Annotated in this window: 78 protein-coding genes and 3 tRNA genes; 52 read left to right on the top strand and 29 right to left on the bottom strand. The window is 65.3% G+C overall.

From position 1 onward, the window contains the following. Positions 1–196 precede the first annotated feature (196 nt). The 3 genes from NLR35_RS06415 to NLR35_RS06425 all read right to left on the bottom strand — a co-directional run bounded on the left by NLR35_RS06415 (position 197) and on the right by NLR35_RS06425 (position 3,242). Positions 197–1,480 (bottom strand): O-acetylhomoserine aminocarboxypropyltransferase, encoded by a 1,284-nt coding sequence (locus tag NLR35_RS06415; RefSeq protein WP_257165699.1) that lies wholly within the window; start codon positions 1,478–1,480, stop codon positions 197–199. A 227-nt stretch (positions 1,481–1,707) separates the two neighbouring features. Then, positions 1,708–2,292: a CoA-binding protein gene (locus NLR35_RS06420; RefSeq protein ID WP_257165700.1), complete on the bottom strand. Its 585-nt coding sequence runs from the start codon at positions 2,290–2,292 to the stop codon at positions 1,708–1,710. 128 nt (positions 2,293–2,420) lie between these two features. After that, entirely contained in the window at positions 2,421–3,242 is an 822-nt protein-coding gene (locus tag NLR35_RS06425) for an enoyl-CoA hydratase (protein WP_257165701.1), read from the bottom strand. A 70-nt stretch (positions 3,243–3,312) separates the two neighbouring features. On the opposite strand from NLR35_RS06425, the gene NLR35_RS06430 reads away from it, so the two are divergent. The 3 genes from NLR35_RS06430 to rpsI all read left to right on the top strand — a co-directional run bounded on the left by NLR35_RS06430 (position 3,313) and on the right by rpsI (position 4,847). Continuing rightward, a complete protein-coding gene (locus tag NLR35_RS06430) occupies positions 3,313–3,741 on the top strand; it encodes a PaaI family thioesterase (RefSeq protein ID WP_257165702.1) in 429 nt (142 codons plus the stop codon). Positions 3,742–3,898: 157 nt separating this feature from the next. Then, a complete protein-coding gene (gene rplM, locus NLR35_RS06435; RefSeq protein WP_257165703.1) occupies positions 3,899–4,363 on the top strand; it encodes a 50S ribosomal protein L13 in 465 nt (154 codons plus the stop codon). A gap of 1 nt (position 4,364) precedes the next feature. Beyond that, the gene (gene rpsI / locus NLR35_RS06440) at positions 4,365–4,847 is read left to right on the top strand and encodes a 30S ribosomal protein S9 (RefSeq protein WP_006611043.1); all 483 of its coding nucleotides are present in this window, start codon (positions 4,365–4,367) and stop codon (positions 4,845–4,847) included. A gap of 67 nt (positions 4,848–4,914) precedes the next feature. Here rpsI and NLR35_RS06445 read toward each other — a convergent pair whose 3' ends face one another. Beyond that, a complete protein-coding gene (locus NLR35_RS06445) occupies positions 4,915–6,993 on the bottom strand; it encodes a LamG-like jellyroll fold domain-containing protein (RefSeq protein WP_257165704.1) in 2,079 nt (692 codons plus the stop codon). A 391-nt stretch (positions 6,994–7,384) separates the two neighbouring features. Here NLR35_RS06445 and NLR35_RS06450 point away from each other — a divergent pair, with 391 nt between their 5' ends. From NLR35_RS06450 to NLR35_RS06465, 4 genes are all read left to right on the top strand, one after another. Next, entirely contained in the window at positions 7,385–8,614 is a 1,230-nt protein-coding gene (locus tag NLR35_RS06450; protein ID WP_257165705.1) for a diguanylate cyclase, read from the top strand. A gap of 70 nt (positions 8,615–8,684) precedes the next feature. Then, positions 8,685–8,987, top strand: a complete 303-nt coding sequence (locus tag NLR35_RS06455; RefSeq protein WP_006611040.1) for an antibiotic biosynthesis monooxygenase — start codon at positions 8,685–8,687, stop codon at positions 8,985–8,987. 17 nt (positions 8,988–9,004) lie between these two features. Further along, positions 9,005–9,553: a phosphohydrolase gene (locus NLR35_RS06460; protein ID WP_257165706.1), complete on the top strand. Its 549-nt coding sequence runs from the start codon at positions 9,005–9,007 to the stop codon at positions 9,551–9,553. A 121-nt stretch (positions 9,554–9,674) separates the two neighbouring features. Further along, on the top strand, positions 9,675–10,844 hold the full coding sequence (locus tag NLR35_RS06465) for a M20 aminoacylase family protein (protein WP_257165707.1): 1,170 nt from the start codon (positions 9,675–9,677) through the stop codon (positions 10,842–10,844). Between the two features lie 12 nt (positions 10,845–10,856). Here NLR35_RS06465 and NLR35_RS06470 read toward each other — a convergent pair whose 3' ends face one another. After that, positions 10,857–12,017 carry an AI-2E family transporter gene (locus NLR35_RS06470; protein WP_257165708.1) on the bottom strand — a complete coding sequence of 387 codons (1,161 nt, stop codon included), beginning with the start codon at positions 12,015–12,017 and terminating at the stop codon, positions 10,857–10,859. 258 nt (positions 12,018–12,275) lie between these two features. Here NLR35_RS06470 and NLR35_RS06475 point away from each other — a divergent pair, with 258 nt between their 5' ends. Beyond that, entirely contained in the window at positions 12,276–13,046 is a 771-nt protein-coding gene (locus NLR35_RS06475) for a gamma-glutamyl-gamma-aminobutyrate hydrolase family protein (RefSeq protein ID WP_257165709.1), read from the top strand. A 72-nt stretch (positions 13,047–13,118) separates the two neighbouring features. Further along, entirely contained in the window at positions 13,119–13,730 is a 612-nt protein-coding gene (locus NLR35_RS06480) for a hypothetical protein (protein WP_257165710.1), read from the top strand. A 341-nt stretch (positions 13,731–14,071) separates the two neighbouring features. Here the strand turns inward: NLR35_RS06480 and NLR35_RS06485 are convergent, their stop codons facing one another. From NLR35_RS06485 to NLR35_RS06510, 6 genes are all read right to left on the bottom strand, one after another. Further along, positions 14,072–14,968, bottom strand: coding sequence for an amidohydrolase (locus NLR35_RS06485; protein ID WP_257165711.1), 897 nt, complete (start codon positions 14,966–14,968; stop codon positions 14,072–14,074). Next, positions 14,961–16,250 (bottom strand): MFS transporter, encoded by a 1,290-nt coding sequence (locus tag NLR35_RS06490; RefSeq protein ID WP_257165712.1) that lies wholly within the window; start codon positions 16,248–16,250, stop codon positions 14,961–14,963. The genes NLR35_RS06485 and NLR35_RS06490 overlap by 8 nt, the downstream gene beginning before the upstream one ends. A 124-nt stretch (positions 16,251–16,374) precedes the next feature. After that, the gene (locus NLR35_RS06495) at positions 16,375–17,277 is read right to left on the bottom strand and encodes a helix-turn-helix domain-containing protein (RefSeq protein ID WP_257165713.1); all 903 of its coding nucleotides are present in this window, start codon (positions 17,275–17,277) and stop codon (positions 16,375–16,377) included. Between the two features lie 111 nt (positions 17,278–17,388). Further along, on the bottom strand, positions 17,389–17,706 hold the full coding sequence (locus NLR35_RS06500) for a GIY-YIG nuclease family protein (RefSeq protein WP_257165714.1): 318 nt from the start codon (positions 17,704–17,706) through the stop codon (positions 17,389–17,391). Between the two features lie 601 nt (positions 17,707–18,307). After that, a complete protein-coding gene (gene glnA, locus NLR35_RS06505) occupies positions 18,308–19,717 on the bottom strand; it encodes a type I glutamate--ammonia ligase (RefSeq protein WP_006611030.1) in 1,410 nt (469 codons plus the stop codon). 254 nt (positions 19,718–19,971) lie between these two features. Next, positions 19,972–20,310 (bottom strand): P-II family nitrogen regulator, encoded by a 339-nt coding sequence (locus tag NLR35_RS06510; protein WP_006611029.1) that lies wholly within the window; start codon positions 20,308–20,310, stop codon positions 19,972–19,974. Between the two features lie 543 nt (positions 20,311–20,853). Between NLR35_RS06510 and NLR35_RS06515 the strand changes: the two genes are divergently transcribed. Beyond that, the gene (locus NLR35_RS06515) at positions 20,854–22,353 is read left to right on the top strand and encodes an NAD(P)H-hydrate dehydratase (protein WP_257165715.1); all 1,500 of its coding nucleotides are present in this window, start codon (positions 20,854–20,856) and stop codon (positions 22,351–22,353) included. Between the two features lie 38 nt (positions 22,354–22,391). Beyond that, complete coding sequence (locus NLR35_RS06520) at positions 22,392–22,802, top strand: GNAT family N-acetyltransferase (RefSeq protein ID WP_257165716.1); 411 nt, start codon at positions 22,392–22,394, stop codon at positions 22,800–22,802. A 4-nt stretch (positions 22,803–22,806) separates the two neighbouring features. On the opposite strand, the gene NLR35_RS06525 is transcribed toward NLR35_RS06520, so the two are convergent. Next, positions 22,807–23,889: an enolase C-terminal domain-like protein gene (locus NLR35_RS06525; RefSeq protein ID WP_257165717.1), complete on the bottom strand. Its 1,083-nt coding sequence runs from the start codon at positions 23,887–23,889 to the stop codon at positions 22,807–22,809. A gap of 25 nt (positions 23,890–23,914) precedes the next feature. After that, positions 23,915–25,225, bottom strand: coding sequence for a multicopper oxidase domain-containing protein (locus tag NLR35_RS06530; RefSeq protein ID WP_257165718.1), 1,311 nt, complete (start codon positions 25,223–25,225; stop codon positions 23,915–23,917). A gap of 174 nt (positions 25,226–25,399) precedes the next feature. Between NLR35_RS06530 and NLR35_RS06535 the strand changes: the two genes are divergently transcribed. Then, a tRNA-Leu gene (locus NLR35_RS06535) sits at positions 25,400–25,484 on the top strand. A 174-nt stretch (positions 25,485–25,658) separates the two neighbouring features. Further along, positions 25,659–27,017, top strand: a complete 1,359-nt coding sequence (gene tig / locus NLR35_RS06540; RefSeq protein ID WP_257165719.1) for a trigger factor — start codon at positions 25,659–25,661, stop codon at positions 27,015–27,017. A 40-nt stretch (positions 27,018–27,057) separates the two neighbouring features. Here tig and NLR35_RS06545 read toward each other — a convergent pair whose 3' ends face one another. Further along, complete coding sequence (locus NLR35_RS06545; RefSeq protein ID WP_257165720.1) at positions 27,058–27,222, bottom strand: hypothetical protein; 165 nt, start codon at positions 27,220–27,222, stop codon at positions 27,058–27,060. Between the two features lie 91 nt (positions 27,223–27,313). Between NLR35_RS06545 and NLR35_RS06550 the strand changes: the two genes are divergently transcribed. From NLR35_RS06550 to NLR35_RS06565, 4 genes are all read left to right on the top strand, one after another. Continuing rightward, a complete protein-coding gene (locus NLR35_RS06550) occupies positions 27,314–27,946 on the top strand; it encodes an ATP-dependent Clp protease proteolytic subunit (protein WP_006611023.1) in 633 nt (210 codons plus the stop codon). Positions 27,947–28,389: 443 nt separating this feature from the next. Continuing rightward, positions 28,390–29,664, top strand: coding sequence for an ATP-dependent Clp protease ATP-binding subunit ClpX (gene clpX / locus NLR35_RS06555; RefSeq protein WP_006611022.1), 1,275 nt, complete (start codon positions 28,390–28,392; stop codon positions 29,662–29,664). A gap of 327 nt (positions 29,665–29,991) precedes the next feature. Then, positions 29,992–32,415 carry an endopeptidase La gene (gene lon, locus NLR35_RS06560; protein WP_006611021.1) on the top strand — a complete coding sequence of 808 codons (2,424 nt, stop codon included), beginning with the start codon at positions 29,992–29,994 and terminating at the stop codon, positions 32,413–32,415. Between the two features lie 184 nt (positions 32,416–32,599). After that, positions 32,600–32,676: transfer RNA gene (locus NLR35_RS06565), tRNA-Val, on the top strand. Between the two features lie 37 nt (positions 32,677–32,713). Here NLR35_RS06565 and NLR35_RS06570 read toward each other — a convergent pair. Next, on the bottom strand, positions 32,714–32,923 hold the full coding sequence (locus tag NLR35_RS06570; protein WP_257165721.1) for a hypothetical protein: 210 nt from the start codon (positions 32,921–32,923) through the stop codon (positions 32,714–32,716). A 143-nt stretch (positions 32,924–33,066) separates the two neighbouring features. On the opposite strand from NLR35_RS06570, the gene NLR35_RS06575 reads away from it, so the two are divergent. After that, on the top strand, positions 33,067–33,552 hold the full coding sequence (locus NLR35_RS06575) for a Crp/Fnr family transcriptional regulator (protein ID WP_257165722.1): 486 nt from the start codon (positions 33,067–33,069) through the stop codon (positions 33,550–33,552). Here NLR35_RS06575 and NLR35_RS06580 read toward each other — a convergent pair. Next, positions 33,491–34,318, bottom strand: a complete 828-nt coding sequence (locus NLR35_RS06580; RefSeq protein WP_257165723.1) for a metallophosphoesterase — start codon at positions 34,316–34,318, stop codon at positions 33,491–33,493. The two genes, NLR35_RS06575 and NLR35_RS06580, sit on opposite strands and share 62 nt — an antisense overlap. Positions 34,319–34,547: 229 nt before the next feature. On the opposite strand from NLR35_RS06580, the gene NLR35_RS06585 reads away from it, so the two are divergent. Continuing rightward, entirely contained in the window at positions 34,548–35,405 is an 858-nt protein-coding gene (locus tag NLR35_RS06585; protein WP_257165787.1) for a class I SAM-dependent methyltransferase, read from the top strand. An 18-nt stretch (positions 35,406–35,423) separates the two neighbouring features. On the opposite strand, the gene pepT is transcribed toward NLR35_RS06585, so the two are convergent. Beyond that, the gene (gene pepT, locus NLR35_RS06590; protein WP_257165724.1) at positions 35,424–36,680 is read right to left on the bottom strand and encodes a peptidase T; all 1,257 of its coding nucleotides are present in this window, start codon (positions 36,678–36,680) and stop codon (positions 35,424–35,426) included. A gap of 579 nt (positions 36,681–37,259) precedes the next feature. Here pepT and NLR35_RS06595 point away from each other — a divergent pair. After that, positions 37,260–37,336 (top strand) — tRNA-Asp (locus NLR35_RS06595). A 197-nt stretch (positions 37,337–37,533) separates the two neighbouring features. On the opposite strand, the gene NLR35_RS06600 is transcribed toward NLR35_RS06595, so the two are convergent. Then, complete coding sequence (locus NLR35_RS06600) at positions 37,534–37,734, bottom strand: hypothetical protein (RefSeq protein WP_257165725.1); 201 nt, start codon at positions 37,732–37,734, stop codon at positions 37,534–37,536. 611 nt (positions 37,735–38,345) lie between these two features. On the opposite strand from NLR35_RS06600, the gene NLR35_RS06605 reads away from it, so the two are divergent. From NLR35_RS06605 to NLR35_RS06715, 23 genes are all read left to right on the top strand, one after another. Then, complete coding sequence (locus tag NLR35_RS06605) at positions 38,346–38,711, top strand: NADH-quinone oxidoreductase subunit A (RefSeq protein WP_006611013.1); 366 nt, start codon at positions 38,346–38,348, stop codon at positions 38,709–38,711. Beyond that, positions 38,708–39,289: an NADH-quinone oxidoreductase subunit B family protein gene (locus NLR35_RS06610; RefSeq protein ID WP_006611012.1), complete on the top strand. Its 582-nt coding sequence runs from the start codon at positions 38,708–38,710 to the stop codon at positions 39,287–39,289. The genes NLR35_RS06605 and NLR35_RS06610 overlap by 4 nt, the downstream gene beginning before the upstream one ends. A gap of 11 nt (positions 39,290–39,300) precedes the next feature. After that, entirely contained in the window at positions 39,301–39,906 is a 606-nt protein-coding gene (locus NLR35_RS06615) for an NADH-quinone oxidoreductase subunit C (RefSeq protein WP_257165726.1), read from the top strand. 14 nt (positions 39,907–39,920) lie between these two features. Next, on the top strand, positions 39,921–41,117 hold the full coding sequence (locus NLR35_RS06620) for an NADH-quinone oxidoreductase subunit D (RefSeq protein ID WP_257165727.1): 1,197 nt from the start codon (positions 39,921–39,923) through the stop codon (positions 41,115–41,117). Next, positions 41,117–42,076: an FkbM family methyltransferase gene (locus NLR35_RS06625; RefSeq protein WP_257165728.1), complete on the top strand. Its 960-nt coding sequence runs from the start codon at positions 41,117–41,119 to the stop codon at positions 42,074–42,076. The genes NLR35_RS06620 and NLR35_RS06625 overlap by 1 nt, the downstream gene beginning before the upstream one ends. Before the next feature lie 14 nt (positions 42,077–42,090). Beyond that, positions 42,091–42,702, top strand: a complete 612-nt coding sequence (gene nuoE / locus NLR35_RS06630) for an NADH-quinone oxidoreductase subunit NuoE (RefSeq protein WP_257165729.1) — start codon at positions 42,091–42,093, stop codon at positions 42,700–42,702. Next, complete coding sequence (locus NLR35_RS06635; protein WP_257165730.1) at positions 42,699–42,914, top strand: hypothetical protein; 216 nt, start codon at positions 42,699–42,701, stop codon at positions 42,912–42,914. Before nuoE ends, NLR35_RS06635 begins: the two co-directional genes overlap by 4 nt. A gap of 19 nt (positions 42,915–42,933) precedes the next feature. Beyond that, positions 42,934–44,259, top strand: coding sequence for an NADH-quinone oxidoreductase subunit NuoF (nuoF, locus tag NLR35_RS06640; RefSeq protein ID WP_257165731.1), 1,326 nt, complete (start codon positions 42,934–42,936; stop codon positions 44,257–44,259). A 97-nt stretch (positions 44,260–44,356) separates the two neighbouring features. Continuing rightward, the gene (gene nuoG / locus NLR35_RS06645) at positions 44,357–46,426 is read left to right on the top strand and encodes an NADH-quinone oxidoreductase subunit NuoG (RefSeq protein ID WP_257165732.1); all 2,070 of its coding nucleotides are present in this window, start codon (positions 44,357–44,359) and stop codon (positions 46,424–46,426) included. 10 nt (positions 46,427–46,436) lie between these two features. Further along, positions 46,437–47,507, top strand: a complete 1,071-nt coding sequence (gene nuoH / locus NLR35_RS06650) for an NADH-quinone oxidoreductase subunit NuoH (RefSeq protein WP_006611004.1) — start codon at positions 46,437–46,439, stop codon at positions 47,505–47,507. Between the two features lie 7 nt (positions 47,508–47,514). Continuing rightward, positions 47,515–48,003 (top strand): NADH-quinone oxidoreductase subunit NuoI, encoded by a 489-nt coding sequence (nuoI, locus tag NLR35_RS06655; RefSeq protein ID WP_006611003.1) that lies wholly within the window; start codon positions 47,515–47,517, stop codon positions 48,001–48,003. A gap of 9 nt (positions 48,004–48,012) precedes the next feature. Then, a complete protein-coding gene (locus tag NLR35_RS06660; RefSeq protein WP_257165733.1) occupies positions 48,013–48,651 on the top strand; it encodes an NADH-quinone oxidoreductase subunit J in 639 nt (212 codons plus the stop codon). Next, positions 48,648–48,956, top strand: a complete 309-nt coding sequence (gene nuoK / locus NLR35_RS06665; RefSeq protein ID WP_006611001.1) for an NADH-quinone oxidoreductase subunit NuoK — start codon at positions 48,648–48,650, stop codon at positions 48,954–48,956. Before NLR35_RS06660 ends, nuoK begins: the two co-directional genes overlap by 4 nt. 64 nt (positions 48,957–49,020) lie before the next feature. After that, the gene (gene nuoL / locus NLR35_RS06670) at positions 49,021–51,114 is read left to right on the top strand and encodes an NADH-quinone oxidoreductase subunit L (RefSeq protein WP_257165734.1); all 2,094 of its coding nucleotides are present in this window, start codon (positions 49,021–49,023) and stop codon (positions 51,112–51,114) included. Beyond that, positions 51,111–52,619: an NADH-quinone oxidoreductase subunit M gene (locus NLR35_RS06675; protein WP_257165735.1), complete on the top strand. Its 1,509-nt coding sequence runs from the start codon at positions 51,111–51,113 to the stop codon at positions 52,617–52,619. Before nuoL ends, NLR35_RS06675 begins: the two co-directional genes overlap by 4 nt. Positions 52,620–52,647: 28 nt before the next feature. Continuing rightward, positions 52,648–54,075, top strand: a complete 1,428-nt coding sequence (gene nuoN / locus NLR35_RS06680) for an NADH-quinone oxidoreductase subunit NuoN (RefSeq protein ID WP_257165736.1) — start codon at positions 52,648–52,650, stop codon at positions 54,073–54,075. Further along, on the top strand, positions 54,076–54,882 hold the full coding sequence (locus NLR35_RS06685; protein WP_257165737.1) for a biotin--[acetyl-CoA-carboxylase] ligase: 807 nt from the start codon (positions 54,076–54,078) through the stop codon (positions 54,880–54,882). Continuing rightward, a complete protein-coding gene (locus tag NLR35_RS06690; protein ID WP_257165738.1) occupies positions 54,883–56,553 on the top strand; it encodes a ribonuclease J in 1,671 nt (556 codons plus the stop codon). It abuts the gene before it with no gap. 63 nt (positions 56,554–56,616) lie between these two features. Beyond that, entirely contained in the window at positions 56,617–57,021 is a 405-nt protein-coding gene (mce, locus tag NLR35_RS06695) for a methylmalonyl-CoA epimerase (RefSeq protein WP_257165739.1), read from the top strand. 15 nt (positions 57,022–57,036) lie between these two features. Beyond that, on the top strand, positions 57,037–57,312 hold the full coding sequence (locus NLR35_RS06700) for a DUF1467 family protein (RefSeq protein ID WP_257165740.1): 276 nt from the start codon (positions 57,037–57,039) through the stop codon (positions 57,310–57,312). Between the two features lie 99 nt (positions 57,313–57,411). Then, positions 57,412–58,713: an S-methyl-5-thioribose kinase gene (gene mtnK / locus NLR35_RS06705; RefSeq protein ID WP_257165741.1), complete on the top strand. Its 1,302-nt coding sequence runs from the start codon at positions 57,412–57,414 to the stop codon at positions 58,711–58,713. A gap of 181 nt (positions 58,714–58,894) precedes the next feature. Continuing rightward, positions 58,895–60,739 carry a tetratricopeptide repeat-containing glycosyltransferase family protein gene (locus NLR35_RS06710; RefSeq protein ID WP_257165742.1) on the top strand — a complete coding sequence of 615 codons (1,845 nt, stop codon included), beginning with the start codon at positions 58,895–58,897 and terminating at the stop codon, positions 60,737–60,739. Between the two features lie 108 nt (positions 60,740–60,847). Next, on the top strand, positions 60,848–62,116 hold the full coding sequence (locus tag NLR35_RS06715) for a TCR/Tet family MFS transporter (RefSeq protein WP_257165743.1): 1,269 nt from the start codon (positions 60,848–60,850) through the stop codon (positions 62,114–62,116). Between the two features lie 65 nt (positions 62,117–62,181). Here NLR35_RS06715 and NLR35_RS06720 read toward each other — a convergent pair whose 3' ends face one another. The 3 genes from NLR35_RS06720 to NLR35_RS06730 form a co-directional block, all read right to left on the bottom strand. After that, entirely contained in the window at positions 62,182–63,408 is a 1,227-nt protein-coding gene (locus tag NLR35_RS06720) for an ABC transporter substrate-binding protein (RefSeq protein WP_257165744.1), read from the bottom strand. Positions 63,409–63,552: 144 nt separating this feature from the next. Then, the gene (locus NLR35_RS06725; RefSeq protein WP_257165745.1) at positions 63,553–64,689 is read right to left on the bottom strand and encodes a hypothetical protein; all 1,137 of its coding nucleotides are present in this window, start codon (positions 64,687–64,689) and stop codon (positions 63,553–63,555) included. 98 nt (positions 64,690–64,787) lie between these two features. Next, positions 64,788–65,420 (bottom strand): TetR/AcrR family transcriptional regulator, encoded by a 633-nt coding sequence (locus NLR35_RS06730; RefSeq protein WP_257165746.1) that lies wholly within the window; start codon positions 65,418–65,420, stop codon positions 64,788–64,790. 180 nt (positions 65,421–65,600) lie between these two features. Between NLR35_RS06730 and NLR35_RS06735 the strand changes: the two genes are divergently transcribed. The 4 genes from NLR35_RS06735 (at position 65,601) to NLR35_RS06750 (ending at position 68,795) form a co-directional block, all read left to right on the top strand. Further along, complete coding sequence (locus tag NLR35_RS06735) at positions 65,601–66,506, top strand: DUF3313 domain-containing protein (RefSeq protein WP_257165747.1); 906 nt, start codon at positions 65,601–65,603, stop codon at positions 66,504–66,506. Next, entirely contained in the window at positions 66,503–67,744 is a 1,242-nt protein-coding gene (locus NLR35_RS06740; RefSeq protein WP_257165748.1) for a patatin-like phospholipase family protein, read from the top strand. Before NLR35_RS06735 ends, NLR35_RS06740 begins: the two co-directional genes overlap by 4 nt. A gap of 35 nt (positions 67,745–67,779) precedes the next feature. Next, positions 67,780–68,061 carry a hypothetical protein gene (locus NLR35_RS06745; RefSeq protein WP_257165749.1) on the top strand — a complete coding sequence of 94 codons (282 nt, stop codon included), beginning with the start codon at positions 67,780–67,782 and terminating at the stop codon, positions 68,059–68,061. Between the two features lie 347 nt (positions 68,062–68,408). Beyond that, positions 68,409–68,795, top strand: a complete 387-nt coding sequence (locus tag NLR35_RS06750) for a 4Fe-4S binding protein (protein WP_257165750.1) — start codon at positions 68,409–68,411, stop codon at positions 68,793–68,795. 10 nt (positions 68,796–68,805) lie between these two features. Here NLR35_RS06750 and NLR35_RS06755 read toward each other — a convergent pair whose 3' ends face one another. The 5 genes from NLR35_RS06755 to NLR35_RS06775 form a co-directional block, all read right to left on the bottom strand. Beyond that, entirely contained in the window at positions 68,806–69,549 is a 744-nt protein-coding gene (locus NLR35_RS06755) for an SDR family NAD(P)-dependent oxidoreductase (protein WP_257165751.1), read from the bottom strand. 361 nt (positions 69,550–69,910) lie between these two features. Further along, the gene (gene purF, locus NLR35_RS06760) at positions 69,911–71,458 is read right to left on the bottom strand and encodes an amidophosphoribosyltransferase (protein WP_257165752.1); all 1,548 of its coding nucleotides are present in this window, start codon (positions 71,456–71,458) and stop codon (positions 69,911–69,913) included. 23 nt (positions 71,459–71,481) lie between these two features. Continuing rightward, entirely contained in the window at positions 71,482–72,108 is a 627-nt protein-coding gene (locus NLR35_RS06765; RefSeq protein ID WP_006610981.1) for a CvpA family protein, read from the bottom strand. Positions 72,109–72,278: 170 nt separating this feature from the next. Further along, positions 72,279–73,778, bottom strand: coding sequence for a DNA repair protein RadA (gene radA / locus NLR35_RS06770; protein ID WP_257165753.1), 1,500 nt, complete (start codon positions 73,776–73,778; stop codon positions 72,279–72,281). 19 nt (positions 73,779–73,797) lie between these two features. Next, the gene (locus tag NLR35_RS06775) at positions 73,798–74,523 is read right to left on the bottom strand and encodes a sulfite exporter TauE/SafE family protein (protein WP_257165754.1); all 726 of its coding nucleotides are present in this window, start codon (positions 74,521–74,523) and stop codon (positions 73,798–73,800) included. Positions 74,524–74,767: 244 nt separating this feature from the next. On the opposite strand from NLR35_RS06775, the gene NLR35_RS06780 reads away from it, so the two are divergent. Continuing rightward, positions 74,768–75,055: a hypothetical protein gene (locus NLR35_RS06780; protein ID WP_257165755.1), complete on the top strand. Its 288-nt coding sequence runs from the start codon at positions 74,768–74,770 to the stop codon at positions 75,053–75,055. Here NLR35_RS06780 and NLR35_RS06785 read toward each other — a convergent pair. Then, positions 75,047–76,030: a helix-turn-helix domain-containing protein gene (locus tag NLR35_RS06785; RefSeq protein ID WP_257165756.1), complete on the bottom strand. Its 984-nt coding sequence runs from the start codon at positions 76,028–76,030 to the stop codon at positions 75,047–75,049. The genes NLR35_RS06780 and NLR35_RS06785 overlap by 9 nt on opposite strands. Before the next feature lie 102 nt (positions 76,031–76,132). On the opposite strand from NLR35_RS06785, the gene NLR35_RS06790 reads away from it, so the two are divergent. Next, positions 76,133–76,858: an alpha/beta hydrolase gene (locus NLR35_RS06790; protein WP_257165757.1), complete on the top strand. Its 726-nt coding sequence runs from the start codon at positions 76,133–76,135 to the stop codon at positions 76,856–76,858. 162 nt (positions 76,859–77,020) lie between these two features. Continuing rightward, entirely contained in the window at positions 77,021–77,512 is a 492-nt protein-coding gene (locus NLR35_RS06795; RefSeq protein WP_257165758.1) for a hypothetical protein, read from the top strand. A gap of 7 nt (positions 77,513–77,519) precedes the next feature. Here the strand turns inward: NLR35_RS06795 and xth are convergent, their stop codons facing one another. After that, complete coding sequence (xth, locus tag NLR35_RS06800) at positions 77,520–78,341, bottom strand: exodeoxyribonuclease III (RefSeq protein ID WP_257165759.1); 822 nt, start codon at positions 78,339–78,341, stop codon at positions 77,520–77,522. Between the two features lie 28 nt (positions 78,342–78,369). Between xth and NLR35_RS06805 the strand changes: the two genes are divergently transcribed. Next, on the top strand, positions 78,370–78,612 hold the full coding sequence (locus tag NLR35_RS06805; RefSeq protein WP_257165760.1) for a cysteine rich repeat-containing protein: 243 nt from the start codon (positions 78,370–78,372) through the stop codon (positions 78,610–78,612). A gap of 42 nt (positions 78,613–78,654) precedes the next feature. Here the strand turns inward: NLR35_RS06805 and NLR35_RS06810 are convergent, their stop codons facing one another. Further along, positions 78,655–79,983: an aminotransferase class V-fold PLP-dependent enzyme gene (locus NLR35_RS06810; protein WP_257165761.1), complete on the bottom strand. Its 1,329-nt coding sequence runs from the start codon at positions 79,981–79,983 to the stop codon at positions 78,655–78,657. Positions 79,984–80,232: 249 nt separating this feature from the next. Here NLR35_RS06810 and NLR35_RS06815 point away from each other — a divergent pair, with 249 nt between their 5' ends. Beyond that, positions 80,233–82,029 (top strand): lysophospholipase, encoded by a 1,797-nt coding sequence (locus tag NLR35_RS06815; RefSeq protein WP_257165762.1) that lies wholly within the window; start codon positions 80,233–80,235, stop codon positions 82,027–82,029. Positions 82,030–82,535 lie beyond the last annotated feature (506 nt).

Raw genomic sequence — 82,535 nt, forward strand, 5'->3', positions numbered from 1 at the left:
TCTCTTTGTTTGTGGTGGGGGCGTGGTCTGGGCATTATGTTAGTTGCTCGTCATGCCCGGGCTTGATCCGGGCATCCACGCCTTTCCGACCGCTGAGAAAACGTGGATGGCCGGGTCAAGCCCGGCCATGACGTGGAGAGAGACTCGCCTCATGACCCGCCAGACGCGTGGCCTGACTGGCGGGACGATCTCGCGGTTACGCGCTCAGCGCCTGCTCGAGGTCGGCGATCAGGTCTTCCTTGTCCTCGATGCCGACGGAGATGCGGACGATGTCCGGGCCGGCGCCGGCCTTGATCTTGGCGGCGTCGTCGAGCTGGCTGTGGGTGGTCGAGGCCGGATGGATGACCAGCGAGCGAGTGTCGCCGACATTGGCCAGATGCGAGAACAGCTTCAAGTTCGACACCAGCTTGACGCCGGCGTCATAGCCGCCCTTCAGCGAGAAAGTGAACACCGCACCAGCGCCCTTCGGGCAGTATTTGCGGGCGAGCGCGTGATACTTGTCCTCGGGCAGGCCGGCGTAGTTCACGGCGGCGACTGCCGGATGCTTGCTGAGAAATTCCGCGACGGCCTTGGCGTTGTCGCTGTGCTTCTGCACGCGCAGCGGCAGGGTCTCGATGCCCGTGAGGATCATGAAGGCGTTGAACGGCGACAGCGCAGGTCCGAGGTCGCGCAGGCCGAGCACGCGGCAGGCGATCGCGAAGGCGAAATTGCCGAACGTCTCGTGGATGCGGATGCCGTGATATTCGGGACGCGGCTGCGTCAGCATCGGATATTTGTCGCCGCTGCCTGCCCAGTCGAAGGTGCCGGCATCGACGATGATGCCGCCGATCGAGTTGCCGTGGCCGCCCAGGAACTTGGTCAGCGAGTGCAGCACGATGTCGGCGCCGTGATCGATCGGGCGGATCAGGTAGGGCGAAGCGAGCGTGTTGTCGACGATCAGCGGCACGCCGGCCTTGCGCGCGACCTGCGCGATCGCCTCGATGTCGGTGATGGTGCCGCCGGGATTGGCGATGGACTCGATGAAGATCGCCTTGGTGCGCGGGCTCACCGCGGCCTCGAAGCTCGCGACGTCATCGGTGTCCGCCCACACCACGTTCCAGCCGAAGCTCTTGAACGAATGGGTGAACTGGTTGATCGAGCCGCCATACAGTTTTCGCGCGGCGATGAATTCGTCGCCGGGGGACAGCAGCTGCTGCAGGGCCACGACCTGCGCGGCATGGCCCGAGGCGACGGCGAGCGCGGCGGTGCCGCCCTCGAGCGCGGCGACGCGCTCCTCCAGCACCGCGTTGGTCGGGTTGCCGATACGGGTGTAGATGTTGCCGAACGCCTGCAGGCCGAACAGCGAGGCGGCGTGGTCGGCGTCGTTGAAGACGAAGGACGTGGTCTGGTAGATCGGCGTCGCCCGCGCGCCGGTGGTCGGATCGGGCTGGGCGCCGGCGTGAATGGCGAGGGTGGCAAATCCGGGGGCACGTTCGGTCATGGTGTTTCCTCGTGGGCTTGATCCTTCGCGCGGCGGCACCGGCCGGCACGGGGATCGATGATGGGAGACGGTGTCGATAGCGCGTCGTTGTGCGCCTCCGCGTCATCCCGGCGGAGGACATTTGCCAGCGGCCATGATGCCGTCAAGGTGGGCTGCGACGTCAGGCCAGATTTGAAATGCGTTGCTGTGTCGCGCCATGGTCGCGACACGTTCCTTTCGCAGATGCGTCAGGTCGGATCGCTTCTGTCCTTCGCGGCGCGGTCGGCCGCGGCAGTCGTGCCGCCGCCGACGCTGGTGCGATTCAGCGACAGACGCATGCCTTGCGTGGGGATCGGCGCGCGCTTGGCGCTGATGGTGCGGGAGTTGACGCCCATCCAGGAGATCTCCGAGGACAGCCGGCCGTATTCGATCTTGGGGCAGCGGTTCATGACCACCTTCATGCCGGCGGCCTCGGCCTTTGCCGCCGCGGCGTCATCGCGCGCGCCGAGCTGCATCCAGATCACCTTCGGCAAGGGGGACAGCTTCAGCGCCTCGTCGACCACGGGCATGATGTGCTGCGAGCTTCGGAAGATGTCGACCATGTCCAGCGGACGGCCGATATCGGCCAGCGAGGCCACGAAGGGCCGGCCCATCAGGCTCTTGCCGACATGGCCGGGGTTCACCGGGATCATGTCGTAGCCGCGCTGCACCAGATATTTGAAGGCGAAGAAGCTCGGCCGGATCTCGGACGGCGAGGCGCCGACCATCGCGATCACCTTCACGCCGTTGAGAATGCCGCGGATGTAGTCGTCGGGATAGGTGTCGTGATTCATGCTTGATGTCCTTGGTCCCTCATGGTGAGGAGCGAAGCGTCTCGAACCATGAGGCCTCGATCGGGCCTCATCCTTCGAGACGCCGCTCCGCGGCTCCTCAGGATGAGGAATGGGCAGCAGCTTCGTAGCTACTCATCCCGCCACGTGGGTGTCCGCTTCTCGATGAAGGCGCCGATGCCTTCCTCTGCGTCGCGGGCGAGCATGTTTTCGGTCATCACCTCTGCCGCATAACGATAGGCGTCGGCAAGGCTCATCTCGGCCTGGCGGTAGAAGGCCTCCTTGCCGAGCTTGATCGTATGCGCGGATTTTCGCGCGACTTGTTGTGCCAGCGCAATCGCCGCGTCGCGTTCGGTGCCCGGCGCGACCACGCGATTGACGAGGCCGATCTCGCGGGCGCGCAGCGCTGGAACCGGCTCGCCGGTCAGCAGCATCTCCATCGCCTGCTTAGCGCTGACATTGCGCGACAGCGCCACCATCGGCGTCGAGCAGAACAGGCCGATGTCGACGCCGGGCGTGGCGAACGCGGCGCGCTCTGACGCTATGGCGAGATCGCAGCTTGCGACCAGCTGGCAGCCGGCTGCGGTGGCGATGCCCTGCACGGAGGCGACGACGGGTTTCGGCAGATGCACGATCGCCTGCATCATCGCGCTGCAGGCATTCATCAGCCTGGCGAAGAAGGCGCGGCCGCGATCGGCGTCGGCCCGGCGCGCCGTGAGCTCTTTCAGATCATGGCCGGCGCAGAAGGCCGGACCATTGGCGGCGATCACGACGGCGCGCACGGCCTTGTCGGCGCCGATCTCGGCGAGCGCCTGATGCAATTCGGCGATCAGCGCCTCCGACAGGCTGTTGCGCTGCGCCGGCCGGTTCAGCGTCAGCACAGCAACGGGGCCCGCCATCTCGTGCAACAGGATCGGCGCGGCAGCGGCATCGGCGAGGGCAGGGGCGGACATTCCGATTTCCATATGGGCGTGTCGTTTCCGCTAATGTAACAGATTGCCAACAACCAGAGCAGGGGGAGACATGTCGGCGAAGATGACGATCGCGGAACTCGAAGCGTTCCTGCACGCGGAATTTCCCCAGGCCTTTCGCACCGGCGGCGACATCGCGATCGAGAGCGCGGATGGCAAGGGCTGCGTGCTGCGGCAGCGATTCAACGAGCGCATGCTGCGGCCGGGCGGAACGGTGTCCGGGCCGACCCTGATGGCGCTGGCGGATTTCGCGATGTACGTGGTGCTGCTGTCGGCGATCGGCCCGGTCGGGCTCGCGGTCACGACGAATCTCAACATCAATTTCCTGCGCAAGGGCGCGGCCGGCGCCGACGTGCTGGCCGAGGCGCGGCTGCTGAAGCTCGGCAAGCGCCTCGCGGTCGGCGAAGTCACTCTGCTGTCAGGGGAATCGCCCGATCCGATCGCCCATGTCACCGCCACCTATTCCATTCCGAATGCGTGAGCTTTTCGAGGGTATTATTGCACCATATTTGCAAGTTGCTGTTTTCCTTGCATGAATTTTGCTCCAGTGGCGTTGACGAATGCAGGGCGCTTCTCTAGAAGCAGCCCCAGTTCGGCGCGTCACCCGCGCCGCATTCTCCCTGTCACGGATATCTCTCATGAAAACCTTTTCGGCAAAGCCGGCCGAGGTCCAGAAGAAGTGGGTCGTGATCGACGCCAAGGGTCTGGTCGTCGGTCGTCTCGCCACGCTGGTCGCCATGCGGCTGCGCGGCAAGCACCTCCCGATCTACACGCCGCACGTCGACTGCGGCGACAACGTTATCATCGTCAATGCCGCGCACGCCGTTCTGACCGGCCGCAAGCGCGAGCAGAAGGTGTACTACAAGCACACCGGCTACGTCGGCCACGTCAAGGAGCGCACCGCGCGCCAGATCCTCGAGGGCCGCTTCCCGGAGCGTGTGATCGAGAAGGCCGTCGAGCGCATGATCCCGCGCGGGCCGCTCGGCCGCGTGCAGATGGGCAACCTGCGTGTCTATGGCGGACCCGATCATCCGCACGAGGCGCAGAACCCCGAGAAGGTCGACATCGCCAAGATGAACCGCAAGAACACGAGGGCCGCATAAGATGGCCGAAAGCATCCAGTCTCTCGATCAGCTGTCGCAGCTCAAGGGCGCGGTCACCGCTCCGGACGCTCCGAAGTATGAGAAGAAGGTCGACAAGTTCGGCCGCGCCTATGCCACCGGCAAGCGCAAGGACGCGGTCGCCCGCGTCTGGATCAAGCCTGGCTCCGGCAAGGTCACCGTGAACACCCGCGACATCGAAGTGTACTTCGCCCGTCCGGTGCTGCGCATGATGATCGAGCAGCCGATGGTCGTCGCCGCCCGCAAGGGCCAGTACGACGTGATCTGCACGGTCGCCGGCGGCGGTCTGTCCGGCCAGGCCGGCGCGGTCCGTCACGGCCTGTCCAAGGCGCTGACCAACTTCGAGCCGGAGCTGCGCAGCGTCCTCAAGAAGGGCGGCTTCCTGACCCGCGACTCGCGCGTCGTCGAGCGTAAGAAGTACGGCAAGGCCAAGGCCCGCCGCTCCTTCCAGTTCTCGAAGCGCTGATTTCTCTCAGCCTCCAATACGAACGGGCGCCCTCGCGGGCGCCTGTTTTGTTTTGAGCGTGAGTGGATCAGGCGCTGGCGCGGCGCGCCGTCAACCACTGGTTCGGCGCCAGCGGCTTTGAAACGACACGCACCTCGCCGATGCTGCCGATGAAGCCGTCGGACGGCGCGCGATCCCACCAGCCGCAGCCGAGTGCCCAGGGCTGGGAGGCCGCGACGCTGGCGAGGCCGTTGCCGCCGATCACGCTGCGCACCACCGGCGCGCCCTCGATGTAGAGCACCGTTGAATTGTCTTTGGGGTCGTTGACGATCGCGAGGTGATACCAGGTGTTGAGCATGATCTCGCCGGACCAGTCGGTCTGCGGCTGGCTGGTCGCGCTCGACGGCACGATCTCCCACTGCACCTCGCGCAGGTTCGAGATCGCGAACAGGATCGGCGGCGATTCCGGATCACCGCCGGCATAGCCCGGCAGCCAGCCGCGGTTGCCGAAGCGGGTGAGGATGTTGCACCAGGCGTGATCGGCCGCTTTCCAGTTCGGATCGATCTTGATGAAGGCCTCGACCGTGTAGCCCTGGGCGAAGGTGGCCGCGTTGATCGGCGCGGTGGCCGCGGTCGTGAACCAGCTGAAGCGGCCGGCGCCGGCGTGCGTGGTGTTGAGGAACTGCACGCTGCCCGGCGCCGACGACAGCCGATGCTTGTCCGCGGTGAAGACGACGTCGGCCACTTGAGCAGCACCGGCGAGCGAGGCGCGCTGCATCGGATTGCCTGAGGTCAGGTCCGGCAGCGCGGTGCCGGTGGCGACGGCCTTGCCGATCGCCGAAGAGGCGATGCGCCAATGCGCGACCGTCTCGGCAATCAGAGGATAATCCTGCTCGTTGGCCGGCGGCACGACCACGGGCTCGGGCTGTTCGGTGTAGTTGGCATAGAGGTCCTGCTTCACCCGCGGCAGGATCGGCGTGCCGGCGAAGGCCGGCAGGTGGCAGAAATGGGTGAAGCGCGAGAACCGGCGCTGGAAGTCGATGTCGATGGTGAATTCGTGGTTGTCCTCGGTCAGCCAGGCGCGGTCGAACTGCTTGAGGCTGTCCTTCGGCTTCTCGACCACCCAGGGCGAGAACGAGGCGACGTCGATCTTGTTCTTCGTGAAGTCGAACTCGTAGAGCCGCATCAGGCCGTTGCCGCCCTGATAGGCCATCTGATAGTCGACGACCATCTCGTGCACGGGATTGTGGAAGTCGTTGAACTTCACGAGGTGCGCGCCGCCGTGATAGTGGCCGTTGAGCGTCATGAAGATCTGGTCGTTGCTGCGGATGAGCTTGTCCCAGAGATACTGGCCATAGGCGACCTCGAGCGGACTCACGCCGTCATTGGCGATGTTGAGCAATTGGTGATTGGCGAGGATCACCGGCAGCATCGGATGGCGCGCGATCATGCTGCGCGCCCAGGCGATGGCGTCGTCGGACGCGCGCCAGGACAGCGACAGCACCATGAAGCTGACGCCGCAGGCGTGGAACACATGCGCCTCGTGCCAGCCGCTTGGATGGCGCTCCAGGAAGGTCTGCTGCTTGGCGGCGCGGCTGGTCGGGAACCAGGACAAATACGGCTCGGAGGCAGCGCGCTGCGCGTCGGTGCCTGAGCCCTGGCTTGCCGCATTCTCGAACTCCAGCGCCGACAGCACGTCGTGATTGCCGGCGAGCACGGAATAAGGCCGGCCGGCGTTCTCCAGCAGCTTCATCGCGGCGTCGGCGACCGCCCATTGCTGCGGATGCTTGGACTGATCGACGACGTCGCCGAGATGGATCGTGAACGGGATGTGATATTTTGCGGCATTGTCGACGATGAACTGCGTCTGCGCCGGGTAGGGCGTGCTGCCATATTGGCGCTGATAGGCCTGGCCTTCCTCCGAGGTCGCGTAGCGCGAGTAGAACTGCGTGTCCGGCAGCACTGCGAGCGCGAAGCTCGTCGTGACATGATGATGGTGAGGGTGCATGCGCCAATGCCAGTGCGCCTGCGCCTGGCCCGGCAGCATGCCGGCGCCGAGGCCGAGCGCCGAGGCGCCCATGGCGTTGCGCAGCAGCGTGCGGCGATCGACGCCGCCGGCCGGGTGATCTGCCGCAATTTTCTTGTCGTTTGAATCGTCGAAAGACATTCTCGTTCCCACCTCATGCGGCGCATCGCGCCCCCGTCGGAACGTGTTAGGAAGAGATGATCTCAAATTTGAGAAGGTTTCTTATCGTTTCGATGAGTGTCCGCAATCGGATGTGAACTGGTTCATATGTCTCGCCTTCGTCCTCAACTATCAATGAACGTCGGCTGTCGGTGTGCAATCCAAGCGGGCATCGGCTCCCGCGCCCGCAATCGGTTTTGAATCCTTTTTGCTGCATTTTTATGTAGCAATTTACGGGCGAGTTGTGCCGAGCTTTTCGAGAAAACTTGGTATCCCAGGCAAACGTCTTTCGAACAGACCGCCGGTTAGGTTGCTTGCGATAAGGCCGCGCTAACCCTGAGCTCCCGCGCCGCCGCAGCAACCGAGGTGACGCATGGCACTCGACAGCATGACGCTCGACATCGTAGCGACAATGGTCGCGGCGCTGCTTGGCGCCATGTTGCTGTATTTCGGGCGGCAGGAGAACACGCCGGCGCTGCGCTGGTGGGGGGCGGCCTACATCCTCGGCGCGGTCGCGATCGCGCTGTGGACATTGGTCGCCGACAGCTATGGCGAGGTGGTGTCGCTGTTCCTGAGCTCGATCGGGCTGATCGCCACCGCCATGGTCTGGAACGCGGCGCGTGTCTTTCACGGCAAATCCCCGAGCGTCGCGGGTCTTGCGCTCGGCGCGATCGCATGGATCGCGAGCGGCATGCTGCTCGATCCCACGGCGCAGGCGCTGCGGCTGACGATCGGCGCGGCCATCGTCGTGATCTACGCGACGCTCACGGCGGCCGAACTCTGGCAGGAACGGCGGCGGACCCTGCACAAGCGCTGGCCGGCCGTGATCGTGCCGGCGATGCACGGCTTTGTCCTGATGCTGCCGATCCTGCTCGGCAACATGCTGCGCGACGCCAACGGCGCCTTCGCCGCCGCCTGGGTGACGATCTTCTCGATCGAGCTCGTGCTCTACGCGGTCGGCACCGTGTTCGTGATCTTCATGCTGGTGTCCGAGCGCATCGTCTCTGCCCACAAGCGTGCGGCGACCACGGACCCGCTGACCGGGCTGCTCAACCGCCGCGGCTTCGCCGATGCCAGCGCCCAGCTGATCGAGCGCGAGGCGCGCGCCGAGCGGCCGGTCAGCGTGCTGATCTTCGACATCGATCATTTCAAGTCGATCAACGACCGCTTCGGTCATGCCGAGGGCGACGAGGTGCTCAAGCTGTTTGCCAATGTCGTCGTCGACAAGCTGCGGCTCACGGACCTCTCGGGACGCATCGGCGGTGAGGAGTTTGCGGCGCTGCTGCCGTGCTCGATCGAGGAGGCGATGGTCGCGGCCGAGCGCGTGCGCCAGGCCTTCGCTGCGTCCGGCGTCGTGTGCGAGGACAAGACCGTCGACACCACGGTCAGCATCGGCGTCGCCGGCGGGCCGGCGGGCACCGATCTCGACGTGCTGCTCGCCGCGGCCGATACGGCGCTCTACAAGGCCAAGCGCTCGGGCCGCAATCGCGTCGAAGCCTCGGCCGAACTGCCGCTGTCGCTGGAGCGCTACCGCCGCCAGCGCGCGGCCGCGGCGTCGGCTGCTCCCGCGCCGCAGTCCGGGCACGCGGCGCTCTCCAGCTGACGCGCGGCTTTCTCTCTCCCCTGGTCTGGGCTAGACAAACGGTCCAACAACCAGGGGAGGCCGACCGCCCATGATCACCGAAATCGCCCAGATCGACGTCAAGCCCGGCACCGAGAAGGATTTCGAGGCGGCCGTTGCCAAGGCCCGCGCCGCCTTCGGCCGCTCCAAGGGCTTTCACGGCTTCGAGCTGCACAAGTCGATCGAGAAGCCACAGCGCTACCGGCTGATGGTGAAGTGGGAGACGCTCGAGAACCACACCGTGGACTTTCGCGGCTCGGAGAACTTCACGGAGTGGCGTGGTCTCGTCGGCCAGTATTTCGCCAGCCCTCCGGATGTCGAGCACACCGAGACGGTGCTGACCTCGGCCGGCTGAGCGCGCGAGCCGCAATCATGACCCATGAGGAGCTGGTTGCGGCCTATGCCGCGCCGGGGCGGCACTACCACGATCTCAGCCATATCGAGGATTGCCTGGCGCGGCTCGGTCGCGTCGCTGATCTCGGTGTCGGCGATCGCGAGATCCTGACCCAGGCGATCTGGTGGCATGACGTCGTCTACGATCCCAGGCGGTCCGACAATGAGGAGCAGAGCGCCGTGCTCGCCGAGCAGCACGTCGCGCCGGAGCTGCGCGACGAGGTCGCCCGGCTGATCCGCCTGACGCAGACGCACGATGTTGCGCCGGGTGATCGCCGCGGCGCGCTGCTGATCTCGATCGACCTTGCGGTGCTTGGCGCCGACGACGCGACCTACGATGCGTATGCGCAGGCGATCCGGCGCGAATATGCCCATGTGCCGGATGACGCCTATCGCGCCGGGCGCGCCGCCGTGCTGGAACGGTTTGCAAGCCGGCCGGTGATCTACCCCGATCCGGCTTTCGCCGCCGCGCTCGACGCGAAGGCACGGGCGAATCTCGCCCGCGAGCTGAAGCAGCTCCGGTCCTAGCCGAACGCCGTCCGCGCAGCATGTATGTGCTGATAGCGCTTGTGTTTTGCCGTGGCGCGGCATGCAATGAGGCGGCATGCGCGCCGTCCTGGCGCGCTCCTCATTTTTCGGAACTCCATTCATGCCGATCATCAACCGCGCCGCCGAGCTGGCGGAGGACGCCACGGTCTGGCGCCGCGATTTCCACGAACATCCGGAGTTGCAGTACGAGGTGCACCGGACGGCCGCGCGCGTCGCCGAGCTGTTGACCTCGTTCGGCGTCGACGAGGTCGTCACCGGCATCGGCCGCACCGGCGTCGTCGGCGTCATCCGCGGCCGCCAGCCGTCGGAGCGCGTCATCGGCCTGCGCGCCGACATGGATGCGCTGCCGCTGCAGGAGACCAGAGATATCCCGCACAAATCCAAGATCCCGGGCCGGATGCATGCTTGCGGCCATGACGGCCACACGGCGATGCTGCTCGGCGCCGCGCGCTATCTGGCTGAGACCCGCAACTTCGCCGGCACGGCGGTCGTGATCTTCCAGCCGGCCGAGGAGGGCGGCGCCGGGGGCCGCGCGATGGTCGAGGACGGCCTGATGGAGCGCTTCGGCATCGAGGAGGTCTACGGCTTGCACAACGCGCCGGGCCTGCCGCTGGGACACGTCTCGACGCGCCCCGGTGCGGTGATGGCCGCGGCCGACACCTTCGAGGTGCGCCTCAAGGGCCTTGGCGGGCACGCCGCGCGGCCGAACAAATGCGTCGATCCGATCATCGCCGGCGCGCAGATCGTCACGGCCTTGCAGTCGATCGTCGCCCGCAATGTCGATCCGGTCGAGAGCGCGGTGCTGTCGATCACGCGCTTCCATGCCGGCACCTCGGCCGACAACATCATTCCGCAGACGGCGGTCATCGGCGGCACCGTGCGCACGCTCGACGAGGAGGTCCGCCGCCTGATGGACGAGCGCTTCAAGAGCGTCGTGACGGGGCTCGCGAACGGCATGGGCGTCGAGGTCGAGATCGACTACGACTGGGGCTATCCGGTCGTGGTCAACCACACGGAGCAGACGGCGTTTGCCGCCGACGTCGCACGCAGCGTCGTCGGGCCGGACCAGGTGAAAACCGACATGCCGCCCCGGCTGGGCGGCGAGGATTTCGCATACATGCTGCAGGCGCGCCCCGGCGCCTTCGTGTTCATGGGCATCGGCGACGGGGCCGGCGTGCACCACCCGGAATACGACTTTAACGACGAGGTGATTCCGCACGGCATCAGCTATTGGGCGAAGCTCGTCGAAACGGCGATGCCGGCCGGCTGAGCCAAAGACCGGTCAGATCGCGGCCGCGGCATCCTCGGTGCGGCGGTCGCTCTTGAAATAGTCGATCATGACCTTGGCGATCGCCATCAGCGGCAGCGCCAGGGTCAGGCCCCAGACGCCGAACACGATGCCGAGCAGGATCTGGAAGGCGAACAGCGTGGCCGGCGGTATGTCGAGCGCCTGGCGCTGGATCAGCGGCGTCAGCACATAGCTCTCCATCGCGTGCACGCCGAGGAACAGCACGAAGGCGGAGACGGCCGCGACCCAGCCGGAAGCGAGGCTCGCCAGCACCACGATCACGCCGGCGATGATCGCGCCGACGGTCGGGATGAACGCCAGCAGGCCGGCCTGGATGCCGAGAATGAACGAGCTCTGCACGCCGATGATCGCGAGCCCGATCCAGGTGACGAGGAACACGGCGAACATCGTGGTGATCTGCGCGATCAGCCAGCGTTCCAGCGTATAGCTGATGCGGTCGATGATCACGGTGGCCTCGTCACGATACTTCGCCGGTGCCAGGAACAGCAGCCCGCTGCGATAGACCGCCGGCTGCGCCGCGAACGCCAAGCCAAGGAACAGCACGATGAAGAAGTTGCCGACGGCGCTCACGGTGCCCAGCAGCAGCTTGAAGGTCTGGCTGACGATGGCGCCACCGGACGAGGCGAGCGCGCTCGGCGAGGGCAGGCCGCCCGGCAGGCCGTGCGACGACGATTGCGTCGGGGTCGTCGTCCCGCCATCGGGCGCCGCCGTGGCCGTGGTGGCGCTGTTGAAGTCGAAGAAGCTGGTGTCGATGCCGTTGCGGTCGAGGAAGCCCTTGATGTTGCCGAGTTGCGACTTGATCGTGTCGCTCAGCACCTTGGCCTGGTCGGCGATGGTGGTGCCGCCCAGGAAGACGATGCCGACCAGCAGGGCCGCGAGCGTCAGGCAGACGATGGCGAGCCGCAGCGGGTGCGGCCAGGGCAGAACCCGGCCGAGCAGATTGGTCATCGCGTTGAGCGCGACGCCGAGCAGCATGCCCGAGAACAGCAGGAACAGAGCCGCAGCGTAATACCAGCTGAAGGCGAGCGCAGCCACGAACAGGATCACGCCGATGCCGCCCACCGTAATGGCCCAGGCCAGGTCGCTGCGGTGCTCGCTGCGGGCCTGGAGGCGGGGGTCGGCGGGGGCGGTCATGCGTCGTCCTCTGTGCTGATCGGCCCCCACACATTGGCGAAAATGGCTGGCGGATCAAGCAAAGGCTTGCGGGACCGTTGAGCCGCTGGAAGCCATGCGGGGTTGTCCGGAATTGGCATTGGGGACCCGCGCGGTCATATGTTGATCCGGCTTTGCGACACGGGCATGATTTGAGCACGCATGATTTGTGCCTCCAGCCCAGACCAGGATCGGGCCGGCACAGGATTGCCTGGTCGCACAGGGAGAGAAACGAGGGCAATGAAACGTCCCGTCGTCGGCGTGATCGGCAACAGTCATCGCGTCGAGAACAGGTTCACCGTCCAGATGGTGGGCGAGCGCAATCTGAGCGCCGTGGCCGAGGTTGCGGGCGCGCTGCCGCTGATGTTTGCCGGCGTGCCTGAGATCACCGACATCGGCGCACTGCTCGACGTCGTCGATGGCGTCGTGCTGACCGGCGCCCGGGCCAACGTGCATCCGACGCGCTTCAACACCGAGCCCAGCCTCAAGCACGAGCCCTACGACGTCCATCGCGACGAGGTCGCGCTGCAGCTCACGGAGGCCTGCGTCGCCAGGGGCATCCCGCTGTTCGGCATCTGCCGCGGCCTGCAGGAAATGAACGTCGCCTTCGGCGGCTCGCTGCATCCGGAGATCCGCGAGATTCCCGGCCGCATGAACCACCGCATGCCCCGGCTCGAGAATGGCGAGATTCATCCGGATCCCACCGTCATCTTCGCCGACCGCCATGAGGTGCGGCTGACGCCGGGCGGGGCCTTCGCCTCGATCCTCGGCTGCGACGCGATCAAGGTGAACTCGCTGCACGGCCAGGGCATCCTCGAGCCGGGCGACCGCGTCGTTATCGAGGGCATCGCCGAGGACGGCACCATCGAGGCCATCCGCATCGCCGACGCGCCGAGCTTTGCCTTGGGCGTGCAATGGCACGCCGAATACGACCCGCAGAAGAACCCGATCAACCGCAAGCTGTTCGAGGCGTTCGGGGAGGCGGTGAGAACGCGGCGGCTGTCGTCGTGACGTCGGGCTGAACCCGAGCTGCGACGAAACAGACCTAATGCTGTCCGCCGCGTTGTTCACAAGGGTTCCCTGATGCGCCATGTCCTGATCGCTGTCCTTGCGCTGGCTGTTGCCGGGCCAGTCCTTGCTCAGACCGCGCCGCCGACGGAAGGCCCGATCTCGTGCACGCTGCCGGTGGCCGCGACCGACACGGCGAAGAGCCTGAAGCAACGCTATGGCAGCGAAGCCGTCATCGAGGATCTCCCCGGAGCGGAGGGGGAGACCTACAAGGGCCTCGTGCTGTTTCCGCGCGCAATGGACCGGCGCATCGAAGTCGCCTTCATCGAAGACAAGGCCGCGACGGTGTCGGGGCTCACGTTACGCGACACGGCCAAGACCAGCCGCTGGAGCGTCGCCGGCATCACGATCGGCGCGAGCCTCGCGGCGGTGCAGAAGGCCAACGGCAAGCCGTTCGCCGTCGCCGGCTTCGGCTGGGACTATGGCGGCTACGTCACCGACTTCAAGAACGGCGCGCTGGGGCGGACACTCCCGGGCGGCTGCTCGATCACGCTGCGCTTCGGCACTGAGAAGGATACGCCGCGGGCGCTCTCGGGCGATGGCGTGAAGGTGTCGTCCGACAATCCGGCGCTGCTGAAGCTCGCGCCTGTGGTGACGGAGATCGGCGTGAATTTCGCGGCGAAGTGATCGCCTGAGGCTGGCCTGCGGGCCTCATGGTTCGAGACGCGCCGCGTACAACGGTCTCCCTTTGTATCGGCCCAGATCGGCGCGTCGCTCCTCACCATGAGGATCAGCTCCGACACCGGAGCAGTACATGGATCATGAGCAGCGTGCTCGGGAGGGGAGAAGAAGCAACTCCGGAGCATGCTCAAGCTCCTCATCCTGAGGAGCTTGGCGCAGCCAAGCGTCTCGAAGGACGAGGCCCGTGCGGGCATGGATGCCTCGAACGATGACAGACTGTCGTTGTTGATCGCGGCTCGAACCTCGGGATTGTCAGCTCGATCTGACTGTCACAATGACTTATCACTTCAGTTCGGTGAAAAGCCGTAGAGGCGGTGCGCGTTGTCGGCGAGCACGCGGTTGCGCGCGGCGGCGTCGGGCACCCAGTCGGCCAGTAAATCGAGCAGGTCGCCGACGTTCATCATGTGGCCGCGGTGTGCGACGTGCGGCCAGTCGGAGCCCCAGACGCAGCGGTCGGGCGCGGCCTCGTGGAGGCGGCGGACGAAGGGCACGGTGTCGGCATAAGGCGGGCCTGCGACCGTGTTGCGGTAGGCGCCGGACAGCTTGACCCAGGCGCCGTCGCGCACCAGCGAGACCAGTGTCTGGAAGCCGGGATCGGCGAGGCCCCGCGACACCGGGAAGTGGCCCCAATGATCGATCACGATGGGGACCGCGAGCCCCTCCAGCCGCGGCGCCAGCGCCGGCAGGTCGGCGGCGTCGATCAGGAATTGCAAGTGCCAGCCGAGCTCGCGGGCGAGCGCCGCATAGTCCTGCAACTGACCGAACCCGATGCCGCCGCCGTAGAGGACGTTGAGGCGCAGGCCGACGATTCCGGCCTGCTGCAGCGCTGCCAACTCCCGGTCCGGCAGGCCGAGCGGGATCACTGCAATGCCGCGCAGCCGCTCGCGGTTGGCGCGCAGCGTCTCGACCATCAGGCTGTTGTCGGTGCCGTGGACGCTGACCTGGACCAGCACGCCATAGGTCATGCCTGTCGCATCGAGCATCGCCAGGTAGGATGCCGCAGTGGCCTCCGGCGGCGTATAGCTGCGCGTGGCCACGAAGGGATGGCGCGGCGGCAGCCCGATGACATGGGCGTGGGCGTCGACCGCGCCTGATGGCACGACGAAGCGGGAGGCCTTGCGCGGATGCGGATCGGGCCCCGCGCAGGCGGGAGCCCGTTCCGTTGAGGACGCGATCTCACGCATCGGCTTGCAGCACCTTGCCGCGCGTCTCCGGCAGCGCATAGGCGGCGACGAAGAACAGCGCATAGGCGAACAGAGCGAACAGGCAGATCGCGGTGGCGAGCGAGGTCATCTGCGAGAGATAGCCGACCAGGAACGGAAACAGCGCGCCGATGCCGCGGCCGAAATTGTAGCAGAAGCCCTGGCCGGAGCCGCGCAGGCGCGTGGGATAGAGCTCGGTCAGGAACGCGCCCATGCCGGAGAAATAGCCCGAGGCGAAGAAGCCGAGCGGAAAGCCGAGCAGCCACAGCACTTCGTTCGACAGCGGCAACTGGGTGTAGGCGGCGACGACGATCATGGCGCCGAGCGAGAACACCAGGAACAGATTGCGCCGGCCGAAACGGTCCGCATACCAGGCGCCGACGAGGTAGCCGATGAAGGAGCCGATGATGAGGGCCGCGAGATAGCCGGTCGAGCTCACGATCGAGAGCTTGCGCTCGGTGGTGAGGAAGCGCGGCACCCAGAAGGTGATCGCGTAGTAACCACCCTGGCAGCCGGTGGCGACCAGCGAGGCGAGAATGGTGGTCTTCAGGATCGGGCCCTGGAAGATCTCCAGGATCGACGGGCTTTCGCCCGCGGCGGCGACCTTGGCGCGCGCGGCAGCCGCGACCTCGGGCTCCTTCACATAGGCGCGCAGATACAGCACCAGCAGCGCCGGCAACGCGCCGATCGCGAACATCCAGCGCCAGGCCTGATCGGCCGGCAGCAGCGAGAACAGAGCGGCTTGCGCCAGCACGGCCATGCCCCAGCCGACGGCCCAGCCGGACTGCACGCTGCCGACCGCGCGGCCGCGATACTCGGCGCGAATGGTCTCGCCCATCAGCACCGCGCCGGCCGCCCATTCACCGCCGAAGCCGAGGCCGAGCAGGGCGCGCAGCACCAGCAACTGCTCGAAGTTCTGCGCGAATGCGCACAGCAGCGAGAACAGCGAGAACCAGATGATGGTGAACTGCAAGGTGCGAACGCGGCCGATGCGGTCGGCGAGATAGCCCGCCGCCCAGCCGCCGAAGGCCGAGGCGAGCAGCGTCACCGTTCCGGCGAGGCCCGCGGTGCCGGCGTCGACCTTCCACAGCGCGATGATCGTGCCGATCACCAGCGGGTAGATCATGAAGTCCATGCCGTCGAGCGCCCAGCCGGTGGCGCAGGCCCAGAAGGTGCGCCGTTCGGCCGTGGTCATGCCATTGTAGAAGCCGGTGAGGCTCGTATCCTCGATCGGCACCACCGTCGTCTCTGCAGCTGTCGACATGCTTCCCTCCCATGCGCCGCCCTTGTTGAACGGTCGACCCGCAGCAGAGTTCGCTGAAAGATCCGGCGACGTCTGTCAGAAAATCGCCGGGATGAGTGCCGCCGCACCCGGCTTTGTCAGGAAATCACCGGCCGCCGCGCTGCAGGCGGCGATAGCGTGCGGGGCTTTCGCCCGTCACCGCCCGGAAGGCGGCGCCGAAATGCGATTGCGAGGAGAAGCCGAGCGACAAGGCAATCTCCACGATCGGCAGGTTGGAGGTCGCGAGCAGCCGGCGCGCGGCCGTTACGCGTTGCTCGACGACGAACCGATGCGGTGTCGTTCCCGTCGCCTGCTTGAAACTGCGGAGGAAGGAGGAGGGGCTCATGCCCGCCACCTCTGCCATTGCGGCCAGCGTGACCGGCGCACCGGGATCGGCGCGCACGAACTCCGTGACGCGCGCCTGCATCCGGTCGTCCAGCGGCGGCACCTGCTCCGATCCGGGCGGGCGCTGCGCCGCGTAGCGGTCCGAGACGTGCAGAGCGAGCGTGTAGGCGAACTGCTCGGCGAGCAGCCGGCTCGGCCTGCCGCCATCGCCGCAACTCTCGACCAGCCGCTTCGCCGCGGCTTCCAGCATCGGATCCTCGGTGTCCCAGGCTTGGTGCGTCAGCGTGACCGGCGCTGCGGAGCCGCGGGAGGCCGCGACCTCCTTCAGCAGGGCATCGCCGAGATACAGAATGAGTAGCGGACCTGAGCGGACCTCCGGCACGGCATCGACCACCACACTGCAGCCGGGCTGGCCGATCCGGAAACGCCCCGCGCTGACAGGCGCATCGCGCCGGACCGTGCCATTCTCGATCAGGACGTGACGGCGGACGTCGTACAACGTGATCGCCACCGTCGGGACCGGCAGCTCGCCATACTCGTAAAGATGCGGCCCGGTGACCTCGCTGATCGCCGCGGCAAACCCGGCCGTCGACCACAGGTCGATCAGCGCCGATTGGCGTCGTCCCGTGACGCGCTCGGCATGGCGAAGGGGGTGGAGCTGCATGGGGCGGGGTGCGTCTGGCTGAATGGATGAACGTAGATTTAGCATTTTCTTGGCGGTCTGGCGACCGCAGGGTAGGTACGGCGCGGCGTTCTCCAGGGCATTCGGCTTTTTCTACTCACGCGAAGCCGGCTTTTCGAATGCCGTTCTACGTGCGGAGAGAGCCTGCAAAGCGCCGAAATCACCGCGGATCAGCGCTTCCTTTTTTGCGCGGCTCCACTTCTTCAGTCTGCGTTCGTTCTCGATCGCGTTCGTGATCCGCTCGAACCATTCAGAGTAGACCAACTTCACTGGGCGCCGTGCCAGCGTGTAGCCGCCAAACGTCCCGTCATTGTGTTGGGCCAGCCGCATCTCCAGCGACGTCCTGGTCCTGCCGATATAGAGACGGCCGTCGGCGCAAAGCAGGATGTAGAGATAGGCGCCTTCGGTCACGGCTGTCCTCCTCAGCTTCTCCTCACCCTGAGGAGCCCGCCCAAAGGCGGGCGTCTCGAAGGGCGAGGCCATGGTCCGGGCCTCATGGTTCGAGACGCGCCGCGTGCGACAGCCTCGCCTTCTATCGGCCCGATCGGCGCGGCGCTCCTCACCACGAGGGTCCAGCTCCGAAACCTGAGCGGCAAATGGACTACGAGCAGCGTGCTCGTGGAGAGGACAAAAAGCAACTCCGGAGCATGCTCAAGCTCCTCATCCTGAGGAGCTTGGCGAAGCCAAGCGTCTCGAAGGACGAGGCCACGGTCCGGGCCTCATGGTTCGAGACGCGCCGCGTGCGAGGGCTTCGCCTTGTATCGGCCCGATCGGCGCGGCGCTCCTCACCATGAGGGTCGAGCGCCGAAACCGGAGCCGCACATGGATCATGAGCAGCGTGCTCGTGGAGAGGAGAAAAAGCAACTCCGGGGCATGCTCATGCTCCTCATCCTGACGAGCTTGGCGAAGCCAAGCGTCTCGAAGGACGAGGCCCGTGACTTCGCTCGCCGAAACAAAAAGGGCGCCCCGCGAGGGGCGCCCTGGTGTCGTTTCCGCCGATCGGTCGGGCTTGTCAGCCCGAGTAGTACATGTCGAACTCGACCGGGTGCGGGGTCATTTCGAAGCGCTCGACCTCGGTCATCTTCAGCGCGATGTAGCTGTCGATGAAGTCGTCGTCGAACACGCCGCCGGCCTTCAGGAAGGCGCGGTCCTTGTCGAGGTTCTCGAGCGCCTCGCGGAGCGAACCGCAGACGGTCGGGATCTGCTTCAGCTCTTCCTTCGGCAGGTCGTAGAGGTCCTTGTCCATCGCCGGGCCCGGATCGAGCTTGTTCTTTACGCCGTCGAGGCCGGCCATCAGCATCGCGGCGAAGCCGAGATAGGGGTTGGCGAGCGGATCGGGGAAGCGGACCTCGACGCGCTTGGCCTTCGGCGAGGAGGTGTAGGGGATGCGGCACGAGGCCGAGCGGTTGCGCGCGGAGTAGGCGAGCAGCACCGGCGCCTCATAGCCCGGGACCAGACGCTTGTAGGAGTTGGTCGACGGGTTGGTGAAGGCGTTGATGGCCTTGGCGTGCTTGATGATGCCGGCGATGTAGGACAGGCAGGTCTCCGACAGGTCGGAATACTTGTTGCCCGCGAACACCGGCTTGCCGTCCTTCCAGATCGACTGGTGAACGTGCATGCCCGAGCCGTTGTCGCCGTAGACCGGCTTCGGCATGAAGGTGGCGGTCTTGCCGTAGATGTGCGCGACCTGGTGGATGCAGTATTTGTAGATCTGCATCTGGTCGGCCATCAGCGTCAGCGTGTCGAACTTCATGCCGAGCTCGTGCTGGGCAGAGGCGACCTCGTGATGGTGCTTCTCGACCTTGACGCCCATGCGGGCCATCGCGCCCAGCATCTCCGAGCGCATGTCCTGCACGGAGTCCTGCGGCGGCACCGGGAAGTAGCCGGCCTTGGTGCGGATGCGGTGGCCGAGATTGCCGCCCTCATACTCGGTGTCCGAGTTGGTCGGCAGCTCCGAGGAGTCGAGGCGGAAGCCGGTGTTGTAGGGCGAGGAGCTGTAGCGGACGTCGTCGAACACGAAGAACTCGGCTTCGGGGCCGACGAACACCGTGTCGCCCACGCCCATCGACTTCACCATGGCCTCGGCCTTCTTGGCGATGCCGCGGGGGTCACGGTTGTACGGCTCGCCGGTGGTCGGCTCGAGCACGTCGCAGGTAATGATCATGGTGGTTTCGGCGAAGAACGGATCGATCGTCGCGGTCACCGGGTCGGGCATCAGGCACATGTCGGATTCGTTGATCGCCTTCCAGCCGGCGATCGAGGAGCCGTCGAACATGGTGCCTTCGGCGAAAATGTCTTCGTCGATCATGCTGACGTCGAAGGTGACGTGCTGCCACTTGCCCCGCGGATCGGTGAAGCGGAGGTCGACGTATTTGACGTCGTTGTCTTTGATTGCCTTCAAGACGTCCTTGGCGGTCTTCATGAATACCCCTCTTGGCTGAAACGTCACGGCCCGGCGCGGGACGGCGTCCGCGGGTCATGCTCCATTAGCCTCGCCGGGGGACCAAGACAATATCGGAAAACGCCAAAAAGGCCGCATGCAGATGCCTCCTAGAGGACATCTCAGCTGCCTGAACGCTGCTTGTGCAGCGGATCTTCTCGGCGGAGGGCCTGGAGCGACATCGCCGTTCCAGGCCGCCCGCTTGGGGCTCCAGCCCTTGAGGCGTCAGCCCCGGGTTAGATCGCGTCCAGTCCCGATTCGCCCGTCCTAATGCGGATGGCTTCCTCGATGTTGGACACGAAAATCTTGCCGTCGCCGATGCGGCCGGTCTGGGCGGCGCGGCGGATCGCCTCGATCGCGCGCTCGACCAGTTCGTCGCCGATCACGATCTCGATCTTCACCTTCGGCAGGAAGTCGACGATGTATTCAGCGCCCCGGTAGAGCTCGGCATGGCCTTTCTGCCGGCCGAAGCCCTTGGCCTCGGTGACGGTGATGCCCTGAAGTCCCACCTCCTGAAGCGCCTCCTTCACCTCGTCGAGCTTGAACGGCTTGATGATGGCTTCGATCTTCTTCACTGAGCGCCTCCCGGGCATTCCGCATTAAGAAACAGTTGGGTCATCGTCAGGCTGCGCCAACGCGCAGGTCGTTCGATCACTTCGTTACCGGGCCTGACACTCTCCGGCGGAGGCCCGGTGATTGACAGCCCGTCTTGCCCCGTGCCGAAGTGGCTCCACAAAAGCAGGGTCTATGCCAAGTCGTTAATGAGGCCAAATCGAGCGGATATCCCGGTCTTTCGCATTGGGCCGACGATTCCCCATGGGAGTGCCCAGAATACCGAAGCTCGCGAATTAGGCAAACAGGCCAGAAGTTGTGCAGACGGCGGTGCGGCGTTCGCACGCCGGCGAAAATGCCCAGGGAAAAGGCGGGAGGATCGCTTGAGAGCCCGCTTAGCGGGGAGGCACCAAGCCTCGGCTCTTGTCTCGGCTCTTGGAACTTGCTGCTGGGCACGGCAATAGGGATGCAGGATTCGGTGGGGGTGTCCGGCTTGGGGAAGCCGGTGCACCGCGATTGACGTCGAGCAGCCGCAGAGGACGGCTGCAGGGGATATAAGAGCTGCAATGGAAGTCTTGACCACGAGCGAAATGGAGCGCGCCGACCGGCTGACGATCGCGGCCGGTACGCCCGGATTCTCGCTGATGCTGAGCGCCGGCCAGGCGGTCGCCGCCGCCGCCATGGACCTCGTCGAGGAGGGGCCGATCCTGGTCGTGTGCGGCCCCGGCAACAATGGCGGCGACGGCTTCGTCGCGGCCGCCGAGCTCGCAGCCCAAGGCCGCGACGTCTCGGTCATCCTGATGTGCGAGCGCGATGCGCTGCAGGGCGATGCGGCCTCCGCCGCCAAGGGCTGGAAGTTTCCGGTGCTGCCGTTCACGCCGCAGGCGATCGGCAAGCCCGCGCTGATCATCGATGCGCTGTTCGGCGCCGGTCTCAGCCGTGCGGTCACCGGCGAGCCGCATGACGTCATCGCGGCGATCAATGCCAATGGCGCGCCGGTGCTCGCGGTCGATCTGCCGAGCGGCATCAACGGCACCACCGGGACAGTCATGGGCATCGCCGTCAGGGCGACGGAGACCGTGACCTTCTTCCGCAAGAAGCCGGCGCATCTGTTGCTGCCCGGACGCCAGCATTGCGGCCGCGTCCGGCTCGCCGACATCGGCATCGATCCGCAGGTGCTCGACGAGATCAAGCCGCAGGCGTTCCAGAACGAGCCGGAGCTCTGGCACGGCCGCTTTCCCGTGCCGCGCATTGACGGTCACAAATATGCGCGCGGGCATGTGCTCGCGGTGTCCGGCGATGTCACGGCCACGGGCGCGTCGCGCATGGCCGCGCGGGCTGCCTTGCGGGCCGGCGCCGGCCTCGTCACGCTGGCCTCGCCGCTGTCAGCGCTGACGGTCAACGCGTCGGCGCTGACGGCGGTGATGGTCCGCGCTGCCGACACCGCGATCGAGTTCGGCGAGCTGGTCGGCGACAAGCGCTACAACACCTGCATCATCGGCCCGGGCACGGGTGTCAGCGAGCGCACGCGCGATCTCGTCTTCACCGCGCTCTCGGCTCAGCGTCATCTGGTGCTGGACGCGGATGCGCTGACGAGCTTCGCCGATGCGCCGGAGCGGCTGTTCGAGCCGATCCGGGCGATGGCGGACGCGCAGATCGTGCTGACCCCGCATGAGGGCGAATTCCCGCGGCTGTTCTCGGATCTCAGCAACAAGAATCCCGGCCGCTCCAAGCTCGAGCGGGTCCGCGCCGCCGCCGCACGCTGTGGCGCCGTCGTGCTGCTGAAGGGCGCCGACACCACAGTCGCAGCTCCCGACGGCCGCGCCGCCATCGCCGCCAACGGGCCGCCCTGGCTCGCCACTGCCGGCGCCGGCGACGTGCTCGCCGGCATCATCGCAGGGCTCCTGGCGCAGGGCGTCCCGGCGTTCGAGGCCGCCTGCATCGGCGTCTGGATGCATGGCGAGGCGGGCTCGGAGGCGGGGCCTGGGCTGATCGCGGAGGATCTGACGGAGACGCTGCCGGCGGTGTTCCGGCGGCTGTATGATCGGTTGGGGATCGAGTATTGACGTTGCCGGTCGCCATGCGGCGTCTCGAACTGTCCGACATGGACGCCTCCGCGCGCCTGCACCGCGCGGCCTTCGATGCCGCTCTGCCATGGCTTGCCGGTCTGCATACGCCGGACGAGGATCGCTGGTTTTATCGCGAGCGCGTGTTTCGCGACTGCGAGCTGTGGGGAGCTTTCTCCGGCGACGACCTGGCGGGCCTCATTGCTCTCCGTGCGGGATGGATCGATCAGCTCTACGTCGGACCCGGAGCGCAGGGGCGAGGCGTTGGCAGTGCGCTGCTCGACGTCGCCAAGCTAGGCTCGGACCGTCTGCAGCTCTGGACGTTCCAGCGCAACATCGCTGCGCGCCGCTTCTATGAGCGGCGCGGTTTCCTGCTCGTCGAGGAAACGGACGGGGCCCACAACGAAGAGCGCGAGCCCGACGCGCTCTATTGCTGGGCGCGCCTCTGATGATTCACGTCACCTGATACTTCGCCACCGCGCTCTCGTTCCATGCGAGGCCGAGGCCCGGGCCTTTCGCCGTGACCTTGCCGTCGATCACCTGCAGCGGCTCGGCGAGGATGGCGCCGGCGAAGTCGAGCACCTCGAGGAAGTGCGCGGTCGGCGTCACCGCCAGCACATGGGCGCTGGCCTCTGGCAGGATGTGGCTCGACATCGGGATCGACGCGGCGTCGGCTTGGCCTGCGACATTGAGCCAGCCGGTGATGCCGCCGACCTTCATCAGGTCGGGCATGATGAAGTCGGACGCGCCGGTCGCGATCGCTTCGGCAAAGCCGCGCGGAAACCACCAGTTCTCGCCGGCCTGGATCGGAATCTCCGAGCGCTCGCGCACCCGGGCATGGCCGGAGAGGTTTTCCTGCGGCACCGGCTCCTCGATCCAGGTCAGGTCGTAAATGGCAAGGCGGCTGATTCTGCGCGTGGCCTCCGTGGGATCGAGCGATTGGTTGAAGTCGAGCATCAGCGCCATGTCCGGGCCGAGCAGGGCGCGCAGGCCCTCGATCATCGCTTCGTCGGTCGCGAGGTCGCCATGGCCGCCCTTGGTCTTGATGGCGCGGAAGCCGTGCTCGTTGCGCGCGGTGCGCAAGGTCCGCTCGTCCGCCTTGGCATCGAGCACGCCATAGCTGTCATAGGCAGGGATCGGGCGGGCGCTGCCTCCGAGGAGCTCGACGACGGGCTTGTTCGCGAGCCTGCCCAGCGCATCCCAGAACGCCATGTCGAGGCCCGACACGGCCATGCCCACCAGGCCCTGCCAGCCGAGCAGGCGAAACTTGGCGTCCATCGCCTTCATCAGATCGAACGGGACCAAGGCCTTGCCTTGGAGTTCGCGCCCGATGTCCTCGACCAGATGCACGAGCGGCTTCAAGGCCAGCTTGGTGTAAGCGAAGAGATAGGAATGGCCGGTAACCCCCTGATCGGTCGTGACGTCGATCAGCACCAACGGTCCGGAGTCGATGACGCCGAAGGCGTTGCGCAGGGGACGTTTCATCGGGGTGACGACGGCGCGCGCGGTGACGCCGGTGATGGCAGCTGTTGTCATGGGGAGTTCTCCCTGGTTCGTTTCCTCAACCGATCTCATACCACCTGATAAGCCGCGGCGCCGCCCAGTCCGTGGCCATGCGCTCGACCAGAAACCGCCCGGCGGTTTCAGCCAGGAAGGCGATACGCTGGGTCTGGCCTGCCTCGACTGCGAGCGTGTCGAGCCAATATGGCTTCCAGCCATCGTCCAATCGGTCGAGCAGACGGAACGGCTGGCCCTGCAGATGGACGACCATCGTGCCCGCCGCCTTGTTGGCCAGCGCCAGCACGGCGACGCGGCCGGGCTTGATCCGGAAGGCGGGGGCACTGCCGGGATTGAACTGGGTGGGGGGACTCCAGTCGGCGCCGTCGAGCGCGAGCTCGGCGCGGATGGCGCTGCGCAGGTCGAGCTTGTCCGGCAAGCCATTCGCGGGCAGGGGCGATGGAGGCGGGAGGGGCGCGGCGCGTTGCGCCGGCTCACTCGACAGCGCGAGGCGGGCGAGGGGGCGTGCCGCCGTACCGTCGTGCAGCAGCACCGGCAGCGCGGCCTTGGCGGCGGGCATGTCGATGACCACGTCGGTGCGGCCGCCCGGCGGCAGCACCACGGCGCCGTTGCGGGCCAGGAACGGCTCCGCCGGCTGGCCATCGATCGCCATCACCCGGACGGTGTCGATGTCGGCGATTTTGATCGCGATGACAGCGCGCTGGCAGCCATTGATGAACCGCAGCCTGACCCGCGCCTGGGCGCGCAGCGCGATCTCCGGCTGGACCTGGCCGTTCACGGTATAGAGCAGTTCGGCGTCCTTCGGGTCTGTGCCCGGCGCGATCGCCGTGCCGTCCGGCTTCAGCCTGAAGTCCTCGACCAGGAAAACCTCGTCGCGGTCAAAGGTTACCGTCGAGACTTCATCGACGATCACAGGCAGCGGGCGCAGCGGGGCGGCAGCGCCGTCGGCGAGCAGCCGCAGGTCGAGCAGTCCGGTTCCGGTCCGTGAGGCCATCGCAGCGACCGTGGCCCGGCCGCCTGCTGCGGTCGGCTGTTGGACGAGCAGCGGCGCCGGCAAAGCGAGACCGCGGCCGGAAAGCGTGGCCGGTATCGAGAGACCGTTGACGAGGGAGAGATCCAGCGCGGCGCCGCGGGCCAGCCGGAGCACCGGTGAGCCCCCGGCGAGCTGCCATACCCGCGCCGGCGAGCGCCCCTGCGACAGGGCCAGAGATTCGGTCCGCGCCTCCAACGCGACGGACGTGCGTTCGGCGGCGATGGCGAAACGCGGAATCGCGGTCGCGCAGGCTGCGGCAAGGCCGCCGAGCACGGCGCGGCGGCTGACCCCGTCCACAGGCTGCGTCATGCGACAAAACATTGTGCGTTGAGGGGGATGCGGATCATCTCATTTTCCCTTATCTGTGCCGCGAGCCTGGCCGATCGGCCGGTCGCGGGCGCTCTTTGGGGCCCATTTTTTTGCTGCGGACGGTTTCACGCGTGGTATAAGCCGCGCCGCCCGCGGCATCGCGGCCGGGCTATCGATGCAGTTCACGCGGGCGTGGCGGAACTGGTAGACGCGCTGGATTTAGGTTCCAGTGACGAAAGTTGTGGGGGTTCGAGTCCCTCCGCCCGCACCAAGCGCTTCCTCAGCGTTTGCCGAAAGTTTCACGGCGCAGCCGCGCTCCTGATCTCGGGAGAACGGCGGCACCGATCCCACCGGCGCAAGGCTCGTTGGCCGCGCGTCGTCCACAATTGAATCAGGTGTGTCCGGATCGCAAGGGTCCGGACCGTAGCGGAAGAAGATTGACGCCATGCAGGTCACAGAAACCTTGTCAGAAGGCTTGAAGCACGAGTTCCAGATCAGCGTTCCCGCGGCCGATCTCGACGCCAAGGCGGATGCGAAGCTGGTCGATCTCAAGGACAAGGTCCGCATCAACGGCTTCCGTCCGGGCAAGGTGCCTGTGGCGCATCTGAAGAAGATCTACGGCAAGTCGGTGATGGCCGAGACCATCGACCAGACCATCCGCGACACCAACACGCAGATCTTCACCGAGCGCGGCTTCCGTCTCGCCACCGAGCCGAAGGTGACGATGCCGACCGAGGAAGCCGAGGTGGAGAAGATCCTCGCCGGCCAGACCGACCTGACCTACACCGTGGCGATCGAGGTCGTGCCCGCGATCGCGCTCGCCGACTTCAAGACCTTCTCGGTCGAGAAGCCCGTCGCCGACATCACCGATGCCGACGTCGACGAGGCGATCAAGCGCCTGGCCGATGCCAACCGCGGCTATGCGGCCAAGGCTGATGGCGCCAAGGCCGAGAGCGGAGATCGCGTGAAGATCAACTTCAAGGGCACGATCGACGGCGTCGCGTTCGACGGCGGCACGGGCGAGGGCATCGATGTCGTGATCGGCTCGAACACCTTCATCCCCGGCTTCGAGGACCAGCTCGTCGGCATCGGCGTCGGCGAGACCCGCACCTTGAAGGTCTCGTTCCCGACCAACTATCTGAACAACGAGCTCGCGGGGAAGGCCGCGGAGTTCGAGACCACGGCGACCGCGATCGAGGCGCCGGAGGACAAGGTCGTGGACGACGAGTTCGCCAAGACGCTCGGCCTCGAATCGCTCGACAAGCTGAAGGAGCTGATGCGCGACCGTCTCGCCGGCGAGTTCGGCCAGGCGACCCGTCAGCGCGTGAAGCGCGCGCTGCTCGACCGCCTCGACGAGACCCACAAGTTCGATGCTCCGCCGTCGCTGATCGACGAGGAGTTCAACCTGATGTGGAACTCGGTCCAGGCCGAGATGAAGTCGAGCGGCAAGACCTTCGCCGACGAGAACACCACCGAGGACAAGGCGAAGGAAGAGTACCGCACCATCGCCGACCGCCGCGTCCGGCTCGGCCTCGTGCTGTCGGAGATCGGCGAGAAGAACAAGATCACCGTGACCGACGACGAGGTCAGCCGCGCCGTGATCGAGCGCGCGCGCTCGATGCCGGGCCGCGAGAAGGAGGTCTGGGACTTCTATCGCAGCAACCCGCAGGCGCTCGCGCAGCTGCGCGCGCCGATCTACGAGGACAAGGTCGTCGACTTCATCCTCGAGCTCGCCAACGTCACCGAGAAGAAGGTCTCCAAGGACGAGCTGTTCAAGGACGACGAGAACGACAAGGCGGCCTGATCAGGCCACCTCTGGTCGGGTTTGCGACATCAGCGCATGATTAAGGTTGACCGGCGAAAGCGCCGGTCGGCCCGGTTCCGGCGCTGGCCGCCGCCGCGGGAATCAGCTTGAACAAGGCAACGACCTCGCTTGCGGTTGGCCGGTTACCGGTCTTGTCACCGGGAAATTGGTCCATATCTGTGGGCTCGGTCTTGAAGTTCTGCATCACGGGGCCATCGTCCGTCGCTGCTCGCTGAACGAGCCTCACCTGCGGCGGCCGGTCGTCTTCAACTGCTGGTCCAACCCTTGGGTGATTCATGCGCGATCCCGTCGAAACCTATATGAACCTTGTGCCCATGGTGGTCGAACAGACCAACCGCGGTGAGCGCGCCTACGACATCTTCTCGCGCCTCCTTAAGGAGCGCATCATCTTCGTGACCGGTCCGGTCGAGGACGGCATGGCGACGTTGATTGTCGCGCAGCTGCTCTTCCTCGAGGCCGAGAACCCGAAGAAGGAGATCGCGATGTACATCAACTCGCCTGGCGGCGTGGTGACGTCGGGTCTCGCGATCTACGACACGATGCAGTTCATCCGTCCGGCGGTGTCGACGCTGTGCACGGGCCAGGCGGCGTCGATGGGTTCGCTGCTGCTCTGCGCCGGTCACAAGGACATGCGCTTCTCGCTGCCGAACTCTCGCATCATGGTGCATCAGCCGTCCGGCGGTTTCCAGGGCCAGGCGACCGACATCATGCTGCACGCCCAGGAGATCCTGAGCCTCAAGAAGCGGCTCAACGAGATCTACGTGAAGCACACCGGTCAGCCCTACAAGGCGATCGAGGATGCGCTGGAACGCGACAAATTCCTCACGGCGGAAGCCGCCCAGGAGTTCGGGCTCATCGACAAGGTGCTCGACAAGCGGCCGGAAGATCCGGCGGCGATGGGCAAGTGAGCCGTAACTGAGTAAGGCGAGGTCCGTTGGACGGGCCTCGAAGCATCACGGCATCGCCTTTGCCGGCTCCGGCCGGCAGAGGTACTAAGGTGGGGTCCCAAAAGGGCCGCAACCCTGCCGTGCAACCGGCAAACAGGCGTGGCAAACACGCAACGTTCAGCCGATTTCGCGTGTTCTTACCGTGTCAAGCCCCAAAATCACGGTAATGTCACGGTCTAGGGTCTGTGCTCCGATTAGCGAATTCTTGATAGTCGGATGACAGCATGATTGGCTAGAGTGCCCAGTTATGGATCGTGGGGGATTCGCGTAAGTCGTGGGTGCACGGCGGGTCAAGAACAAGGTTTTAATTTTGGTACGAAATTTGCTCTTTCACCAATTCGGTCCGGCCCGCGCCGGGGCGGAACGAACGAGCGGACAAGAGCGAACCGCGGACGGAGACAGGAATGAGTAAGGTCGGCACGGGCGACGCCAAGAATACGCTTTATTGCTCGTTCTGCGGCAAGAGCCAGCACGAAGTCCGCAAACTGATCGCAGGTCCAACCGTCTTCATCTGCGACGAGTGCGTCGAACTCTGCATGGACATCATCCGCGAGGAGAACAAGTCCTCGCTGGTCAAGTCGCGCGACGGCATTCCGACCCCGAAGGAGATCTGCAAGGTTCTGGACGATTACGTCATCGGTCAGAACCATGCGAAGAAGGTGCTGTCGGTCGCCGTTCACAACCACTACAAGCGTCTCAATCACCAGACCAAGCACTCGGACGTCGAGCTCGCGAAGTCGAACATCCTTCTGATCGGTCCGACCGGTTCGGGCAAGACGCTGCTCGCGCAGACGCTCGCCCGCATCCTCGACGTGCCGTTCACGATGGCCGACGCCACGACGCTGACCGAAGCCGGCTATGTCGGTGAGGACGTCGAGAACATCATCCTGAAGCTGCTGCAGGCGGCCGACTACAACGTCGAGCGCGCACAGCGTGGCATTGTCTACATCGACGAGATCGACAAGATCAGTCGCAAGTCGGACAATCCCTCGATCACCCGCGACGTGTCGGGCGAGGGTGTCCAGCAGGCGCTGCTCAAGATCATGGAAGGCACGGTTGCGTCGGTTCCGCCGCAGGGCGGCCGCAAGCATCCGCAGCAGGAGTTCCTGCAGGTCGACACCACCAACATCCTGTTCATCTGCGGTGGTGCGTTCTCCGGTCTCGAGAAGATCATCTCCTCGCGCGGCCGGTCGACCTCGATCGGCTTCGCGGCCCAGGTGCTGGCGCCGGAAGACCGCCGCACCGGCGAGATCTTCCGTCACGTCGAGCCCGAGGATCTCCTGAAGTACGGCCTGATCCCGGAATTCGTCGGCCGTCTGCCGGTCGTGGCGACGCTCGAGGATCTTGACGAGAACTCGCTGAAGAAGATCCTGACCGAGCCCAAGAACGCGCTGGTGAAGCAGTATCAGCGTCTGTTCGAGATGGAGAACATCGAGCTCACCTTCGCCGACGAGGCGCTTGGCGCCGTGTCGCGCAAGGCGATCGAGCGCAAGACCGGCGCACGCGGTCTGCGGTCGATCCTCGAGAGCATCCTGCTCGAGACGATGTTCGACCTGCCGGGACTCGAAGGCGTCGAGGAAGTGGTCATCTCGCGCGAGGTGGTCGAAGGCACGGCCCGTCCGCTCTACATCTATGCCGATCGGTCCGATCGCGCCGTGGAAAGCAGCGCCAGCGCGTGATCCGCGCTGGTACGATCGACAGACGACCTCGTTTCATCAGTTCAGCGATCGCTGCGGACATCATGTCCGCGGCGTCGCAGCGTTTCAGCTCCCCGCCGCGTAAAGCCACTTTTGGCGGGCGTTTACCGATACTTGACACCCCCCGGGTCGATAGCCACCTAATGTCGCGTGGCGATACAAATCTCAATCCCGGGATTCGCCTCACAGACGATCCGAAACGAGCAGGCGATATCGACGCGCCAGCTACGTCCGGATCAGATCGCACCTTGTGGCGGTTGCGCACGATGGCGGACTGCGTGCAAGGGGGCTAAACAAAAGGAACAGGCCATGACGACCCCCAAACCCCGGCCGACCATCGTTTACGGCGAGAGCCACGCCTATCCGGTGCTGCCGCTCCGCGACATCGTCGTCTTCCCGCACAACATCGTTCCGCTGTTCGTCGGCCGCGAGAAATCCATTCGCGCCCTCGAAGAGGTCATGAAGAACGACGCTCTGGTGATGCTGGCGACGCAGAAGAACGCGTCCGACGATGATCCAGCTCCGGATGCGATCTACGAGACCGGGACGCTCGCCAGCGTGCTGCAACTCCTGAAGCTGCCCGACGGCACCGTGAAGGTGCTGGTCGAGGGCCTGGAGCGCGCGCGCGTCGAGAAGTACACCGATCGCGCCGACTACTACGAAGCCACCGCCGTTGCGCTCGAGGACACCGACGCCAAGTCGGTCGAAGCCGAGGCGCTGGGCCGCTCCGTCGTGTCGGACTTCGAAAGCTATGTGAAGCTGAACAAGAAGATCTCGGCCGAGGTCGTCGGCGTCGTTCAGTCGATCACCGATTTCGGCAAGCTGGCCGACACCGTCGCCTCGCATCTCGCCGTCAAGATCGCCGATCGCCAGGGCATCCTGGAGACGCTGTCCGTCACCACGCGCCTGGAGAAGGTGCTGGGCCTGATGGAGAGCGAGATCTCGGTTCTGCAGGTCGAGAAGCGCATCCGCTCGCGTGTCAAGCGCCAGATGGAGAAGACTCAGCGCGAGTACTACCTGAATGAGCAGATGAAGGCCATTCAGAAGGAGCTGGGTGACGAGGACGGCCGCGACGAGCTCGCTGATCTGGAAGAGCGCATCAACAAGACCAAGCTCTCCAAGGAAGCGCGCGAGAAGGCTCAGCACGAGTTGAAGAAGCTGCGCCAGATGTCGCCGATGTCCGCGGAAGCGACCGTCGTGCGCAACTACCTGGATTGGCTGCTGTCGATTCCGTGGAACAAGAAGTCCAAGGTGAAGAAGGATCTGGAGGCCGCGCAGGCGGTTCTGGATGCGGATCACTATGGTCTGGAGAAGGTCAAGGACCGCATCGTCGAGTATCTCGCCGTGCAGTCGCGCGCCAACAAGCTGACCGGCCCGATCCTGTGCCTGGTCGGACCGCCCGGCGTCGGCAAGACCTCGCTCGGCAAGTCGATCGCGAAGGCCACGGGGCGCGAATTCGTTCGCGTGTCGCTGGGCGGCGTGCGCGACGAGGCGGAGATCCGCGGTCATCGCCGGACCTATATCGGTTCGATGCCCGGCAAGATCATCCAGTCGATGCGCAAGGCCAAGACTTCGAATCCTCTCTTCCTGCTGGATGAGATCGACAAGATGGGCTCGGACTTCCGGGGTGATCCGTCGTCGGCGCTGCTGGAGGTCCTGGACCCCGAGCAGAACACGACGTTCAACGATCACTATCTGGAGGTCGACTACGACCTGTCGAACGTCATGTTCATCACGACCGCGAATACGCTGAATATTCCCGGGCCGCTGATGGACCGCATGGAGATCATCCGCATCGCCGGCTACACCGAGACCGAAAAGCTCGAGATCGCCCGCAAGCACTTGATCCCCAGCGCGATCTCCAAGCACGGCTTGGACTCGAAGGAGTGGTCGATCGACGACGACGCGTTGCTGCTCGTGATCCGGCGCTACACCCGCGAAGCGGGCGTGCGTAACCTGGAGCGTGAGATTTCCACACTGGCCCGCAAGGCCGTGAAGGAGCTCATGATGTCCAAGAAGAAGTCGGTGAAGATCACCGAGAAGACCGTCGAGGAATTCTTGGGTGTTCCGAAGTACCGCTTCGGCGAGATCGAGAGCGACGATCAGGTCGGCATCGTGACGGGCTTGGCCTGGACCGATGTCGGTGGCGAGCTGCTGACGATCGAAGGCGTCATGATGCCCGGCAAGGGCAAGATGACGGTGACGGGCAATCTGCGCGACGTCATGAAGGAGTCGATCTCGGCGGCCGCCTCGTTCGTCCGCTCGCGGGCGATCAACTACGGCATCGAGCCGCCGTTGTTCGACCGGCGTGACATCCACGTCCACGTGCCGGAGGGGGCAACCCCGAAGGACGGACCGTCGGCGGGTGTCGCCATGGCGACGACCATCATCTCGGTGATGACCGGCATCCCGGTTCGTCACGACGTCGCGATGACCGGCGAGATCACCTTGCGTGGTCGCGTGCTGCCGATCGGCGGTCTGAAGGAGAAGCTGCTGGCTGCGGCCCGCGGGGGCATCAAGACGGTCCTGATCCCCGAGGACAACGCCAAGGATCTCACGGAGATTTCCGATGCGATCAAGGGCGGCATGGAGATCATCCCGGTCGCCCGTCTGGACGACGTCGTCGCCCGGGCCCTGGTCCGCAAGCCGGTGCCGATCGTCTGGGAAGAGGACACCAAGGTGCCCGTGAAGGCTGATGGCGACGAAGCCGCCGGCGGCCTGACCGCCCACTGAGGTCAGAACCCAAAGGAAACGGCGCCCGAGAGGGCGCCGTTTTCGTTTGAGGGATCGGTCCGGCTGCTGCGGGGGATCTGAAGCGGGGCATCTGAAAGTCACGCCGGCGACGCGGCTTTCCCGCGCTGCCGTGCGGTTCCGGCGTTGATTGCGCGTCGGGCAGGGGGTAAAGAAGCGCGCGTGAGGGCGGCTAGCTCAGCTGGTTAGAGCATCTCGTTTACACCGAGAGGGTCGGGAGTTCGAATCTCTCGCCGCCTACCATCCGGGCAGGGCCGATAGTCCGCTCGTCGAACAACGGCTATTCAGCCGCGCGTTTCTCCAAGCTGACTGCAATCCGCTCCAGCAGCGTGTTCATGCGCTGGGTTTCTGCGATCTGCCGCTCATAGTGATCGTGCAGTTGGGTCGACATCTTCGTGACATTCATCCGCTTGCTGAAAGCGAACCAGACTGCGATCAGGATCAGGAACGGCAGCCACGAAATGAGCAGATCCATCCATTGGTTCTTCATGCTTATTCTTCAACCCCGCTTCCCGTCGATTCCCGCAGGCTGACGTCTTGCCTGCACCCGTTGCTTCCAGTCGCCGCAAATTCGTGTGGCGATCGGCTGTGCTTCCGTTACGCTGCTGCGTGGACCGAGGTCGAGGCAAATACATGACCGACTTTCTGCGCCATTGTACCGGAGGCGCTGAGCGGACGATCAACGCCGGTGTTGCCCTCCTGGAAGAGGGCGGCAACACAGGGCATCTCTACATCCTGCTGCAGGGGCGGCTGGAGGTCATCAAGGCCGGCTCCACCGTGGCCATCGTCTCCGAGCCGGGCGCGCTGTTCGGTGAGATGTCGCTGCTGCTGGAGCAGCCGCACACGGCCACCGTGCGGGCGCTCGTCGACTGCCGGATCTATGAGATCCTGGATGCGCCGCGTTTCCTGGCTGAAAATCCCGAAGCGACACTGGCGATCGCACGCATGCTGGCGCAGCGGCTCAACGTCGCCAACACCTATCTCGCCGACCTCAAGCGGCAATATGCCGGCCACGGCACGCATCTCTCCATGGTCGGCGACGTCCTGCAGAGCATGATCAACCTGCCGCCGCAGCAGGTCGCGCCAGGAACGGATCGGGAATCCGATCCACGGCTCTGAGCCAGTCCGGCGCTGACGTCACCACCTGCGCAGGCCGCTGCAGCGGGCTGGCGAGATCGATCCATTCAGCTTGCCCCGCTGCCAGCCAGAACGCGCGCTGCTCGCCGGTGTCGAGCACCATGTAGGTCGGCGGCCGTCCGGGCTGACGCCCGGTGTTGAACACCCAGGTCTCTCCTAAGCGATCGAACCATGAGCCGTCCTTGATGAAGGGCGATTGGTGAACGTGGCCCGAGATCACCATCGCCGGCCGATGCCGCGCGATGAAGCCTTCGAGCTCGGTGTCGCCGAAGAAGCGCTTGCCGCCCCAGCTCACCGGCGAATTGGCCGGCGGCGCGTGATGCACCCAGATCCAGCGCGCCGCGCTGCGCGCGGCGGCTGCGTCGAGCTGGCGTTCGATCTGCGCCTTGACGAGCGGGCCGTCCCACCAGGGACAGATCGAAAACAGCGTGTCGCCCACCCGGACTTCGTCGCCGTCCGAGGCGATGCCGAGTTCGCCGACCGTTCTGATCCAGGCCGCGATCTTCTCACCCTCGGCGTTGCGTTCCTCCAGATCATGATTGCCGGAGCAGATCATCACGCGCGTCTTGGCGGCCAGCAGCGCGAGATACTTCTTCACCACCACGATCTGCGCGCGGATGTCGACGATCGAGGCGAGATCGAGCGCATCTCCGGCGAACACGACCGTGTCGAAATGATCGGCCGCCGCGACCAGCCAGTCGAGCTGCGGCAGCGTGTAGTGGAGATCGGCGACGATGAGACAGCGCATGAGACTCCTGACGCGCAGGATCGAAGCAAGAGTGGGACCAGACTCTGCTCCGCTATTGCATCTCGAGGGGCTGCGCGCCAGCAGGGCCAGGTCCTTGCGTCGATCGGTCGACCCCGGCGGTATGGGGCGGCCCGGCGGAGGTGACCGGGTGCCGCGCTCGTGCCTTGACAGGCAAGAGCCGTGCGTGCGCGATACCGGTTCGACGACGACATCAGACAAGGCGCGCATCATGCAACTGCCCTCAGGCCACGACCGCAATGCCGACCAGATCGCCTATTGGAACGGGCCGGGCGGCCAACGCTGGTCGGATCGCCAGGAGGCGCAGGACATCCTGCTCGCGCCGGTGTCGCAGATCCTGATCGAGCGCATTGGAGCCAAGCCGGGCGATCGCATTCTCGATGTCGGCTGCGGCTGTGGCGGTCTTTCGATCGTGCTGGCCGGGCAGGTGGCGCCTGATGGATCCGTTCTCGGCGTCGACATCTCCGCGCCGATGCTCGATCGGGCGCGGGCCGTGGCTCCGGCCGGGCTTGCCGCTGACTTCGTGCTGGCCGACGCCACCGTGCATCCGTTCCCGCCGGCGAGTTTCGACCTCCTGGTGTCGCGCTTCGGCGTGATGTTCTTCGCCGATCCCGTGTCGTCGTTTGCCAACATCCGCCGGGCGCTGAAGCCGGGCGGCCGTGTCGTGTTCGCCTGCTGGCGCGAGCCCAAGGCCAATCCCTGGATGATCGCACCGTTGCAGGCGGTGTATCGCCACGTCCCGAAGCTGCCGGAGATGGCGCCGGAGGATCCCGGTCCTTTCGCCTTCGCATCCGAGGCGCGTGTCACGCGCATCCTCGGCGAGTCCGGATTCAGCGACATTGCGCTGGAGGCCCATGCGCTGTCGCTCGACATCGCGCGCGGGCAGGGGCTCGAGGCGGCCGTTCAATCGGCCTTCGAGATCGGCCCCGCCAGCCGCGCGCTGGAGGGCCATCCCACGGAGACGCGCGAGGCTGCGCGGCAATCGGTCCGCGAGCTGCTCGCCCAATACCAGAATGGCGGCAGCGTCACGCTGTCCGGCTCGATCTGGCTGGTGACGGCGCGCGCCTGAGGCCCGCGCCGCGCGGCGTCAGGAGCGCTCCTCCCAGATCATCGCCAGATGCACGATGGTCTGCACCGCCGTCTCCATGTCACGGACGCTGACCCATTCCAGCCTGGAGTGGAAGGCGTGCTCGCCGGCGAAGATGTTGGGGCAGGGCAGTCCCATGAAGGACAGCCGCGAGCCGTCGGTGCCGCCGCGAATCGAGGTCCGGACCGGCGTCAGCCCGGCGCGCCGGATCGCATCCTCGGCATAGGTGACGATCTGCGGATGCAGGTCGATGACCTCCTTCATGTTGCGATACTGCGCCTTGACCTGCATCTCGTAACTCGAGCGCGGATAGTCCCGCAGGACGTCCTTGACGATGTCCTCGAGCAGCGCCTCCTTCTGCCGCAGCCCCTGCTCGCTGAAATCGCGCACGATGAAGTCGAGCCGGGCCTGCTCGAGCGTGCCGGACACCCCGACCGGATGCAGGAAACCTTCCTTGCCCTCGGTGGTCTCCGGCGAGCAGGTGTCCTTTGGCAGACGATCGACGATGGCGGAGGCGATCTTGATGGCGTGCTCCATCTTGCCCTTGGCAAAGCCGGGATGCGCGCTGACGCCGTTGATGATGATCGTCGCGCCATCCGCCGAGAACGTCTCGTCCTCGATGTTGCCTGCGGTCTCGCCGTCCATGGTGTAGCCGAAGTCGGCGCCGAGCTTCTTCAGGTCGACCCGGTCGACGCCGCGGCCGATCTCCTCATCGGGCGTGAACAGGATCTTGATCGTGCCGTGCTTGATCTGGGGATTGCTCAGCAGGAACTGGGCGGCATCCATGATCTCGGCGATGCCCGCCTTGTTGTCGGCGCCGAGCAGGGTGGTGCCGTCGGAGGTGACGATGTCGCAGCCGATCTGGTCCTTGAGCGCCGGATGCTCGGCCGGGCGGATCACCTGCGCCGGGTCGCCGGGCAGCACGATCTCACCGCCCTGGTAGTTGCGCACGACCTGCGGCTTCACATCGGCGCCGGAGCAGTCCGGCGAGGTATCCATGTGCGAGCAGAAGCAGATCACCGGCACTGTCTTGTCGGTGGTCGCAGGGATCGTCGCATAGACGTAGCCGTGATCGTCCATATGAGCATCCGCCAGGCCCATCGCCTGCAACTCTGCCGCGAGCAGACGGCCGAGATTCTTCTGCTTCAGCGTCGAGGGGCAGGTGGGCGATGTCGGGTCCGACTGGGTGTCGATCACGACATAGCGGAGAAACCGCTCGAGAACGGAATGGGTGAAGTTGAGCGACGTATCGGGCATGAGCACCACGGAATGCAGAGAGGGATTATGTTACCGTCAATAGCAAGCATATTAATATATCAGGCTGCGTATACCACATACCAGATCTGCACATCAGCTAGTATGTCACAGGATGCGGCATGAGCCACTCGGATTACGCGCTTGCCTTGATCGGCACAGAGCCCCGGGCGGCCGGCCCGCGGCGCATGCTCTGGGATCTTCGTGCACAGGAGTCGGAGTGTCTTGCTTCGGGGAGCTGAGCTGGACGATTCGCTTCCGTTGATCTGCAGCATGCGGGTGCAGGGGCTCGGCAGGGAGCGTCTGACGTTGGGGGCGCGCGTGACCGGAACCCAGCTCCGCGCCTTGTCATGGTCGAGCCCTGCCATCTGCTGCAAAGAGCCGGAAGAGGGCGATGCGGGACGCTTATGGCGCGCGGCTGGGCTCATCCCTGTTCTGGATCGACCTCTGCGGGCGCGGCGGCGATGGTGTTGGGTGGTCTTGGGGACCCATCAACGACTTCTCACAAATCCGGTTTCATTGTCCTTGACTTCGAAACATCGCCCCTTTAAGTCGCACTCCTCCGCGGGATTTCGCGATCACGCGGGAGTAGCTCAGTTGGTTAGAGCGCCGGCCTGTCACGCCGGAGGTCGCGGGTTCGAGCCCCGTCTCTCGCGCCATTCTCATGGCACATCCCCTCGTCTGATCCGCCCGCCAGCGTCGCTCCCGAGCTTCCCGTCTTATCCGATCCGTCGACATGCCCGGCGCTGCAACGCGCGTGGCAGTGCTCGTTGTCAGGCCGGCGGGACACGAAAAAGGCCGCCACGAGGGCGGCCCGACATACATCTGGAGCTGATCGGCGCGGCGCGTTTCGCGCTCAGCGCACCATCGAGCCGTTGGAACTGGTCACGACGACCGGCTTGCCCGCCTTGACCGGCGTGTGCGAGGCCGTCTGGCTGTAGTCGGCATTGGTCCGGGCCGCGATGCCGAAGGCGGTCACGGCGATGCCTGCAATGAGGGCCACGACCACGATCTTCAGATGGGTCGAGCGGTCCGCGGAATGGATCGAGTGGTTCATGTCGGCCTCCCGGCGTCTCAGAGCGCCACTTTGTTGGCCAGACATGTACCTTCGCTTTGTTTCGATCCGGTTTCTTGGTTTCCTCAAAATGGTTTCATCGGTTGCAGGGCTCACGGCGGCAATCGGGAGTAAGCGGCCGGGTCGCCGGACCGCCTCCGGGCGGTGACCGCTGCGATCCGCACCTGGGAAGCGCCCTCAGCTACGCCGCTCCTTGATTCGGCGCGCTGCCGCGACCATCTCACTCGATAGCGGAAGCGTATCGGGTCATAGCCCAGCCGCCCCATCGCGGTCGTCCGATCGCTGCTCCGCACCCTGTTTCCGACCAGCTCCGCCTGCGCACAGTGTCGTGCGTGTTCGCAATCGCTGACCCTCTCAGCATTCGGTCGATGTCGCGTTCGACACCGTATTGCTGCGGGTCCGTCATGCGCGCGTAGCGCTCGTGCCGCGGCCGCCGCACTCGCCTGTGTGTCCGGGTTTCCGCAATGTGGGGAGGGATGACGGCGTTGAGCGGGCCTGTCTTGCGCGGCTTGGTGCGCTGCGCTAAGGCTTCGACCAATTCCAATGCAGCGAGTCTGTGGTTTGCACCGAAACCGCAGAGGAAAGTGGCGCCGATGACCGGCATCCTTCAGAACTATCTCCCCCTCGTCGTTTTCATAGGTGTCGCAGCCATCATCGGGGTGGTGCTGTTGATCGCGCCGTTCGTGGTCGCCTACCAGCAGCCTGATCCCGAGAAGCTCTCCGCGTACGAATGCGGCTTCAATGCGTTCGACGACGCGCGCATGAAGTTCGACGTCCGCTTCTATCTGGTTGCCATCCTTTTCATCATCTTCGACCTCGAAGTCGCCTTCCTGTTTCCCTGGGCAGTCGCATTCGGCAAGCTCGGCGCGGCCGGCTTCTGGTCGATGCTGGTGTTCCTGGCCGTGTTGACGGTCGGGTTTGCCTACGAATGGAAGAAAGGCGCGCTTGAATGGGATTGAGCCCGACCCCGTCCTCTGGTCCGGTGATCGCACCGGCCCCGAAGGGCATTCTCGATCCCGCGACCGGCAGGCCTGTTGGTGCCAACGACCCGTATTTCCTCGAGGTCAAGCACGAGCTGTCGGACAAGGGATTCTTCGTCGCCACCGCTGACGATCTCATCACCTGGGCCCGCACCGGCTCGCTGATGTGGATGACGTTCGGCCTGGCCTGCTGCGCCGTCGAGATGATGCAGGTCTCGATGCCGCGCTACGACGTCGAGCGTTTCGGCTTCGCGCCGCGCGCCTCGCCGCGCCAGTCGGACGTGATGATCGTCGCCGGCACCCTGACCAACAAGATGGCGCCGGCGCTGCGCAAGGTCTACGACCAGATGCCGGAGCCGCGCTACGTCATCTCGATGGGCTCCTGCGCCAATGGCGGCGGCTACTACCACTATTCCTATTCGGTGGTCCGCGGCTGCGATCGCATCGTTCCCATTGATATCTATGTGCCCGGCTGTCCGCCGACCGCGGAAGCGCTGCTGTACGGAGTTCTGCTGCTGCAGAAGAAGATCCGTCGCACCGGCACCATCGAACGCTGAAGGTTTTGGTCATGGACGACGGCAGGCTCGACGCCCTTGGGCAGACGATCGTGAGCGCGCTTCCGGGCGCGGCGATCGGGCATTCGGTCGCTTTCAAACAGCTCACGGTCAACGTCGAGCCGGCCCGGATCGTCGAGGTCGTGAAGTATCTGCGCGATGATCCGGCCTGCCGCTTCATCAACTTCACCGACATTACGGCGGTCGACTACCCCGAGCGCGCCAAGCGCTTCGAGGTCGTCTACCACTTCCTGTCCCCGACGCTGAACACCCGCATCCGGTTGAAGGCCGAGGCCGACGAGACGACGCAGATTCCGTCGCTGATCGACGTCTTCCCGGGGGCTGACTGGTTCGAGCGCGAGACCTACGACCTCTACGGCGTGATCTTCGTCGGCCATCCCGACATGCGCCGGCTGCTGACCGACTACGGCTTCGACGGCCATCCGCTGCGCAAGGACTTCCCGACGACCGGTTTCGTCGAGGTGCGCTACGACGACCAGGAGAAGCGGGTGATCTACGAGCCGGTCCGGCTCAACCAGGAATTCCGCAAGTTCGATTTCCTCTCGCCCTGGGAAGGCGCGGACTATCCGCTGCCGGGCGATGAGAAAGCGACCAAGTGAGTGGGAGCGCAGGCATGAACGAGCAGAGCCCCGCACTTCGCAATTTCACGATCAATTTCGGCCCGCAGCATCCGGCGGCGCACGGCGTGCTGCGTCTGGTCTTGGAGCTGGACGGCGAGGTCGTCGAGCGCGTCGATCCGCATATCGGCCTGCTTCACCGCGGTACCGAGAAGCTGATCGAGACCAAGACCTATCTGCAGGCGATGCCCTATTTCGATCGGCTCGACTATGTCGCGCCGATGAACCAGGAGCATGCGTTCTGCCTTGCCGCCGAGCGGCTGCTGGGCATCGAGCCGCCGCGCCGCGGCCAGCTGATCCGCGTGCTGTATTCCGAGATCGGCCGGCTGCTGTCGCATCTGCTCAACGTCACCACTCAGGCGATGGACGTTGGCGCGCTGACGCCGCCACTGTGGGGCTTCGAGGAGCGCGAGAAGCTGATGGTGTTCTATGAGCGCGCCTCCGGCTCGCGCATGCACGCCAACTACTTCCGCATCGGCGGCGTCCATCAGGATCTTCCGACGAAGCTGATCGACGATATCGACGCGTTCTGCGATCCCTTCCTGAAGGTCGTCGACGACCTCGACCAGCTGCTGACCGGCAACCGCATCTTCAAGCAGCGCAACGTCGACATCGGCGTCGTCACCCTGAAGCAGGCCTGGGAGTGGGGCTTCTCCGGCGTGATGGTGCGCGGCTCCGGCGCGGCCTGGGACCTGCGCAAGTCGCAGCCTTACGACTGCTACGCCGAGATGGAGTTCGACATTCCGATCGGCAAGAACGGCGACTGCTACGACCGCTACCTGATCCGCATGGAAGAGATGCGCCAGTCCGTGCGCATCATGAAGCAGTGCATTGCCAAGCTGCGCGCGCCGGACGGGCAGGGGCCGGTCGTCGTCACCGACAACAAGATCTCGCCGCCGCGGCGTGGCGAGATGAAGCGCTCGATGGAAGCGCTGATCCATCACTTCAAGCTCTACACCGAGGGCGTGCACGTGCCGGCCGGCGAGATCTACGCCGCCGTCGAGGCGCCGAAGGGCGAGTTCGGCGTGTACCTGGTCGCCGACGGCACCAACAAGCCGTACAAGTGCAAGATCCGCGCGCCGGGCTTCGCCCATCTGCAGGCGATGGACTTCCTGTGCCGCGGCCATCTGCTCGCCGACGTCTCGGCCATCCTCGGCTCGCTCGACATCGTGTTCGGAGAGGTGGATCGCTGATGGGCCATGCGCCGATCCAGTTCGATCGTGCTTCCGGAGCGCTCGAAGGAGCGAACCTCTGGGAGCGCACGGCTGCATTGGCGCTGTCTACCGGTTCGAAGATCTCGTCGCACTTCTCCCATCGCGGCTACAATCGCTGCGCCAATCTGCTGCGCCTGGCCCTGCCGGAGCGTAACCTCGCTGTAAAGCTCAACCCGGACGCCGTGTTCGAGTTCCCCTATGGCGACGGCTATTGGAGCAAGCTGCTCAACCGCGACTACACTTACGAGGATGAGCTCGAGCTGCTGTTCCTCGGCGCTGTTGATGTCGATTACACCTTCATCGATGGCGGCGCCAATTACGGCTATTGGTCGGTGTTGGTGTCCAGCGCGCCGTACGGCGCGCACAAGGTGATCGCGATCGAGCCGTCAGCGGCGAACTTCGCCAAGCTCGCCAATAATGCCGACATCAATGGCGGTCGCTTCGAGGTGATGAAGTACGCCATCGGCGAAAGCCGCGGCACGGCGGTTCTGACAGGCACCAAGCACGAGGCGTTCAGCATCGCCGGCGGCAGCGATGACGGCGAGCAGGTGCCAGTAATGGCGCTCGATGATCTCATCGACGACGGCAAGGTCGCGGCCTCGGGCAAATACCTCATCAAGCTCGACGTCGAGGGCGTCGAGATCGAGGCGATCAAGGGCGGGGCGCGGCTGCTCGCGACCGACAGCATGATCCTGTGCGAGGAGCACGGCCAGGACCGTAATCATACTGTGTCGCGCTACATCCTCGATCAGACGCCGATGCAGCTCATGGTCTACGACCCCGAAAGCCGTCGTTTCGAGACCGTGACCGAGCTGTCGATCCTCGACCGCATCAAGGTGTCCGCGCACGTCGGCTATAACGTGTTCGGAACTGCAAGTGCCTTCTGGCAGAATCGCGTCGCAGCGCTCAATGCAAGTGCCGCGCGCCGCATGCAATGAAAGACTAGAGAGCCATGTCCGTCCGCCGTCTTGCCCCGAAGGAAGTCCAGCCCGCGAGCTTTGCGTTCACGGATGAAAACCTCGCCTTCGCCAAGGCCCAGATCGCCAAATACCCGGAAGGCCGCCAGGCCTCGGCCGTGATCGCGATCCTGTGGCGCGCGCAGGAGCAGAACGCGGGCTGGGTCTCGGAAGCCGCGATCCGCGTCGTGGCCGACATGCTGGGTATGCCCTATATCCGCGTGCTCGAGGTCGCGACCTTCTACACGATGTTCCAGCTGCAACCGGTCGGCAAGAAGGCGCATGTCCAGGTCTGCGGCACCACGCCCTGCCGGCTGCGCGGCGCCGAGGAGCTGATCGAGCTCTGCAAGCACCGCATCCATCACGACCCGTTCCATCTGTCCAAGGACGGCGACTTCAGCTGGGAAGAGGTCGAGTGCCTGGGCGCCTGTGTGAATGCGCCGATGGTGCAGGTCTGGAAGGATACCTATGAGGACCTGACGCCGGAGAGCTTCGGCAAGGTGCTCGACGGCTTTGCGACCGGCAACCTGCCGACGCCGGGTCCGCAGAACGGCCGTCAGTTCTCGGCGCCGGCGGGCGGACCGACCACGCTGAAGGAGAAGACATGAGCCGCAATCGCACCCGCGTTGCGGCCCTGAGCCAAGAGGGCGCCGCGATGAAGAACTGGCGCTACGTGGCGCTGCATACGCTCGCAGCCGCCGCTTTCATTTTCGTACTGCAGCGGTTCGCGCTGAACGCGACGCTGGAGTCCAGTCTGCTGTGGGCCTTGGTATTTGGCGGCTGCGCCGCCTTCATCGCCACCATGCAGTCGAACCGCTGATGTCAGAGGAAGCCGTCTGATGCTCGACGACAAGGACCGCATCTTCACCAACCTCTATGGCCTGCACGATTGGGGCCTCGAAGGCGCGCGCCGGCGCGGCAGCTGGGACGGCACCAAGGGGCTGATCGAGAAGGGCCGCGACTGGATCATCAATGAGATGAAGGCGTCGGGCCTGCGCGGCCGCGGCGGCGCCGGCTTCCCGACCGGCCTGAAATGGTCGTTCATGCCGAAGGAATCGACCGACGGCCGGCCGAGCTATCTCGTGGTCAACGCCGACGAGTCCGAGCCCGGCACCTGCAAGGATCGCGAGATCATGCGGCACGATCCGCATCATCTCGTCGAGGGCTGCCTGATCGCCAGCTTCGCGATGAACGCGCACACCTGCTACATCTATGTGCGCGGCGAGTTTATCCGGGAGCGCGAGCGGCTGCAGGCGGCAATCGATCAGGCCTATGAGGCGAAGCTGGTCGGCAAGGACAACATCCATGGCTGGCCGTTCGACATCTACGTCGCGCACGGCGCCGGCGCCTATATCTGCGGCGAGGAGACCGCGCTGCTCGAAAGCCTCGAGGGCAAGAAGGGGCAACCGCGCCTGAAGCCGCCATTCCCCGCGAATGTCGGCCTTTATGGCTGCCCGACCACGGTGAACAACGTCGAGTCGATCGCGGTCGCGCCGACCATCCTGCGCCGCGGCGCCTCCTGGTTCGCCGGCATCGGCCGTCCGAACAATGTCGGCACCAAGCTGTTCTGCATCTCCGGTCACGTCGAGCGGCCCTGCAACGTCGAAGAGGCGATGGGCATTCCGTTCCGCGAGCTGATCGAGAAGCACTGCGGCGGCATCCGCGGCGGCTGGGACAATCTGAAGGCCGTGATCCCCGGCGGCTCGTCGGTGCGCATGGTGCCGGCCGAGCAGATCATCGACACGCCGATGGATTTCGACAGCCTGTCGAAGCTGCGCTCGGGCCTGGGCACCGCGGCCGTGATCGTGATGGACAAGTCGACCGACCTGATCCGGGCGATCGCGCGTATCTCCTATTTCTACAAGCATGAGAGCTGCGGCCAGTGCACCCCGTGCCGCGAGGGCACCGGCTGGATGTGGCGCGTGCTGACGCGCATGGCAGAGGGCCGCGCGCACAAGCGCGAGATCGACATGCTGCTGGAGGTCACCAAGCAGATCGAGGGACACACGATCTGCGCGCTGGGTGACGCCGCGGCCTGGCCGATCCAGGGCCTGATCACGCATTTCCGTCACGAGATCGAAGCGCGCATCGACCAGTATTCGCATAAGGCCGATGTCGACGACGTCGGCGTGCGCGATCCCGCGCACATGGTGGCGGCGGAGTAGGTGATGGCGGTCCTGTCCGCCAGCGAGGTTTTCCCCCGCGATTGCGCCCTCACGGCGCGGAGCGCGGTGGTCCGTGGTTTGAGAGAGATGTGAGGCAATGACCAAGATCATCATCGATGGCAAAGAGATCGATGTGCCGCCGGAGTACACGCTGCTGCAGGCGTGCGAGGCGGCGGGCGCCGAAATTCCGCGCTTCTGCTATCACGAGCGGCTGTCGATCGCCGGCAACTGCCGGATGTGCCTCGTCGAGGTGAAGGGCGGACCGAAGCCGGTTGCGAGCTGCGCCTGGGGCGTGCGCGACTGCCGGCCAGGCCCGAAGGGCGAGCCGCCGGAAATCTCCACGCGGTCGCCGATGGTCAAGAAGGCGCGCGAAGGCGTGATGGAATTCCTTCTGATCAACCATCCCCTGGACTGCCCGATCTGCGACCAGGGCGGTGAGTGCGACCTGCAGGACCAGGCGATGGGCTATGGCGTCGACACCAGCCGCTACGCCGAGAACAAGCGCGCAGTCGAGGACAAGTATCTCGGCGCGCTGGTCAAGACCTCGATGACCCGCTGCATCCAGTGCACGCGCTGCGTCCGCTTCTCGGCGGAGGTGTGCGGCGTGCCGGAAATGGGCGCGACCGGCCGCGGCGAGGACATGGAGATCACGACCTATCTCGAGCAGGCGTTGAGCTCGGAGTTGCAGGGCAATCTGGTCGACATCTGCCCGGTGGGCGCGCTGACCTCCAAGCCCTATGCCTTCGCGGCGCGTCCGTGGGAGCTCGGCAAGACGCAGTCGATCGACGTCATGGACGGCCTGGGCTCGGCGATCCGCGTCGACACCCGCGGTCGCGAGGTGATGCGCATCCTGCCGCGCGTCAATGACTCCGTGAACGAGGAGTGGATCTCCGACAAGACGCGTCACGTCGTCGACGGCCTGCGCACGCAGCGGCTCGATCGTCCCTATGTGCGTGAGGACGGCAAGCTGCGTCCGGCAACGTGGCCGGAAGCATTCAAGGCGATCGCGACCAAGCTGTCGCGCATCGACGGCAAGCGGATCGGCGCCATCGCCGGCGACCTCGCCGCAGTCGAGGAGATGTTTGCGCTCAAGGATCTGCTCGCCAAGCTCGGTTCGACCAATGTCGCGGTGCAGGGCGGTGACAGCTTCGATGCCAAGCTCGGCCGTTCGTCCTATCTGTTCAATCCGACCATTGCCGGCATCGAGCAGGCCGACGCGATCCTGATCATCGGCGCCAATCCGCGCAAGGAAGCGGCCGTGCTCAACGCCCGCATCCGCAAGCGCTGGCGCTCCGGCCAGCTCAAGGTCGGCGTAGTCGGCCCGAAGGTCGATCTCACCTATTCCTATGAGCACATCGGCGCGGGCACGGACTCGCTGAGCGACGTCGCCGCGGGCAAGCATTCCTTTGCGTCCGCGTTCCGCAACGCCAAGAACCCGATCGTGCTGGTCGGCGCGGGTGCGGCTGCGCGTCATGATGGCGGTGCGATCCTGGCGCTCGCCGCCAAGATCGCGATGGACGTCAACGCGGTGCGCGACGACTGGAACGGTTTTGCCGTGCTGCACGACACCGCGTCGCGCGTCGGCGCGCTCGACATCGGCTTCAACGGCACCGGGCTGACCGGCGCCCAGATGACCACCTTCGGCACCATGGACGTGATGTTCCTGCTCGGTGCCGACGAGGTCGAGATCCCCGAGGGCGTGTTCACGGTCTATATCGGCACCCATGGCGACCGCGGCGCGCATCGCGCCGACGTCATCCTGCCGGGCGCGGCCTACACCGAGAAGTCCGGCCTCTACGTCAACACCGAGGGCCGGGTGCAGATCGCGGCGCGTGCGTCGTTCCCGCCGGGCGAGGCCCGCGAGGACTGGGCGATCATCCGCGCGCTGTCCGACGTGCTCGGCCGCAAGCTCGGCTACGACTCGCTGGCCGCGCTGCGCGCCGAGATCGTCAAGGCGGTGCCGCATCTCGGCCGCATCGACCAGATCGAGGCCGGCACGATCGCCGACATCAAGACCCTGGCGGGCAAGGGCGGCAGCCTCGAGAAGGCGCCGTTCAAGCCTGTGATCGATGACTTCTATCTCACCAATCCGATCGCGCGCGCGTCGGCGGTCATGGCGGAATGCTCCCGCCTGGCCTCCGGGCAGATGCTGACGGCAGCGGAGTGAGCGTGACCTGATGGCTGATTTCTTCGCAAGCTCGTTCTGGACCGGCTTCCTCTGGCCGCTGATCATCATGATCGCGCAGAGCGTGCTGCTCCTCGTCGTCCTGCTGGTCGCGATTGCCTACATCCTGCTCGCCGACCGCAAGATCTGGGCGGCGGTGCAGATCCGCCGCGGCCCGAACGTGGTCGGACCCTGGGGCCTGTTCCAGTCGTTCGCGGACCTGTTGAAGTTCGTGCTCAAGGAGCCGATCATTCCGGCCGGCGCCAACAAGGGCGTGTTCCTGCTGGCGCCGCTGGTGTCCTGCGTGCTGGCGCTGGCGGCCTGGGCTGTCATCCCGACCAATCTCGGCTGGGCGATCGCCGACATCAATGTCGGCATCCTCTTCATCTTCGCGATCTCGTCGCTGTCGATCTACGGCATCATCATGGCCGGCTGGTCGTCGAACTCGAAATATCCGTTCCTGGCGGCGCTGCGCTCGGCGGCGCAGATGGTGTCCTACGAGGTCTCGATCGGCTTCGTGATCATCACGGTGCTGCTCTGTGCGGGCACCCTGAATCTCTCGGCGGTGGTCGAGGCGCAGCATGCCCGCGGTCTCGCCAGCCTGATCGGCCTGCCGCAGCTGACGATCCTGAACTGGTACGTCTGGCCGCTGTTCCCGATGTTCGTGGTGTTCTACGTCTCGGCGCTGGCCGAGACCAACCGTCCGCCGTTCGACCTGGTGGAAGCTGAATCCGAGCTCGTCGCCGGCTTCATGGTCGAATACGGCTCGACGCCGTACCTCCTGTTCATGCTCGGCGAATACGTCGCTATCACCACGATGTGCGCGCTGGCGACGATCCTGTTCCTGGGCGGCTGGCTGCCGCCGATCGATGTGGCGCCGTTTAACTGGGTGCCGGGCGTCATCTGGTTCTCGCTGAAACTGTTCTTCATGTTCTTCCTGATCGCGATGGCGAAAGCGATCGTGCCGCGCTACCGCTACGACCAGTTGATGCGACTCGGTTGGAAGGTGTTCCTGCCGCTGTCGCTGGTCATGGTGGTCGTTGTCGCGGGCGTGCTGCACTTCGCCGGCATCGCGCCGAAATGAGGCTGTCATGAACATCTCCGCCACCGCACGGTCGCTGCTGCTGCAGGAGTTCGTCTCCGCGTTCTTCCTCGCGATGCGCTACTTCTTCCAGCCGAAGCCGACCCTGAACTATCCGTTCGAGAAGGGCCCGATCTCGCCGCGCTTCCGCGGCGAGCATGCATTGCGCCGCTATCCCAATGGCGAGGAGCGCTGCATCGCCTGCAAGTTGTGCGAGGCCGTCTGTCCGGCGCAGGCGATCACCATCGAGGCCGGTCCGCGCCGCAACGACGGCACCCGCCGCACGGTGCGCTACGACATCGACATGGTGAAGTGCATCTATTGCGGCCTGTGCCAGGAAGCCTGTCCGGTGGACGCCATCGTCGAGGGACCGAACTTCGAGTTCGCGACCGAGACCCGCGAGGAGCTGTACTATGACAAGGCCAAGCTGCTCGCGAACGGCGACCGCTGGGAGCGCGAAATCTCCAAAGCCATCGCGCTCGACGCGCCGTACCGCTGAGGCCGTCCGATGATCCTTCCTGCGCTCTTCTTCTACCTGTTCGCGGCGGTCTGCGTGGCCTCGGCCGTGATGGTGATCGTCTCGAAGAACCCCGTTCACTCGGTGCTCTATCTGATCCTCGCCTTCGTCAACGCCTCCGGACTGTTCGTGCTGATGGGGGCGGAGTTCCTGGCGATGATCCTGGTCGTCGTCTATGTCGGCGCGGTCGCGGTGCTGTTCCTTTTCGTGATCATGATGCTCGACGTTGACTTCACCGAGCTGCGCGAGGGCTTCCTGCAGTACATGCCGATCGGTCTCGTGATCGGCGGCATCTTCCTGTTCGAGCTTCTGCTGACGGTGTCCTACTGGGTCATCAACCCGACGACGCCGAAGGCGATCACGGCGGCGATCCCGACCAACGTCACGAACACCGAGGCGCTCGGCCTCGTGCTCTATACGAAATACGTCCATTACTTCCAGCTGTCGGGCATGATTCTGCTGGTGGCGATGATCGGCGCGATCGTGCTGACGCTGCGCCACAAGGCGAGCGTCAAGCGCCAGGACATCAACGTCCAGAACGCCCGCACGCCGGAGATGGCGATGGCCGTCCGCAAGGTCGCGGTCGGGCAGGGGCTGCAGGACACGGACGCCGCGGAGTGGGTGAAATGACCATCGGACTGGGACATTACCTCGCGGTCGCCGCGATGCTGTTCACGCTCGGCATCCTCGGCATCTTCCTGAACCGCAAGAACATCATCGTCATCCTGATGTCGGTCGAGCTGATCCTGCTCGCCGTCAACATCAACCTCGTGGCGTTCTCGACCTTCCTCGGCGACATCGTCGGCCAGGTGTTCGCGCTGCTGGTGCTGACGGTGGCGGCGGCGGAGGCCGCGATCGGTCTCGCCGTGCTGGTGGTCTACTTCCGCAACCGCGGCTCGATCGCGGTCGAAGACGTCAATCTGATGAAGGGCTAAGGCGCATGATCCGCAAGAGTGGGGGCCGGTTCGCCGGCAAGGTCATGCGTAAGGGAACGGGCGAATGATCCAGGCCATTGTCTTTCTGCCGTTGCTGGGCGCGATCCTGGCCGGCCTGATCGCTGTGCTGGGGGCGCATGCGCGCCATCCGAGCGGCGACGAGGTCGAGCATCATCACGACGACCATGGTCACGGCGTCGCCGACGCGCACGCGCATGCGCATGATGACCACGGCCATGACGATCACGGCCACGGCCACGACGACCATCATGTCGCCGAGCCGCCGGCGTCCGGCACCTGGGCCGCGCAGGCGATCACCACCGCGCTGCTGTTCGTCTCCGCCGCATTGTCCTGGGCGATGCTGGTCAGCGTTGGCTTCATGCACCACGAAGCCGGCGTGAAGGAGCTGCTGCCCTGGATCAATTCCGGCGAGCTGCAGGTTTCCTGGGCGCTGCGCGTCGATACGCTGACCGCCGTGATGCTGGTCGTGGTGACGAGCGTGTCCTCGCTCGTGCATCTCTATTCGATCGGCTACATGGACGAGGATCCGAACCGTCCGCGCTTCTTCGCCTATCTCTCGCTGTTCACCTTCGCGATGCTGATGCTGGTGACCGCGAACAACCTCGTGCAGCTGTTCTTCGGCTGGGAGGGCGTCGGTCTCGCCAGCTACCTGCTGATCGGCTTCTGGTTCCAGAAGCCGTCGGCCAACGCCGCCGCGATCAAGGCCTTCGTCGTCAACCGCGTCGGCGATTTCGGCTTCGCGCTCGGCATCTTCGCGATTTTCCTGCTGACGAAGTCGACCGACTTCGAGACCATCTTCGCCGCCGCGCCGAGCATTGCCGGCAAGACGACCATCAACTTCCTCGGCTGGCATGCCGACGCGCTGACGCTCACCTGCCTGCTGCTGTTCATGGGCGCGATGGGCAAGTCGGCGCAGTTTCTGCTGCACACCTGGCTGCCGGACGCGATGGAAGGTCCGACCCCGGTCTCGGCGCTGATCCACGCCGCGACCATGGTCACCGCCGGCGTGTTCATGGTCGCGCGCCTGTCGCCGCTGTTCGAACTCGCGCCGAACGCGCAGGCCGTTGTGATGTTCTTCGGCGCCACCACCGCGTTCTTCGCGGCGACCGTCGGCCTCGTGCAGAACGACATCAAGCGCATCGTCGCCTATTCGACCTGCTCGCAGCTCGGCTACATGTTCGTGGCGATGGGAGCTGGGGCCTACTCGGTCGGCATGTTCCACCTGTTCACGCACGCCTTCTTCAAGGCGCTGCTGTTCCTAGGCTCCGGCTCGGTGATCTACGCGATGCATCACGAGCAGGACATCCGCAACATGGGCGGCCTGTGGAAGAAGATCCCGTATACCTTCGCGGTGATGACCATCGGCACTCTGGCGCTGACCGGTTTCCCGGGCTTCGCCGGCTTCTTCTCCAAGGACGCGATCATCGAGGCCGCCTACGCCGCGCATAATCCGTTCGCGACCTATGCGTACTTCCTGACCATCGCAGCCGCCGGCCTGACCTCGTTCTACTCCTGGCGCCTGGTGTTCAAGACGTTCTTCGGCACGCCGCACGACCAGCATCACTATGATGCCGCCCACGAGAGCCCGATCTGGATGCTGATCCCGATCGGCGTGCTCGCGGCCGGCTCGATCCTGGCCGGCTTCCCCTTCAAGGGCCTGTTCACCGATCCCCATGGTGTCGAGCACTTCTTCGGCGAGTCGCTGAAGATGAACCCGCACATCCTGGAGGACATGGAGCATATGCCGTTCTGGCTGGGCCAGCTGCCCTTCATCATGATGGTCGGCGGCTTCGCGGTCTCCTACTTCTTCTACGTCAAACGTCCGGATATTCCGGAGGAGCTCGCCGCGCAGCAGCCGCTGCTCTACAAGTTCCTGCTGAACAAGTGGTACTTCGACGAGCTGTATGACCTGATCTTCGTCCGTCCGGCGAAGTGGCTCGGCCGCTTCCTCTGGAAGAAGGGCGACGGCTTCGTCATCGACGGGTTCGGTCCGGATGGCGTCTCGGCGCGGGTGCTCGACGTCACGCGCAACGTCGTCAAGATCCAGACCGGTTATCTCTATCACTATGCCTTTGCCATGCTGATCGGCGTCGCCGGCCTGATCACCTGGTTCATGTTCATGGGGGGCCAGCAATGACCACCTGGCCGATTCTCTCCGTCGTCACCTTCCTGCCGCTCGTCGGCGCGCTGCTGATCTATCTGGTCCGCGGCGACGACGAGGCGGCCCAGCGCAATGCGCGCTGGATCGCGCTGTGGACCACGCTGATCACCTTCGCGGTGTCGGTGATCCTGGTGCTGCGCTTCGATCCCGGCCAAACCGACTTCCAGTTCGTCGAGAAGTCGAACTGGCTGGCAGCCGGCATCAGCTATCACATGGGCGTCGACGGCATTTCGCTGCCGTTCGTGATCCTGACCACCGCCTTGATGCCGTTCTGCATCATGGCGAGCTGGAAGTCGGTCAAGAACCGCCTGCGCGAATACATGATGGCGTTCCTGATCCTGGAAACGCTGATGGTCGGCACGTTCTCGGCGCTCGACCTCGTGCTGTTCTACCTGTTCTTCGAGGGCGGCCTGATCCCGATGTTCCTGATCATCGGCGTCTGGGGTGGCCCGCGCCGGGTCTACGCGTCGTTCAAGTTCTTCCTCTACACGCTGCTCGGCTCGGTGCTGATGCTGCTCGCCATCATGGCGCTGTATTGGAACGCGGGCACGACCGACATCCCGACCTTGATGCACACGGCGGTGCCGCGGTCCTTGCAGACCTGGGCGTGGCTGGCGTTCTTCGCCTCCTTCGCGGTGAAGATGCCGATGTGGCCGGTGCACACCTGGCTGCCGGACGCGCACGTCGAGGCGCCGACCGCCGGCTCGGTGATCCTGGCCGCGATCCTCTTGAAGATGGGCGGCTACGGCTTCCTGCGCTTCTCGCTGCCGATGTTCCCGCTGGCCTCGCACGACTTTGCCCCGCTGGTGTGGACGCTGTCGGCGATCGCGATCATCTACACCTCGCTGGTCGCGCTGATGCAGGAGGACATCAAGAAGCTCATTGCCTACTCGTCGGTGGCGCATATGGGCTTCGTGACGATGGGCATCTTCGCCGGCACCATGCAGGGCGTGGCCGGCGGCGTGTTCCAGATGATCTCGCACGGCATCGTCTCGGGCGCGCTGTTCCTCTGCGTCGGCGTCGTCTACGACCGCATGCATACCCGTGAGATCGCCGCCTATGGCGGCCTCGTCAACCGGATGCCCGTTTACGCGCTGGTGTTCATGGTGTTCACCATGGCCAATGTCGGTCTGCCCGGCACCTCCGGCTTCGTCGGCGAGTTCATGACCCTGCTCGGCACCTTCAAGGTGTCGATCCCGACGGCGTTCTTCGCCACCTTCGGCGTCATCCTGTCGGCCGGCTATGCGCTGTGGCTGTACCGCAAGGTGGTGTTCGGCGCGCTGACCAAGCCGTCGCTCGCGAGCATCAAGGACCTGACCTTGCGTGAAGGCGTGATCCTGTTTCCGCTGGTGGCGCTGACCATCCTGTTCGGCGTCTATCCGAAGCCGATCCTGGACATGTCGGCCGCCTCGGTGCAGCAGCTCGTCACCAACTACAATACCGCCGTGACGGCCGTGAAGGCCGCCGCGCTGCTCCAATGATGAGACCCTTGGGGTCGGGACAGAGACGATGATCGAGAATCTTGGGCCTCAGCTTTGGGTGGTGCTGCCGGAGCTGCTGCTGGCCTTGGGGGCCATGGCGCTGTTGATGCTGGGTGCGTTTCGCGGGCAGGGGGCGACGGGGATCGTCACCGGCCTTGCGGTCGCTCTGCTGATCGTGGTCGGCATCCTGGTGCTGAGGCAGCCGGTCGGCCAGGCCTTCGGCGGCAGCTTCATCGCCGACGGCTATGCGCGCTTCCTGAAGATCCTGGCGATCATCGGCTCGGTGGCGACGCTGGTGATGTCGGTCGAGTTCCTGTCCTCGCCCGACCGGCGCATCTTCGAATACGCGATCCTGGTGCTGCTCTCGACCTTGGGCATGCTGGTCCTGATCTCGGCCGGTGACCTGATCGCGCTCTATCTCGGCCTCGAGCTGATGTCGCTGGCGCTCTACGTCGTCGCCGCCAGCCATCGCGACAACGTCAAGTCGACCGAAGCCGGCCTGAAGTACTTCGTGCTCGGCGCGCTGTCCTCGGGCATGCTGCTCTACGGCGCCTCGCTGATCTACGGCTTCACCGGAACGGTGAACTTCGCCGGCATCGCGGCGGCGACCAAGACCGGCGGCGTCGGCGTCATCTTCGGCCTTGTCTTCCTGTTCGCCGGCATGTGCTTCAAGGTCTCGGCGGTGCCGTTCCACATGTGGACGCCGGACGTCTATGAAGGCGCGCCGACCCCGGTCACCGCGTTCTTCGCCTCGGCGCCGAAGGTCGCCGCGCTCGCGGTGTTCGCCCGCGTCGCGTTGACCGCGTTCCCCGGCATCACCTTCCAGTGGCAGCAGATCGTCGTGTTCGTCTCGATCGCCTCGATGGCGCTCGGCTCGTTTGCCGCGATCGGCCAGACCAACATCAAGCGCCTGATGGCCTATTCGTCGATCGGCCATATGGGCTTCGCACTGGTCGGCCTCGCCGCCGGCACGGTCGAGGGCGCGCAGGGCGTGCTGACCTACATCGCGATCTATGTCGCGATGACGCTGGGCTCGTTCGCGGTGATCATGGCGATCAAGCGCAACGGCCAGTCGTTCGAGAAGATCAGCGATTTCGCAGGTCTCTCGCGCACCAATCCGCTCCTCGCCTTCATGTTCGCGATGCTGCTGTTCTCGCTGGCCGGCGTTCCGCCGCTCGCGGGCTTCTTCGCCAAGTGGTACGTGTTCGTCGCCGCGATCAAGGGCGGGCTGTTCACGCTGTCGGTGATCGGTGTGCTCACCAGCGTTGTGGGCGCCTACTATTATCTGCTCATCGTCAAGACGATGTATTTCGACGAGCCTCTCGCCACGGTCGATCCGGTTCGGATCGAGCTGCGCACCGTGCTCGCGATCTCCGGCATCTTCAACATCCTGTTCTTCGCCTATCCCGGCCCGCTGGTCAGCGCCGCCGCGGCCGCGGCGAAGTCGCTGTTCTAAATGTCATTTGCTCTCGGGGCCCGTGCCGCTGCCAGCGGCTACGGGCTCGTCGTCTTCGATCAGGCCGGCTCGACCAATATCGAGGCCCTCACCGCCGCGCGTCAGGGGGCCAGGGCGAGCTGGTTCGTCACCACGGAGCAGACGGCCGGACGTGGCCGCCGCCAGCGGCCGTGGATCGCGCCACGCGGCAATCTGGCGTCCTCGGTCCTCGAAGTGCTCAATGTCGCGCCGGCCGTCGCCGCGACCCTCGGCTTCGCCGCCTGCCTCGCAATCTCCAGCGCTTTGCGACAGGTCAGCCGTGAGGCTGTGCTGCGGTCCGGTGGCAGTTCAAACCTCGATTTCTCGGTGAAATGGCCTAACGACGTGCTCGCCGGCGGCAGCAAGATCGTGGGCATGCTGCTGGAAGCGGAGCAAGTGTCCGGCGGGCTCGCGGTCGTCGCCGGCATCGGAACCAATGTGGTGGCAGCGCCGACCGATACCCCGACACCGGCGGTCTCGCTGCGGGACCTCGGAGTGGAGGTCAGCGCCGAGGATCTGTTCACCGCGCTGTCCGACAGCTGGGTCGAATACTTCGGCATCTGGAATGAGGGGCGCGGCTTTGGCGACATCCGAAAGCTGTGGCTGGAGCGGGCGGCTGGCCTTGGTCAGCCCGTCGCCATCAGGTCCGGACATGCTATCATCGAGGGGATTTTCGACACGATCGACGAACAGGGTTGTATGCTGGTGCGGACCGCGGAGGGACGATTGGAGCCGATCACGGCCGGTGATGTTCATTTCGGCTCGGTCGCATCCAAAGGAGCGGTCTAGATGGCGCGTCCCGACGAACTGACATTTGCGCCGCTCGGCGGCGTTGGCGAGATCGGCATGAACCTGTCGATCTACGGCCTCGGCAATCGCCACCAGCGCTCCTGGCTTGCGATCGATCTGGGCGTGTCCTTTGGCGACGAGGAGCATCTGCCGGGTATCGATCTGATCATGCCCGACGTGAGCTTCCTGGAGAAGGAAGGCAAGAACCTCGTCGGCCTGGTGCTGACGCACGCGCATGAGGACCATTTCGGCGCCATCATCGATCTCTGGCCGCGGCTGAAATGCCCGATCTACGCGACCAAGTTCAGCGCCGCGCTGTTCGAGGCCAAGTGCGAGGCCGAGCGGCTTCCCGCCAAGATCCCGGTCAAGGTGATCCCGTCGGGCGGGCGCGTCGACATCGGCCCGTTCAACGTCGAGTTCATCCCGGTCGCGCATTCGATTCCGGAATCGCATGCGCTGGCGATCCACACCGAGGTCGGGACGGTGCTGCACACCGGCGACTGGAAGATTGATCCGACGCCGGTGCTGGGCGCGCCGACCGACGAGAAGCGGCTGCGCGAGCTCGGCGATGCCGGGCTGCTCGCGCTGATCGGTGACTCCACCAATGCCGTGCGCGAGGGGCGGTCCCCGTCCGAGGCCGAGGTTGCCAAGACGCTCACCGCGCTGGTGAAGGAAGCCAGGGGGCGCGTCGCCGTCACCACGTTTGCCTCCAACGTCGCGCGCATTCGCGCCGTCGCCGACGCCGCGCGCGAAGCCGAGCGCGAGGTCGTCATCGTCGGCCGCGCCATGGAGCGCGTCGTGCAGGTCGCGCGCGAGACCGGCTATCTCGAGGGCGTGCAGAATTTCCGCGGTATGGATCTGTACGGCCACTTCCCGGCCGACAAGGTCCTGGCGCTGTGCACCGGCAGCCAGGGCGAGCCGCGCGCGGCGCTGGCGCGCATCGCCAATGACGATCATCCGCTCGTGACGCTGAACAAGGGCGACACCGTCATCTTCTCCTCACGGACCATCCCCGGCAACGAGAAGGCGGTCGGCGCCGTCATCAACGGCCTGGTGCAGCAGGGCATCGAGATCATCACCGACCGCAACCATCTGGTCCATGTCTCCGGCCATCCCCGGCGCGACGAACTGCGCGACATGATCGCCTGGACGCGGCCGCAGCTCCTGATCCCCGTTCACGGCGAAGCGCTGCATCTGCATGAGCACGCGCGGCTGGCGCGCGCCTGCGGCGTGCCGAAGGTGATCACCTGCCGCAACGGCGATCTCGTCAAGCTCGGCCCCGGCGATCCCGGGATCATCGATCAGTTGCCGGCAGGACGCCTCTACAAGGACGGCACCATCCTCGAGGATTCGAAGTCGCGCGCCGTCGTCGAGCGGCGCAAGATGAGCTTCGCCGGCTGCATCTTCGTGGCCATGGCCGTCACCGAGAAGGGCGAGCTGGCCGATGACCCCGAGGTCGACATGGTCGGCATCCCCGAGAAGACGACGGCCGGCGAGCAGATGGACGACATCGTCTTCGACGCTGTTGTCTCGACCTTCGAAGGCCTGCCGCGCGCGCGCCGGCGCGATCCCGATGCCGCCGCGGAGTCGGTGCGGCGTGCCGTGCGGTCCGCCGTCAACGAGCAGTGGGGCAAGAAGCCGATCTGCCTCGTTCACGTCTTGGAAGTCTGAGTATTGGAAGTCTGAGCACGCAAGGCCGATTCAACGGCCGGGGATCAAAGAGTGGAGGATGTCATGCTGGGCCGGCTGAACCACGTCGCCATCGCGGTCAAGGACGCCGAGAAGGCGGCAAAGATCTACGGCGCGGCATTCGGCGCTGAGATCTCCGCGCCGCTGCCGCTGCCGGATCACGGCGTCATCACGGTGTTCGTGACCTTGCCCAACACCAAGATCGAGTTCATCCAGCCGCTCGGCGAGGCCTCGCCGATCGCGAAGTTTCTCGAGCGCAACGCCGATGGCGGTATTCACCATGTCTGCTACGAGGTGCCCGACATCATCGCTTCGCGCGACACGCTGATCAAGGAAGGTGCCCGCGTGCTCGGCGACGGGCTGCCGCGCATCGGCGCGCATGGCAAGCCGGTGCTGTTCCTGCATCCGAAGGATTTCTCCGGCGCGCTCGTCGAGATCGAGCAGGCCTGAGGCAGCGGGACGATCATGGTCTATACGATCTCAACCTGGCTCGCGATCTACTTCGTGTTGTGGTGGGTCACCCTGTTCGTGACGCTGCCGTTCGGCGTCCGCAGCCAGCACGAGACCGGCGGCGCCGCGCCCGGCACCGATCCCGGCGCGCCGACGATCAGCCTGATGGGACGCCGCCTGATCTGGACCACGGTGCTGTCGGCCGTGATCTTCGGCCTCGCGCTCGCAGCCTATCAGGCCGGCTATCTCAGCATCGAGCGGCTCTCGAAGCTGATGGGACTCCCGTTCTAGCCGCTTGCGTCGCACAACATCCCGACGAAGCCGATGCGCGGACGCGCGTCGGCTTTTTTGCTATAGGAGGCGACAACAAGATCGACAGGGAGGTCGCGCGTGACGACATCGGCCGCAGCCGGGCAGGGGACGCCGCCGGGCTATCGCATTCTCAATGAAACGGATCTTCGCCGCACACTCGCGGCCACACCGGCGGTCGCAGCCCAACTCGGCGGACCGGCCGAGAACTGGGAGATCACCGAGGTCGGCGACGGCAATCTCAATCTCGTCTTCATCGTCAAGGGATCGACCGGCGGTCTCGCGGTGAAGCAGGCGCTGCCTTACGTGCGCCTGGTCGGCGAGAGCTGGCCGTTGCCTTTGTCACGCGCTCACTATGAGCATCTGGCGCTGACGCATCAGAACCGTCTCGCATCCGGCCTGGTACCGGCGATCGTGCATCATGATCCGGCGCTGGCGCTGACCGCGATGGAGCTGCTCGAGCCGCATATCATCATGCGCAAGGGCCTGGTTGCCGGCACGATCTATCCGGGCTTCGTCGAGCACATCACGACCTTCATGGCGCGGACGCTGTTCTTCTCGTCCGATCTCGCGCTCTCGGCCGCTGCGAAGAAGGACGCGATCGCAAGCTTCGCCGGCAACCACGCGCTGTGCAAGATCACCGAGGATCTGATCTTCACCGATCCCTATCGCATTGCCGAGCAGAACCGCTGGACCGCGCCCTGGCTCGACGCGACCGCGGCGGACATTCGCGCCGATCTCGATTTGCACGTCGCGGTCTCGCGGTTGAAGCTCAAGTTCCTGTCGCGTGCCGAGGCGCTGATCCATGGCGATCTGCATACGGGATCGATCATGGTGACGGACACCGAAACCAAGGTGATTGATCCTGAGTTCGCCTTCTATGGCCCGATGGGATTCGACGTCGGCGCCGTTCTCGCCAACCTGCTGATGGCCTATTTCGCCTCGGCCGGGCACGAGCAGTCGCACGGCGACAGGGAGGCGTTCGAGAGCTGGGTGCTGGGCACGGTGGATGAGGTGTGGAGCGGCTTCGTTCGCAAATTCCTGGCGCTGTGGCGAAGCGAGGCGACAGGCGATGCCTATCCGTTATCGCTGTTTCCCGGCGAGGCAGGCGCCACGCGGCTCGAGGCCGAACGTCAGGCCTATCTGGCGAGGCTGTTCCAGGACGCCATCGGCTTCACGGCGGCGAAGATCATCCGCCGCATCCTGGGCCTGGCGCACAACATCGATTTCGAGTTGATCGAGGATACGAGGCAGCGCGCGACGTGCGAGGCGCGGGCGCTGCGCCTGGCGCGCACGCTGATGGTCGAGACGGCTTCATTCACAACCATCGGCGCGGTGACGAAGGCCGCGCGCGAGCTGCGGCATTGGCAGCCGGAGTTTTGACCTGTCGGTGTTAGTCCGGCGGAGCACAACGCTCACTCGGCCATGACGTGGCGGAGGCTGCGCTTGCCCTGGCCATAAACGACGCGGCCGCCGATCCCGCCGGAGGACCGGTGGCCTCTGCCTTTCGGCGAGGGGCGGAATCAAATACCGTCACGCCCAATCTGCAATTTCAGGTGGCGCAATGGCTGGTCGCAAGGATCAGAAGGCTCAGGATCGAACCAAGGCCGGCCCGGCGCCGGGCGGCGATCTGGCCCAATTGCACCAGACCGCGGTCGAGCACATGCGCGCCGGCCGGACTCTCGACGCCCAGCTGTGTTGCCAGCAGCTGCTGGCGCAGGACCCCGGTCATGCCGACACGCTGCATCTGATGGGCCTGTTGTGCATCCAGAGCAAGCAGCTCGACCATGCCGTGGAATGGCTCGCCAACGCCCTCAGGCGCGAGCCCAAGCCGCTCTACCTCACCACGCTCGGCACCGTGCTTCTGCAGCAGGGACGCGGCGCAGAGGCGCTGAAAGCCTTCGAGAAAGCCGTCGAGCTCGAGCCGGGCAGCGCAGAGCGGTGGCACAATCTTGGATTGGTGCTCGCCCAGCTGGGAGGCAACGATGACGCCATTCTCAGCTTCCAGCATGCGCTCAAGCTCGATCCCGCCTATTGGAGCGCCGCGCAAAACGCCGCGATCCTCTCGCATCAGGCGGCGCGTTTCGAGGACGCGCTCGTCCATCTCGATCTGTGCGAACGGCTCCGCCCCGGCGACACAAGGACACTGAGCCTGCGCGCGACGACGCAGATCGCTCTCGCGCGCTATTCGGACGCCCTCGTCGATCTCGAACGGCTCCGCTTGCTCGATCCGACCAATGCTGACGTCTGCAATCAGATGGGGAACTGTCTGTCGGCGCTCGGCCGCCATGGCGACGCCTTGCTCGCTTATGACATCGCATTCGCGCTTGGCGACAAGCATGCGCTGAAGAACAAGGCGATTGCGCTCGAGCAGCTCGGCCGCTTCGACGAGGCCTTGGCCGGCTATCAGCGTGCCGTGGCTGATGATGCAAGCGATGCCGGCGCAGCCTGGAATCTGGCGCTGCTTCAACTGCTGACCGGAAATTTCGAAGCCGGCTGGGCCGGGCGAGAGGCGGCCCGCTGGCGAATCCCGATCCTCGTCGACGGCTATCCCAAGCTGTCCGGACCGCTGTGGCAGGGGGCCGAGCCCATCGACGGCAAGACCATCCTGGTCTGCCCGGATGAAGGTCTCGGCGATGTCATCCAGTTCGTCCGCTACGTCCCGATGCTGGCGGCCCGCGGCGCGCGGGTGATCCTGCTGGTTCAGGACGAATTGCAGCCGCTGCTGTCGCAGCTTCCCGGCGTCGCGCAGTGCATTCCGAAATCGGCGGCGATGGTGCCGCCCTATGACTTTCACTGTCCGCTGACCAGCCTGCCGCTGGTGCTTCAGACCCGCCTCGACACCATCCCGTCTGAGACGTCCTATCTGCCTGCGGCGCCGCCGGATCGTGTCGCGGCGTGGGATCGGCGCCTTGGCTCGCATGATCGCTTGCGCGTGGGGCTCGTCTGGTCGGGTAACCCCCGGCACCCGCGGGATCGCGCCCGTTCGATGCCGTTCCGGACGGTTGCCGGGCTGCTTGATGCCGACGCGACCTTCATCAGCCTCCAGAAGGACCCGCGTCTCGAGGATCGGCCCGCGTTGGCGGCACGGACGGATGTGATCGATCTGACGGCCGGTCTCACCGATTTCGTCGAGACGGCGGCGCTGGTCTCGAGCCTGGATCTCGTTATCACCGTCGACACCAGCGTTGCGCATCTCGCGGCCGCGCTCGGTCGTCCGACCTGGGTCCTGTTGCCCTATGCGCCGGACTATCGCTGGCTGCTCGGCCGCGACGACAGCCCGTGGTATCCGACCATGCGCCTGTTCCGGCAGGACGAGCGTCGCGACTACGCCGAGGTCATTGGGCGGGTCCGCACAGCGCTGCAGGACACCATCGCCCGTCGCGCGCTTCGGAGCGAGACGCGCTGAGCGGCGTGCCGTCGGGCCGTGCGGCCGCCCGGATTGCTGATGTCTGTTGGCGGTGTATAAGTCGGCCCCCGTCTGCGGCTGCCGCGGACAACCGTCCCATGGCAGGCCATGCGTCCAACCGACAGCACGAAACCCGATGAGGCTGGGTCGCCGCAGGCGCCGCGCGGCGGCGCGGTCGCGTTCATCTTCGTCACCATCCTGCTCGACATGCTCGCGCTCGGCCTGATCATGCCGATCCTGCCGAAGCTGATCGAGAGCTTCGTCGGCAACGACACCGCGCAGGCGGCGCGCATCTTCGGCCTGTTCGGCACCGCCTGGGCGCTGATGCAGTTCGTGTTCTCGCCGGTGCTCGGCAGCCTGTCGGACCGGTTCGGCCGGCGGCCGGTGATCCTGCTGTCGAACTTCGGGCTGGCCGCGGACTACGTGCTGATGGCGCTGGCGCCGTCGCTCGCCTGGCTGTTCGTCGGCCGGCTGATCTCCGGCGTGACCTCGGCCAGCATCTCCACGGCGTTTGCCTACATCGCCGACCTCACGCCGCCGGACCGGCGCGCCGCGATCTTCGGCCGCATCGGAGCTGCGTTCGGCGCCGGCTTCGTGCTCGGGCCGGCCACCGGCGGCCTGCTCGGCGACATCGATCCGCGGCTGCCGTTCTGGGCGGCGGCGGGCTTGAGCTTCGCCAATGCGCTGTACGGCCTGTTGGTGCTGCCGGAATCCTTGCCGGCCGAGCGTCGCAGCCCGTTCCGCTGGCGCGCGGCGAGCCCGCTGGGCGTGCTGCGATTGCTGCGCTCGGACCGGACGCTCGCGGGACTGTCGCTCGTCAACTTCATCACCCAGCTCGCCCATGTCGTGCTGCCGTCGACCTTCGTACTGTACGCGACCTATCGCTATGGCTGGGACACCCGCACGGTCGGCCTGACGCTCGCGATCGTGGGCGTCTGCGCGATGGTGGTGCAGGGCGGGGCGGTCGGCTTCATCGTACGCACGCTCGGCGAGCGCGGCGCGCTGATGTTGGGGCTGTGCTCGGGAACCCTCGGCTTCCTGATCTTCGGCCTCGCGCCGACGGGGCAGCTGAGCTGGCTCGGCATTCCCGCGATGGCGCTGTGGGGCGTGTCAGGCGCTGCGATCCAGGCGCTGATGACGCGGCTGGTGCCGCCGGACCGGCAGGGCCAGCTGCAGGGGGCGACCTCGAGCGTGCAGAGCATGGCCCAGCTCGCGGGTCCGTTCCTGTTCACGCTGACCTTTGCGTATTTCATCGGCGCCACGGCACCGCTGCATCTGCCCGGCGCGCCGTTCCTCCTGGCATCTGTGCTGCTGATCGCGGCGCTGCTGGTCGCGATGCGGACGCTGCGCGCGGGCAAAGAAAAACCCTCAGCCTGAGCGGATGAGGGTTTCGCGTCGAGCCGAGACGGCGCGCGGCGCCGCCTCGTCTGAGATTGAAGCTGTTACTTCTTCACCAGGGGGCACTCGCTGGCTTCGAGCGGCTTGGCGGCGTCCTCGGCCGGGATGGTCGCGATCAGCTTGTAGTAGTCCCACGGATATTTGGATTCTTCCGGCTTCTTCACTTCGAACAGATAGGCCGGGATCAGGCGGCGGCCGTCGGCGCGCAGCGGGCCCTTGCCGAACAGCGGATCGTCGGTCGGGATCTCCTTCATCTTGGCGACGACCTTGGCGCCGTCATGCGGATTGCCGCCGAGCGCTTCCAGCGCCTTCAGGTAATGCAGCGTGCCGGCGTAGTTGCCGGCCACCGTCATCGACGGCATCGTGCCCTTCGGCGACAGCTTCTGGAACCGCTTCGACCATTCGCGGGTGTTGTCGTTGAGATCCCAGTAGAACGACTCGGTGAACGTCAGGCCCTGCGCCACCTTCAGTCCCAGCGCATGCACGTCGTTGACGAACAACAAGAGCGCGGCGAGCTTCTGGCCGCCCTGGACGATGCCGAACTCGGACGCCTGCTTGATCGCGTTGGTGGTGTCGCCGCCGGCATTGGCGAGGCCGATGACCTTGGCCTTCGACGACTGCGCCTGCAGCAGGAAGGAGGAGAAGTCGGCGGTGTTGAGCGGATGCTTGACCGAGCCCAGCACCTTGCCGCCATTGGCGGTGACCACCGCCGACGTGTCGCGCTCCAGCGCGTGGCCGAACGCGTAGTCCGCGGTGAGGAAGAACCAGCTGTCGCCGCCGGCCTTGGTCAGCGCCTTGCCGGTGCCGTTCGCCAGCATGTAGGTGTCGTAGGTGTAGGAGATGGTGTTGGCGTTGCAGGCCTTTCCGGTGAGGTCGGCGCTGGCGCCGCCGGAATTGATCAGGATCGAGTTCTTCTCCTTGACCAGGTTGGAGATGGCCAGCGCCACGCCGGAGTTCGGCGTGTCCATGATCACGTCGACCTTCTGGGTGTCGATCCACTGCCGGCCGATGTTGACGCCGATGTCGGGCTTGTTCTGGTGATCGCCGCTGATGACCTCGATGGTCCAGCCCTTGGCCTTCATGCCGGAATCTTCGACCGCCATGTTGATCGCAGCCACCGAGTTCGGGCCGCCGATGTCGGCATAGAGGCTCGACATGTCGTTGAGCACGCCGATCTTGACGACCTTGTCGTCGGCGAAGGCGGAGCCGGCAAAACTGAGCGTGGTGGCGGCAAGCAGCGCGGCCATCCGCCGCGCGTGAGACGTCGTCATCAAAGTCCTCCCTGGTGTCGTGTCGCGGCGTGGCATCTTGGGCGCCTTTTGCCGTCTGCCGTCCTGATTAGCCGGTCTCGTCAGTTGCGGCAATGCGCCAAAAGGGGGGAGACGCGCCCAAGCTTTGGGCGTCTGCCCTGAGCGTTAACGCAGCGCGTCCGAGGTCAGCCGGAATTTCTGGATGCGCTTCCCCGTATCGACCTCAGCGGTATAAACGTTGCCCTGTCGGTCGACCGCCATCGCATGCACCCAGTGGAACTGGCCGGCATTGCGGCCATTGTGGCCGAAGCTTCCGACCACGCTGCCGTCCGCGCGTCTGATGATCCGGATCTCGTTGTTCTCGCCGTCGGCCGACAACAGATAGGTCTGCTTCGGATCGGGCCAGATCGCGAGGTCCCAGACCGCGCCGTTGCCGAGCGTATTCTTTTCGAAGAACCACTCGGTCACGAAGGTGCCATCCTTCTTGAACACCTGGATGCGGTCGTTGATGCGGTCGCAGACATAGACGAGTCCGTCGTCGGCGATCTTGACGCAATGCACGGGATTGCCGAATTGCTGCGCCACGGGCGCCTTCGGATCATACGGCGCCTGCTTGGCATCATCAGGCACATGGCCATAGGCGCCCCAATGGCGCTTGTAGGCCAGCGTCGTCGCATCGAACACGATGACCCGCCGGTTGCCATAGCCGTCGGCGACGTAGATCTCGTTCGCCTCCTTGTCGATCGCGGTTTCCGCGGGCTTGCCGAGCTGCGTGGTGTCGTTCGAGCCCTTGCTCGGCGCGATCGATCCGATCTGTGCGACGAACTTGCCGTCTACAGTGAATTTCAGGATCGCATTGTCGTTGTCGGCATTGCCGCCGATCCAGACGAAGCCGCGCTCGTCGACCTCGATGCCGTGCTCGCGGCCGACCCATTCATAGCCGGGGCCGGGCCCGCCCCAGGCGCGCAACAGATTGCCTTCGGCATCGAACTCCAGCACCGGCGGCGCCGGGATGCAGCATTTCGAGCGCGGCGGCGTGAGGGCTGCGCCCTTCTCGTCGTCGGTCAGCGAACGCGGCCGGTGGATCACCCAGATATGGCCCTGAGCATCCACCGTGATGCCGCCGACCTGGCCGAGGATCCAGTTGTTGGGCAGCTGCTTCGGCCAGGACGGCTCGACGGCAAAGGCCGGGACGTCGGCGGCGCCGGCGGTGCGCGGGAGCAGGGCGCCCGCCGCGGCGACGACGATCAGCAGGAGCGTTCGGGCATAGCCGTCGGCGCGTCCGCCTCGTGCTCGCGTCATGGCATCCTCCCGATCTGTTGCTTGCGGTCATCCGCTTAGTTGACCGCAGTCAATCGCGCGCGCGGCAGGGTGTCAATCGCGGGCGGGAGCGAGCGGTGTCAATCGGCTGCGTGCGCGGCGGCTAGCTTGACCACCGGCGCGGCCGCGGGCTTGAGGAAGCGCGTCAGCATGAGGCGCAGATGCTGCGTGCACTGTTTCACGTCGACCGAGGGATTGCGGATCGGCAGCGCACGCGCGCCATCGACCACGGCGAACAGGATGTTGGCGGTTGCCTCGGGATCGAGACCCGCATCGACCTCGCCGCGGCGCTGCGCCTTGACGAGGAAGTCGACCAGCAGCGCCCGCATGGCGCGGGCATGCGCATGGACGATGGTCGCGAACTCCGGATTGCGGCAGGCCTCGGCCAGCGCCTCGGCGCTGAGCACCTGCGCCTGCGGCTGGTGGATGCTGGTGCTCTCGAGTTCCAGCACCAGCGCGTCGATGACATCGGGCCCGGCCAGGATCAACTGCAGCCGCGAGGCGGCGTGGCTGAGGTTCTGCTCCACCAGCGCCTGGATCATCGTCTCCTTGCTGGGGAAGTAGTGATAGAGGTGCCCCGGGCTGATCCCGGCCTCAGCGCAGATGTCGGTGGTGCTGGCGCCGTGAAATCCGTCGCGGACGAAGCAAGCCAGCGCGGCCTGGAGAATCTCCCGCCGCTTCTGCTCATGCCTGACCGGATCGACCTTCCTCATCGCACCAGATCTCGCCTGCCCAACTCCTGCCTTATTGTATGAGAGTGAGCCAACCAATTGTAATATAAAATAATATTTCTCGCCTCTCCAATCTAGAGAATTTGATCTAGTTTACATCGACAAGACCCGCGGCCTGTGAGAATAGCTAGAGTGAGTTATCTATCAATGGGTCTCTTGAGGATGTTGCCTGTCGCTCCGCTGCAGTTGACGGCGTTGGCTTCGCTGACCCTGGGCACCGCCGGTTGCGCGACCGCGCCGCTGGAGCGAGCCGGCTCATTGCGGAATTACGACAGTCTGGCCGAGGCCAACGGCCTGGTGACGCGCGCGCAGATCAAGGCCAACAAGAAAGACCTGCTCGACGCCAAGACGGTCCGGGTCGAACCCACGGCCTTTGCGCCGCGCAGCGATGTCGGCTTCGACGAGGCGGAGCGGAAGCTGGTGGCCAACGCCATCAGCCGCGAAATGTGCCTGCGGCTGAGCGAACGCTTCCAGATCGTCTCGGCGAACGAGGACGCCGACCTCATCGTGAAGGCGACCGTCACCCATGCCACGCCGACCAATGCGACCGCGTCGGCGGCCTCGCAGGCGGCGTCGATCGCCAAGAGCGTTGCGCTGCCGGGCGTGCCGGTTCCTGTGCCTCGGCTGCCCGTTGGGCTCGGCACCTTGTCGGTCGAGGCGGAGGCGCGTGACTTCGCCGGCTTCCAGAAGGCCGCCATGGTGTGGGCGCGCGGTGCCAATTCGGTGTCGACGGCACGCATGGCCAATGATGGCGATGCCTACGACCTTGCCGGCGAGTTCGGCGCCGACTTCGCCAAGCTGGTCTCGACCGGCGAGTCGCCGTTTTCAGGCGTCGCCTCGTTCACGTCTTTGCCATCGGTGGCGAGCGTGCCGGCCAAACTCGGCGGCGCCCCCAAATATGCCGCATGTGAGCAGTTTGGTCGCTTCCCGGGTCTGAAGGGATTCGTCGGCGCCGGCCTCGGCCTGCCGCCGGGCTGGACCGACAAGGGCGCGGACGAGGCCAAATCGTCGTCGCCGCAGCAGCCCTCGCCGGAGATCGCGAGCATGGAGCAGCAGCCGACGCGATGACGCCCGCCGTGACTTTCCGCGCACTTGTCTCGCGTCTGGCGGTCGTGCTCGTGGCCTCGCTGCAACTGGCCGCCTGCGCCGCGATCACGCCGCGCAATGCACCGCCCGAACTGGCAGCGCTGAGCGCCGAGCCGGTCGGCTTCCGCGACGTCCGCTATTGGGGCGATGAGCCGTCGCCGCGCATCGCCGAGGCCTCGGTGCAGCGCGCCTCGGCAGACATGGCCGTGTCGCGCCCGCTGAACTTCCTGGCGATATCAGGCGGCGCCGAGAACGGCGCGTTCGGCGCCGGTTTGCTCGCCGGCTGGGGCGAGGCCGGCAACCGGCCGAGCTTCGACATGGTGACGGGCGTCAGCTCCGGTGCGCTGATCGCGCCGTTCGTCTTCCTGGGCCGCGCGCATGACGAGCGGCTGCGCGAGATCTTCACTGCCTATGAGCGCAAGGACATCTTCACCGTCAACATTCCGGGCCTGCTGCAGGGCTCGGCGCTGGCCGACAACACGCCGCTGTCGCGCCTGATCGAGAAATATGTCGATCGCGAGTTCCTGCGCGACGTCGCCCGCGAGAGCGCGAAGGGCAGGGTGCTGCTGGTCGGCACCACCAATCTCGACGCGCAGCGGCCGGTGTTGTGGGACATGGGCCGCATCGCCGCCGCCGACACGCCGGAGTCGATCGACCTGTTCCGCCAGGTGCTGCTGGCCTCGGCCACGGTGCCCGGCGCCTTCGCGCCGGTTCGTATCAAGGTACGGATCGGCGACAAGGACTACGACGAGCTGCATGTCGATGGCGGCGTCACCCGGCAGGTGTTCATCGGCCCGTCGGTGCTCCGCCTCGTCTCCGGTCGCGGCCCGCGCAGGAGCGTGAGCGGCGCGCATCTCTACGTCATCCGCAACGCCCGCATCGATCCGCAATGGGACAGCGTCGGCGCCGACGTGCTCTCGGTGACGCAGCGCTCGCTGTCGACGCTGATCAAGAACCAGGGCATCGGCGACATCTACCGCATCTACTCGGTGGCGAAATTCAACGGCATCGACTTCAACCTCGCCAGCGTGCCGGCCGATTTCCAGGCCAAGGCCGATGGCCCGTTTGATCGCAGCTACATGACTGCCTTGTTCGATCGCGGCTTTGACATGGGACGGCGCGGCTATCCCTGGGTGAAGGCCTTGCCGGGTCTGCAATCCAACGAGCATGCCATCACCGCACAGATCCCTGCGCACACCATGGCGGCGGCTGCGCGATGACCCCATCGACGTGTCGTTCCGGCGTGAGAGCCTGCATGCGCGCGGTGATGGCCGGCGGAGCCCTGCTGATGATATTGCCACTCGGCGGATGCGCGACCTCGAATACGCCTGCGCCGGAAGCCTCCGGGTCGTTTCAGAACACCTACAACTATCTGCCCGTCAACGACGTGCCGCACGACGATCAGCGGCCGGTGCTGTCTGTCGAGCAGCAGGAGAAGCTGCGCAAGGAGCTGATGTCCGTCCGCGATCGCCAGTTGCCGGCAGCCGTGAAGGGGACGCCAGCGAAGCCGTCGGGATCGAATCCGGCTCCGAAGTAGGCGGCGGTGCTGATCAGCCGCGACGTCGCCCGGTCACAAACGTGTCGGAGGAGCATCCATGAGGCGGGAAGTGCTGACCACATCCTCCGCTGTCGTCCCGGCGAACGCCGGGACCCATACCGCATGATGTGAGTGGGGATAAAAAGTCTGAGTTGCCATCATCTGCAAACATGACCGCCGGTGGTTATGGGTCCCCGCGTTCGCGGGGACGACAGCGAGGCATGTCGCAAGCGGCTGGGCAGGATCGGCCGATGTTGAAGCCAACGATCCGTAGCTGCGCGAACGACCCGGCAAGACACTCATCGTCACGGCTGCCGCCTGACGCCCATGAACCAGGAGCAGACCACGTGACCGACCCGACCCAGCCGATACTCTCGAAGCGCACCAATCCCGCCAAGGTCCGCAAGGCCGCGCAGCATCCGAAGCGGCCTGGTGTCGGCTGCAAGGCCGAGCCGGGCCGTTTCGTGCCGGTGGTCGACCACAACAGATGCGAGGCCAAGGGCGATTGCGTCGAGGTCTGCCCCTACGACGTGTTCGACATCGTGCCGATCAGCGACGACGATTTCCGCGCGCTGACCTTTCTGGGCCGGATGCGCGTGCGCTTCCACGGCATGAAGACGGCCACCACGCCGAACAGCGACCGCTGCCTCGCCTGCGGTCTGTGCGTCGTCGCGTGCCCGGAGCGTGCGATCGCTCTCGTGGAGGTGGCGGCGGGCAGGGCAGGCCTGCGGTAATGCTGCCGCGTTACGCCGGCAGCTGGAAGCTCTTCAGGGTGCGGGTCTTGTACTCGTAGATCTTGCCCGTCTCGGTCCACGACGGCAGGCACATCGGCACGATGAATTCGGCAACTTGCTCGGGCGTCTCCAGCGTCATCGGATCCTCGCCGGGGAACACCGTGGCGCGCATGCGGGTGCGGATCGGGCCGGGGCTGAACAGGTTGACGCGGAGCGGCGTGCGCTCGGTCTCGTGGGCCCAGACGCGTGCCAGGGTCTCCAGCGCCGCCTTGGTGACTGCATAGGGGCCGAGATAGGCCTGCGCGCGCTGCGCGGCGCCGGACGTCAGGAATACGGCGCGGCCGGCATCGGAGACCTTCAGCAGCGGCTCCATGCAGCGGATCAGCTGGAAGTTGGCCGTCATGTTGACGGCGACCACGTCGTTCCAGGTCTTGAGGTCGATATGGCCGAGCGGCGAGGACGGGCCGGGCACGGCGGCGTTGCCGACGAGGATGTCGAGCTTGCCATGGCGCTCATGCAGCGCGGCCCCGAGCCGGGCGATGCCGTCGCTGTCGGTCATGCTGAGGGGCACCAATGTGGCGCTGTTGCCGGTTTCTTTGCGGATCTCGTCGTCGAGCTCCTCCAGTCCGCCTTGCGTGCGGGCGACCGCGACGACATGCGCGCCGGCACGGGCGAGCGCACGCGCGGTCGCATGGCCGATGCCGCGCGAGGCGCCGGTGACGAGGGCGATACGATTGGCGAGGGGAAGGGTCATCTCGATCATCTCTAGGCCGTCGTCCCGGCCTGGCGCGCGATTGCGCGTCTGGAGCCGGGACCCATACTCCGCGGCGGTTATGAGGGAGTTGGCTGCCTGTGGCTAGTCCTGCCCGTCAAACGACGGCCGGTGGTTATGGGTCCCGGCGTTCGCCGGGACGACGGCTCACTATACGCCGTCATTCCGGGGCGAGGCCGCAGGCCTCGAACCCGGAATCTGGAGGTGATACGGAGAAAAATAGGCTCGAGATTCCGGGTTCGATGCTGCGCATCGCCCCGGAACGACGGCGTGTGGTGATGACGCTGTGTGGTCGCAACGCCGTGTGGCAACGACGTCGCTGGCGGCGACGTCTGGGCCGGCCTCAGCTCGCCTCCGCCAGCAGCGAGAGCTGGTGCTGGGTCGGCTCGACCAGCGACTGGTCGGTGAGGTTGGTCGGGTAGCTGCCGGTGAAGCAGTGGTCGGCGTATTTCGGCGCGGCGGGGTCGCGGGCCGGCTCGCCCATCGCGCGGTACATGCCGTCGATCGACAGGAAGGCAAGCGAATCCGCGCCGATCAGCTCGCGCATTTCCTCGAGCGAATGCGTGGCCGCCAGCAGGCCGCCGCGATCCGGCAGGTCGATGCCGTAATAGTCGGGATAGAGGATCGGCGGCGAGGCCAGGCGGAAATGCACCTCGGTCGCGCCGGCGTCGCGCATCATGCGCACGATCTTGCGCGAGGTGGTGCCGCGCACCAGCGAATCGTCGATCAGGATGATGCGCTTGCCTTCGATCGCGGCGCGGTTGGCCGAGTGCTTCATGCGCACGCCGGATTCGCGGATCTCCTGGGTCGGCTGGATGAAGGTGCGGCCCACATAATGGTTGCGGATGATGCCGAGCTCGAACGGCACGCCCGAAAATTGGCTGTAGCCGATCGCCGCCGGCACGCCGGAATCCGGCACCGGCACGACGACATCGACTTCGGGATGGCTCTCGCGCGCGAGCTGCGCGCCGAACGCCTTGCGCACCTCGTAGACCGAGCGGCCGCCGACCACGGAGTCGGGGCGAGCGAAGTAGATGTATTCGAACACGCAGGGGCGCGCCGGCTTCGGCGGGAACGGCTTGTGGCTGTGCATGCCGGTCTCGTCGAAGATCACGACCTCGCCCGGCTCGATGTCGCGGATGTAGCGGGCGCCGATCATGTCGAGCGCGCAGGTCTCCGACGCCAGGATCGGGCAGCCTTCGAGCTCGCCATAGACCAGCGGGCGAATGCCGAGTGGATCGCGCGCGCCGATCAGCTTCTTGTTGGTCATGCAGACCAGCGAGTAGGCGCCTTCGATCGCGCGCAGCGCCTCGATGAAGCGGTCGATGAAGTTGGTGCGGCGGGAATGCGCGACCAGATGCAGGATGACCTCGGTGTCGGTGGTCGACTGCATGATCGCGCCGGCGCGGACCAGCTCGCGGCGCAGAGTGAGGCCGTTGGTGAGATTGCCATTGTGGCCGACGGCGAAACCGCCGGCACCGAGTTCGGCGAACAGCGGCTGCACGTTCCGCAGAATCGTCGCGCCGGTCGTCGCATAACGCACATGACCGATCGCGGCGTTGCCCGGCAGCCGTTCGATCACCTCGCGGCGGGAGAAGGTATCGCCGACCAGGCCGAGGCGCCGCTCGCTGTGGAAGCGTGTGCCGTCATAGGAGACGATGCCGGCGGCTTCCTGGCCGCGATGCTGGAGCGCATGCAGGCCGAGCGCGGTGATCGCGGCCGCGTCATTGTGCCCATAAATGCCGAACACGCCGCACTCTTCGCGCAGCGTGTCTCCGTCCAGGTCTGGGTCTCTCGTGTAGGCTTGAGGTCCGAAGTCCAGATCCCCGTAGGATTCCGATTGGGCTTGGCCTGAAGAGTTTCGGCCGGAAGAATCGTGGTGCTGGTCCATCGCGCCTCTCTTCTGGGCTTGGCTCACTTGGCCGCGGGTTTCTCGATCAGCTTCTTCAAGCTGTCGCGGGCAGGCTTGCTGTACCCATCGCCGCCCGCTCCGGGCGACTCGGTGTCAGTCTGGTCTTCGTCCGGCTTGTTCTTCTTGAATTTCTTTAAAATGGTGTTCTCGGGATCATCAGGCAAGAGCGACATCAGCCAATCCCCGGTTCCCTGCAGGACCACACGGGATTTCGCGCCTGTAACCCAGTCCGGACGCTGCTTGTCCGGCACCAGCCAGCTGAAGAACAGGAACGCGACCACGACGATCAGGAGGCCGCGGCCCAGTCCGAACAGGAATCCGAGGGTGCGGTCGAGCGCGCCGATGCGCGAATCCAGGATCATGTCGGAGATCTTGACCGTGATCACCGAGACGATGAGCAGCGTGCCCACGAAAGTACCGGCGACGACGACGACGCTCGCGACCGTATCGTTGTTGAAATAGGTCTTCGCGGTCGGCAGCAGCTTGGAGAATGAATAAAGCGTGACCAGAGCCGCCGCGCCCCAGGCCGCGATCGACAGCACCTCGCGCATGAAGCCGCGGACCATGGCCAGCAGCCCCGAGATCAGCATGACACCGAGCAGGATGAGATCGAGGATCGTTACGGGCATCGGCTGCTCAGGTCCGCTTCAAGGTCAAGGTTCGCTTCGAATCGACGGAGGACGTCCTTCCCAGGTGCAGGAAAGCAGGGTTCCCCGGCAAGCCCGGTCCGTCACACGATGCCGTGCGAGCCCGGATGCGGCGTTGTATAGCGGCGAGTCACGGGAACGTCACGGTCCGGCTAGCCGTCCTGGCGGCGGAATCTCGCTGGTGTGGCATTTTTTTCGGCATGGCTCGGAGCACGACGGCCTTGATCGCGCGAATCGTCGTCGTCGCGGCCGCTGCTGTGGCGCGCGCGTGGCGTGCCGCGGGCGGCGATGTCTGCAACCAGCGAGGTGAGTCCGCCGACGGTGTTGAGGTTCAGGCCGGCATCTCCGCCGGCCTCGCCGCGGGCGCGCTCCGGCAGCACCACGCGCAGGAAGCCGAGCTTGGCGGCTTCTTTCAGCCGCGCCGAGGTCTGCGCCACCGGCCGCACTGCGCCTGACAGCGAGATTTCGCCGAAATAGACGGCGTCGGGCGGCAACGGGGCGTTCACCAGGGATGACACCAGCGCCGCGGCCGCCGCGAGATCCGCGGCGGGCTCGTGGATGCGCAGGCCGCCGGCGACGTTGAGATAGACGTCATGGCCGGACAGCTTGACGCCGCAATGCGCCTCCAGCACCGCGAGCACCATCGACAGCCGGCTCGGGTCCCAGCCGACGACGGCACGGCGGGGCGTGCCGAGCGAGGTCGGCGCCACCAGCGCCTGCATCTCGACCAGCACCGGCCGCGTGCCCTCGATGCCGGCAAACACGGCCGTGCCGGGGCTGCCGAGGTCGCGCTCGGACAGGAACAGCTCCGAGGGGTTGGTGACCTCGCGCAGGCCGAGGCCGGTCATTTCGAACACGCCGATCTCGTCGGTCGGGCCGAAGCGGTTCTTGACCGCGCGCAGGATACGGAACTGCTGCGAGCCTTCGCCCTCGAACGACAGCACCGCGTCGACCATGTGCTCGACCACGCGGGGACCGGCGATCTGGCCGTCCTTGGTGACGTGGCCGACGAGGATGATGGCGGCGCCGGATTTCTTGGCGAACCTGATCAGCTTCTGCGCCGAGGCGCGCACCTGGGTCACCGTGCCCGGCGCAGACTCGACCGTGTCGGTCCACATCGTCTGGATCGAATCGATCACGATCAGCCGCGGCATCGTGCCTTCGGACAGGGTGGAGATGATATCCTCGACCGAGGTCTCGGCCGCCAGCTGCACCGGCGCATCCGCGAGCCCCAGCCGCTCGGCGCGTAGCCGCACCTGGGCCACGGCCTCCTCGCCGGAGATGTAGACGGCGCGGTGGCCGGCGCGCGCCATCATCGCGGTGGCCTGGGTCAGCAGGGTCGACTTGCCGATGCCGGGATCGCCGCCGACCAGCAGGATCGAGCCGCGCACGAAACCGCCGCCGGTGACGCGGTCGAGCTCGGTCATGCCGGACGACAGCCGCGGCGCGTCGATGCTCTTGCCGGTCAGCGATTCCAGCTGGAAGGTGCGGCCCTTGCGCTTGGAGCGCAGCGACACCGGCGCGGAGGTCGCGCCGGTCGCGTCCTCCTCGGCCAGCGTGTTCCACTCGCCGCAGGCCTCGCACTTGCCCTGCCAGCGCGTATAGGCCGCGCCGCAGTTCTGGCAGACGAAGGAGAGCGCGTTCTTGGCCATGTCGGGAGAATCGTTGCGGTCAGGAGTGGGTGGCGTTCCATAACATACTTAGGCCCGCGGCCAGCATGATGCCATCCATGACCAGGCGGAACATGTCGGGCTTCATGTGCAGCACGAAGCGCTTGGCGACGAACGCGCCGGCCATCAGCGAGCCGCCGGCGATCAGGCCTTTCAGCAGGATGTCCGGCATCAGCGCGCCGAAGCGCTGAAACGTGATGGATTTGGACATATAGAGCCCGAGCGAGCTCGCGGCCTCCGTGGCGAGGAAGGCGCCCTTGGACAGGCCGTAGAACAGGAACAGCGGCACGCTGAGCGGTCCGGTCGAGACGACGATGCCGGTCAGAAATCCGATCACCGCACCGCCGATCGCGAGGTGCCAGAGATTGGCCTTGATCTCGTGCCGCGTCAGCCAGTGCCGCACCGGCACCATCGCCATCAGGAACAGTCCGATGGTGATGTCGACTGCGTGAGACGGAAGGATCAGCAAGGTGCGCGCGCCGAGCGCCGCGGCCGGGATGCCGGTGACCGAATAGGCCGCGCAGGCGCGCCAATCGACCTCGCGCCACCACGCCAGGATGCGCGACAGGTTGGCCATCACGGCGGCCACCGCCATGATCGGCACGGCCTCCTTCGGCCCGTACTCATAGGCCAGCACCGGCATCAGCATGATCGACGAGCCGGTGCCGACGATGCCGGACAAGGTACCGGCGACGAGGCCGACGGCGAGGACGAACAGGAAGCCCAAGGTTGTCGTCCTCCGCGGCGGGCGGCTCGGCGGCGTCATTCCGCGATGGTCCGAAGGACCAGACCCGGAATCTCGAGATTCCGGGTTCGATGCTGCGCATCGCCCCGGAATGACGTGAAGGCCGCTTTGATGCTTAACAGGTGGTTCGAGCCGACTCGAAATCGACGATGATTGTGCGTCTGCATCTTTAAAAGTTGAAGCGTATTCGTCGCATCACCTGCCGATGTTCCGCAGCGAGGCGAAGATGAGCAGACAGCCGACATCCGCAAGCATGCAGCCGCATGCCGCTGACTTCCCATGGCTCACCGGCGCGTTGCTGGCCGTCGAGGCGGGCGAGGTGATCCGGTTGCGGCTGGAAAAGTTCGCGCGCGGCGACCAGGACTCGCCATATGAAGCGCAGCTGATGGTCGGCGAAAAGATCGCGGCCGCGTTCGAGGCCGCCGCGAGCTTGTGCGCCGGCGCATCTCCCGCTGCGATCGTCGGCCGCTATCGGGAGCACGTCGCCGCCAACGCGCGGCGGTTGTCAGCCTGAGTTCGACTGCACCCGCCAATCACGCGGGCGCAGGCCGAAGCGCTGCTTGAAGCGGCGCGTGAAGTGCGACAAGTCCGAAAAGCCCCAGTCGAACGCGATGCGGCCGATGTCGTGGCCGGCGCAAGCGGGATCGCGCAGATCGCGCGCAACGCCATCGAGCCGCCGCGCCATTACGAGCTCCGAGAAGCTGGTGCCGGCGCGCGCCAAGAGCTTGTGCACGTAGCGCTCGCTGATCCCGACAACAGAGGCAATCGTCGCCACCGTCAGGCCGGGCTCGCGCAGCCGCTCGTGAATGGCGCGGCGCAGCGCCAGCGTCGTGGCGTCGGCAAATGACGCCGTCGCATGCGCCTCGCGTCGGCCGCGGCGCGATACGCTCAGCGCGACGAGATCGAGCAGCACATCGAACAGCGCCGTCGCATCGTCCGACGCGAGCCGCAGCGCATTGGCGTTGAGCGAACGCGCGGTCTCGACGATCAGCGGGTCGAGGCAGGGATCATCGGACAGCCGCGTCGGCTCGACGTCCCGCTCGGCGGGCAGGCGCCCGAACAGCGCATCCGCCGGAACACGAAAGGAGATGACGCCGAGCGACGGGCCGCGATCGTGTTGCAGCACGAAGGTGCGGTCGCTGTCGAAGATTCCGACCTGTCCCGCCGACAGGCTGACCTCGTGCTCGTCCTGCAGGATGGTGCAGCGGCCGGCGAGCTTGAGGTTGAGATAGAAGCAGCGCTCGCCAGAGGCGGCGATATCGCTGCGCGAACGGCGAACGATGTGCTCCGGGAATGTGACCCGATTGATCGCGCCGTTGCCGAGGCTGACATGCTGCACCTCCGCCGCGAAGCCTGTGCCGCGCGCCGGCTCCGGCGTCAGGTTCATGAAAGCCTGGCAGATCGCCTCGCGATAATAGGAGAACTGCTCCTCCGGCTGCACGGCGGCCGTATTCCAGCTCCGCTGACGTTCCGCCTCCGCGCCCGGCATCGGTTCACTCCGAGACCAATCTGTTCAGTTGCAGCCAAGCGCGGCGAGCGCGCTCCGGCCATCCTCCTTGCACCGTCCTTCATCGTGCAAAGGAACATGATCATGTCAACCTACGTCCTGGTCCACGGCGCCTGGCATACCGGCGCCGAGCTCGAGCCCGTCGCGGCGCCGATCCGCGCCGCCGGCCACACCGTGCATCTGCCGACCATCCGCGGCAACCGTCCCGGCGACGCCAAGACATCAGGCCTCAACGAGGCCATCAGTTCGATCTGCGACTACTTCACGGAGCACGACATCACCGATGCCGTGCTGATGGGCCATTCCTATGGCGGCATGGTCATTACCGGCGTCGCCGATCGCATGCCTGAGCGCATCCGCCGGCTGGTGTACTGGAATGCGTTCGTGCCCAATGATGGCGAATGCCTCAACGACATGGTGCCTCCGCACTACGTCGCGCTGTTCGACGCCGTCGCGGCCGAGCGTGGCGACGGCTCGGTGGTGCTGCCGTTCTCGGTCTGGCGCGAGGCCTTCATCAACGATGCCGACCTCACTACTGTGACGCGCACCTATGAGATCCTCAATCCGCACCCGAACAAGACCTTCACCGACGCGATCAAGCTGAAGACCAATCCGGCCGAGATGACCATCGCCAAATCCTACATCAACTGCACCGAGGACACCGCGCTGCCGCACAGCCTGCCATGGCATCCGCGTCTCTCCGGCAAGCTCGGCCTGTTCCGCCTGGTGCAGGTGCCTGGCAGCCACGAGCTGTGCTTCTCCGATCCGGCCCGTCTGGCGCAGGCGATCATGGACGCGGGGCGCGACTGATAGGGCAGGGGGGCTGACCGTCAGCCGTGCAGCGAATGAAGACGGAAATGTCTGGTTGTGATCCGCCTCACATTCGCCACGGCCGAGACCTGCGAGATTAATCTCCGATGAACGGACCCGGTTGGTCAGCAAGCCCCCTGCGAAACATCGGAGAACGCAGTCATGACCCAGCTCCATTTGACGTCGTCGTCCAAGGTCCTGTCCGGCAAGGCCGTCAGCGCCAAGCCGGGTGCGTCGAAGACCTGGCTTGCGATGGCGGCCGGCGCGCTCACCGCCGTGTTTGCCGCCATCGGCGCCGTGAACAGCGTCATTCCCGCGGTGTCCAACATCGGCTCCGCCACCCTGGACATGCTGAACCTGCCGGCCTGCCTGACCTATGCCGATCGCTTCGCCGGCACGCAGAGCAGCTTCCGCAAGGAGGGCAATATCTGGCGCGAATATCCGCGGGGCTCGGAGACCTACAGCTACGAGTTCAAGGAGATCCGGCGCACGCCGCAGGAGATCATGCTGTGGAACGTGACGCCGCGCGCCAACGTCCCGGATGCCGCGAGCCTCGTCGTCCATCTGCCGGTGTGCGGCGGCACCGCCATGCTCACCGAGGGGTTGCCGGAGCGCTCGACCAAGCTCGAGGAGGTCTGGCCGGATCGCGGTTGAGCCCGCCTCATGATGTGCTTTTGTTTGTTCGTTTGCTCGACCGGCTCAGCCCGGCGCTCCGCTTCAACACGATCCAGGCCGGGGCGTGATCACTGGCGCCGTCCTCGCCGCGCATGGCGCGGTCGACGCCGGCCTTGGCGAGGCGCGGCGCGAGCTGCGGGCTGAGCAGCAGATGATCGAGCCGCAGGCCGGCATCGCGCGGCCAGCGGTTGCGCTTGTAGTCCCAGAAGGTGAACATCGGCGCGTCCGGGTGGAGCGCGCGGATCGCGTCGCACCAGCCCTGATCGACGAGGGCCTTGTAGGCCGCGCGGCTCTTCGGCTGGACCAGCGCATCCTTGTCCCATGACCTGGTCGGATAGATGTCGAGCGGCGTCGGCGCGACGTTGTAGTCGCCGGCGAGCACGACCGGCAGATCGTCCTTGATGAACTTGGCTGCGTGCCTCTGGAGCCGCTTGAACCAGGCGAGCTTGGTGTCGAATTTCGGCCCCGGCTGCGGATTGCCGTTCGGCAGATACAGGCAGCCGACCACGATGCCGCGCACCGCGGCCTCGATGTAGCGCGCTTCCTTGTCGCCTGGCGCGCCGGGCAGCGCGGTGCGGATCAGCACCGGTTCGGCCTTGCGCGCGAGGATGGCGACGCCGTTCCAGGTCTTCTGCCCCTGCCACACCGCGCCATAGCCGGCCGTGGCGATCGCATCGATCGGAAATTCGTCCTGCGCAGATTTCAGCTCCTGCAGGCACACGACGTCCGGCTTGGCGACGCGCAGCCAGCCCAGCAAGTTGGGGAGACGCCGCCGGACATTGTTGATGTTGAAGGTCGCGATCTTCATGATGCCGCCGCTGAAGGGATCGACTGGGATGAAAAAGCTCGCAACCGCCATTTTGTTCACGCTGACGGTCGCGGTCGTCCCCGCTGCGCACGCGCAGCGGCAGCCGACCGACGAGGAGCGCACCGCCTGCCAGGCCGATTACGACAAGTTCTGTCTCGGCCTGATCCCCGGCGGCGGCCGCATCATCGCCTGCCTGCAGCGCAACTATGCCCAGCTCGCCGACACCTGCAAGAAGATGCTGGACGCCTACAAGGCCGAGGGCAAGGAGTAGGGCCCGACGGCTGCTCGGCCGCTGAGCGCGACGATCGCGCGCTCATCCCGGCTTGCTGCCGGTCACCACGGCGAGCGCCTCGACCAGCCGGTCGAGATCCGCCTCTGTCGTGTAGAGCGCCGGCGTCACGCGGACGCATTGGCCGTTGGCGACGCCGGCGCGGCGCACGGTGAGCACCTTGTGCTCGTCGCGGAGCTTGGCCACGATGGCCTCGTTGTCCGCCTTGCTGGTCTTGCCGGCGAGCCGGAACGAGGTGATGGCGCCGTATAGGCCGGGCTCGTCCGGCGTCAGGATCTCCAATCTCTTGAATTCGCGGGCGCGGCTGACCCAGGAGTCGCGGAAGTGGCGCAGGCGCGCCTGCTTGGCCGCCGCGCCGATCTCCTGGTGCACAGCGATCGCGGTCGGCACCGTCAGCACGGTCGCGAAATTCATCGTGCCCGTATGGACGCGCGAGCGGATGTCGCTCTCGGCAAAATCCTCGTCGCCCATGTCGCGGTCGATGCTGTCGAGCCGGTCCTTGCGGACATAGAGGAAGCCGATGCCGAGCGGCGCGCCGATCCATTTGTGCAGGTTGAAGCCGATGAAGTCGGACTCGATATCGCCGACCTTGATGTCGATCTGGCCCCAGGAATGTGCCGCGTCGATGATGGTGTCGATGCCGCGCGCTTTCGCCATGCGCACGATCTCGGCAACGGGCATCACGAGGCCGGTGCGGTGGCTGACATGGGTTACCAGCAGCAGCCGCGTCCTCGGATTGGCTTCGAGAGCGCTGGCATAGGCGTCGAGCACGGCCTGCCGGGTCGCCGGCTCCGGGATGTTGAACTTCACCACGTCGACGCCGCGCCGGGTCTTCAGCGCGTTCATGGCGTACTGCATCGAGTCGTAGTCGAGATCGGCATACAGCACGGCATCGCCCGGCTTCAGCCGGTTGTAGCCGCCGATCAAGAGCTGCAGCGCCTCGGTGGCGCCGCGCGTCAGCGCGATCTCCTGCGGCGTGGCGCCGACAGCCTCCGCCACCTTGACCCGCACCGCCTCGAAATCCGCACCGAAGCGCTGCCGCGCGTAGTAGGAGTTCTCCCTGTTGACCATCTCGGTCTGGCGCATGAACTCCCGCCTGACAGGCTCCGGCATCACGCCCCAATAGCCGTTCTCCAGATTGACGATGTCCGGCGTCACCGCATAGAGCCGGCGCACGGCGGCCCAATAGGCCTGATCGGTGGCGATCTCCTGTGCCGATCCGGCCGGCGACTTGGGCAGCCCCGCCAGCGCGCCCTCGGCGGCCATCGCCGCTCCCGCCACCGGCAGCGCCGCACCGGCCGCGAGGCCACGCAGGATGGTACGGCGGGTGGATGTCGTGTCAGTTGGGGTCATCGCAAGCTCTCCTGAATCGTCGCGCACAGAGCAATCCGCGACGAAACGAGGATGACGGCTGCGTGACGGTTCGATGATGCGGAGGCATGCTTCAGTGCACCTTCCTCGCCGACGCTGCTCGCCTCTGGGATGGCGGTCCTTTCAGCCGCGCAACGCAACATCACGCTGCTTGACGCCTACCATAAAAAAAGAACAACATGAACGAGTGCGGCATCCAGAAGTATTGCTCTGGTTGAGGTGGGAACGAAGATGATATTCGTCATCAAAGCTGTTTTCGCGATTGCAATTCTTACTGTTTTGTTCGGTCTTAGGCACCTCGATTTCGGCGATGCAGGAACCGTCGAATTTATTGAGGGGGATCATAAGACCCTCGTTGTCTATGGTCCACCGTTGGGCGGAAGGGCAAGCAGGCCAGATCTTGAGAAGCTGATCCGAGAGTCGTGGCCTACAGCGGATATGCTGGTCCCCACTTACACCCACGAGTGGGCATCCAATATCGATCCCTACCATCTCACAAGCATGATAGAGAGCTCCATTAGAACAGCTTATGATAAGCACAGTTATGAGAAGATCATTCTATTTGGTTATAGTACAGGTGGGCTATTGCTTCGCAAAGCTTATCTTTGGGGGCACGGTTTAGAGGATCGCCCCGACGCGCGCGCGCGCGGGGGCCATCCTTGGGTCGATAGTGTCGATCGCTTCGTTTCGCTCGCTGCGCCCAATCGAGGCTGGCCAGATCATAAGCCAAAAAACCTCAATGGCTACTTGTACGCCATAGGTTATACGGCGAAACAAGTGGGGTATCTGACGGGTACCGGACAGTTTATTGCGAGCCTCATGCAGGGCTCACCCTTTGTCGCGAATATGCGCGTTCACTGGATCGACCTGTTTAGAACGTGGGAATCGTCTCACAGTCGCAGGCTGCCGCTGATCATTCACCTCTTAGGAGAGAAAGATGAACTGGTCGATCGCGAGGACAGTATAGATTTCGAGGTTGTCGCGCCCGGAAACGTGATCATCAAGACGCTCGAAGGACTATCTCATGCCGAGATTGCGGCTCTCTTGTACCGCGAAGATGGTCGAACGCTGAGCCCAGCTGGGGAAGCTATCAAGATGTCGCTCACCCGAGCACGGGAGGAGTTCCCGCCCTACTGGGCTGATAAGTTAGGAAGACTACAGACTGATCCGGCCGTCACGCAACTCATATTCGTGATGCATGGCATTCGAGACGAAAGTACATGGCCCGCGGAGGTCAAGCGTTCAATTGAGAAGCAAATTGGAGATCGTGCGGCGACCGTCAAGGTCATTCCTCCTCTCTATCGTAGGTTCGCAATGCTGCCGTTTCTTCTCTACTGGGACCGTCAGGAGAATGTGCGATGGTTCATGGATCAATATATCCAAGCTAGGGCGATGTATCCTAATGTCGACACCATGGATTTCATTGGGCACAGCAATGGCACCTATATTTTGGCCAGCGCACTACAGCGGTATCCAGTCTTGAAGGTAAGGAATGTCTTCTTTGCTGGGAGTGTCGTGCCCGCTCACTATGACTGGGCTACTCTGATGAGTGGCGAACGAGTGACGGGACGGGTTTGGAATATCTGCGCCGACAAAGACTGGGTTGTGGCAATCTTTCCCCAATTTTTTCAGCAGATATCCGATCTCATGAAGCTAAAAGCCGAGCCTGGCTTCTTTGATATAGGCTCGGCAGGCTTTCGTGGGTTTCGTCATGGTTCAGGAGATGAGGGGCGCCTCTTGAATCTGAAGTACATTTCAGGTGGCCATGGAGCTGCAGTCAAGATTGCCATGGTCGAACCGATCGCCACCTACGTTGCCGCGGATCCGAATCTCGATTTCGTCCAGCTCTGGCGGCCTGGTGATCGGCCGGAGCCGAGCGCTTTGGAGTTCGCCTCGAACCTCAGTTGGCTGATCTGGATCTTGGGAGTAAGCGTGATAGTAGCTGCAGGTTTTCTGATGTATCAATTTGGGCGATGGTGGCTTCTGGCATACGCGGTGCTGATGTTGGGCGTGTTAATGACTGTTTGATATTTCACCAGTCGCGAAATATGTGTGAGTTTGCTGTAGTTGCGGTGTAATGCTTCGTTTTCGCTGATGCCTGTTTCGTGGCGAGTTTGATTTGGAGGGCAAGCTTGGTCGTTGAAAGAGCAGGTCTGGGGTCGGAAAGCTGCACCAAAACACGGAATTCGCCAGCGATCTCAAGGCGACTCGCGCTGTCCAGTCGTGCCGTGAAAAATATTCGGCTTTTGTTTTTCCGAAAATCATGATTGTATAGCGCCGTCCCGCCTCGGCACGAGGGGCGTATCGCGATCGTCATGACACGCGGGGTGGGATGCGGTGGGCGTCTTGGGTCGCAGCATGGCTTGGTCGTGCGGACGAACGGTCCTGAGCGCACGTCGAAAACGTATGGTCCTGGCATCTCGACGCTGATGCTACGCCGGTGGTGATGATGATCCGCCGGTCACGGGGGCAAGACAGCCGATCCCCGGGGAGAGTACGCATAAGACGTAAGCCATCGCGCAGGGAATGCCGGT

Origin of the sequence: Bradyrhizobium sp. SRS-191 (genome assembly GCF_024586915.1) — a bacterium.
In the GTDB taxonomy this organism is placed as follows: Bacteria; Pseudomonadota; Alphaproteobacteria; order Rhizobiales; family Xanthobacteraceae; genus Bradyrhizobium.

Excerpts from the sequence above, each read along its gene's own strand:
- NLR35_RS06415 (WP_257165699.1), bottom strand. The coding sequence starts at position 1,480 with ATGACCGAACGTGCCCCCGGATTTGCCACCCTCGCCATTCACGCCGGC.
- NLR35_RS06420 (WP_257165700.1), bottom strand. The coding sequence starts at position 2,292 with ATGAATCACGACACCTATCCCGACGACTACATCCGCGGCATTCTCAAC.
- NLR35_RS06425 (WP_257165701.1), bottom strand. The coding sequence starts at position 3,242 with ATGTCCGCCCCTGCCCTCGCCGATGCCGCTGCCGCGCCGATCCTGTTG.
- NLR35_RS06430 (WP_257165702.1), top strand. The coding sequence starts at position 3,313 with ATGTCGGCGAAGATGACGATCGCGGAACTCGAAGCGTTCCTGCACGCG.
- rplM (WP_257165703.1), top strand. The coding sequence starts at position 3,899 with ATGAAAACCTTTTCGGCAAAGCCGGCCGAGGTCCAGAAGAAGTGGGTC.
- rpsI (WP_006611043.1), top strand. The coding sequence starts at position 4,365 with ATGGCCGAAAGCATCCAGTCTCTCGATCAGCTGTCGCAGCTCAAGGGC.
- NLR35_RS06445 (WP_257165704.1), bottom strand. The coding sequence starts at position 6,993 with ATGTCTTTCGACGATTCAAACGACAAGAAAATTGCGGCAGATCACCCG.
- NLR35_RS06450 (WP_257165705.1), top strand. The coding sequence starts at position 7,385 with ATGGCACTCGACAGCATGACGCTCGACATCGTAGCGACAATGGTCGCG.
- NLR35_RS06455 (WP_006611040.1), top strand. The coding sequence starts at position 8,685 with ATGATCACCGAAATCGCCCAGATCGACGTCAAGCCCGGCACCGAGAAG.
- NLR35_RS06460 (WP_257165706.1), top strand. The coding sequence starts at position 9,005 with ATGACCCATGAGGAGCTGGTTGCGGCCTATGCCGCGCCGGGGCGGCAC.
- NLR35_RS06465 (WP_257165707.1), top strand. The coding sequence starts at position 9,675 with ATGCCGATCATCAACCGCGCCGCCGAGCTGGCGGAGGACGCCACGGTC.
- NLR35_RS06470 (WP_257165708.1), bottom strand. The coding sequence starts at position 12,017 with ATGACCGCCCCCGCCGACCCCCGCCTCCAGGCCCGCAGCGAGCACCGC.
- NLR35_RS06475 (WP_257165709.1), top strand. The coding sequence starts at position 12,276 with ATGAAACGTCCCGTCGTCGGCGTGATCGGCAACAGTCATCGCGTCGAG.
- NLR35_RS06480 (WP_257165710.1), top strand. The coding sequence starts at position 13,119 with ATGCGCCATGTCCTGATCGCTGTCCTTGCGCTGGCTGTTGCCGGGCCA.
- NLR35_RS06485 (WP_257165711.1), bottom strand. The coding sequence starts at position 14,968 with ATGCGTGAGATCGCGTCCTCAACGGAACGGGCTCCCGCCTGCGCGGGG.
- NLR35_RS06490 (WP_257165712.1), bottom strand. The coding sequence starts at position 16,250 with ATGTCGACAGCTGCAGAGACGACGGTGGTGCCGATCGAGGATACGAGC.
- NLR35_RS06495 (WP_257165713.1), bottom strand. The coding sequence starts at position 17,277 with ATGCAGCTCCACCCCCTTCGCCATGCCGAGCGCGTCACGGGACGACGC.
- glnA (WP_006611030.1), bottom strand. The coding sequence starts at position 19,717 with ATGAAGACCGCCAAGGACGTCTTGAAGGCAATCAAAGACAACGACGTC.
- NLR35_RS06515 (WP_257165715.1), top strand. The coding sequence starts at position 20,854 with ATGGAAGTCTTGACCACGAGCGAAATGGAGCGCGCCGACCGGCTGACG.
- NLR35_RS06520 (WP_257165716.1), top strand. The coding sequence starts at position 22,392 with ATGGACGCCTCCGCGCGCCTGCACCGCGCGGCCTTCGATGCCGCTCTG.
- NLR35_RS06525 (WP_257165717.1), bottom strand. The coding sequence starts at position 23,889 with ATGACAACAGCTGCCATCACCGGCGTCACCGCGCGCGCCGTCGTCACC.
- NLR35_RS06530 (WP_257165718.1), bottom strand. The coding sequence starts at position 25,225 with ATGTTTTGTCGCATGACGCAGCCTGTGGACGGGGTCAGCCGCCGCGCC.
- tig (WP_257165719.1), top strand. The coding sequence starts at position 25,659 with ATGCAGGTCACAGAAACCTTGTCAGAAGGCTTGAAGCACGAGTTCCAG.
- NLR35_RS06545 (WP_257165720.1), bottom strand. The coding sequence starts at position 27,222 with ATGCAGAACTTCAAGACCGAGCCCACAGATATGGACCAATTTCCCGGT.
- NLR35_RS06550 (WP_006611023.1), top strand. The coding sequence starts at position 27,314 with ATGCGCGATCCCGTCGAAACCTATATGAACCTTGTGCCCATGGTGGTC.
- clpX (WP_006611022.1), top strand. The coding sequence starts at position 28,390 with ATGAGTAAGGTCGGCACGGGCGACGCCAAGAATACGCTTTATTGCTCG.
- lon (WP_006611021.1), top strand. The coding sequence starts at position 29,992 with ATGACGACCCCCAAACCCCGGCCGACCATCGTTTACGGCGAGAGCCAC.
- NLR35_RS06570 (WP_257165721.1), bottom strand. The coding sequence starts at position 32,923 with ATGAAGAACCAATGGATGGATCTGCTCATTTCGTGGCTGCCGTTCCTG.
- NLR35_RS06575 (WP_257165722.1), top strand. The coding sequence starts at position 33,067 with ATGACCGACTTTCTGCGCCATTGTACCGGAGGCGCTGAGCGGACGATC.
- NLR35_RS06580 (WP_257165723.1), bottom strand. The coding sequence starts at position 34,318 with ATGCGCTGTCTCATCGTCGCCGATCTCCACTACACGCTGCCGCAGCTC.
- NLR35_RS06585 (WP_257165787.1), top strand. The coding sequence starts at position 34,548 with ATGCAACTGCCCTCAGGCCACGACCGCAATGCCGACCAGATCGCCTAT.
- pepT (WP_257165724.1), bottom strand. The coding sequence starts at position 36,680 with ATGCCCGATACGTCGCTCAACTTCACCCATTCCGTTCTCGAGCGGTTT.
- NLR35_RS06600 (WP_257165725.1), bottom strand. The coding sequence starts at position 37,734 with ATGAACCACTCGATCCATTCCGCGGACCGCTCGACCCATCTGAAGATC.
- NLR35_RS06605 (WP_006611013.1), top strand. The coding sequence starts at position 38,346 with ATGACCGGCATCCTTCAGAACTATCTCCCCCTCGTCGTTTTCATAGGT.
- NLR35_RS06615 (WP_257165726.1), top strand. The coding sequence starts at position 39,301 with ATGGACGACGGCAGGCTCGACGCCCTTGGGCAGACGATCGTGAGCGCG.
- NLR35_RS06620 (WP_257165727.1), top strand. The coding sequence starts at position 39,921 with ATGAACGAGCAGAGCCCCGCACTTCGCAATTTCACGATCAATTTCGGC.
- NLR35_RS06625 (WP_257165728.1), top strand. The coding sequence starts at position 41,117 with ATGGGCCATGCGCCGATCCAGTTCGATCGTGCTTCCGGAGCGCTCGAA.
- nuoE (WP_257165729.1), top strand. The coding sequence starts at position 42,091 with ATGTCCGTCCGCCGTCTTGCCCCGAAGGAAGTCCAGCCCGCGAGCTTT.
- NLR35_RS06635 (WP_257165730.1), top strand. The coding sequence starts at position 42,699 with ATGAGCCGCAATCGCACCCGCGTTGCGGCCCTGAGCCAAGAGGGCGCC.
- nuoF (WP_257165731.1), top strand. The coding sequence starts at position 42,934 with ATGCTCGACGACAAGGACCGCATCTTCACCAACCTCTATGGCCTGCAC.
- nuoG (WP_257165732.1), top strand. The coding sequence starts at position 44,357 with ATGACCAAGATCATCATCGATGGCAAAGAGATCGATGTGCCGCCGGAG.
- nuoH (WP_006611004.1), top strand. The coding sequence starts at position 46,437 with ATGGCTGATTTCTTCGCAAGCTCGTTCTGGACCGGCTTCCTCTGGCCG.
- nuoI (WP_006611003.1), top strand. The coding sequence starts at position 47,515 with ATGAACATCTCCGCCACCGCACGGTCGCTGCTGCTGCAGGAGTTCGTC.
- NLR35_RS06660 (WP_257165733.1), top strand. The coding sequence starts at position 48,013 with ATGATCCTTCCTGCGCTCTTCTTCTACCTGTTCGCGGCGGTCTGCGTG.
- nuoK (WP_006611001.1), top strand. The coding sequence starts at position 48,648 with ATGACCATCGGACTGGGACATTACCTCGCGGTCGCCGCGATGCTGTTC.
- nuoL (WP_257165734.1), top strand. The coding sequence starts at position 49,021 with ATGATCCAGGCCATTGTCTTTCTGCCGTTGCTGGGCGCGATCCTGGCC.
- NLR35_RS06675 (WP_257165735.1), top strand. The coding sequence starts at position 51,111 with ATGACCACCTGGCCGATTCTCTCCGTCGTCACCTTCCTGCCGCTCGTC.
- nuoN (WP_257165736.1), top strand. The coding sequence starts at position 52,648 with ATGATCGAGAATCTTGGGCCTCAGCTTTGGGTGGTGCTGCCGGAGCTG.
- NLR35_RS06685 (WP_257165737.1), top strand. The coding sequence starts at position 54,076 with ATGTCATTTGCTCTCGGGGCCCGTGCCGCTGCCAGCGGCTACGGGCTC.
- NLR35_RS06690 (WP_257165738.1), top strand. The coding sequence starts at position 54,883 with ATGGCGCGTCCCGACGAACTGACATTTGCGCCGCTCGGCGGCGTTGGC.
- mce (WP_257165739.1), top strand. The coding sequence starts at position 56,617 with ATGCTGGGCCGGCTGAACCACGTCGCCATCGCGGTCAAGGACGCCGAG.
- NLR35_RS06700 (WP_257165740.1), top strand. The coding sequence starts at position 57,037 with ATGGTCTATACGATCTCAACCTGGCTCGCGATCTACTTCGTGTTGTGG.
- NLR35_RS06710 (WP_257165742.1), top strand. The coding sequence starts at position 58,895 with ATGGCTGGTCGCAAGGATCAGAAGGCTCAGGATCGAACCAAGGCCGGC.
- NLR35_RS06715 (WP_257165743.1), top strand. The coding sequence starts at position 60,848 with ATGCGTCCAACCGACAGCACGAAACCCGATGAGGCTGGGTCGCCGCAG.
- NLR35_RS06720 (WP_257165744.1), bottom strand. The coding sequence starts at position 63,408 with ATGACGACGTCTCACGCGCGGCGGATGGCCGCGCTGCTTGCCGCCACC.
- NLR35_RS06725 (WP_257165745.1), bottom strand. The coding sequence starts at position 64,689 with ATGACGCGAGCACGAGGCGGACGCGCCGACGGCTATGCCCGAACGCTC.
- NLR35_RS06730 (WP_257165746.1), bottom strand. The coding sequence starts at position 65,420 with ATGAGGAAGGTCGATCCGGTCAGGCATGAGCAGAAGCGGCGGGAGATT.
- NLR35_RS06735 (WP_257165747.1), top strand. The coding sequence starts at position 65,601 with ATGTTGCCTGTCGCTCCGCTGCAGTTGACGGCGTTGGCTTCGCTGACC.
- NLR35_RS06740 (WP_257165748.1), top strand. The coding sequence starts at position 66,503 with ATGACGCCCGCCGTGACTTTCCGCGCACTTGTCTCGCGTCTGGCGGTC.
- NLR35_RS06745 (WP_257165749.1), top strand. The coding sequence starts at position 67,780 with ATGCGCGCGGTGATGGCCGGCGGAGCCCTGCTGATGATATTGCCACTC.
- NLR35_RS06755 (WP_257165751.1), bottom strand. The coding sequence starts at position 69,549 with ATGACCCTTCCCCTCGCCAATCGTATCGCCCTCGTCACCGGCGCCTCG.
- purF (WP_257165752.1), bottom strand. The coding sequence starts at position 71,458 with ATGGACCAGCACCACGATTCTTCCGGCCGAAACTCTTCAGGCCAAGCC.
- NLR35_RS06765 (WP_006610981.1), bottom strand. The coding sequence starts at position 72,108 with ATGCCCGTAACGATCCTCGATCTCATCCTGCTCGGTGTCATGCTGATC.
- radA (WP_257165753.1), bottom strand. The coding sequence starts at position 73,778 with ATGGCCAAGAACGCGCTCTCCTTCGTCTGCCAGAACTGCGGCGCGGCC.
- NLR35_RS06780 (WP_257165755.1), top strand. The coding sequence starts at position 74,768 with ATGAGCAGACAGCCGACATCCGCAAGCATGCAGCCGCATGCCGCTGAC.
- NLR35_RS06785 (WP_257165756.1), bottom strand. The coding sequence starts at position 76,030 with ATGCCGGGCGCGGAGGCGGAACGTCAGCGGAGCTGGAATACGGCCGCC.
- NLR35_RS06790 (WP_257165757.1), top strand. The coding sequence starts at position 76,133 with ATGTCAACCTACGTCCTGGTCCACGGCGCCTGGCATACCGGCGCCGAG.
- NLR35_RS06795 (WP_257165758.1), top strand. The coding sequence starts at position 77,021 with ATGACCCAGCTCCATTTGACGTCGTCGTCCAAGGTCCTGTCCGGCAAG.
- xth (WP_257165759.1), bottom strand. The coding sequence starts at position 78,341 with ATGAAGATCGCGACCTTCAACATCAACAATGTCCGGCGGCGTCTCCCC.
- NLR35_RS06805 (WP_257165760.1), top strand. The coding sequence starts at position 78,370 with ATGAAAAAGCTCGCAACCGCCATTTTGTTCACGCTGACGGTCGCGGTC.
- NLR35_RS06810 (WP_257165761.1), bottom strand. The coding sequence starts at position 79,983 with ATGACCCCAACTGACACGACATCCACCCGCCGTACCATCCTGCGTGGC.
- NLR35_RS06815 (WP_257165762.1), top strand. The coding sequence starts at position 80,233 with ATGATATTCGTCATCAAAGCTGTTTTCGCGATTGCAATTCTTACTGTT.